The sequence below is a fragment of the Aurantimonas sp. NFXS3 genome (assembly GCF_049132005.1).
Taxonomy (GTDB): domain Bacteria; phylum Pseudomonadota; class Alphaproteobacteria; order Rhizobiales; family Rhizobiaceae; genus Aurantimonas; species Aurantimonas coralicida.
In genome coordinates this window covers 402,673-516,979 of sequence record NZ_JAGDDZ010000001.1, presented here as the reverse complement: position 1 = coordinate 516,979, position 114,307 = coordinate 402,673, and the positions used below count along the sequence as shown (strand labels likewise).

At 66.2% G+C, this 114,307-nt stretch carries 104 protein-coding genes and 3 tRNA genes (2 of these 107 running past the window's edge); 55 read left to right on the top strand and 52 right to left on the bottom strand.

Features of this window, described 5'->3' with window-relative positions; genetic code table 11:
• Positions 1-1,052: the 3' portion of an SGNH family hydrolase gene (locus tag J3367_RS02255; protein WP_024348929.1), read on the top strand. 340 nt of this gene lie to the left of the window's left edge; the window shows 1,052 of its 1,392 coding nt (coding positions 341-1,392); the start codon falls outside the window, past its left edge; the stop codon is at positions 1,050-1,052.
• A gap of 470 nt (positions 1,053-1,522) precedes the next feature.
• Here the strand turns inward: J3367_RS02255 and J3367_RS02250 are convergent, their stop codons facing one another.
• Together J3367_RS02250 and gltB are read right to left on the bottom strand one after the other, a co-directional pair.
• Complete coding sequence (locus J3367_RS02250) at positions 1,523-2,977, bottom strand: glutamate synthase subunit beta (protein ID WP_024348930.1); 1,455 nt, start codon at positions 2,975-2,977, stop codon at positions 1,523-1,525.
• Between the two features lie 116 nt (positions 2,978-3,093).
• Positions 3,094-7,827, bottom strand: coding sequence for a glutamate synthase large subunit (gene gltB / locus J3367_RS02245; RefSeq protein ID WP_024348931.1), 4,734 nt, complete (start codon positions 7,825-7,827; stop codon positions 3,094-3,096).
• Positions 7,828-8,330: 503 nt separating this feature from the next.
• Between gltB and J3367_RS02240 the strand changes: the two genes are divergently transcribed.
• From J3367_RS02240 to J3367_RS02230, 3 genes are all read left to right on the top strand, one after another.
• Positions 8,331-9,380, top strand: coding sequence for a threonine aldolase family protein (locus tag J3367_RS02240; protein ID WP_024348932.1), 1,050 nt, complete (start codon positions 8,331-8,333; stop codon positions 9,378-9,380).
• A 356-nt stretch (positions 9,381-9,736) separates the two neighbouring features.
• Positions 9,737-9,961: a ribosome modulation factor gene (locus J3367_RS02235; protein ID WP_024348933.1), complete on the top strand. Its 225-nt coding sequence runs from the start codon at positions 9,737-9,739 to the stop codon at positions 9,959-9,961.
• A 261-nt stretch (positions 9,962-10,222) separates the two neighbouring features.
• Positions 10,223-11,926, top strand: coding sequence for a hypothetical protein (locus J3367_RS02230; protein WP_421460112.1), 1,704 nt, complete (start codon positions 10,223-10,225; stop codon positions 11,924-11,926).
• Between the two features lie 84 nt (positions 11,927-12,010).
• Here the strand turns inward: J3367_RS02230 and J3367_RS02225 are convergent, their stop codons facing one another.
• Entirely contained in the window at positions 12,011-12,478 is a 468-nt protein-coding gene (locus J3367_RS02225) for an Hsp20 family protein (RefSeq protein ID WP_024348934.1), read from the bottom strand.
• Between the two features lie 32 nt (positions 12,479-12,510).
• Between J3367_RS02225 and J3367_RS02220 the strand changes: the two genes are divergently transcribed.
• Together J3367_RS02220 and J3367_RS02215 are read left to right on the top strand one after the other, a co-directional pair.
• Positions 12,511-12,972, top strand: a complete 462-nt coding sequence (locus tag J3367_RS02220) for a hypothetical protein (protein WP_421460110.1) — start codon at positions 12,511-12,513, stop codon at positions 12,970-12,972.
• A 133-nt stretch (positions 12,973-13,105) separates the two neighbouring features.
• Positions 13,106-14,080, top strand: a complete 975-nt coding sequence (locus J3367_RS02215) for an alpha/beta fold hydrolase (RefSeq protein WP_024348935.1) — start codon at positions 13,106-13,108, stop codon at positions 14,078-14,080.
• 57 nt (positions 14,081-14,137) lie between these two features.
• Here the strand turns inward: J3367_RS02215 and hisN are convergent, their stop codons facing one another.
• A complete protein-coding gene (gene hisN / locus J3367_RS02210) occupies positions 14,138-14,908 on the bottom strand; it encodes a histidinol-phosphatase (protein WP_024348936.1) in 771 nt (256 codons plus the stop codon).
• Between the two features lie 329 nt (positions 14,909-15,237).
• Positions 15,238-16,122, bottom strand: coding sequence for an N-formylglutamate amidohydrolase (locus tag J3367_RS02205; RefSeq protein WP_029702597.1), 885 nt, complete (start codon positions 16,120-16,122; stop codon positions 15,238-15,240).
• Positions 16,123-16,293: 171 nt separating this feature from the next.
• Here J3367_RS02205 and cpdR point away from each other — a divergent pair, with 171 nt between their 5' ends.
• Positions 16,294-16,659, top strand: a complete 366-nt coding sequence (gene cpdR / locus J3367_RS02200) for a cell cycle two-component system response regulator CpdR (protein ID WP_009208652.1) — start codon at positions 16,294-16,296, stop codon at positions 16,657-16,659.
• 420 nt (positions 16,660-17,079) lie between these two features.
• Positions 17,080-17,154 (top strand) — tRNA-Val (locus J3367_RS02195).
• Between the two features lie 347 nt (positions 17,155-17,501).
• Here J3367_RS02195 and J3367_RS02190 read toward each other — a convergent pair.
• The gene (locus J3367_RS02190) at positions 17,502-17,663 is read right to left on the bottom strand and encodes a hypothetical protein (protein WP_155898358.1); all 162 of its coding nucleotides are present in this window, start codon (positions 17,661-17,663) and stop codon (positions 17,502-17,504) included.
• Between the two features lie 371 nt (positions 17,664-18,034).
• On the opposite strand from J3367_RS02190, the gene J3367_RS02185 reads away from it, so the two are divergent.
• Entirely contained in the window at positions 18,035-18,175 is a 141-nt protein-coding gene (locus J3367_RS02185; RefSeq protein WP_154653357.1) for a hypothetical protein, read from the top strand.
• Between the two features lie 327 nt (positions 18,176-18,502).
• Here J3367_RS02185 and J3367_RS02180 read toward each other — a convergent pair whose 3' ends face one another.
• The 3 genes from J3367_RS02180 to J3367_RS02170 all read right to left on the bottom strand — a co-directional run bounded on the left by J3367_RS02180 (position 18,503) and on the right by J3367_RS02170 (position 21,865).
• A complete protein-coding gene (locus J3367_RS02180) occupies positions 18,503-19,531 on the bottom strand; it encodes a LacI family DNA-binding transcriptional regulator (RefSeq protein ID WP_024348938.1) in 1,029 nt (342 codons plus the stop codon).
• Positions 19,532-19,622: 91 nt separating this feature from the next.
• On the bottom strand, positions 19,623-20,792 hold the full coding sequence (locus tag J3367_RS02175; RefSeq protein ID WP_024348939.1) for a Gfo/Idh/MocA family protein: 1,170 nt from the start codon (positions 20,790-20,792) through the stop codon (positions 19,623-19,625).
• A gap of 14 nt (positions 20,793-20,806) precedes the next feature.
• Positions 20,807-21,865, bottom strand: a complete 1,059-nt coding sequence (locus tag J3367_RS02170) for a sugar phosphate isomerase/epimerase family protein (protein ID WP_024348940.1) — start codon at positions 21,863-21,865, stop codon at positions 20,807-20,809.
• 278 nt (positions 21,866-22,143) lie between these two features.
• Here J3367_RS02170 and J3367_RS02165 point away from each other — a divergent pair, with 278 nt between their 5' ends.
• Entirely contained in the window at positions 22,144-23,565 is a 1,422-nt protein-coding gene (locus J3367_RS02165) for a mannose-1-phosphate guanylyltransferase/mannose-6-phosphate isomerase (RefSeq protein ID WP_024348941.1), read from the top strand.
• Between the two features lie 145 nt (positions 23,566-23,710).
• Here J3367_RS02165 and J3367_RS02160 read toward each other — a convergent pair whose 3' ends face one another.
• A complete protein-coding gene (locus J3367_RS02160) occupies positions 23,711-25,141 on the bottom strand; it encodes a phosphomannomutase (RefSeq protein WP_024348942.1) in 1,431 nt (476 codons plus the stop codon).
• Between the two features lie 231 nt (positions 25,142-25,372).
• On the opposite strand from J3367_RS02160, the gene J3367_RS02155 reads away from it, so the two are divergent.
• Positions 25,373-26,536, top strand: a complete 1,164-nt coding sequence (locus J3367_RS02155; RefSeq protein WP_024348943.1) for a glycosyltransferase family 4 protein — start codon at positions 25,373-25,375, stop codon at positions 26,534-26,536.
• A gap of 11 nt (positions 26,537-26,547) precedes the next feature.
• Here the strand turns inward: J3367_RS02155 and J3367_RS02150 are convergent.
• A tRNA-Thr gene (locus J3367_RS02150) sits at positions 26,548-26,622 on the bottom strand.
• Positions 26,623-26,949: 327 nt separating this feature from the next.
• On the opposite strand from J3367_RS02150, the gene J3367_RS02145 reads away from it, so the two are divergent.
• Positions 26,950-27,025 (top strand) — tRNA-Phe (locus J3367_RS02145).
• A 120-nt stretch (positions 27,026-27,145) separates the two neighbouring features.
• Here J3367_RS02145 and J3367_RS02140 read toward each other — a convergent pair.
• From J3367_RS02140 to J3367_RS02120, 5 genes are all read right to left on the bottom strand, one after another.
• Positions 27,146-29,044, bottom strand: coding sequence for a putative bifunctional diguanylate cyclase/phosphodiesterase (locus J3367_RS02140; protein ID WP_024348944.1), 1,899 nt, complete (start codon positions 29,042-29,044; stop codon positions 27,146-27,148).
• 6 nt (positions 29,045-29,050) lie between these two features.
• On the bottom strand, positions 29,051-29,875 hold the full coding sequence (locus tag J3367_RS02135) for a substrate-binding domain-containing protein (RefSeq protein WP_024348945.1): 825 nt from the start codon (positions 29,873-29,875) through the stop codon (positions 29,051-29,053).
• A 348-nt stretch (positions 29,876-30,223) separates the two neighbouring features.
• Complete coding sequence (pcaF, locus tag J3367_RS02130; protein ID WP_024348946.1) at positions 30,224-31,432, bottom strand: 3-oxoadipyl-CoA thiolase; 1,209 nt, start codon at positions 31,430-31,432, stop codon at positions 30,224-30,226.
• A gap of 117 nt (positions 31,433-31,549) precedes the next feature.
• Positions 31,550-32,581, bottom strand: a complete 1,032-nt coding sequence (locus J3367_RS02125) for a sodium:calcium antiporter (protein ID WP_024348947.1) — start codon at positions 32,579-32,581, stop codon at positions 31,550-31,552.
• 79 nt (positions 32,582-32,660) lie between these two features.
• Positions 32,661-33,740 carry an endonuclease/exonuclease/phosphatase family protein gene (locus J3367_RS02120; RefSeq protein ID WP_024348948.1) on the bottom strand — a complete coding sequence of 360 codons (1,080 nt, stop codon included), beginning with the start codon at positions 33,738-33,740 and terminating at the stop codon, positions 32,661-32,663.
• Positions 33,741-34,101: 361 nt separating this feature from the next.
• Between J3367_RS02120 and J3367_RS02115 the strand changes: the two genes are divergently transcribed.
• Positions 34,102-35,121 (top strand): PRC-barrel domain-containing protein, encoded by a 1,020-nt coding sequence (locus tag J3367_RS02115; protein ID WP_035694423.1) that lies wholly within the window; start codon positions 34,102-34,104, stop codon positions 35,119-35,121.
• A 237-nt stretch (positions 35,122-35,358) separates the two neighbouring features.
• Here J3367_RS02115 and J3367_RS02110 read toward each other — a convergent pair whose 3' ends face one another.
• The gene (locus J3367_RS02110; protein ID WP_024348950.1) at positions 35,359-36,279 is read right to left on the bottom strand and encodes a CHAD domain-containing protein; all 921 of its coding nucleotides are present in this window, start codon (positions 36,277-36,279) and stop codon (positions 35,359-35,361) included.
• A 100-nt stretch (positions 36,280-36,379) separates the two neighbouring features.
• The gene (locus J3367_RS02105) at positions 36,380-36,856 is read right to left on the bottom strand and encodes a CYTH domain-containing protein (RefSeq protein ID WP_024348951.1); all 477 of its coding nucleotides are present in this window, start codon (positions 36,854-36,856) and stop codon (positions 36,380-36,382) included.
• Positions 36,857-37,035: 179 nt separating this feature from the next.
• Here J3367_RS02105 and J3367_RS02100 point away from each other — a divergent pair, with 179 nt between their 5' ends.
• The 12 genes from J3367_RS02100 to J3367_RS02045 all read left to right on the top strand — a co-directional run bounded on the left by J3367_RS02100 (position 37,036) and on the right by J3367_RS02045 (position 46,912).
• Positions 37,036-37,545, top strand: a complete 510-nt coding sequence (locus tag J3367_RS02100) for a hypothetical protein (RefSeq protein ID WP_024348952.1) — start codon at positions 37,036-37,038, stop codon at positions 37,543-37,545.
• A gap of 152 nt (positions 37,546-37,697) precedes the next feature.
• Positions 37,698-39,509, top strand: coding sequence for a translation elongation factor 4 (lepA, locus tag J3367_RS02095; protein ID WP_024348953.1), 1,812 nt, complete (start codon positions 37,698-37,700; stop codon positions 39,507-39,509).
• A 98-nt stretch (positions 39,510-39,607) separates the two neighbouring features.
• Entirely contained in the window at positions 39,608-39,853 is a 246-nt protein-coding gene (locus tag J3367_RS02090; RefSeq protein ID WP_024348954.1) for a ribbon-helix-helix domain-containing protein, read from the top strand.
• Positions 39,854-39,855: 2 nt separating this feature from the next.
• The gene (locus tag J3367_RS02085) at positions 39,856-40,143 is read left to right on the top strand and encodes a type II toxin-antitoxin system RelE/ParE family toxin (RefSeq protein WP_024348955.1); all 288 of its coding nucleotides are present in this window, start codon (positions 39,856-39,858) and stop codon (positions 40,141-40,143) included.
• A 477-nt stretch (positions 40,144-40,620) separates the two neighbouring features.
• Positions 40,621-40,950, top strand: coding sequence for a GIY-YIG nuclease family protein (locus tag J3367_RS02080; RefSeq protein WP_035694518.1), 330 nt, complete (start codon positions 40,621-40,623; stop codon positions 40,948-40,950).
• 96 nt (positions 40,951-41,046) lie between these two features.
• A complete protein-coding gene (locus J3367_RS02075; protein WP_421460105.1) occupies positions 41,047-41,286 on the top strand; it encodes a hypothetical protein in 240 nt (79 codons plus the stop codon).
• Positions 41,287-41,618: 332 nt separating this feature from the next.
• Complete coding sequence (locus J3367_RS02070) at positions 41,619-42,467, top strand: hypothetical protein (protein ID WP_155898359.1); 849 nt, start codon at positions 41,619-41,621, stop codon at positions 42,465-42,467.
• 880 nt (positions 42,468-43,347) lie between these two features.
• Positions 43,348-44,634 (top strand): Hsp70 family protein, encoded by a 1,287-nt coding sequence (locus tag J3367_RS02065; protein ID WP_024348958.1) that lies wholly within the window; start codon positions 43,348-43,350, stop codon positions 44,632-44,634.
• A 136-nt stretch (positions 44,635-44,770) separates the two neighbouring features.
• Complete coding sequence (locus J3367_RS02060) at positions 44,771-45,103, top strand: hypothetical protein (RefSeq protein ID WP_024348959.1); 333 nt, start codon at positions 44,771-44,773, stop codon at positions 45,101-45,103.
• Between the two features lie 54 nt (positions 45,104-45,157).
• Positions 45,158-45,583, top strand: coding sequence for a GlcG/HbpS family heme-binding protein (locus J3367_RS02055; protein ID WP_024348960.1), 426 nt, complete (start codon positions 45,158-45,160; stop codon positions 45,581-45,583).
• A 191-nt stretch (positions 45,584-45,774) separates the two neighbouring features.
• Positions 45,775-46,401 (top strand): peptide-methionine (S)-S-oxide reductase MsrA, encoded by a 627-nt coding sequence (msrA, locus tag J3367_RS02050; protein ID WP_051141483.1) that lies wholly within the window; start codon positions 45,775-45,777, stop codon positions 46,399-46,401.
• Between the two features lie 46 nt (positions 46,402-46,447).
• Complete coding sequence (locus J3367_RS02045) at positions 46,448-46,912, top strand: DUF302 domain-containing protein (protein ID WP_051141484.1); 465 nt, start codon at positions 46,448-46,450, stop codon at positions 46,910-46,912.
• A gap of 22 nt (positions 46,913-46,934) precedes the next feature.
• On the opposite strand, the gene J3367_RS02040 is transcribed toward J3367_RS02045, so the two are convergent.
• Positions 46,935-47,609: an SDR family oxidoreductase gene (locus tag J3367_RS02040; protein ID WP_024348963.1), complete on the bottom strand. Its 675-nt coding sequence runs from the start codon at positions 47,607-47,609 to the stop codon at positions 46,935-46,937.
• Positions 47,610-47,858: 249 nt separating this feature from the next.
• On the opposite strand from J3367_RS02040, the gene dps reads away from it, so the two are divergent.
• Positions 47,859-48,359: a DNA starvation/stationary phase protection protein Dps gene (gene dps / locus J3367_RS02035; RefSeq protein ID WP_035694428.1), complete on the top strand. Its 501-nt coding sequence runs from the start codon at positions 47,859-47,861 to the stop codon at positions 48,357-48,359.
• Positions 48,360-48,443: 84 nt separating this feature from the next.
• Here dps and fsa read toward each other — a convergent pair whose 3' ends face one another.
• Entirely contained in the window at positions 48,444-49,097 is a 654-nt protein-coding gene (gene fsa, locus J3367_RS02030) for a fructose-6-phosphate aldolase (protein ID WP_024348965.1), read from the bottom strand.
• 291 nt (positions 49,098-49,388) lie between these two features.
• Here fsa and J3367_RS02025 point away from each other — a divergent pair, with 291 nt between their 5' ends.
• The 9 genes from J3367_RS02025 to J3367_RS01985 all read left to right on the top strand — a co-directional run bounded on the left by J3367_RS02025 (position 49,389) and on the right by J3367_RS01985 (position 59,046).
• Complete coding sequence (locus J3367_RS02025; RefSeq protein ID WP_024348966.1) at positions 49,389-51,581, top strand: primosomal protein N'; 2,193 nt, start codon at positions 49,389-49,391, stop codon at positions 51,579-51,581.
• A 23-nt stretch (positions 51,582-51,604) separates the two neighbouring features.
• Positions 51,605-52,204: a hypothetical protein gene (locus J3367_RS02020; protein WP_155898360.1), complete on the top strand. Its 600-nt coding sequence runs from the start codon at positions 51,605-51,607 to the stop codon at positions 52,202-52,204.
• A gap of 125 nt (positions 52,205-52,329) precedes the next feature.
• Positions 52,330-53,310, top strand: a complete 981-nt coding sequence (locus J3367_RS02015; protein WP_421460101.1) for a DUF808 domain-containing protein — start codon at positions 52,330-52,332, stop codon at positions 53,308-53,310.
• 115 nt (positions 53,311-53,425) lie between these two features.
• Positions 53,426-53,821 (top strand): DUF4345 family protein, encoded by a 396-nt coding sequence (locus J3367_RS02010; RefSeq protein WP_024348969.1) that lies wholly within the window; start codon positions 53,426-53,428, stop codon positions 53,819-53,821.
• A 213-nt stretch (positions 53,822-54,034) separates the two neighbouring features.
• Positions 54,035-54,595: a F0F1 ATP synthase subunit delta gene (locus J3367_RS02005; RefSeq protein WP_009208616.1), complete on the top strand. Its 561-nt coding sequence runs from the start codon at positions 54,035-54,037 to the stop codon at positions 54,593-54,595.
• On the top strand, positions 54,595-56,124 hold the full coding sequence (gene atpA / locus J3367_RS02000) for a F0F1 ATP synthase subunit alpha (protein ID WP_024348970.1): 1,530 nt from the start codon (positions 54,595-54,597) through the stop codon (positions 56,122-56,124). Before J3367_RS02005 ends, atpA begins: the two co-directional genes overlap by 1 nt.
• A 67-nt stretch (positions 56,125-56,191) precedes the next feature.
• Positions 56,192-57,061, top strand: coding sequence for a F0F1 ATP synthase subunit gamma (locus J3367_RS01995; RefSeq protein ID WP_024348971.1), 870 nt, complete (start codon positions 56,192-56,194; stop codon positions 57,059-57,061).
• A 21-nt stretch (positions 57,062-57,082) separates the two neighbouring features.
• Entirely contained in the window at positions 57,083-58,537 is a 1,455-nt protein-coding gene (gene atpD, locus J3367_RS01990; RefSeq protein WP_024348972.1) for a F0F1 ATP synthase subunit beta, read from the top strand.
• A gap of 104 nt (positions 58,538-58,641) precedes the next feature.
• Positions 58,642-59,046 carry a F0F1 ATP synthase subunit epsilon gene (locus J3367_RS01985; RefSeq protein WP_024348973.1) on the top strand — a complete coding sequence of 135 codons (405 nt, stop codon included), beginning with the start codon at positions 58,642-58,644 and terminating at the stop codon, positions 59,044-59,046.
• A 100-nt stretch (positions 59,047-59,146) separates the two neighbouring features.
• Here the strand turns inward: J3367_RS01985 and J3367_RS01980 are convergent, their stop codons facing one another.
• The 6 genes from J3367_RS01980 to rsfS all read right to left on the bottom strand — a co-directional run bounded on the left by J3367_RS01980 (position 59,147) and on the right by rsfS (position 65,413).
• Positions 59,147-59,659 carry an RNA pyrophosphohydrolase gene (locus J3367_RS01980; protein ID WP_024348974.1) on the bottom strand — a complete coding sequence of 171 codons (513 nt, stop codon included), beginning with the start codon at positions 59,657-59,659 and terminating at the stop codon, positions 59,147-59,149.
• A gap of 145 nt (positions 59,660-59,804) precedes the next feature.
• Positions 59,805-60,791, bottom strand: a complete 987-nt coding sequence (locus J3367_RS01975; protein ID WP_421460099.1) for a divergent polysaccharide deacetylase family protein — start codon at positions 60,789-60,791, stop codon at positions 59,805-59,807.
• Positions 60,792-61,096: 305 nt separating this feature from the next.
• On the bottom strand, positions 61,097-62,437 hold the full coding sequence (locus tag J3367_RS01970) for a S41 family peptidase (RefSeq protein ID WP_024348976.1): 1,341 nt from the start codon (positions 62,435-62,437) through the stop codon (positions 61,097-61,099).
• On the bottom strand, positions 62,427-64,187 hold the full coding sequence (locus J3367_RS01965; protein WP_421460098.1) for a murein hydrolase activator EnvC family protein: 1,761 nt from the start codon (positions 64,185-64,187) through the stop codon (positions 62,427-62,429). The genes J3367_RS01970 and J3367_RS01965 overlap by 11 nt, the downstream gene beginning before the upstream one ends.
• Positions 64,188-64,392: 205 nt before the next feature.
• Positions 64,393-64,875, bottom strand: a complete 483-nt coding sequence (rlmH, locus tag J3367_RS01960; RefSeq protein ID WP_024348978.1) for a 23S rRNA (pseudouridine(1915)-N(3))-methyltransferase RlmH — start codon at positions 64,873-64,875, stop codon at positions 64,393-64,395.
• Between the two features lie 112 nt (positions 64,876-64,987).
• Complete coding sequence (gene rsfS, locus J3367_RS01955) at positions 64,988-65,413, bottom strand: ribosome silencing factor (protein WP_009208606.1); 426 nt, start codon at positions 65,411-65,413, stop codon at positions 64,988-64,990.
• 604 nt (positions 65,414-66,017) lie between these two features.
• Between rsfS and J3367_RS01950 the strand changes: the two genes are divergently transcribed.
• Positions 66,018-67,634 carry a peptide chain release factor 3 gene (locus J3367_RS01950; RefSeq protein ID WP_081651817.1) on the top strand — a complete coding sequence of 539 codons (1,617 nt, stop codon included), beginning with the start codon at positions 66,018-66,020 and terminating at the stop codon, positions 67,632-67,634.
• Between the two features lie 47 nt (positions 67,635-67,681).
• On the opposite strand, the gene J3367_RS01945 is transcribed toward J3367_RS01950, so the two are convergent.
• From J3367_RS01945 to J3367_RS01905, 9 genes are all read right to left on the bottom strand, one after another.
• Positions 67,682-68,470: an SDR family NAD(P)-dependent oxidoreductase gene (locus J3367_RS01945; protein WP_024348980.1), complete on the bottom strand. Its 789-nt coding sequence runs from the start codon at positions 68,468-68,470 to the stop codon at positions 67,682-67,684.
• Between the two features lie 67 nt (positions 68,471-68,537).
• Complete coding sequence (locus J3367_RS01940) at positions 68,538-68,906, bottom strand: DUF423 domain-containing protein (protein ID WP_024348981.1); 369 nt, start codon at positions 68,904-68,906, stop codon at positions 68,538-68,540.
• Positions 68,907-68,931: 25 nt separating this feature from the next.
• Entirely contained in the window at positions 68,932-69,333 is a 402-nt protein-coding gene (mnhG, locus tag J3367_RS01935) for a monovalent cation/H(+) antiporter subunit G (protein ID WP_024348982.1), read from the bottom strand.
• Positions 69,330-69,704, bottom strand: a complete 375-nt coding sequence (locus tag J3367_RS01930; protein ID WP_024348983.1) for a cation:proton antiporter — start codon at positions 69,702-69,704, stop codon at positions 69,330-69,332. The genes mnhG and J3367_RS01930 overlap by 4 nt, the downstream gene beginning before the upstream one ends.
• A complete protein-coding gene (locus J3367_RS01925) occupies positions 69,701-70,174 on the bottom strand; it encodes a Na+/H+ antiporter subunit E (protein WP_024348984.1) in 474 nt (157 codons plus the stop codon). Before J3367_RS01925 ends, J3367_RS01930 begins: the two co-directional genes overlap by 4 nt.
• Entirely contained in the window at positions 70,171-71,805 is a 1,635-nt protein-coding gene (locus J3367_RS01920) for a proton-conducting transporter membrane subunit (protein WP_421460325.1), read from the bottom strand. The genes J3367_RS01925 and J3367_RS01920 overlap by 4 nt, the downstream gene beginning before the upstream one ends.
• Positions 71,806-71,872: 67 nt before the next feature.
• Entirely contained in the window at positions 71,873-72,250 is a 378-nt protein-coding gene (locus J3367_RS01915; protein WP_024348986.1) for a Na+/H+ antiporter subunit C, read from the bottom strand.
• A complete protein-coding gene (locus tag J3367_RS01910; protein ID WP_005363582.1) occupies positions 72,250-72,669 on the bottom strand; it encodes a Na(+)/H(+) antiporter subunit B in 420 nt (139 codons plus the stop codon). Before J3367_RS01910 ends, J3367_RS01915 begins: the two co-directional genes overlap by 1 nt.
• Positions 72,666-75,023, bottom strand: coding sequence for a putative monovalent cation/H+ antiporter subunit A (locus J3367_RS01905; RefSeq protein ID WP_024348987.1), 2,358 nt, complete (start codon positions 75,021-75,023; stop codon positions 72,666-72,668). Before J3367_RS01905 ends, J3367_RS01910 begins: the two co-directional genes overlap by 4 nt.
• Before the next feature lie 377 nt (positions 75,024-75,400).
• On the opposite strand from J3367_RS01905, the gene J3367_RS01900 reads away from it, so the two are divergent.
• Entirely contained in the window at positions 75,401-77,524 is a 2,124-nt protein-coding gene (locus J3367_RS01900; RefSeq protein WP_024348988.1) for a S9 family peptidase, read from the top strand.
• A 94-nt stretch (positions 77,525-77,618) separates the two neighbouring features.
• Here J3367_RS01900 and J3367_RS01895 read toward each other — a convergent pair whose 3' ends face one another.
• From J3367_RS01895 to J3367_RS01880, 4 genes are all read right to left on the bottom strand, one after another.
• On the bottom strand, positions 77,619-78,575 hold the full coding sequence (locus J3367_RS01895; protein WP_421460093.1) for a c-type cytochrome: 957 nt from the start codon (positions 78,573-78,575) through the stop codon (positions 77,619-77,621).
• An 86-nt stretch (positions 78,576-78,661) separates the two neighbouring features.
• Positions 78,662-79,243 carry a c-type cytochrome gene (locus tag J3367_RS01890; protein ID WP_244495399.1) on the bottom strand — a complete coding sequence of 194 codons (582 nt, stop codon included), beginning with the start codon at positions 79,241-79,243 and terminating at the stop codon, positions 78,662-78,664.
• 77 nt (positions 79,244-79,320) lie between these two features.
• Positions 79,321-79,923 (bottom strand): superoxide dismutase, encoded by a 603-nt coding sequence (locus tag J3367_RS01885; RefSeq protein WP_024348991.1) that lies wholly within the window; start codon positions 79,921-79,923, stop codon positions 79,321-79,323.
• Positions 79,924-80,059: 136 nt separating this feature from the next.
• Complete coding sequence (locus tag J3367_RS01880) at positions 80,060-80,923, bottom strand: branched-chain amino acid aminotransferase (RefSeq protein WP_024348992.1); 864 nt, start codon at positions 80,921-80,923, stop codon at positions 80,060-80,062.
• 195 nt (positions 80,924-81,118) lie between these two features.
• Here J3367_RS01880 and J3367_RS01875 point away from each other — a divergent pair, with 195 nt between their 5' ends.
• From J3367_RS01875 to J3367_RS01865, 3 genes are all read left to right on the top strand, one after another.
• On the top strand, positions 81,119-81,781 hold the full coding sequence (locus J3367_RS01875) for a haloacid dehalogenase type II (RefSeq protein ID WP_024348993.1): 663 nt from the start codon (positions 81,119-81,121) through the stop codon (positions 81,779-81,781).
• A gap of 135 nt (positions 81,782-81,916) precedes the next feature.
• Entirely contained in the window at positions 81,917-82,621 is a 705-nt protein-coding gene (locus J3367_RS01870) for a L,D-transpeptidase (RefSeq protein ID WP_024348994.1), read from the top strand.
• A gap of 163 nt (positions 82,622-82,784) precedes the next feature.
• Entirely contained in the window at positions 82,785-84,356 is a 1,572-nt protein-coding gene (locus J3367_RS01865; protein WP_024348995.1) for an FAD-dependent oxidoreductase, read from the top strand.
• Positions 84,357-84,398: 42 nt separating this feature from the next.
• Here the strand turns inward: J3367_RS01865 and J3367_RS01860 are convergent, their stop codons facing one another.
• Positions 84,399-84,638: an NINE protein gene (locus J3367_RS01860; protein ID WP_155898361.1), complete on the bottom strand. Its 240-nt coding sequence runs from the start codon at positions 84,636-84,638 to the stop codon at positions 84,399-84,401.
• 111 nt (positions 84,639-84,749) lie between these two features.
• Complete coding sequence (locus J3367_RS01855) at positions 84,750-86,420, bottom strand: helicase HerA-like C-terminal domain-containing protein (protein ID WP_009208589.1); 1,671 nt, start codon at positions 86,418-86,420, stop codon at positions 84,750-84,752.
• 199 nt (positions 86,421-86,619) lie between these two features.
• Between J3367_RS01855 and J3367_RS01850 the strand changes: the two genes are divergently transcribed.
• The 7 genes from J3367_RS01850 to J3367_RS01820 all read left to right on the top strand — a co-directional run bounded on the left by J3367_RS01850 (position 86,620) and on the right by J3367_RS01820 (position 96,882).
• Positions 86,620-86,994 carry a hypothetical protein gene (locus tag J3367_RS01850; protein WP_024348997.1) on the top strand — a complete coding sequence of 125 codons (375 nt, stop codon included), beginning with the start codon at positions 86,620-86,622 and terminating at the stop codon, positions 86,992-86,994.
• A gap of 179 nt (positions 86,995-87,173) precedes the next feature.
• Positions 87,174-88,901, top strand: a complete 1,728-nt coding sequence (locus J3367_RS01845; protein WP_024348998.1) for an HWE histidine kinase domain-containing protein — start codon at positions 87,174-87,176, stop codon at positions 88,899-88,901.
• Positions 88,902-89,079: 178 nt separating this feature from the next.
• The gene (locus J3367_RS01840) at positions 89,080-90,516 is read left to right on the top strand and encodes a methylmalonyl-CoA mutase subunit beta (protein ID WP_024348999.1); all 1,437 of its coding nucleotides are present in this window, start codon (positions 89,080-89,082) and stop codon (positions 90,514-90,516) included.
• Positions 90,513-92,675 carry a methylmalonyl-CoA mutase gene (scpA, locus tag J3367_RS01835; RefSeq protein ID WP_024349000.1) on the top strand — a complete coding sequence of 721 codons (2,163 nt, stop codon included), beginning with the start codon at positions 90,513-90,515 and terminating at the stop codon, positions 92,673-92,675. The genes J3367_RS01840 and scpA overlap by 4 nt, the downstream gene beginning before the upstream one ends.
• Positions 92,676-92,769: 94 nt before the next feature.
• On the top strand, positions 92,770-93,816 hold the full coding sequence (locus tag J3367_RS01830; RefSeq protein ID WP_024349001.1) for a magnesium transporter CorA family protein: 1,047 nt from the start codon (positions 92,770-92,772) through the stop codon (positions 93,814-93,816).
• A gap of 154 nt (positions 93,817-93,970) precedes the next feature.
• Positions 93,971-95,908 (top strand): putative bifunctional diguanylate cyclase/phosphodiesterase, encoded by a 1,938-nt coding sequence (locus tag J3367_RS01825; protein ID WP_024349002.1) that lies wholly within the window; start codon positions 93,971-93,973, stop codon positions 95,906-95,908.
• Positions 95,909-96,159: 251 nt separating this feature from the next.
• Positions 96,160-96,882 carry an N-acyl amino acid synthase FeeM domain-containing protein gene (locus J3367_RS01820; protein ID WP_024349003.1) on the top strand — a complete coding sequence of 241 codons (723 nt, stop codon included), beginning with the start codon at positions 96,160-96,162 and terminating at the stop codon, positions 96,880-96,882.
• Positions 96,883-96,936: 54 nt separating this feature from the next.
• On the opposite strand, the gene pqqE is transcribed toward J3367_RS01820, so the two are convergent.
• The 5 genes from pqqE to pqqA are packed head-to-tail and all read right to left on the bottom strand — an operon-like array spanning position 96,937 to position 100,155.
• Positions 96,937-98,079, bottom strand: coding sequence for a pyrroloquinoline quinone biosynthesis protein PqqE (gene pqqE, locus J3367_RS01815; RefSeq protein ID WP_024349004.1), 1,143 nt, complete (start codon positions 98,077-98,079; stop codon positions 96,937-96,939).
• Complete coding sequence (pqqD, locus tag J3367_RS01810; protein WP_024349005.1) at positions 98,076-98,354, bottom strand: pyrroloquinoline quinone biosynthesis peptide chaperone PqqD; 279 nt, start codon at positions 98,352-98,354, stop codon at positions 98,076-98,078. The genes pqqE and pqqD overlap by 4 nt, the downstream gene beginning before the upstream one ends.
• Positions 98,351-99,124, bottom strand: coding sequence for a pyrroloquinoline-quinone synthase PqqC (gene pqqC, locus J3367_RS01805; protein ID WP_024349006.1), 774 nt, complete (start codon positions 99,122-99,124; stop codon positions 98,351-98,353). Before pqqC ends, pqqD begins: the two co-directional genes overlap by 4 nt.
• The gene (pqqB, locus tag J3367_RS01800; RefSeq protein ID WP_024349007.1) at positions 99,121-100,035 is read right to left on the bottom strand and encodes a pyrroloquinoline quinone biosynthesis protein PqqB; all 915 of its coding nucleotides are present in this window, start codon (positions 100,033-100,035) and stop codon (positions 99,121-99,123) included. Before pqqB ends, pqqC begins: the two co-directional genes overlap by 4 nt.
• 42 nt (positions 100,036-100,077) lie before the next feature.
• Complete coding sequence (pqqA, locus tag J3367_RS01795) at positions 100,078-100,155, bottom strand: pyrroloquinoline quinone precursor peptide PqqA (RefSeq protein WP_007067894.1); 78 nt, start codon at positions 100,153-100,155, stop codon at positions 100,078-100,080.
• Between the two features lie 193 nt (positions 100,156-100,348).
• On the opposite strand from pqqA, the gene meaB reads away from it, so the two are divergent.
• Positions 100,349-101,353, top strand: coding sequence for a methylmalonyl Co-A mutase-associated GTPase MeaB (gene meaB / locus J3367_RS01790; RefSeq protein ID WP_051141485.1), 1,005 nt, complete (start codon positions 100,349-100,351; stop codon positions 101,351-101,353).
• Between the two features lie 108 nt (positions 101,354-101,461).
• Complete coding sequence (locus J3367_RS01785; protein ID WP_024349009.1) at positions 101,462-102,283, top strand: NYN domain-containing protein; 822 nt, start codon at positions 101,462-101,464, stop codon at positions 102,281-102,283.
• A gap of 15 nt (positions 102,284-102,298) precedes the next feature.
• Here the strand turns inward: J3367_RS01785 and J3367_RS01780 are convergent, their stop codons facing one another.
• On the bottom strand, positions 102,299-103,300 hold the full coding sequence (locus J3367_RS01780) for an asparaginase (RefSeq protein ID WP_024349010.1): 1,002 nt from the start codon (positions 103,298-103,300) through the stop codon (positions 102,299-102,301).
• A gap of 84 nt (positions 103,301-103,384) precedes the next feature.
• Between J3367_RS01780 and J3367_RS01775 the strand changes: the two genes are divergently transcribed.
• Together J3367_RS01775 and J3367_RS01770 are read left to right on the top strand one after the other, a co-directional pair.
• Entirely contained in the window at positions 103,385-104,131 is a 747-nt protein-coding gene (locus J3367_RS01775) for a DUF3750 domain-containing protein (RefSeq protein WP_024349011.1), read from the top strand.
• Positions 104,132-104,272: 141 nt separating this feature from the next.
• Positions 104,273-105,697: a methyl-accepting chemotaxis protein gene (locus J3367_RS01770; protein WP_024349012.1), complete on the top strand. Its 1,425-nt coding sequence runs from the start codon at positions 104,273-104,275 to the stop codon at positions 105,695-105,697.
• Positions 105,698-105,806: 109 nt separating this feature from the next.
• Here the strand turns inward: J3367_RS01770 and J3367_RS01765 are convergent, their stop codons facing one another.
• Positions 105,807-106,877, bottom strand: coding sequence for a 3-carboxy-cis,cis-muconate cycloisomerase (locus tag J3367_RS01765; RefSeq protein WP_024349013.1), 1,071 nt, complete (start codon positions 106,875-106,877; stop codon positions 105,807-105,809).
• Positions 106,874-107,680 (bottom strand): 3-oxoadipate enol-lactonase, encoded by an 807-nt coding sequence (gene pcaD / locus J3367_RS01760; RefSeq protein WP_024349014.1) that lies wholly within the window; start codon positions 107,678-107,680, stop codon positions 106,874-106,876. Before pcaD ends, J3367_RS01765 begins: the two co-directional genes overlap by 4 nt.
• Before the next feature lie 168 nt (positions 107,681-107,848).
• Here pcaD and J3367_RS01755 point away from each other — a divergent pair, with 168 nt between their 5' ends.
• Positions 107,849-108,799, top strand: a complete 951-nt coding sequence (locus J3367_RS01755) for a carbohydrate kinase family protein (protein ID WP_024349015.1) — start codon at positions 107,849-107,851, stop codon at positions 108,797-108,799.
• A gap of 113 nt (positions 108,800-108,912) precedes the next feature.
• Here the strand turns inward: J3367_RS01755 and J3367_RS01750 are convergent, their stop codons facing one another.
• Positions 108,913-109,695, bottom strand: coding sequence for an outer membrane protein (locus J3367_RS01750; protein ID WP_024349016.1), 783 nt, complete (start codon positions 109,693-109,695; stop codon positions 108,913-108,915).
• A 790-nt stretch (positions 109,696-110,485) separates the two neighbouring features.
• Between J3367_RS01750 and J3367_RS01745 the strand changes: the two genes are divergently transcribed.
• Positions 110,486-110,929, top strand: coding sequence for a c-type cytochrome (locus J3367_RS01745; RefSeq protein WP_024349017.1), 444 nt, complete (start codon positions 110,486-110,488; stop codon positions 110,927-110,929).
• 92 nt (positions 110,930-111,021) lie between these two features.
• Here J3367_RS01745 and J3367_RS01740 read toward each other — a convergent pair whose 3' ends face one another.
• Both J3367_RS01740 and J3367_RS01735 read right to left on the bottom strand, forming a co-directional pair.
• Positions 111,022-111,438, bottom strand: a complete 417-nt coding sequence (locus J3367_RS01740) for a hypothetical protein (RefSeq protein WP_024349018.1) — start codon at positions 111,436-111,438, stop codon at positions 111,022-111,024.
• An 89-nt stretch (positions 111,439-111,527) separates the two neighbouring features.
• Complete coding sequence (locus tag J3367_RS01735; protein ID WP_024349019.1) at positions 111,528-112,439, bottom strand: class I fructose-bisphosphate aldolase; 912 nt, start codon at positions 112,437-112,439, stop codon at positions 111,528-111,530.
• Between the two features lie 241 nt (positions 112,440-112,680).
• Here J3367_RS01735 and J3367_RS01730 point away from each other — a divergent pair, with 241 nt between their 5' ends.
• Positions 112,681-113,100 (top strand): hypothetical protein, encoded by a 420-nt coding sequence (locus J3367_RS01730; RefSeq protein WP_421460082.1) that lies wholly within the window; start codon positions 112,681-112,683, stop codon positions 113,098-113,100.
• Between the two features lie 154 nt (positions 113,101-113,254).
• Positions 113,255-114,307: the 5' portion of an ABC transporter substrate-binding protein gene (locus J3367_RS01725; RefSeq protein ID WP_024349021.1), read on the top strand. It continues 501 nt past the right edge of the window; 1,053 of the gene's 1,554 nt are visible here — the first part of the coding sequence; its start codon is at positions 113,255-113,257; the stop codon falls past the right edge of the window.

The window sequence follows — 114,307 nt, the reverse complement described above, 5'->3', positions numbered from 1 at the left end:
TCGTCGTCGGCGACTTCATGGCCGACAGCCTCGCCAAGGGCCTGTCCGACGTCTATGCCGACAATGCCGACGTCAAGGTGAAGGCCCGCGCCAACGGCTCCTCCGGCCTCGTGCGCGAGGATTACTACAACTGGCGGACCAGTCTCGGTCCGATCATGGAGGAGGAGAAGCCGGCCGTCGTCGTCGTGATGATCGGCTCCAACGACCGCCAGCAGATCGACACCGGCAGCGGCAGCGCCTCGCTGCGTTCCGACGCCTGGGTCGCCGAGTACCAGAAGCGGATCGCCGCCATTGCCGGCACGGTCAAGGAGAAGGGCGTCCCCCTCGTCTGGGTCGGCGTGCCGTCCTTCAAGTTCGATCGCATGAGCGAGGACATGATCTTCCTCAACGATCTCTACAGCAAGGGCGTCGCCAGCGTCTCCGGCGAGTTCGTCGATGTCTGGGACGGCTTCGTCGACGCCAATGGCGGCTTCGTCTATTCCGGCCCCGGCGTCAGCGGCCAGAAAGTGCAGCTGCGCGGCTCCGACGGCATCACCATGACCGGCGACGGCGCCGACAAGCTGGCCTTCTTCGCCGAGCGCGCCATCACCAAGCGCCTGCGCAACCCGGCGGCGCCCGGCACTGCCTTCTCGCTGAGCGAGGAACAGCTGCCCAACATGCAGCTGCCGCCGATCAGCAACGCCGCCAACGCCGTCAACGCCGCGCCGGTCGCCCTCGACGATCCCTCCCTCGACGGCGCCGACCGGCTGCTGGGTGCCGGCGCCGTCCAGGGCTTCTCGCTGGAGCCCTCGCCACGCGACCGGCTCGTCCTCAACGGCAACAGCACCGGCAACATCGCCGGCCGCGCCGACGACTTCGCCTGGAACGAGAAACGCGCCGCCGTCTCGCCGGGCGGCCCGCCCATCGCCTATCGCGGCTCCCTCGATCTCAACAAGCTGCGCGAAAACGACGGCATCGAGCCACCGGAGGAAATGCCCTCCATCCTCGACGCCATCATCGAGGACTGGTCCCGCTCCAACGACGCCGCCAGCGGAACAACGCCGCAGGGATAAACGATCGCGGCCGCGCTCGCCTGCAACCGTGGGCGACAAGCCGCTTCCACCTATCGAGGTCGTCATCCTCGGGTCGGAGCCCGAGGATGACGCGCGGAGGGGGCAGCGCGCCAACTTGCAGCGTCGCATCGGCAGGGATGAAGCATGGTGTAGAGCGCGGAGAGGTGCGCCGACACGCAGGACCGCATCGCGAAGGATGAAGCGTGGTGCGGACACGCGGACACGGGCTTTGGACGCGCGCAGAGGGCGTGACACTCCCTGCAGCGAACGCGTGGCGCGGGTAGCACGGAGGTAGCCGCGCCCCTCTCTCCAGCCGCATCCGCAGCAGCACAACGGCGGCGATGAGCGACGCCTTTCATCAAGGTCGTCATCCTCGGGCTCCGACCCGAGGACCCATGCCTCGCCCTTGGCGCCATCCGCTCCCTCAGGCGCCAATCGCCGGGCGACGACGCATCGCCGCCCGCGCCGCCCTACCGCGGCAGCGTCGTGGCGCCCATCAGGTCGAGATCGATGGCGCGGGCCGCCTGGCGGCCTTCGCGGATCGCCCAGACCACCAGCGACTGGCCGCGGCGGCTGTCGCCGGCGGCGTAGAGCTTGTCGACCGAGGTCAGGTAGCCGAGATCGTCGGCGGCGATGGAGACATTGCCGCGGCGGTCGGTGTTGGTGCGCAGCGCCTCGCCGACATCACTCATGAAGCCGGTCTCGGACGGGCCGGCAAAGCCGATGGCGATGAAGGCGAGATCGGCCTTGATGACGAATTCCGTGCCGGCGATCGGCTTGCGGGCCTCGTCCACCTGGGCGCATTTCACGCCGGTCAGGACACCGTCCTCGCCGACGAATTCCAGCGTGGCGATCTGGAACTCGCGGATCGCGCCCTCGGCCTGGCTCGACGAGGTGCGCATCTTGGTCGCCCAGTAGGGCCAGACTTCCAGCTTGTTCTCGGTCTTGGGCGGCTGCGGCCGGATGTCGAGCTGGGTTACCTTGACGGCGCCCTGGCGGAACGCCGTGCCGACGCAGTCCGAGGCGGTGTCGCCGCCGCCGACCACGACGACATGCTTGCCGCCGGCCCAGATCTCCTCGCACGGCCAGCCGACGCTCTCGACCGGCTCGCTGCCGACCCGGCGGTTCTGCTGCACCAGATACGGCATCGCGTCGTAGACGCCGGACAGGCCGTCATGCGGAATGCCGCTGTCGCGTGGCCGCTCGGAGCCGCCGCAGAACAGGACGGCGTCGTAGCTGGCGCGCAGTTCCTCGACGGTCTTGTCGACGCCGACATTGACGCCGCAGAAGAAGGTGACGCCCTCGCCTTCCATCTGCTCGACGCGGCGGTCGATCCAGTGCTTTTCCATCTTGAAGTCGGGAATGCCGTAGCGCAGCAGGCCGCCGGGGCGGGTCTCGCGCTCATAGACATGCACCGCATGGCCAGCGCGGCCGAGCTGCTGCGCTGCGGCAAGGCCCGCCGGGCCCGAGCCGATCACCGCCACCGTCTTGCCGGTCTGCTGCTTGGCCGGCTGCGGCCGGATCAGGCCCAGCGCGTAGGCCTTGTCGGCGATCGCCTGCTCGACGGTCTTGATGGCGACCGGCGTATCTTCCAGGTTCAGCGTGCAGGCTTCCTCGCAGGGCGCCGGGCAGATGCGGCCGGTGAACTCGGGGAAGTTGTTGGTCGAATGCAGGTTGCGGGCCGCCGTCTCCCAGTCGCCGGAATAGACCAGGTCGTTCCAGTCCGGGATCTGGTTGTGCACCGGGCAGCCCGTCGGCCCGTGGCAATAGGGGATGCCGCAATCCATGCAGCGTGCCGCCTGCTTGCCGACTTCCGCGTCGGACATCGGCAGGGTGAACTCGCGAAAATGGCGGATTCGATCGGATGCCGGCTGATACTTCTGCGTCTGCCGATCGATCTCGAGAAATCCGGTGACCTTACCCATACCCACTCCAACAGTCTCTTGTGCGGGCTTCAGTGCCGCACCCAATGCTCGACGTCCAGCCCAAAGGGCCCACCGGCGCCGCGCGGCACATCAGCCACGCAGCGCATCGCGGTGGATCACTCGGCGGCAACGCCGAGCCGCATGCGCTCCATCTCCTGCAGCGCGCGGCGGTATTCGACCGGCATGACCTTGACGAATTTCGGCCGGTGCTCCTCCCAGTTCTCCAGCATCTCCGCCGCCCGGCGCGAGCCGGTATAGTGGTGATGGTTGGAGATCAGCTGGAACAGCCGCTCGCCGTCGTGGCTGGTCATGTCCGAGGACAGGTCGACCCGGCCCTTGTACTGGAGGTCGCCGCCATGGTGGTGCAGCTTCTCCATGATGTCGTCCTCTTCCGGAACCGGCTCCAGATCGACCATGGCCATGTTGCAGCGCTCGGCGAAGTCGCCGACCGCGTCATAGACATACGCCACGCCGCCCGACATGCCGGCCGCGAAGTTGCGGCCGGTCTCGCCGAGAATGACGACGACACCGCCGGTCATGTACTCGCAGCCATGGTCGCCGACGCCCTCGACCACCGCCACGGCGCCCGAATTGCGCACGGCGAAACGCTCGCCCGCGACGCCGCGGAAATAGCACTCGCCCGAGATCGCCCCGTAGAGCACCGTGTTGCCGATGATGATCGACTCCTCCGGCACGATGCGGGTGTCCTCGCGCGGGCGCACCACGATGCGGCCGCCCGACAAGCCCTTGCCGACATAGTCGTTGCCGTCGCCGGTCAGCTCGAAGGTGATGCCGCGGGCAAGGAACGCCCCGAAGCTCTGGCCGGCGGTGCCGGTCAGCTTCACCGTGATGGTGTCGTCGCGCAGGCCCTTCAGCCCGTAGCGCTTGGCCACCTCGCCCGACAGCATCGCGCCGGTCGAGCGGTCGACGTTGGAGATCGGCGTCTCGATGGTCACCGGCTGGCGCGCCGACAGGGCGGGCTCGGCCTCGGCGATCAGCTTGCGGTCGAGAATGTCGACGATCGGGTGCTCCTGCAGCTTCGTCCAGCGCACTGCCTCGGGCGCGGCATCGGGCTTGTAGAACACCTTGGAGAAGTCGAGGCCGCGCGCCTTCCAGTGCTCGATCATCGGCTTCTTCTCGAGCAGCTGCGACTGGCCGACCAGCTCGGCCATGGTCCGAACGCCCATCTCCGCCATGATCATCCGCACCTCTTCCGCGACATAGAAGAAGTAGTTGATCACGTGCTCCGGGGCGCCCTTGAAGCGCTTGCGCAGCACCGGGTCCTGGGTGGCGACGCCGACCGGGCAGGTGTTCAGATGGCACTTGCGCATCATGATGCAGCCGGCGGCGATCAGCGGCGCCGTCGAGAAGCCGAACTCGTCGGCGCCCAGAAGCGCCCCGACGATGACGTCGCGGCCGGTCCGCAGGCCGCCGTCGACCTGCAGGCAGACGCGGTCGCGCAGGCCGTTCATCACCAGCGTCTGCTGGGTCTCGGCGAGACCCATCTCCCACGGGCTGCCGGCATGCTTGATCGAGGTCATCGGCGAAGCGCCGGTGCCGCCGTCATAGCCCGACACGATGATGTGGTCGGCGCGCGCCTTGGCGACACCCGCCGCGACCGTGCCGACGCCGACTTCCGACACCAGCTTGACCGAGATGTCGGCCGCCGGATTGACGTTCTTCAGATCGTAGATGAGCTGCGCCAGATCCTCGATCGAATAGATGTCGTGATGCGGCGGCGGCGAGATCAGGCCGACGCCCGGCGTCGAATGCCGTGTCTTAGCGATGGTCGCGTCGACCTTGTGGCCGGGCAGCTGGCCGCCCTCGCCGGGCTTGGCGCCCTGCGCGACCTTGATCTGCAGCATGTCGGCATTGACGAGATATTCCGTCGTCACGCCGAAGCGGCCCGACGCGATCTGCTTGATCGCCGAACGCTCGGGATTGGGCGTGCCGTCGCTCAGCGGCAGGAAGCGGTCCGATTCCTCGCCGCCCTCGCCGGTGTTCGACTTGCCGCCGATCTGGTTCATCGCCCGTGCCAGCGTCGTATGCGCCTCGCGGGAGATCGAGCCGAAGGACATGGCGCCGGTGCAGAAGCGCTTGACGATGTCCTTGGCCGACTCGACCTCGTCCAGCGGCACCGGCGTGCGGCCGGCTTCCTCGGCCATCTTGATGTGGAACAGGCCGCGAATGGTCGAGCTCTCGACCGCCGCCTCGTTCACCATCTTGGCGTAGTCCTGGTACTTCTCCCAGGAATCGGTGCGCACGGCGTGTTGCAGCGTCGCCACCGCATCCGGCGACCACATGTGGGTCTCGCCGCGCATGCGGTAGACATACTCACCGCCGATATCGAGCGAGCGCTGCAGGATCGGATCGTCGGAGAAGGCGCGGGCATGGCGCTCGGCCGTCTCGCGGGCGACCTCTTCCAGGCCGACGCCCTCGATGGTCGTCGCCGTACCGGTGAAGTAGCGCTCGACGAATTCCGACTGCAGGCCGACCGCGTCGAAGATCTGCGCGCCGCAATAGGACTGGTAGGTCGAGATGCCCATCTTGGACATGACCTTCAAAAGGCCCTTGCCCACCGACTTGATGTAGCGGGTCACCACCTCGTTGGCGTCGACCTCCGGCGGGAATTCCTTGCGCCGGTGCATGTCGAGCAGCGTGTCGAAGGCCAGATACGGGTTGATCGCCTCGGCGCCGTAGCCCGCGAGGCACGCGAAGTGATGCACCTCGCGCGGCTCGCCCGATTCCACCACCAGGCCGGCGGCGGTGCGCAGGCCCTTGCGGATCAGGTGGTGATGCACCGCCGCGCAGGCCAGCAGCGCCGGGATCGGGATACGATCCGGGCCGACCTGCCGATCCGACAGGATGATGATGTTGTAGCCGCCCGCGACCGCAGCCTCGGCGCGCTCGCACAGACGCTCCACCGCACCCGCCATGCCCGCCGCGCCGGCTTCCGCCGCATAGGTCATGTCGATGGTCTTGGTGTCGAACCGGTCCTCGGTGTGACCGATGTTGCGGATCTTTTCCAGATCGCCATTGGTCAGGATCGGCTGGCGCACCTCCAGCCGCTTGCGGCGCGAGGAGCCCTCGAGGTCGAAAATGTTCGGCCGCGGCCCGATGAAGGAGACGAGGCTCATCACCAGTTCCTCGCGGATCGGATCGATCGGCGGGTTGGTGACCTGGGCGAAGTTCTGCTTGAAATAGGTGTAGAGCAGCTTCGACGACGACGACATCGCCGAGATCGGCGTGTCGGTGCCCATCGAGCCGATCGCTTCCTGGCCGGTGGTGGCCATCGGCGCCATCAGCGTGCGGGTGTCCTCCAGCGTGTAGCCGAAGGCCTGCTCGCGATCGAGCAGCGAGACGTCCGAGCGCGAGGCGCGCGGCGCCACCGGCTTCAGGTTCTCCAGGATGATCTGGGTGTTCTTCAGCCACTCGCCATAGGGGTTGGCCGACGCCGTCTCGCGCTTGATGTCCTCGTCGGAGACGATGCCGCCCTTCTCCAGGTCGATCAGCAGCATGCGGCCCGGCTGCAGCCGCCACTTCTTGACGATGCGCGCCTCGTCCACCGGCAGCGTGCCGGCTTCCGACGCCAGGATCACCAGATCGTCGTCGGTGACGATGTAGCGGGCCGGGCGCAGGCCGTTGCGGTCCAGCGTCGCGCCGATCTGGCGGCCGTCGGTGAAGGCGACGGCGGCGGGGCCGTCCCACGGCTCCATCAGCGCGGCGTGATACTCGTAGAAGGCCTGGGTGTCCTTCGGCATCTGCTTGTTGCCGGCCCAGGCTTCCGGGATCAGCATCATCATGGCGTGGGACAGCGGATAGCCGCCCTCGGTCAGGAATTCGAGCGCGTTGTCGAAGCAGGCGGTGTCGGACTGGCCCTCGTAGGAGATCGGCCACAGCTTGGAGATGTCGTTGCCGAACAGTTCCGAATCGACCGAGGCCTGGCGCGCCGCCATCCAGTTGACGTTGCCGCGCAGCGTGTTGATCTCGCCGTTATGGGCGACCATCCGGTAGGGATGGGCGAGCTTCCAGGACGGGAAGGTGTTGGTCGAGAAGCGCTGATGCACCAGGGCCAGCGCGCTCTCGAAGCGCGGATCGGTCAAATCGGCGTAATAGGCGCCGAGCTGGTAGGCCAGGAACATGCCCTTGTAGACGATGGTGCGGGCCGACAGCGACACGACATAGAAGCCGATGTCGCGGCCTTCCGTCTCCACATGGACGCGGTTCGACACGACCTTGCGCAGGATGAACAGCCGCCGCTCGAACTCGTCGTCGCTGGTCAGCGTCGGCGCCCGGCCGATGAAGACCTGACGGTGCACCGGCTCGGTCGCCAGGATCTCCGGCGCCTTGGAGAGCTGGGAATTGTCCACCGGCACGTCGCGCCAGCCGAGGATCGTCTGGCCTTCCTCGCGCACGACCTCCTCGAACACCGCCTCGATATGGCGGCGCTTCTCGGCGTCCTGCGGCATGAAGACGTGGCCGACGCCGTACTGGCCGGCGGCCGGCAGCTCGATGCCCTGGCCGGCCATCTCCTCGCGGTACAGCCGGTCCGGGATCTGCACCAGCATGCCGGCGCCGTCGCCCATCAGCGGATCGGCGCCCACGGCGCCGCGATGGGTCAGGTTTTCGAGGATCTGCAGGCCCTTCTCGACGATCGAGTGGGACTTCTGGTTCTTCATATGCGCGATGAAGCCGACGCCGCAGGCATCGTGCTCGTTGCGCGGATCGTAGAGGCCGATCTTCTCCGGCATGGTGCGCGGCTTGATCGCGGCACCGATGGTCGCGGCGGCGGTGTCGTTCGAGAGGCTGGTCTCGAAGGTCCCGGCGTTGGATGGCGTCAGCTTCGTCATCGCGTCGTCTCCCGTCGTCGCGCCGCCGTTTCCGGCCGCGCATCTTGTCGCGCCGTTTCAGGCGCAACCTTGGCTCCGGTCCCGCGCCGTCCGCCTGGTTCAGGAGAAGCTCCCTCAGGCGTCCGGGCCGAACCCGAGCGACAATGTCTCGTTTCCGCCGGCTTTTCGCATGACCGCTGGCGTCAGGATAGAACCCGGGCGCGTCTTTTCCGCGCGCCATCGTGCCAGATCGCGCTTTTTCACCAGCCGATTTATGGCAGCATCACTGTCCTATCGGCCGTAATATGACAGAAGCGGTGCCACGCCACAAGGCCACCCCCGGCAGCGCCCCCTCGCCGGCCCCACGCGGATTCAGCATGCGCCGGTCCGCGCGCTGGTCCCTGAACGACCCGCCTCGACTGCAAAGAACGCGCCCGGCAACCGCCCCCGCATGCCCGCAGCGCATGGGAGATCCGCGCCGCGTCCCGCTTGCCCTTGGCCGCGGCGCATTATAACTGCCCGCCATGATCTTTGCTTCCGATAACTGGTCCGGCGCCCATCCGGCGATCAATGCAGCCCTCACCGCCCACGGCGCCGGCATGGCCGCCGCCTATGGCGCGAGCGATCTCGACAAGCGCGTCGAGCGCCGCTTCGACGAATTGTTCGAGCGCGAGGTCGCGGTGTTCTTCGTGGGCACCGGCACCGCCGCCAACTCCCTCGCCTTCGCCGCGGTCAACCGGCCGGGCGGCGTCGTCCTGTGCCACCGCGAGGCCCACGTCATCGAGGACGAGTGCGGCGCACCGGAATTCTTCACCCATGGCGCCCGCATGGCGCCGATCGACGGCCCCGACGGCAAGATCGACCCGGACAATCTGAAGCGCGAAATTGCCCGCTTCAAGCCGGACTTCGTCCATGCCGGCCAGCCCATGGCCGTGACCATCAGCCAGCCCGGCGAGGCCGGCACGCTCTACAGCGGCGACGAGATCGAGACGATCGCGAAGATCGCCCATGACCGCAATCTCGCGCTCCACATGGACGGCGCGCGCTTTGCCAACGGTCTGGCCGCCACCGGCATGACTCCGGCTGAGATGACCTGGAAGCGCGGCGTCGACATCCTGTCCTTCGGCGCCACCAAGAACGGCTGCTGGTGCGCCGAGGCCGTGGTCTTCTTCGATCCCGCCAAGGCCAGCCAGTTCCCCTATATCCGCAAGCGCGGCGCCCAGCTCTTCTCCAAGACGCGCTTCGTGGCGGCCCAGTTCATGGCCTATCTGGAGAACGATCTCTGGCTCGAGCTCGGCAGCCATGCCAACCGCATGGCCGACCGCCTGCGCGCCGGCCTCGACGCCAGCAACCAGGCCCGCCAGGCCTGGCCGACCCACACCAATGAGAGCTTCGCCATCCTCAAGGCCGACCGGGCCGAGGCGCTGAGGGCCCGCGGCGCGGTCTTCTACGACTGGAACCCGCCGCACGGCTTCCACGACATCGTCGGCGACGACGAGCATCTCGTCCGCCTCGTCACGAGCTGGTCGACGACCCCCGACGAGGTCGACCGCTTCTGCGAACTCCTGGCCTAATCCGCCCCCCCCGATCGGTCGCCCGAGCGACGGCCGATCGGCGTCCGATGAAGTCCCAACTGACTCCCGTCAGCCGCAAATCGGCCCTTCGACAGACAGGGAACCGACTTGCCTTCGACGCCCCCCCCTGACTGGCCCCTGACCAGCCTTCGATAGAGCCCCTGACCGGCCTGCAACGGTCGCCCGGGACTGGCCCTCGACGGACCCCTGACTGGTCTTAACCGGCCTTTGCCGACCCTCTGGCCGGCCGGGGCGCGCTCGCCCCGGACCGATCGGGCCGATGGACATCTTTCTTCGGAACGGTTGACCGCGCACGGGATTTCCGTAGCGTAGGTTCACAGCCAGAGGAGAACGTCATGTCCACAGACGCGTTTCATCAGGGCGAACTCGCTTTCCGCAACAATTTCCCGATGTCGTCCTGCGAATATCCGGCCGGCTCATCCCTGCGCGCCGCGTGGATGGAGGGCTGGACCACGGCCCGCAACGCGGCGCCGACGGGCACCGGCCAGCATGCCGGCATGATGAAGGACGCCCGCACCGCCACCAATCTCGGCCGCCACGACGCCCCCCACGAATCCTGACGCGGCCGGGCAGAAACGAGCGAGCGCGCGACGGCCCCGGCCGTCGCGTTTTTTTGTGCAAAGCGTCTGAACGAAGCGAGCGGAGCTCGCGTGCTCAGAGAGTTTCTCGCCGTAATATCCAATCATACGTTGGTGTCGCTAAAGCGTTTCGCGGGACAGCTGAGACTAAGCGCAACGGGCTTTGGTCGCTTTACAAAAACGATAGATTGTCTGGCGATAAGATAGCTTTTCAACGCTTCTCCAGCAAACGAAAAGCTTCCAATGACCTTATCCGCCACACCTCGCCCACGACCAGTCCAAATCGCTGAACTTAGCCTTGGCATCGGCCTAGCTCTATCTCTCGCATTTTCAGCGATCGCATTTGGTCGCCTAGCTCTTCAGTCTGGTTTCGATCTCTATTCGGTGATCTTAAATCGAGGCCTAAAGGAAGCCGTCGAGGTTATCGGTCAATATCTCGCAACGCTAGCAGTTAACGATATGGTCGGTCGCTTTGAGGTCAGCGCTCTTGCTGCCAACGTTGCCATCGCGATGTCGATGGCGGCTGCCGTTCTTGCACCATTGTTGTTTGTCTTCGTTTGGTTGCGCATAGCCAAACTCACCAGCGCCTATCTGATGCGAGGTGCATGGGCATTAGGCCCTCGTGACGACGTCGAAGCAGATGTACCGGGTGCTCTCCCCCCAATCGGTAAAGTCAACGAACTCCTCATGTCCGAGGATTTCCAAAACGCCCGTTTAACACAGGAAGATCGAGCCATGCTCGGCCGTCATGGTCGGCACACGCCAAGGGCATTTGTTGCGTTACAGCACAGCTTACGCCTTCCAATGCAGCGGGCTATCCAGCCTCTGCTTAAAGGCTTGCTATGGGCGGTGATGGCATTCGTTGTTCTGGTGGGGCTGGTTCTGTTTCTCAGTGGTCGCATTGAGGTTGTGTTAGCGACGGCGGAACAACTCGCAGCGAATTTTGGTCGCGCGTTTGGCATACCGAGCTTGCTTCTGGTCTTGGCTCTGCTGGGCATCGGCATCATAAGCGTCCTGATGGATCTACGGTTTGCACGGGCGCTTGCACCACGAAAGAAACCAGACGCAAGCAAGTCAACTGAGATGCTACGAAATCTCACTACTAACGCCACACCCGCGCAATTCCTCTCGGTCCTAAAATCTGAACTCGCGATAAGGCTAAAGCAGGCCCGGGTCAGAACACATGGGACAGATGATTCGCGGGACGGATTCGTTGATCAAAGCAGCTTCTTCGTTGACCTATTGATTGAAAATGAATCGAAGGCCGCCAAAAACCCCGTTTCGGGCGAAGCCCGAATCCGAATTTGGACCGGGGTAGTATTCGTATTGGCAGGGACAATTGTCCCACTATTCTTTCTGTTACCATCTTCCCTTCAAAACATGCTCCAGTTTGATCGCTTTGAACTGGCGACGACATCGAGCGCTTTGATTTGGATGTCGATTGCTCTGGCTACCGGTCGCGCTATGCGGGAACTAGGTATGCGCGCAGTGAATGATGCCGAGGTTGTTTTGCAGACCGACTGGCACGAAACTCCAATCGCAGCGATCCGGATAGATGGTACAGTGAACACGCAAACCGCCCTTACCGGACGTGCTCAGAACGATTCCTATGGTGCTGAAAACAGAATCCAACAAAGCCGATACGACGCACGCTTAGTTAGCTGCACTCTGATTACAGTGGCGCCCAAAATTGATGCTGCACGTGAGATTGTTTCGTTCAGCCCCCATGGCTCGGACATGGATCTACACCAGTGCGTAGCGGATTTATTGCGCGAAGAAGGATCCAACTCTACTTTTAGCGCGGTTACCGCGACCATGGAAGACAACCAAGCCATCCTTACGAAGGCGCAACTTCATAAAGCCGAACTCGAACTACGTCTGGCACAGACTCGAGAGGAGTTAAGGCGTATCGAGATGGATAGTGGGGATATCGACCGCCGCGATTAGCAATCGCGATATGCCTATATACTCCACAAACAAAAACGGCGCCGTTTCCGGCGCCGCTCTCTTCCCGTTCCGAGTGTACGCTGATCAGGCGGCGTTCGCCTCGATCTGCTTCTCGTTGACATTGTCGGCCGTGTTGATGGCGATCCGGCGCGGCTTCATCGCCTCCGGGATCACCCGCACGAGGTCGATATGCAGGAGGCCGTTCTTCAGGGCGGCGCCCTTCACCTCGACATATTCGGCCAGCTGGAAGCGGCGCTCGAAGGCGCGGCCGGCAATGCCGCGATAGAGCGTCTCGAACGTCTCGCTCTCCTGGCTCTCGGCCTTCTCGCCCTTGACCGTCAGCACGTTCTCGCGTGCCTCGATCGACAGTTCCTCGTCACCGAAGCCGGCGACGGCGAGCGTCACGCGATAGGCGTTCTCGCCGGTGCGCTCGATGTTGTAGGGCGGATAGGTCTGGCCGTTGTCGGAGAGCGTCTGGCTGTCGAGCAGCGAGAACAGCCGGTCGAAACCGACGGTGGAACGATAGAGGGGGGCAAAATCGACATGACGCATGATGTTCTCCATTCAGAAGCAACGAGGTTTGCGTGAAGTCGCCCGGCACGCATCCCGAATTGGCGATGCAGCCCGGCGTGCGGCCCCGTCTCGGCGACCGCATGACAAAAATAATGGCGCGATTTTTGCCGTTCAAGAGCGCCCGCAAGCCGGCCTTGCAGATTTTTCTTGAGCCCGCCCTCCCGCGCGCGTCGCAGGCGTGCCATCCCGACAGGCTGCCCAACGCTCTGATCGTGCATGGTTTTCCGGCGGGCCTGCCTGAACCGCAGATGAATGCCGCCTTCCGCGACCGTTCATCTGCCCTGGTGCAATGTGGCGTCAGATTTCAGCCGCCCACGAGACATCGGGCGGCCCGCCAAACGGTCGCAGCGTCCCGTCCCTTCCGCTGTGGCCGCTCCGGCCGGAAGCCTGTCAAAGGGCTTCCGGTCGATCCCCTTCCCACCCCTGTCCCGCTGCCTCGCCGCCAGCTTCACACCCCGGCCTTCCGGGTCTGACGCCGCCGCCACTCCGGCTGGCCGCCGGCGCGGAAGGCTTTGACCCGCCCGGCCCCGGCCACTAAAAGCGCGCAACGGCCATGGCCGCCGGATTGCCAGCAGAACGGCCGGTCCCGGGCGAAGCGGATACGACATGAACGAAGCCTTCAATCCGGACGAACTCGTCGTCACCGAGGCCAATCCGGCGCCCGCCGGCATCACCGCCTCGACTTTCCGCGCCCCCGACGGCAAGCGCCTGCGCTATGCGGTCTCGCCTTCGGCGCTGGAGCGCACCCGCGGCACCGTCATCCTGCTGCAGGGCCGCAACGAGAATATCGAGAAATATTTCGAGACCATCGGCGAGCTCAATCGCCGCGGCTACATGGTCGCCACCTTCGACTGGCGCGGCCAGGGCGGCTCGGAACGCATGCTGCGCGATCGCCGCCGCGGCTATGTCCGCCGCTTCGGCGCCTATGTGAACGACCTGGAAGCCTTCATCCAGGACGTCGCCCTGCCCGACTGCCGCGGCCCCTTCGTCATCCTCGCCCATTCCATGGGCGGCCTCGTCGCGCTCACCGCCGCACCGCGCCTCGTCAACAGCATCGAGCGCATGGTGCTCAGCGCGCCGCTGGTCGCCTTCCCGGCGAACCGCGCCATCGGCACAAGGGGCCTGCATCGTCTCGCCCGGCTCGGTCGCTGGCTCGGCCTCGGCCGGCTGCCGGTCGCCCCGTCGCTGCTGCCCGGCCGGCGCATCCGCGCCGCCAGCCCCGCCCTCAGCAGCGATCCCAAGCGCCTGGCCCGCAACGCCGCGCTCGCCGAGGCGGCGCCGTGGCTGTTCCTCGGCAAGCCGACCGTGTCGTGGCTGGCGGCGGTCACCGGCGCCATGCGCCGGCTGGAGGATTCCGACAATATCGCCCGGCTGGGCGTGCCCACCCTCATCGTTACCGCCGGCCAGGATGCCGTCGTCGACAGCCGCGCCGCCGAGCGGCTGGCCTGGCGCATGCGCTCGGGCTCCAGCCTGACCATTCCCTTCGCCCGGCACGAATTGCTGCAGGAGGCCGACCGCTTCCGCGCCCCCTTCATGGAGGCGTTCGAATCCTTCACCGCCGGCGCCCTGCCCCTCGACTGAGCCGGACCACGATGCCTTACGGCGCAGATCCCGGCTCGCGTCGGGATGGCCCAGCCGTCAGCGGTTGAGCATCGCCAGCGCCGCCGCGTGCAGTTCCGGCGTTCCCGCCGCGACGATGTCGCCGCCCGATTCCGGCCGCCCGCCGTCGAGCCGTGTGATGATGCCGCCGGCCTGCTCGATGATCGGCACCAGCGCGACGATGTCGTAGGGCTTCAGCCCGGTCTCCACCACCAGATCCACCTGCCCCGCCGCCAGCATGCAGAAGGCGTAGCAATCGGTGCCGAAGCGCGTCAGCCGCGCCTTGGCCTCCAGCGCCTCGAAGGGCGGCGTCCCCTTCGGCTCGAACAGCCGCGGCGAGGTGGTGAACAGGGTCGCCTCCTCCAGCCGGCGCACGTCGCGCACGGCGAGCCGCGTGCGCGTTCCGCGATGCAGGCCCCACGACGCCTCGCCATCGGCGACGAAGCGCTCGCCCGTGAAGGGCTGCGACATGATGCCGACCCGCGCCCGGCCCGATTCGCAATAGCCGATCAGCGTGCCCCACACCGGCACGCCGGAGATGAAGGCGCGGGTGCCGTCGATCGGATCGATCACCCACAGCCGGTCGCTGGTGCCGCTGGCGCCGAATTCCTCGCCGAGCACCGCATGGTCCGGATAGCGCGCCGCGATCGCCGAAAGGATCGCCCGTTCGGCCGCCCGGTCGGCTTCCGTCACCGGGTCGAAATCCGCCGCGCGCTTGTTGTCCACGGCCGTGCCGGCGCGAAACCGCGGCAGCGTCTCGGCATCCGCCGCATCGGCGAGTTCGAACAGGAAGGAGACGTCGGGAAGAATCATGCGCGCGAAGAACCCACTGAGATCACGAGGATTCCGATCCTAGCGGATCGCCAAGGGCCGGGCGACCGGTGAATGCGCGCCACGCGGCGTTTCCCCTGCGCCTCCGGCCATCGGCGGCCGCCGCATATGCCTCAATATGTGGCGCCAAGCTTTTCTGCACGATTTCCATGCAGATTCCGCTTGCGTCCTGTCGCAGTGCAGCATATCTTGATCTTGCGGTGCTGATGTACCGCGGCCCTTACGGGCGTTTCCTCCCTAGACTCAGACCGCGCTGCCCTCCCGCAGTGCGGTTTTTTTTCGCGTTGAAGACCGGATGACCGGCAGGCCTATTCCGCCGCCGCCGGCAGCCCGTAATCGGCGTCCACATCCTCCGCGAAGCCCGCGACGAAGGCCGCCAGCCGCTCCGCCAGCACCTCGAAGCCGGCATGCGGGCGATAGATGCGCTCGTCGGCATAGAGCCCGCGATTGATCTCGATCTGGATCGCGTGCTGGCCGATCGCCGGCCGACCGTAGCGCTCGGTGATGTAGCCGCCGGCATAGGGCTTGTTGCGCGCCACGTCGTAGCCCAGCCGCGTCAACCGGCCGGTGGCGATGGCCACGAGCCGGGCGCCGGCGCTGGTGCCGTAGCGGTCGCCCAGCACCATGTCCGGCCGCCGGCCGCCCGGTAGCGCCCGCACGCTCGACGGCATCGAGTGGCAATCCACCAGGATCGCCATGCCGAATCGCTCCTTCGTGCGCCGCAGCCGCTCTTCGACAGCCGCGTGGAACGGCTTGTAGATCGTCTCGATCCGGCCGATCGCCTCGGCGAGCGACAACCGCTTGCGGTAGATCTCCTCGTTTTCAGCGACGATCCGCGGGATCGTGCCGAGCCCGCCCGTCACCCGCACCGAGCCGACATTGACGTAGTCGGGCAGCGGCTCGCAGAACATCTGCGGGTCGAGCTCGTAGGGCTCGCGATTGACGTCGAGAAACGCCCGCGGGAACCGCGCCCGGATCAGCGGCGCGCCGAGTCTGGGCACGCATTCGAACAGCTGGTCGACGAACAGATCCTCCGACCGGCGGATCGAATCGCCCGGCAGCCGCGTCGCCGCCAGAAAATCGGCGGGATAGTCGCGACCGCTGTGGGGAGAGCAGAAGACGAAGGGGATGGTCGGCTCGGCCGGTTCGACGACTTCGAAGGCGGGAACTGCCCCGCCGGCCGTCGTGATCATGGGTATGTTCGCCAAACTGTCCCCTTCCGGTTGGATGGCGCACCGAAAAATCCGCCGTCCACCGCCGGATCCTGATTCCTTTTAGAAAAAGTTCCGGCATTCTGCTATGGAATTGCGACCTCAATGAACAGCCGCCGGCATCGTTGCGCCCGGCGTATCCGGATAACGTGAATGTCAAAGATTCTACTCGCCGAAGACGACAACGATATGCGCCGTTTCCTCGCCAAGGCGCTGGAGCGGGCCGGCTACGAAGTGGTCAGCTACGACAATGGCGGCAGCGCCTATGAGCGCCTGCGCGAGGAGCCCTTCTCGCTGCTCCTGACCGACATCGTCATGCCGGAGATGGACGGCATCGAGCTGGCGCGCCGCGCCACCGAGCTCGATCCCGACCTCAAGGTGATGTTCATTACCGGCTTTGCCGCCGTCGCGCTCAATCCCGATTCCAAGGCTCCCAAGGACGCCAAGATCCTGTCGAAGCCCTTCCATCTGCGTGAGCTGGTCGACGAGGTCGCCCGCATGCTCGAGGACGCCGCCTGACCGGCTGAACCCTCACGGGCGCCTGAGCGACACGGAATCGCGTCGCTCGCCAACCCCGGTCCTGCGCAGAGGCAGGCCGGGCGCCAGCGCGCCGATCCCCTGCCCCGCGGGATCACCGCCCGCCGCGGCTTTTCCGTCCGGCGCGGCTCTAACGCTAGCGCAAGCCGCCCATCAGATGGCGGCATTCCCGGCGCCGATCCGCTGCCGCGCGGGATCACCGCCCGCCGCGGCTCCTCGGTCCGGCGCGGCTCTAGCGCCTGGCGCAAGCTGCCTGCCGGATCACGGCATTCCCGGTGCCGATCCGCCTGCCGCGCACCGGCTCCGGCGACCGTCGGACCGGCCATCGAATTCTTCGCGAAAATGGCCGCAAGACCCTATTGACGACCGCTTTGGTCTGTGGTCAAAGCCGCCTCGTCGGATGGGCGTGTAGCTCAGCGGGAGAGCACTTCGTTGACATCGAAGGGGTCACAGGTTCAATCCCTGTCACGCCCACCATCCGAACCTTCCCGGAAAAAACGCCTGCCCCGTCACTGGAATCGAACGTCATGTTCGGATGCGCGACGCAGCCGCAGCGTCTCTGCGCCCACAGGCTGTTTCTCCACCTGACGCCTTTCACGGCACGACAATGCCAAGCGCCCCGCGGCAGACAGCGGCTGCGATGGCCCGAGCCCGATTCGAATGTCGGTGCGGCCACGCGCTCGGCCGGTGCAACCTCTCGCCTCCCCTCCCGTGGAGAGGACAGGGAACCGCAGCTTCGCTTCTGCCGGAGAGAGGGATCGTCTGGACGGCCCAGGGGCATCCGGACACGGTCTCGGACGCCCGATGCCTGCAACCGGCGACAGTTACCAGGTCTGCGTATCGACGAGTTCGTCTTCGATTTCGCGGTCGGTCTTGTTATAGGGCCGCGTTTCCCAGCGATTGTCGGCCCACCGCGCTTCGATATAGTCGAAGGGGTAGAGATATCGCTTCTGCCAGTTCTCGTCGCCGGGCCTGCGACGAAGCATGATCCTGAGATACGCTTGCCATGGACCGAGAAAACCTAGACGATACAACAACGCTTGACGCATATACCTCTCCCCAGCGGGAATGATTATATGCAGCGCGCTGACTTAGCAACCAGAACGATATTTGCCCGCCTAACACAACTCCTTTGCCACCCGGGCGTGCATAAGTGCAGGGCTCCCAGCCGCGGCACGCAAGCGGGCCGGTCTTCCTTGACGAAGGCTTAACGACGCCCCGCTCGCCCATGCGCTCACCGCATGGCTCACCTGCAAGCATCCCGATACCGCAGCGCAGCAAGACCTCCTATATCTCGCTCATCGGAACGACGCGCCGGACACGCTGGCGCCGCCCCGGACAACATTGGAGAGAGATCATGGCCACCACCCGCCCGAGCACGATGCGCCGCATGTACAACGCCTTCGTCGACGCCCGCTTCCGCTCCGTCGAGCGCGAGATCGCCCGCGTCCGCATCTATCACCTGGAAGACAGCGCCCGTTCGAAGCTCGAAGGCTGAACAGGCACACGGGGGGCAGCCTGTCCCTTGTGATACGATCAGGCCGGTTGCCGACCGCGTGTCGGCCCCGGCCCGCCATCCGGCCGGCCCGCCATGTGTCCGACTGCCCAACCGGTCCCTGACCGGCAGCGGCGGCCCGGCACGTTGGGAGCGCACCGAGCCGCCTCGTATCTTCCCTTCCGAGATTGCCCACCCCCGGGGAAGACGACACACGCTATCCTAAGCTTACCAGACGTCAATCCGTCGCTGCCTGAAAATTGTGCAGAACGCGTCGTCGCGACCCGATCGCCTTCGGTCCCATGACCGGGGCTGCACCGGTTCGCCGCGCTACGGCAGATTGTCCCGCATGAAGATGTCGATGCGGATCTGCTCCTGCGCTTCCAGCACCGGCCGGTCGTCGATCAGCGCCTTCAGGATGCGCACGGCGCTGCGCGCCTCGTGCCCGGCATCCTGGTTGATCACCGCATCGAAGATGCCGTCGTGCAGCGCCGCGCGCGCATGCGGGCTGACCTCGTGCGCCACCACGCGCACCCGGCCGGCAAGCCCGGCCCGTTCCAGCGCCGTCACCACCCCGCGATTGCCCGCGCCGAGGCTGTAGAGCCCGGCGATCTCGCCGTCTTGCGCCAGCATCTCGCCCAGAAGCGACGCCACCCGCTCGGCATCGTCCAGCCCTTCCAGCGACGGCAGCACGGTCAGATGCGGATAGTGTTCCCGCATCACCGTCTCGAATCCCTGCCGCCGCTCGACATGGTCGCGCAGCAGCATCGACCCGGCGACCACGGCGATCCGTCCCGGCGCGCCGCCGCAGAAGCGGCCGAGCAAACCGGCGGCCGTGCGGCCCGCCACGACATTGTCGATCCCCACGAAGCGGTCGCGGCTGGAACCGGGCAGGTCGCTGACCAGCGTCACCACCCGCACACCCTCGCCGGTCAGCCGGCCGATCGCGTCGCGCACCTCTGCCGCATCGGTCGCCACCACCGCCACGCCGTCCGTCGCCGTGCGGTCGATGGCGTCGAGGGCCCGCACCAGCGCCGGCCCGTCAAAGGCCGGCACCATGGTGACGGTCACCTCGGCGCGCTCCAGCGACGAGTGCCGCGAGGTCGCCTGCACCGCCGCCGCCAGCCCGCGCATGAAGCTGTTGTCGCCGTCCGGCAAAAGGAAGCTCAGCCGGTAGCGGCGCTTCTTCGACAGATTCGCGGCGGTGATGTCGCGGGTGAAGTCGAGGCGCTGCATCGCCTCCTCGACCTTGGCGACGGTCTTCGCCCGCACGCCGGCCCGCCGGTTCAGAACCCGGTCCACCGTGGCCAGACTCACCCCCGCCGCACGGGCGACGTCCCGGATCGTCGGTCGCGACATCACGCCTCGTCCATGTCGTCAGTTCCCATCGGTCCCGCCAGCCGGTCGTCCCGGCCAGGGCCGTACCGGCCGGCGCAGGGCGGGCCGCGCGTCAGAGCGCCGTCCACGCCCCGTCATTCTGCGACGACGCCACGCAGGCCTCGATGAAGGCGAGGCCGTCGATTCCGTCCGCCAGGGTCGGCAGCGCCAGCCCGTCCGGCGGCGCCTCGCCGGCGTCCGATGCATGGATCAGCTCCGCCGCCTCGGCATAGATCGTCGCGAACCCTTCCAGATAGCCTTCCGGATGGCCGGCCGGGATGCGCGAGACGGCCGCCGCCGCCGCGTTCGCCCCGGCCCCGCCGCGGGTCAGGAGCCGCTTCGGCTCGCCCAGCGGCGTGAACCACAGCCGGTTCGGCTCCTCCTGGCGCCATTCCAGCCCGCCCTTGTCGCCATAGACCCGCAGCGACAGCCCGTTCTCGTTGCCGACCGCCACCTGGCTCGCCCACAACATGCCCTTCGCCCCGCCGGCAAAGCGCAAGAGCATGTTTGCATTGTCGTCGAGCTCGCGCCCTTCCACGAAGGATGACAGATCCGCCGACAGGCGCTCCACCTTCAGCCCGGTGACGAAGCAGGCAAGGTTGTGGGCGTGCGTGCCGATGTCGCCGATCGAGCCGCCGGCCCCGGCCTTCGCCGGATCGACGCGCCAGCCCGCCTGCTTGGAGCCGGTATCCTCGGCCCGGTCGGCCAGCCAGTCCTGGATGTATTCGGCATGCACCATCCGGATCTTTCCCAGATCCCCCGCCGCCACCATCGCCCGGGCCTGCCGGATCATCGGATAGCCGGTGTAATTGTGGGTCAGGACGAAGATCTTGCCCGAGGCCGCGGCGATCTCCGCCAGCTCCTGCGCCTCGGCGAGCGTCGTCGTCATCGGCTTGTCGCAGATGACGTGGATGCCGACCTCCAGAAACGTCTTGGCGACCGGAAAATGCATGTGGTTCGGCGTGACGATCGCCACCGCCTCGATGCCGTCCTCGCGTTCCGCCTCGGTCGCCGCCATCTCCACATAGGAGCCGTAGCTGCGTTCGGGATCGAGGCCGATCTCGGCCGCCGATGCCAGCGCCTTTTCCGGCGTCGAGGACAGCGCCCCGGCGACCAGCTCGAACCGGTCGTCGATGCGCGCCGCGATCCGGTGCACGCCGCCGATGAAGGCGCCCTGCCCGCCGCCGACCATACCCAGCCGTATGCGGCGTGGTCGCTCTGTGTCCTGTTCCTCGCTCGTCATGATGCGTTCTCCCCTCAGCCCTCGATGCCCAGCATGCGCCGGTTCGCCGCCGCGTCCGTCCCGCCCGCCGCGAAATCGTCGAAGGCCTTGTCGGTCACCTCGATGATGTGGCTGGCGATGAACGGCGCCCCCTCGGCCGCCCCCTGCTCGGGGCTCTTCAGGCAGCACTCCCATTCCAGCACCGCCCAGGAATCATAGTCGTATTCGGCGAGCTTGGAGAAGATCCCGGCGAAATCCACCTGCCCGTCGCCCAGCGAGCGGAACCGCCCGGCCCGTTTCGTCCAGGGCTGGTAGCCCGAATAGACGCCCTGCCGGCCGGTCGGATTGAACTCGGCGTCCTTCACGTGGAAGGCGCAGATCCGCTCGTGATAGATGTCGATGAACTCAAGGTAATCGAGCTGCTGCAAGAGGAAATGCGACGGGTCGTAATTGATCTGGCAGCGCGGATGGTCGCCGCAGGCCTGAAGGAACATCTCGAAGGTCGCGCCATCGAAGACGTCCTCGCCCGGATGGATCTCGTAGCCGACGTCGCAGCCCGCCGCGTCGAAGGCGTCGAGGATCGGCACCCAGCGTTTCGCCAGTTCCTCGAAGGCCGTGTCGACCAGCCCCGCCGGCCGCTGCGGCCAGGGATAGAGGAACGGCCAGGCCAGCGCGCCCGGAAAGGTCACGTGGCTCTGGAAGCCGAAATGCGCCGAGGCCTTCGCCGCCAGCTTCATCTGCTCCACCGCCCAGGCCTGCCGCGCCTTCGGATCGCCCCGCACCTCCGGCACCGCGAAACCGTCGAAGGCCTCGTCGAAGGCCGGATGCACGGCGACGAGCTGGCCCTGCAGATGGGTCGAGAGGTCGGTGATCTCGACGCCGGCCTCGCGGCAGATGCCGGCGATCTCGTCGCAATAATCCTTCGAGCCGGCCGCCTTCTCCAGATCGATCAGCCGTGTGTCCCAGGTCGGCAGCTGCACGCCCCTGTAGCCATGCCCCGCCGCCCAGCCGGCGATGGACTTCAGATCGTCGAACGGCGCCGAATCGCCGAGAAACTGCGCCAGGAAAATCCCCGGCCCCTGCATCGTCTTCATCGAAAGCCTCCCCGTTCCCGGCGCCTCCCCGCGCCGCCGGCCCCGTCCCGGAGCCCGTCAGGGGCGCATAGAAGCCGCTTGAGGTACGCCTGTCAAAACGCCGCGCCGCTGGCGCTCTCCCGCCGCGTACGAAGCACGGCATCAACCATCCCGCGCCGCTTTCGCCCCCTCGCTTGCTCTGCCATGGTAGCTAAGGGCAGTGTTCCGACAGATCACCGGCACATGCAGCCGTCATGCATCCGTGCGATGCCGGACGTTCAGATACGACGAGGAAAGCCATGGAACAGCGCGATCAGGTCCTGCCGATCATCATGGCCGGCGGCGCCGGAACCCGGCTCTGGCCGATCTCCCGCGACACGATGCCCAAGCAGTTCATCGCGCTCCTTGAGGATGGCGTCTCGCCCTTCCAGGCGACGGTCCGCCGGGTCGCCGGCGACGGTTTTGGCCGGCCGATCGTCGTCACCAACAACGATTTCCGCTTCATCTGCGCCGAACAGCTCGCCGCCGTCGGCATCACCGCCGACATCGTGCTGGAGCCCGAGCGCCGCGACAGCGCCCCGGCCGTGGCGATCGGCGCGCTGATGGCCGAGCGCCGCGCCCCCGGCACCACCTGCCTGGTGCTGGCCTCCGACCATGTCATCCGCGACGAGCCCGGCTTCATCGCCGCCGTCGCCACCGCCGCGCAGCTCGCCGCCGGCGGCCGCATCATGACCCTGGGCATCACCCCGGACCATCCCTCCACCGCCTATGGCTACATCCGCCCGGGCACCGAGACCCTCGGCCACGGCGCCCATGTCCTCGACAAATTCGTCGAAAAGCCCGACCGCGCCACGGCCGAGACCTATCTCGCCGACGGCTTCGTCTGGAACAGCGGCAATTTCGCCTTCCGCTCCAACGTCATGCTCGACGAGCTGCGTGCCCATGCGCCCGACGTCCTGGTCGCGGCCGAAGGCGCCCTCGACGCCGCGGTCACCGATCTCGACTTCATCCGCCTCGACGCCGACGCCTTCAACCGCTCGCCGTCCCTGTCCATCGACTACGCCGTCATGGAAACCACCCGCCTCGGCGGCGTGCTGGCGGCCGATTTCGGCTGGTCCGACATCGGCTCGTGGGATTCGCTCCATGCGATCAAGGACAAGGATGCCGACGGCAACGTCTTCGAGGGCAATGTCGCGGCCATCGACACGACCAACAGCTTCGTGCGCAGCGACGATGTGCTGACCACCGTCCTCGGCCTCGACAATGTCGTGGTCGTCACCACCGACGACGCCGTGCTGGTCGCCGCCAAGGATGCCGCGCCCGACGTCAAGCGCATGGTCGCCAAGCTGCGCAAGGCCGGCCGCAGCGAGGCCAGCGAGCATCTGCGCATCCACCGCCCCTGGGGCTGGTACCAGCGCATCGACATCGGCGACCGTTTCCAGGTTAAGCACATCTGCGTCAAACCGGGCGGCCGCCTCAGCCTGCAGCGCCACCACCACCGCGCCGAGCACTGGGTCGTCGTCCACGGCACCGCCGAGGTGACCATCGACGACGAGGTCCGCCTCTATCACGAGAACGAGGCCGCCTATCTGCCGATCGGCTGCGTCCACCGCCTGCACAATCCCGGCAAGATCGACCTGAAGCTCATCGAGGTGCAGGTCGGCAGCTATACCGGCGAGGACGACATCGTGCGCATCGAGGACATCTACGCCCGCGGCTGACCGCCGGGCGGCCCCTCGAGGCCCCTTGGGCACCTGAACGGGTCACCGGCAGCTCCGGTCACCCCGTCCGGCGGGACGCCAGGCACACCGGTTCAGCGCCGTCCCGATGGCGCAGGCCGTCGCGCCGCGATGCGGCCAGGCGCCGTCAGCCCCGCACCTCGGCCTCCGCCGCCGCCAGCCCCCAGGCCAGCAGCTCCGCCGCCTTCGCCTCCGATCCCGCCTCCACGTAGCAGCGCAGCTCCGGCGCGTTGCCCGAGGCGCGGAAATGCACCACCGGCCCGGCGTCGAGGATCACCCGCACGCCGTCCAGCGCATCGACCGACGCGACCGTGCCCGCCGGCGCAAAGAAGCCGGCGCGAAACTCCGAATCCTCGGCCAGCCCCGTCAGGAATTTGCCGCTCGCCGCCTGCGGCACATCCTGCAGCCGGTGCGCCGCCGCATGGCCGGCATCGAGCTCGGCCACCAGCGCCGCCAGGTCCATGCCGCGCCGCCTGGCCATGGCCAGCGTGGCGAGGATCGGCAGCACGCTGTCGCGGGTCGGCAGCGCCGGCAGGCTGCGCCCGTCGCGGGTCACCGCCGAGCCGAGCAGCAGGCCGCCATTCGCCTCGAAGCCGACAATGCCCTCGGCGCCGGCCTGCGCCGCCTCGGCCATGCCGGCAATGACGAAGGGCGAGCCGACCTTCGTGCGCACCACCTTGTTCGCAATGCCGGACGTCTCCACCGCCGAGCTCGACGTCACCGGGGTGACGATCGTCGTGAGCCCCAGCGCCCGGCTGGTCAGGAGCCCCAGCACGTCGCCGCGCAGGATCGCGCCCTTGGCGTCCGCCACTAGCGGCCGGTCGCCATCGCCGTCGGTGGAGACGATCGCATCGAAGCGGCCCTCTGCCGCCCAGTCGCGGATCTGCTTCACGTCTTGCGGCCGGTGCGCTTCCGTATCCACCGGCACGAAGGCGTCCGAGCGCCCGAGCGCCACTGCCGTGCCGCCGAGGGCCGCCACGAGATCCGCCAGCAGGTCGCGCGCGACCGAGCTGTGCTGGAACACGCCGATGGTCAGCCCCGCCAGCGCATCGCGCGCGAAGAAGTCGGTATAGCGCCGGGCGAACACCGCCAGCGCATCGCGTTCCGCCGCCTGACCGCCGGCCTCCGGCCCGGGCCGCGGATCGGCACCGGCAATGGCCGCGAACTCGGCCGCGATGCCGGTCTCCTCGGACTTGGTGATCTCGCCGCCACGGCCGTAGAATTTCAGCCCGTTGCGGTCGTCTGGAATATGGCTGCCGGTGATCATCACCGCCGGGCAGCCCTGGTGCATCGCCGCCAGCGCCAGCGCCGGGGTCGGCACCGCGCCGCAATCCACCGCCCGGAAACCGGCGGCATGGGCCGCCGCGATGCAGGCCTCGAGGATCTCCGGACTGCTCGCCCGCAAATCGCGACCGAAGAACACCATCTGCTCGGCGCCCGGCCGATCGCCGTCCCGCACATGGCGCAGGAAAGCCAGCGTGTAGCCGAAGCTCGGCCAGCCGATGAGGTCGCTCACCAGCCCGCGCAGCCCGCTCGTTCCGAATTTCAGCGAATCCATCCGTCGTCTCCCGCTTGTCCGTCCCCCCGCGACCAGCCGTAACGACCCGGTCGCACAGCCATCGCGCACCCCCCTGTCCCGGCGCCAGCCTCGCTGCCTTCGATGGCGCGCGCAGCCCTTGCCCCTGCGACCGGTGTTTGCCCGGACCGACGCTCTGATCTAAGGGCGAGACCCGCGGCCCCGGCCCGCACATCCTGCCGCACAGCGGCGATAGCACGAGAAGGCCGTTTCGTGGAAAGACCCGCCGACACGACAAAGTCCCCGGCCCGCCCCAAGGTGGTGTTCATCATCACCGAGGACTGGTTCTTCGTCTCGCATTTCCTGCCCATGGCGCGGGCCGCCCGCGATGCAGGCTTCGAGACGGTGGTCGTCACCCGGGTTCGCAACCATGCCGGCCCCATCGAAGCGGTCGGCGCCCGCATCGTGCCGCTCGAGGCCGAACGCCGCGAGGTCGGCATCAAGGCCGTTGCCTCGGCGCTGTGGCGCATGACCAGGATTCTGAAACATGAGAAGCCGGCGATCGTCCATTGCATCGCCCTGCGCTCGATTCTCGTCGGCGGCGCCGCGGCCCGCCTCGCCGGCATCTCCCGCCGGATCTACGCTGTCACCGGCCTCGGCTATCTCGGCGCCCGCAGCGACACGGCCGGCCGCGCGATCCGCGCCGCCATCGCCGCCACCATCCGCGTCGCCCTCACCGGCAAGCGCACGCGATTCCTTCTGGAGAACACCGGCGATGCCGGCTTCCTCCGCCTGCCCGCCGATTCGCCGCGCATCCTCGTCGTCGGCGGCGCCGGCATCGATCCCGCCGCCTATCCGCAGGCACCGCTGCCTCCGGCCCCGCCCCTGAAGGTCGCCGTCGTCGCGCGCATGCTCTGGTCCAAGGGCATCGACACCATCGTCGAGGCGGTGCGCCTCGCCAGAGGCCGCGGCGTCGACGTAACCCTGTCGCTCTACGGCACGCCCGACCCGTCCAATCCGCGCGCCTTTTCCGCCGAGACGCTCGCGCAATGGTCGGCCGAGCCCTTCATCGACTGGCATGGCCGCACCGAGGATGTTGCCGCGGTCTGGGCGGACCATCACGTCGCCTGCCTGCCGTCGCGCGGCGGCGAGGGCCTGCCGCGCACGCTCCTGGAAGCCGCGGCCTGCGGTCGCCCGCTCCTGACCACGAAGGTGCCCGGCTGCGGCGACTTCGTGCGCGACGGCGAGGACGGCATCGTTCTGCCGGCCGGCGATTCGCAGGGCTTTGCCGCCGCGCTCGCCCGCTTCGCAAGCGAGCCGGAGCTCGCCGCCCGCATGGGCGCCTCCGCCCGCGCCCGCGTCGCCAGCGGCTACACGACCGACGACGTCGAACAGGCCGTGGCAAAGCTCTACCGCGACCTGGCCCAGACGATGTGATTTTGAAGAAATGGTGCTGCCGCGGGGATTTGAACCCCGGGCCTCTCCCTTACCAAGGGAGTGCTCTACCCCTGAGCTACGGCAGCGATGGGCGCTGTTTCCTTGATTTCGCCGCGCGCGTCAACCGTCATTTCGGCTCTTCCCGACGGATTTTGCACTGCAGCGTCTCCTCTCCCCATCGACGCCGCGTGCCAAAACCGGCGCGACCGTCGCCCCGCTGTCACGAAACCCTGTCCTCCTCGGACCGAACGCCCTCTCCGCGCCCTGTCGCTCAAGGGCCGGACGCCGGTTCGCAACGCCCCGCCAGACTTTTTCGCATTTGCGATGACAGAGCGCTGGACAGGGGCCGGGAGCTTTTCTATAAGGCCCGAGCTTTCGCCGGACGCCTCACGAGGCCGTCGCGGGTGGCAGGCGCCCAGGTAGCTCAGTTGGTAGAGCATGCGACTGAAAATCGCAGTGTCGGCGGTTCGACTCCGTCCCTGGGCACCACTTTTCCCAAAGCCATGATCTGAACGCCGCCAGCCGGTTCTCGTCGCGTCCGCCTGCGTTGCGTGCAGCCAGCAGCGTCCGCGTTGGTGACAGTCGTCGGAAGCACCGCCTGGTTCGGCGTCAGCTCGCCTGCGTCAGCTCGGGCGCGCACCGCGCGAAGGGCTGGGCCACGGTCTCCGGGGCGGCAGACTGCAGTTCGGCCGCCTTGGTCTTCCAGTCCGCCAGCAATTGCGCGATCGAAGCCGAGGGTACCGGCCGGCTGTAGAGGAAGCCCTGCACCTCGTTACAGCCCTGGGCGCGCAGCAATTCCGCCTGCTCGAGGGTTTCGACGCCCTCCGCATTCGAGACCATGCCCATCGCCGCGCCCAGATTGATCACCGCCGCCACGATGCTGTCGGCATCGAAACAGGTGCCGAGGTCGGAGGTGAACGAGCGGTCGATCTTGATCTTGTCGAAGGGGAACCGGCGCAGATAGCTGAGGCTGGAATAGCCGGTGCCGAAATCGTCCATGGCGATCCGCACCCCCATCGCCTGCAGCGCCCGCAGCGTCTCGATGGTCTCGTCCGTATGAGTGAGGAGCACGCTCTCGGTGATCTCGATCTCCAGCCGATGCGGCTCGACGCCCGCCTCCGCCAGCGCGCTGCGCACGGTCTCGACGAGATTGCCATGGCGGAACTGCACCGGCGAGACATTCACCGCAAAGGTCAGCTCCGGCCAGTCACCGGCCTGCCGGCAGGCTTCGCGGATGACCCATTCGCCGATCGGGATGATCAGGCCGGTCTCCTCGGCGAGCTGGATGAAGTCGTTCGGCTGGACGATCCCGTCCTCGCCCCGATACCAGCGGATCAGCGCCTCGACGCCCTTCACGCTGTTGGTCTTCAAGTCGATCTGCGGCTGGTAGTGCAGCTGCAATTCGTTGCGCGCGATGGCGTGGCGCAGCGCCAGCTCCAGCGTCTTGCGGGCCACCAGCCGGTCGTTCATCGCCTCTTCGAAATAGCGGAACGTGCCGCGCCCGTCGTTCTTGGCGCGGTACATCGCCATGTCCGCCTGCCGCAGCAGATCCTGCCCGTCGCGGTCTTCCGGGTCGCGGCGCAGCGCCACGCCGACGCTGACGCCGATCATCACCTCGTTGCCCAACAGGTCGAAGGGCTTCGACAGCTCCTCGATCAGGCGTTCGGCGAGGCGCGCCGAGCCGGCCGGCTGCGCGAAATGCTTCTGGATGATCGCGAATTCGTCGCCCCCCAGCCGCGCCAGGACATCGTTGCGCCGCAGGGTCGCGGTCATCCGTTCGGTAACCTGGCGCAGCAATTCGTCGCCGGCCGCATGGCCGAGGAGATCGTTGACCTCCTTGAAATGGTCGAGGTCGAGGCACAGCACCGCCATGCTGCCGTCCTGCCGGTCGACATCGGCGACCGATCGCACCAGCCATTCGTTGAACAGCGAGCGGTTCGGCAGCTGGGTCAGCGGATCGTGGCTGGCGAGGAACGAGGCGCGGTCCGCCGCCCGCCTGAGAAGCCGCAGCGGCAGCGTGCGCAGGGCGAAGAACACCCCCAGCGCACCGGCCGCGCAGACGAGGAACAGCAGGGCCGAGGTCTTGGCCAGCGCGACAAGGCTCTGGGTGATCAGGATGCGGCCGGCCACCGCCCCCGAATCATAGACCGGGTGGGCGGTCGTGACCGTCGGCCATGGCAGCGCCGCGGCGCCCATCCGGGTCACCTCCCCGCCCTCGGCATTCAGGAGGGTCTTGGTCATGGTCGCGTCGGTGAAGGCGATGATCTCGTCGATCCGCAGCGTCTCGAACTGCCACATCTGCGGATTACGCCCGACGATCTGCGACACCAGCCGAGAATTCAGCCGGGCTTCGGCGGCGAGGCTCCCCTCGGCATAATGCAGGCCGTAGTAGAAATGCAGCGCCGGCGGCACCACGGCGACGAGCACCGACACGACCAGCGCGAGGATGGTCGTGAAGCGCAGCATCGACGGCGCGATCACGTCCCGTTCGGTGGGCTGCGACATCATCGGCGGCTACTCGGCGGGCGTGTGGTCGTTCGCCGCCAGGATGGCCCGGCCCTCCGGCGAGAAGACGAAGTCGACAAACGCCTCGGCGGCCGGCGCGGTCTGCGCGGTGCTGACGATGTAGAGGCTCTTGATCAGCCGCTGGCTGCGCGGGTCGGTGGCGCCCGGCGTCGGCCGGATGCCGTCGAGTTCCAGCACCTTCAGCTTGCGGCCTTCCGTGGCGATCTGGCCGAGCGCGATGACGCCCACCGAGCCGGGCAGGCGCTCCAGCGTCTCGGCATTTTCCTGGTCGTTGGTGGCGCTGACGAGGCCCGGCCGTTTCAGCGCATCGTCGACCGCCGCGGCCATGTCGTCGGACAGGCCGCGCAGGATCTGCGTGTCGGATTCCGATTCCGGCCGCAGCACCACCCGGATCGCCTCGCCCGACGGCCATTCGCGCAGCGTACCGGCATAGATCTTCGCGAGGTCCGGCGTCGTCACCGCCTCAGCGTCGGTTCCGGTCGAGGTGACGACCGCCAGCGGGGTCGTCGCATAGAGCCGCGCGATGGCGCCCTGTTCCGTCTCGGCATCCTTGAGCGCCCGCGAGCTGACCGACAGGTCGATGGCCCCGGCCAGGAGCGCCTTGACGCCGCCGCTGCTGCCCAGGCTCGGCAACACGTCGATCTCGGTGTCGGGATGCGCCGCTTCGAATGCCTCGGCCAGGAGGCTCATCCCGCCCAGCGCGACGCCGGTGCCGCCGATGCGCAAGCTATCCGCCGAGGCCGCGGGGCCGAAGGCCACGAGGCCAAGCACGACCGACAGGCTGCGGATTCCGGCTTTCGTTACGTACTGCATCGGGCACTCCCCTGCGGCCATACTAAGGACGACTGAGTTATCGGGGAGTCTTACCACGCAGAATTGCATGCATCTGCAACCAACGACATAGTAATACTATGATATGATTGCGCCCAGAACATCGTCGCAAGGACCAGTTGCGCGGAAATCTGTTAAAAAACCTGCGCATGGACCGGGCGAATCTTTGTCGATCCGGCCGGTTTGATCCATGACGCTGCGCCGGGAGCACAGCCCGGCAATGGCCGCCAACATGCGGCCACCATCCGCGACGACCCGCCCCATGGGCCCCGGACATTGCCGCCGCGGGCGGAGTGCGACGGCGCATCCGCCGCCGCCGCTGTCGTACGGTCAGACCCGCTCGAGGCCGATGGCGATGCCCTGGCCGACGCCGATGCACATGGTCGCCAGGGCGCGGCGGGCGCCGGTCAGCGACAGCTCCAGCGCCGCCGTGCCGGTGATCCGCGCCCCCGAGGCGCCGAGCGGATGGCCGATGGCGATGGCGCCGCCATTCGGGTTCACATGCTCGGACTCCTCGGAAATCCCCAGTTCCCGCAGCACCGCGATGCCCTGGCTCGCGAAGGCCTCGTTCAGTTCGATCACGTCGAAATCCGTCGGGTTGAGCCCCAGCCGCACGCAGAGCTTCTGCGAGGCCGGCGCCGGCCCCATGCCCATGACCCGCGGCGAGACGCCGGCCGTCGCCCCGCCGAGAATGCGCGCGATCGGCTTCAGCCCATAGCGGCGCGCCGCCGGGCCTGAGGCGATGATCAGCGCCGCGGCGCCGTCATTGACGCCCGAGGCGTTGCCGGCGGTCACCGTGCCGCCCTCCTTGCGGAACGGTGTCGGCAGCCTGGCCAGCTTCTCCACCGTGGTGTCGCCGCGCGGATGCTCGTCGGTGTCGACCACCACCGGGTCGCCCTTGCGCTGCGGGATCGTCACCGGCGTGATCTCGCGGGCCAGCCGCCCCGAGGCCTGCGCCGCCGCGGCCTTGTGCTGCGAGCGCACGGCGAAGGCGTCCTGGGCTTCGCGGGTGACGCCGTAATCGGCGGCGACGTTCTCGCCGGTCTCCGGCATCGAATCGACGCCGTATTGCGCCTTCATCAGCGGATTGACGAAGCGCCAGCCGATGGTCGTGTCGTAGATCGCCGCATTGCGCGAGAAGGCCGTCTCGGCCTTGGGCATGACGAAGGGCGCGCGCGACATGGATTCGACGCCGCCGGCAATGGCGATCTCCATCTCGCCGGAGCGGATCGCCCGCGCCGCGGTGATCACCGCGTCCATGCCCGAGCCGCAGAGCCGGTTCAGCGTCACGCCCGGCAGGCTGGTGGGCAGCCCGGCCAGAAGCAGCGACATGCGCGCCACGTTGCGGTTGTCCTCGCCGGCCTGGTTGGCGCAGCCATAGAACACGTCGTCCACCGCCTCCCAGTCGACCGACGGATTGCGCTCCATCAGCGCCGCCATCGGCACCGCCCCCAGATCGTCGGCGCGAACCCCCGACAGGGAACCGCCGAAGCGGCCGAAGGGCGTACGGATATAGTCGCAGATGAAGGCGTCGATCATGTCAGGGGCTCCCAGTGTCGTTCGGCCGCTTTATGCCGGCTAAGCGCCGCCGAGGAAATGCCCCCGCCGGACGCCGCCCTCCGGCGCACGGTCCCGGCGCGCGGCACAGGCCGGCGATCACAGGAAGATCAGCACCACCGAGCCGGCATAGAGCAGCAGCACCAGCACGCTCTCGAAGCCGATCCCCGCCGGGCCGGTGCGCTCGCGCCGCAGCATGCCGAGCAGCAGCACGCCGGTCATCAGCATGGCGATGATCGCCGTGGTCCGGTCCTGCGGCTCCATCGCCGCATAGATCGAGCCGTCATAGAAGAAGTCGGCGGCGCTGAGGAACATCACCTCGAAGGCATTGCCGCCGATCACGTCGCCCACCGCCAGGCTCACCGCGCCGATCCGCACCGCGGCGATTGCCGTGACCAGTTCCGGCAGCGAATTGGCGACGGCCGAGAAAATCGTGCCGACCGCCGATTGCGAAAGGCCGGTGATGTCGACGAGGGCAAGGCTCGCCTCGCCAATGACGTAGCCGGCCACCGCGGTGATCCCGGCATAGAGCGCGAAGCGGCCCCACAGGGAGCGGCCGGATTCGCGATCCTCGCCCTCCTCCGGATCCGACAGCGATTCCCGCGTTTCCGATGTCTGGACCGGCTTCCACATCGGGTCGTCCTTGATGTCGGAAAGCAGCTTCAGGCCGAAGGCGTAGCTGATCAGGATCACCACCGAGGCCGGATGCACGCCCCAGATCGTCACCGGCGGCTCCGCCGAAGCGATCAGGGGGATGGTCAGCAGCACCACCAGAAGCACGCCCTGCGCCAGCCCGGTCACGCTGGCGGCGGCATGTTCGAGATTGGCCCGGCGATAGAACAGGTCGGCGATGGCGATGAAGGCCGTCTGGGCGGTCAGGCCGCCCAGCGCGTTGCCGACGGCGAGGCCCGGCGCGTCCTGCATGGCGGTGGAGATCGAGGTGATCGCCCCAGGTAGCGACGTCGCCGCGCCGACGAACAGCGCGCCGGCCACCACCTCGCCCATGCCCGTCCGGTCGGCCAGGGTGTCGGCCACATAGGACAGCCGGAACCCGGCAAAGCCGATGGCCACGGCCGCCGCGAGAAAGGCGCCGCCCACGAGCCAGATCGATGCATCCTGCAAGCCCAGCATGTGGCCTCCTTTCGTCGTGCCTCACCGGGCGGGTCCCGTGCGCCAGCGCCCCTCCGCGATTGCGGTCCCGCCTGGCGGCCTACATCTGCGCCGCGCGGTCGTGCGCGGCCTCGATCGCCCGGCGCAGTTCCTCCCGATCGCCGTCCTCTTCGGCGGGGGCGCCCTGCCGGGCCGCCATGTCGGGCGCCAGGCACAATTCGGCCATCACCGGGTAATGGTCGGAATCGACATTGGGCAGCGATGAGAAGCCGCGCAGGCCGATCGCGTCCTGGAACAGGATATGGTCGAGCGGCCAGGCGAGGATCGGGCTTTCCGCATCATAGGTCGCGACATAGCCGCGTCCGACCCGCGGATCGAGCAGCCCGCCCACCCGCAGCATGCGGCGGAAGGTGCGTTCCCAGGGCACGGCGTTGAAATCGCCGGCCAGGATCGTCGGCATGGTCGAATCGGCCGCCGCAAGGGCGGCCTGCGCCATCGTGCCGTCGCGCAGGGCGGTGGAATGCTCGAAGGATTGCGGCGGCCGCGGATGAATGCCGATGAAACGGACCGTGCCGGCCGGCAGCGTGACATCGGCGGTCACGCTCGGCGTGCCGGTCTCGAACCAGAATTCCACCGCCGGATCGGCCAGCGGATATTTGGAAAACAGATGCAGGCCGTAATATTCGACGGCCTGCGGCACGCTCTCGATGCTGGTCCGGTAGCGGTCCTGCAGGGCGGCCAGCTGGGTATCCCACCATTGGTCCGTTTCCAGGACCAGCAGGATGTCCGGGTCGGCGTCGGTGACCACGTCGCGGAAGGCCGCGAAGTCGCGGTTGCCCTTCTTGACGTTCGCCACCATCACCGAAAGCCCCGAGCCCGACGGACAGGTGGGGGAAGCGGCGGCCATGGGCGCCACGACCGGCATATAGACATGCAGCTTGGCGAGATGCAGCGCCGCCAGCACCCCGCAGATAGCCATGATTGCCGCCCCCGTTCGCCACCGCCAGGCCCTGGTGGCGCCGAGGAGGGCGATCAGCACGAGCAGCGCACCCCCGACATACAGGCGAACGAAATCGAGGTAGCGCACCCACCACGCATTGGTTTCCAGAAGCGGCAGCAGGGTCATCACGCCGAGCGCCAAGGTCAGGGCAACGGCAATCGTCAGACCGGTCTGTCTCATGGCGCGCCTTTCCCTTCGCCTCGGTTTCGCGGCCATTCCAGCTAGGACACGACCGAGGATCGGCGACCCTGCCCCTCGGAATCATGCCCGGCCCGCTCCGCCTCCTGTCCGGCGCCGGTTCGTCGCTCGGGTCGGCCGGCCCGTCGCTGCGCCGCCTAGAGCACGGGACGGCCGCTCCGGCCGCGCCCTCCCCGGACAGATCGCCCTGGGTCAGTGACGCCATTTTCACGTCGCGGCTACAAAAACCGAAAAACGAATAACGGAACAGACTGGTCCTGCCCCCGTTTTGCCATCATCCAGCAAGCGGGATCTCAATCGGAGATTTCGTTATGTTACCAATCGAATAGAAAGGTAATATTACATGCGTAATATTTTCGTCGTCACTCTTCTTGCAGGCTCGGCACTGACCGGAACCGCTTTCGCTCAGGACAACAACAGCGAGAACGCAAATTCCACCGCTGACGTTGTTGTCCAGCCGGATGCCCCCGCGGTGAAGGTCGACGTTCCCGAGCCCGACGTCCAGGTCAACCAGGCCGATCCCAACGTCTCGGTCTCGCAGCCGCAGCCGACCATTACGGTGAACCAGCCGGCGCCGACGATCAGCGTCGACATTCCGCAGCCGACCATCACCGTCCGCATGCCCGACCCGAATGTCGACGTCGAGATGGCGCAGCCGGAAGTCTCAGTCAGCCAGGGCGAGCCGCGGGTCTCCGTCGATGATTCCGGCAATGCCGCGGTCGAGACCTCGGACGATGGCGACGAGCAGGCCAATGTCACGGTCGACCAGGCCAACGCCAATGTTCAGGTCCGCCAGTCCGACCAGCGCCCGCAGATCCGCTATCAGAGCGAGGACGCCAAGGTCTCCGTCAACCAGGAGAAGGGCGAGCCGAAGATCATCTATCAGAACGCCGATGGTTCGCCGATGGACGGTTCGGAAGACACCGCCGCGGATCGTCAGCAGCAGGGCAACGCCGCCAGCCAGGACCGTCAGGAGCGTGTGACCGCCGAGGAGACGGCAGGCGAGCGCTCGGCGACCGACAACGAAACCATGGCGATCAATCCGGGCTCTTCGAGCGAGCGTGAGATGACCGTCGAGGAAGTCACCGATTACGACATCATCGGCGCCAATGGCGAAGTCCTCGGCGACATTCAGGAGATCGTGAAGGTCGACAACCGTCTCTTCGCCGTCATCGGCTCGGGCGGCTTCCTCGGCCTCGGCGAGAAGGAAGTGGCGATCCCGCTGTCCTCGCTGATGGCGACCGACCGCGGCATGATCGCGCCGAACGTCACTGAGAGCCAGATCGACGCGCTGAGCGAGTTCGACGACGATCAGTATCCCGAGCTCGAAGACGAGACGCGGATCACCGTCGGCCAGCAGTAAGCCTCGACGCTCCCGCATGAACGAAGGGCCGCCGGTTGATCCGGCGGCCCTTTTTGCGTCGGGCACGGATCGCCGGGTCGGGCATTGTCCTTCGAGCCGCGCCGCCAAACCGCCGACACCGGGCACCGCATGGCGCCCGGCCCCTACCGCGCAATGACGTCCGTCGGCCTCCACCCCCCGCTGCGATCACTCCGTCTGACGCAGGACCTCCAGCGGCGAGGCGACCGGCGCGCCGGGCTAGCTCGCCCCTCGAACTGGCCCGGCCCGGTACAGCCGCTTCACCCGCGTCTTCACGCCGTCCAGATCGTCGGCGAGGAGCCGCCGCGCCGTATCGAGCGCAGCGACGCGCAATTCCGCCTGCCGGCGATCGATCAGCGCCGCCAGGACGGCCAGTTCGCGCGGCGTGCCGAAGGCCTCCGGCGTCGCCGCGATCTCCTGGCGCATCACGGAATAATCATGGTCGAGGCCCAGCCCGTCGGCGACCGCCTTGGCGGCTTTGGTCAGCGGCGCGATCGCGTCCGGCCACAGCGGTGCGATCAGCCGCAGATGCATCCAGTGATATTTGACCCGCTTGCGCAGCTCGTGAAGGGCCTCGTCGTCGCCCTCCTTGCGCGCCGTCGCCAGCGCCGACCGCGCACGGTCATGGGTGCGGGCAAAGCCCTCGGCGATGATCGTCGCCGCGTCGCCCGCCCTGTCCTTGGGGGCGATGACGAAGCCGTCGAGCTTGTGGCGGGCCGCCCCGAGGCTGCGCGCCGCCGCCTCGATCGCCGGGCCGAGATCGCGCGTCGTCGCCGCCTCGCGCCGCGCCATCAGTTCGCTGCGCACATGCTCGAAGACGGCCGGCGCCACCTCTGCCCCGTAATGCTCCGCGAGCCGGTCGAGCGCCTCCACCAGCGCGCCGCTGTCGCGTGCCCCCGACAGGCTTCGCGCCAGGTCGCGGTAGCGGGCATTTTCCTTCGCATGGAAGGCCGGCCGCGCATCGCGGACCAGCCGCGTCAGCCCGCGCAGCTTCTTCAGCCGCTTGCGGGCCTCGTGCACGGCGGCATTCGGGTCGCCGTCGGTCGCCACCAGCACCCGCTCCGCCCGGCGCAGCTGCTCGCCGGCGATGCGCCGGAACTCGGCATCGAGCGGCGCGGCGGGGTCGAGCTTGTAGGCCATGGCATCTGCACCTTCGACTGGAATCTGCGGCGCACCGACCACGCCGGCCGCGCCTTTGCCAAGATGGCGCCGGGTTGCCGCCTGCCAAGCTGGCCCGGCGTCAATCCGGCGCCGACGGCATTCCCTCCAGCGCCAGCTGCGAGTTGAAATAGCGCGCGTCGCCCGTCACCTCGCGGCCGAGAAAATCCGGCAGCGGCGGCGCGTCGTCCATCGTCTTCAGCTCGATCTCGGCCATCACTAGCCCGTCCAGCGCACCGGCGAAGACGTCCACCTCCACCTGCCAGCCGCCCGCCAGCGGCACGATATGGCGGGTCTTCTCCACCAGCTTGCCGACCCGGCTCTCGCGCAGCTCCACCGCGTCCTGCAGCGGAATGTCGTATTCGAACTCGCCGCGCGACAGCCCGTCCCGGCCGGTCTTGATCGTCAGCCGCGCCGCCCCGCCATCGCGGATCCGCACCCGTACCGACGCGCCCTCCCGGCTGAACAGGTAGAATTGCTCGAGCTGCGCCGAGCCCGTGGCGAGCGCCCGCCAGCCGTCATGCGCCACCAGGAACTTGCGCTCGATCTCCTGCCCCATCAGCCGCCGCCCGCACGGCGCGGAACGCCGCAATTGCCGGCGCGACGGCCCAGAATCGACGCTCCGCCACACAACATTGCAGCAATCACCAACATTCCTCTGCGGAATAAAATGCCACCGCTGCGAGCATATCCGTCAGAATATGACATTTTTGACTGGACCATATCTCTCATACATCTATGTTTTCTTTCTGGCAGGGCTGCCTGGCCGACCGGATTGCCGCACCGGTCATGCTCGAAGCCGGCAGCGCGGCGCCATGCGGCGTCGACTTGGAGGACAGCATGCAATGGATGTTTTGGAAATACGGAGCCGGACGGCGTGATGCCGGTCCACCCGATGAGGACACCGTCGAGCCGTCGCGCCGCCGGTTCCTGATCGGTCTCGGCGTGGCCGGCGGTCTGGCGCTCGTCGCCCCGACGGTCATTCTGACGGCCCCTGCCGACGCGGCGGAGCCCGATCCGGATTCGGACCTGCCCGACGGGGAGGACGATGGCAGCTACGAGGTCGCCCAGCGCCGCGACGATCGGCGGCGCAGGCGTCGGCGGCGGCGTCGGCGGCGGCGGAACCGGCGCGAACGGCGGCGGGACCTGCGCAGGCGGCGGCGGCGCGAGCGGCGCAGGCGGCGTCGGCGGCGGCGGGATCGCCGCAGGGGCTGCGTGGATGTCGGCCCGGTCACCATCTGCGACTAGGCTGAACGCCCCATCCTGAGCTTGGCGGCGGCGGCACTTTCGGTGTCCGCCGCCGCGCCTTCGCGGCCACATATCCCCGCCCGCTGGCCGTCCATGCGAAACGGCGCTTCCAAGAACCGTTACAAATCTCTATATCGCGCGACATGAGCACCATGCCCGCGAATACGCCCCTCGACCACATCCGCAATTTCTCGATCGTCGCCCATATCGACCACGGGAAATCGACCCTTGCCGACCGGCTGATCCAGTCCACCGGCGGGCTGGAACTGCGCGACATGAAGGCCCAGGTCCTCGACTCGATGGATATCGAGCGCGAGCGCGGCATCACCATCAAGGCCCAGACCGTCCGCCTGCACTACACGGCGAAGAACGGCGAGACCTACGTCCTCAACCTCATCGACACGCCCGGCCATGTCGACTTCGCCTACGAGGTGTCGCGCTCGCTGGCCGCCTGCGAGGGCGCGCTGCTGGTCGTCGACGCGGCGCAGGGCGTCGAGGCGCAGACGCTGGCCAATGTCTATCTCGCCCTCGACGCCAATCTCGAGATCGTCCCGGTCCTCAACAAGATCGACCTGCCGGCCGCCGAGCCCGACAAGGTCAAGGAGCAGATCGAGGAGGTCATCGGCCTCGACGCCTCCGACGCGGTGATGATCTCGGCGAAATCCGGCCTCGGCATCGAGGACGTGCTGGAGGCCATCGTCCACCGCCTGCCCGCCCCCACCGAGGGCGACCGCAAGGCGCCGCTCAAGGCGATGCTGGTCGACAGCTGGTACGACGCCTATCTCGGCGTCATCGTCCTCGTGCGCATCATCGACGGCGAGCTGAAGAAGGGCCAGACCATCCGCATGATGGGCACCGACGCCCGCTACCCGGTCGACCGGGTCGGCGTCTTCACCCCCGCCATGGTCCAGGTCGAGGCGCTCGGCCCCGGCGAGCTCGGCTTCATCACCGCCTCGATCAAGGAAGTCGCCGACACCCGCGTCGGCGACACGATCACCGACGACAAGCGCCAGACGACGTCCATGCTGCCGGGCTTCAAGCCGGCCCAGCCCGTCGTCTTCTGCGGCCTGTTCCCGGTCGACGCCTCCGATTTCGACGAGCTGCGCGCCGCCATGGGCAAGCTGCGGCTCAACGACGCCAGCTTCTCCTACGAGATGGAATCCAGCGCTGCGCTGGGTTTCGGCTTCCGCTGCGGCTTCCTCGGCCTTCTGCATCTGGAGATCGTCCAGGAGCGCCTGTCGCGCGAGTTCGACCTCGACCTCATCGCCACCGCACCCTCGGTCGTCTACGACATCAAGCTCACCGACGGCTCGACCATCCAGCTGCACAACCCGGCCGACATGCCGGACGTGATGAAGGTCGCCGAGATCCACGAGCCGTGGATCAAGGCCACGATCCTCACCCCCGACGACTATCTCGGCAACATCCTGCAGCTGTGCCAGGAGCGGCGCGGCAACCAGACCGACCTCTCCTATGTCGGCAAGCGCGCCATGGTCTCCTACGAGCTGCCGCTCAACGAGGTGGTCTTCGACTTCTACGACCGGCTGAAATCCATCTCCAAGGGCTACGCCTCCTTCGACTACCACATGGCCGACTACCGCGAGGGCGACCTCGTCAAGATGTCGATCATGGTCAATGGCGAGCCGGTCGACGCGCTCTCCATGCTCGTCCACCGCAGCCAGGCCGAGCGCCGCGGCCGCGGCATGTGCGAGAAGCTGAAGGAGCTGATCCCCAACCACCTCTTCAAGATCCCGATCCAGGCGGCGATCGGCGGCAAGGTGATCGCCCGCGAGACCATCTCGGCCCTGCGCAAGGACGTCACCGCCAAATGCTACGGCGGCGACGCCTCAAGAAAGCGCAAGCTCCTCGACAAGCAGAAAGAGGGCAAGAAGCGCATGCGCCAGTTCGGCAAGGTCGACATCCCCCAGGAAGCCTTCATCGCCGCTTTGAAGATGGACAGCTAGGGCGGCGCATCACTGGCACCGGTCGCGGCCAGGCAGCCGGGCGACCGGATTGACAGATCGCGCCCGTCCCTCCCAGATGCGGGGCATGGAGAGATGCGATGGCGTCGGTGAAACTGTCCCTGTCTGATCCCATGAAGCAATGGGTGGAGGACCAGGCCAAATCCGGCCACTATGCCGACGCTGGCGACTTCGTGCGCGATCTCATCGACAGGGAAAAGCAGCGCCGGGACGCGATCGCGGCGATGCAGTGCAGGGTCGACGAGGCCCTCGCCAGCGGGATCGGCAACCGCTCCCCCGATGCCCTGTTCGCCGAAGCCGAGGCGCGCGCCGACCGACCGGACTGAGCATGGGCTTTCGGCTGACGCGTGCGGCGGAAGACGACCTCGTCGCGATCGCCGAAGCCGGCATCCGTCTCTTCGGCCACCGGCAGGCGCGCCGCTATCACGACGAACTGTTCGCGCGTTTTGCGCTGCTCGCCGCCAGTCCCCGAATGGCCCGTGAGCGTCAGGAAATCTCCCCGCCGGTCCGAATCCATCCCTTCAAGGCGCATCTCGTCGTCTACCTCGTCGAAGACGGCGACATCATCATATTGCGCATCCGCCACGCCCACGAGGACTGGCAGAGCGACGCGTGATGTTGCGGCCTGAACGTTGTACGATACCGCCGCCAGCCGCATGAAGCCTTCATAGCCGCCCTGAAGACGGCGAGCTGAGACGCCGGGCACCCCTCGTGGTTCGACAGGCTCACCATGAGGGGTTCCTGAACCGCCGCGTCTAGATGCCAGGTGCTGCCGCTTCCAGGCTCCCAAGCTCCCAACCACACCGGCACTCTGGCTCGCTGGCACGCTGGCAGCACCTTCGGCTTCCCGGCTCCTCGTCTATCGTCCAGACGCGAACCGCGCAGGCCGCTAGAGCCGGCACGCCATCCCCTTCACCCTCATGGTGAGCCTGTCGTACCACGAGGGTGACGCACCACCGCCCAGATCCCGATTGCCTCGCCCCGCCAGATCCCTCATCCTGAGCCTGTCGAAGGGTGAGCCTGTCGAAGGATGAGCCTGTCCAAGGATCAGCCCACCGAAGGCCGCACCCCGCCACCAGACCGGGACCAGCCCATGCCGCTCGAAGCCACGGTCTACATCCTGCGCTGCGTCGACGGCTCCTACTACACCGGCCTCACGAAACAGCCGGTCGAAGCCCGGCTGTGGGAGCACAATGAAGGCCTCTATGACGGCTACACGCGCAAACGCTGCCCCGTCGTCCTGGTCTTTACCGAAACCTACGATCGCATGCTCGACGCCATCGCCCGCGAGCAGCAGATCAAGGGCTGGACCCGCGCCAAGAAGGAAGCGCTGATCGCCCGGCGCTACCACTGCCTCCCCACCCTCGCCGCCACCCGCACCGGCCCGGACCTCCGCCGACAGCCACCCGCCACGCTTGACTGACGCAACGATCCGCCGCCCCCTGCACCCTCATGGTGAGCCTGTCGAACCATGGCGACAACGCACCAGCCTGCCGGCCAGCGATGAGGATACCCAACCGTGTTCGACATGATCGGCGACGTCGTCGGCTACACCACCGCTCGATACCTCCTGCCCGCCCTGAGTTTCGACAAGCTCAGGGTCCAGACGCTCCGCAGCAGCGAGGGTGGCTTCAACTGGTTCGGCTTCCGACGCGAAACCGATGGCAGCATACTGGTCGAGTCCAACATGGCGGGCTGGTTCGGACTGTTCGTCTGGATCACCGCGCTCGTCGTGCTGATCGTCTTCGTTAAGGGTTGATTTGCGGGTCCCGGTACCAGAGCCACCAAATGAAACAGGTGCTTAGGGTGGTTGCGGACCGTCCGAAACCTCAAGAGGTCGTCTGTTCGCCTTCAAGATTCGTATGGATGGAGCGAGGGCGCAACTGGAGGCGCATTACTGGGGCACCCATTTGCCCGGCTATACGCATTGTATATCTGGATCTCTTCATTCAAGATCTAGGCAATTCATCATGCAACTTCGTAGTTGCGGATGAGTATATTCCGAACAGCAACCCTATATCATACTATCCACCAAATAATATCGATCAATAACAACCCACCATGCCGTAATATTAATCTGAGAGGCGGATCATGATCAGAATTTCTCTTAGCTACATTTACAATTTAGCAACTCGTATCGAACCACTCGGCGCCCTGACTGTTCAAGAGACACCATATCGAATTATTCAGCTTCCTGCACTGACGGCCCAGAACGCTATTCAAGAACTATATACAAACACGTTCTACGCCCCACACCTTCGCGTTTCGTACGGTTGGTCGCAAGACCTATTCAACCGGCTTCATTCCATAACCAGCGATCCAGATCTCGAACGAATGATTACGCATTTAGAGATGCTTGCACTTAAAACATCATTCGAACAGTATAAAGTAACACTATTGTCAGAACTCGCTATAATTCACGCATATTTCGTGTCTCAAAAGGGCGCCTACGACTCATGGTCTCTTCTGATCAATGGGGAAACCATGTTCCCTAATGATCTGGGAGTTAAAGTTCCTGATGCGATATTTGACGCACGTGAGGCTGGCAAGTGTCTCGCGTACGAGAATTCGACAGCTGCGGGGTTTCATGTTTTCCGCGTTCTAGAAACCGTCCTTAGGAGATACTACGCTCAAGAGGTAAGCGGTAAAGCGCCGCCGAAAGTTCGCAACATCGCTGTGTACGTGAATGCGATGAAACAGGCTGGGAAGGGCGACGAGAATATTCTCTTTTTGCTGCGGGAAATCTCCAACCGGTTCCGCAATCCCCTTATACATCCGGATGTGATCCTATCCACTGATGACGCAATCGCCATCTTTGGCTTGGTGGGGACTGCAGTGACTGAAATGCTTAAGTCGCTTTCAACCGTACCGCCGACGACCACTAGCCCACTTGCTGCACTTTACTCAGCGCCGGGCTCCGGGAAAGAGCCAGCTTCATAAAGTATAAATTTCTCGGCGAGAGGTTGCTACCAATTGCAGAGAAGTTACGGAACTTATTTGGATTACGCTTTGACAATGGCATCTGCCAGATCGGCACTTTGCAGCGCTTAAGCCTTCTTCGCCTAGGCAGATCACTGCAACGAGCCGTTGCACGCCCGCTAAACGCGGCTCCGGAGACGCAAGGACGTGCTGCATTTGATAATCCGGTTGGCTTACCCCACAAAAAACTTCTCCCCACCCTCCCCACCTCCCGCATCATCCTTTCACCGCCGGCCCGCGAAACGGGCGCGAATGATCACCGGGATCGTTCGGGGGCCAAGGGAGCAATCCTGGCGGGCGGTGCCGGTTCATGTCGCCTCCGGAGCGGCGGAACCGGGCCGGTGACGGCCGAGCCGGCCTTCCGTTCTGCGGGGAAGGCGGCACGTTGCCGGGCGGGAGGTCGTGCTCCTGCCGGCAGCTTCCCGGAACCCTTCGCCCCGGCTTAAGCCGGCGGCGGCGGGGGAATGGTTCGGCGGCGGACGGGTGACGAGACCCCGCCCGCGTTTCCGGCACCCACCGCGCGGCACGCCGGAGGCGGACCGTAAGACCAAGACATCGGAGGGTTCGCCTCCGGCGCGCCGTCGCCCGTCCCGCCCCATGGCGGAGCCCGGGGCGGCCAGACGATCCCGCCGAAACGGCCCCCGGCCGCCGCAGCGGGAGACGGGCCAGTCAGGCTCCGGCCCGGATCGGGCGCGGAAATGCGTCCGCGCGCCTTCATCTTGGGCCGCGCATCGGCTAGACACCGCGGCTTCCGATTCGCCGTCCCGCCCTGCCCCGACTGCTTTGCCTGCGCCCCGTCCCGTTCCGGGCGCGCGGGCGATTCCTTCCGCGAGTTTCACCAATGCCCCGCTTCCCCGGCCTCGATTTCGGCACCACCAATTCCACCCTGGCGCTTGCGGCGCCCGGCGGCGCGCCGGCGCTGGTGCCGGTCGAGGCGGACAGCCCGACCATCCCGTCGGCGCTGTTCTTCAGCCTCGAGGATGGCGGCACCTATTTCGGACGCGCCGCCATCTTCGAATATGTCGACGGCGCCGAGGGCCGCTTCATGCGAGCGCTGAAATCGATCCTCGGCACCTCGCTGATGGCCGAGACCACCCCGATCGGTCGCCAGCGCATGAGCTTCGAGGCGCTGATCGGCCGCTTCCTGAAACATCTGCGCGGAAAGCTGGAGGCCGAGGCCGCCCGCAGCGAGGGCGGGCCGGACGCCGTCGCCATCGACCGCGTCGTGCTCGGCCGGCCGGTGCATTTCATCGACGACGATGCGGGCGCCGACCAGACCGCCGAGGACCAGCTCGCCGCCGCCGCCCGCGCCGAGGGGTTCAGCCACATCGAGTTCCAGTTCGAGCCGGTCGCCGCCGCGCTCTATTATGAGAGCCGGATCGAGGCCGAGCAGCTCGCCCTGGTGGTCGACATCGGCGGCGGCACCTCGGACTTTTCGGTGGTGCGCCTGTCGCCCGAGCGCGCGAAATCCGCCGCCGGCGACCGGCTGGACGACATCCTCGCCTCGACCGGCGTTCATGTCGGCGGCACCGATTTCGACCGGGTGCTGTCGCTGGCCCGGGTCATGCCGGGTCTCGGCATGGGCAGCCACACCGCCGACGGCAAGCGCCGCATGCCGGTCTGGTACTTCAACGACATGGCCACCTGGCACCGGGTCAACACGCTCTATACCGCCAAGATCCTGCGCGACATTCGCGGTCTCGCCCGCGAGGCCGCCGAGCCGGAGAAGCTCGCCCGCTTCGAGCATCTGCTCGTCCACCGCTCGGGCCATCGCCTCGCCGGCGCCGTCGAGACCGCCAAGATCGCCCTCAGCGAGACCGATGCGACCACGATCCGGCTGCAGGAGCTCGGCCTGCTCCTGGAGGCGCCCGCCACCCGCGCCGAGTTCGAGGCCGCCTCCGCCGAGCTGGTCGGCCGGATCGGCGGCGCCATCGACGACGCGCTGACGACGGCCGGGGTCGGGCCGCAGGCGATCGAGACGGTGATCCTGACTGGCGGCGGTGCCCAGGTGCCGGCCGTCCGCGCCGCCGCCACCGCCCGCTTTCCCGCCGCCCGCATCGCCCAGTCCGACGCCTTCGGCTCGGTCGGCCTCGGCCTTGCGATCGACGCCGCCCGCCGCTTCGCCTGAGCCGGAACGGCCACCGGCGAGCGGCCGGCCGGCTGCGACCACAGGACGCGGTTTTCCGCCGGATTCTACCGGCCGGGTTGTGCCCGGTTAACGAATTCCGGCGATACTCTTGCAAGGAACAGACGCGGTGAGAGCTATGGGCAGTTTGCTGGCCAGATGGGGCAAGGCGACCGGCTTTCAGGGTCGCGACAAGCGCAGCGCCCGCCGGGTGCGCACGCGGCTGCGGCCCCAGCGCGTCCTCTCCATGCGCAACGCCATCATCGCCGATTGCGCCATGGTCGACCGCTCCGACAGCGGCGCCAAGCTGCAATTCATCGTCGATGTCGATCTGCCGCGCATCTTCCTCCTGCAGGATCTCGCCGAGGGGACCACCCACGAGGTCGAGTTGATCTGGAGCCGTCCGGGCCAGGCCGGCGTGCGCTTCACCCACCACCCGGCCCCGTGCGGCACGTCCTCCGCCAATAGGTGACTCCCTCCCCGCCTGTGCTATCTGCCGGGCGCAATCCATTTGGAGGGAAACACCATGCTGACACTCGACAAGGCCCGCATCATCATCGCCGAGGCCATGAAGATGGGCGCCGCCAAGGGCTTCAAGCCGCTGACCGTGGCCGTTCTCGACGCCGGCGGCGCGCTGATCGCGCTGGAGCGCGCCGACGGCTCGGCCCGCATGCGCCCCGACATCGCCACCGGCAAGGCCAATGGCGCCATCGCCATGGGCATGGGCTCGCGGGCGATCTGGCAGCGGGCCGAGCAGCAGCCCTATTTCATCCAGTCGATGAACGCCCTGGCCAAGGGCGTGCTGGTGCCGGTGCCGGGCGGCGTCCTGATCCGCGGCGAAGGCAATGTCATCCTCGGCGCCGTCGGCATCACCGGCGACACCTCCGACAATGACGAGGCCGCCGCCACCGCCGGCATCGAGGCCGCCGGCTTCACCGCCGACGGCGGCTGAGCCTTCCGTCCAGCGATTCCGATGCGGCGGGGAAATCTCGCCGCATCGACACCGCCCACCGATCTTTTTGTCGTCCCGCCTGAAACAATTCGCCCCGCCTCACCGAAGCTTGTGTTGAGCCCGCAGCCTCCGATCGCGCACCAATGGTGCCGACACGGGCGGCGGCCCCAGACCAGCAAGGGAACGAGACCATGGCAGGACGAACCGGATTCGCATTGGCGGGCCTCGCCGCCGCAGCCCTCGCGGCAGGCGCCAGCCTGATGCCGAGCGGCGTCGCCGCCCAGAGCACCGAGACCGCGATCTTCGCCGGTGGTTGCTTCTGGTGTGTCGAGAGCGACTTCGACCACGTCGCCGGCGTCCTCGACACCACCTCCGGCTATATCGGCGGGCAGAACCAGAACCCCACTTACCAGAACCACCCCGGCCACGTCGAAGCGGTGAAGATCACCTACGATCCGAAGCGCGTCAGCTACGATCAGCTGCTCAACGTGTTCTGGCATTCCGTCGATCCGACCGACGCCGGCGGCCAGTTCTGCGACCGCGGCCACGCCTATACGACGGCGATCTTCGCGACCGATCAGAGCCAGGTGCAGAAGGCCAAGGCCTCCAAGGCCGCCATCGCCAAGGATCTGCCGAAAGTGGTGACCCCCATCAACTCGGCCCCGACCTTCTGGCCCGCTGAAGGCTACCACCAGGATTACTACAAGAAGAATGCGCTGAAATATAAGTACTACCGCTTCAGCTGCGGTCGCAACGCCCGGGTCCGGGACGTATGGGGCGACAAGGCCTATCAGGGCATCAAGGACGCCATGGGCTGATCGCCCACCTGCGCCAAGCCTGTCACCCGTCTAGAGGATGAGCCCCATGCGATCTCCCATCGGCGCAATCGCCACCGTCACCGCCGCGCTGCTCGTCATAAGCATGCCGGCTAGGGCGGCGGATGACTGGGTGACGAAGCAGAGTGCCAGGTCGGTGGCGGACACGGTGTCCGCCCTGACCGCGGCGGTAAACAAGGCCGGTGCAAAGGTCATGGCGACCGTCGATCACCAGGCCAACGCCGCGACCATCGACACCGGGATCCCGGCGACGACACTGGTCATCTTCGGCAATCCGAAGCTCGGCACGCCGCTGATCGCCGAGAACCGGCGCGTCGCCATCGACCTGCCCCAGAAGGTACTGGTCTGGGAGGAGGACGGCGTCACCATGCTTGGCTATGTCGATCCGGCCGAGCTTGCCGAACGCTACGGCTTCGCACCCGACCATCCGTCGATCAAGGCTATGCAGGGCGCGCTGGACAAGCTGACGACCGCGGCATCGGCGGACCAGTAGCGGTCCGCCGCCCCGGCGCTGCTCAGCGCTTCATCGGCTCGATCCAGATCTCGCCCGTCAGCACGTTCTCCGGCTGCGAGATCGCGTATAGGACCGCACCGGCGACGTCGTCGGCCTGCATGGCGTCGGGTTTGCGCTGGTCGAAGAAGGGCGTGTCGACCATGCCGGGCTCGATCAGCGTCACCTTCACCCCGTCGTCGCGCAGTTCCTCGCGCAGGTTCTGGCCGTAGCCGGTGATCGCCCATTTGGTCGCGCCGTAGATCGACCCGGCAAGCACCTTGCGGCCGGCGATCGACCCGGTGAGGACGTAATGCCCCTTTGCTGCGACGACGGCATCATGAGTCGCCTTCACCGTGTACATGACGCCGAGCACATTGGTGGTCACCATCCGGTGCCAGTCCTCGACATCCCCCTTGGCCGTGCCGGACGAATTGGAACCGACCCCAGCATTCGCGAACACCACGTCGATGCTGGCGAAGCGCTCGAGCACCGCCGCAGTCATCGCCTGCTGCGCGGCGTAATCGCTGACGTCGCAGGCAACTGCCATCGCGTTGTCTTCGCCGAGTTCGGTGACGAGACCATCGAGCTTGTCCTTCGAGCGGGCCGCAAGGGCGACCCGATAGCCGGCCGCGACAGCACGTCGCGCCGTCGCGGCACCGATCCCGGTCGAGGCGCCAGTGATGAGCATGGTCTTCATTTTGATACTCCGTTGAATCCGTTCGGGTCGTTGCCGTCAGGGCAAGACCCGCATCGTCGCGGCAGTTGGGCATCGAACGGATTTTGGGAAGGGCGAGCGCCCGCCGAACGGCATCTTGAACGGGCGAAATCTCCTTGGCGGTTGGTCGCAGATGGAACCGTTATCGGCAGGATCGATTATCGAAGCGAACAACACATTTCGTCCCCCATCGCAGCGAGCGGCGGCGGGACCTGAGCGCAAGGAGCCACCATGGCCAAGACCACCAAGACGAAGATGCACAAGACCATGAACCCGATCTCGGAGAACATCCGCGGATCGATGGTCGAACTCCTGCAGACGCACCTCGCGACCGCCGTCGACATCACCTACCAGACCAAGCAGGCCCACTGGAACGTGAAGGGCATGAACTTCATCGCCGTCCACGAGCTGTTCGACGATCTGCACGAAGAGACCGAGGAATATGTCGACACCATCGCCGAGCGACTGACCGCGATCGGCGGCCAGGCCCACGGCACCGTGCAGGCGGCCTCCGAGAACTCGCTTCTCGACCCCTACCCGCTCGACCTCGTAAAGTCCGAGGATCACCTCAAGCGGCTGACCGAGAGCTACGCCAAGTGGAGCGCGGCCGTCGCGGAGGGCATCGAGGAAGCCTCGGAAGCCGGCGATCCGCTGACCGAGGACCTGCTCACCGCGATCGGCCGTGGCCTCGACAAGGGCATCTACTTCATGGAGAGCCATTTCCAGGCGTAAGCGCCGTCTGAGTGAGCGTGAAACACGAAAGGGCGGTGTCTTGCGACACCGCCCTTTCTCATATCGATGACCTGTGTGTTCGGATCAGGCGATCGTCTGGCCGGTCTTCTTCCAATCGGCCAGGAAGGCATCGAGACCCTTGTCGGTCAGCGGATGCTTCACGAGGCCCTTCAGGGTCGCGGGCGGGACGGTCGCCACGTCGGCGCCGAGCAGTGCGGCTTCACGAACATGGTTCGATGTCCGGATCGAGGCTGCGAGGATCTCGGTCTCGAAACCGTAATTGTCGTAGATCCGCCGGATGTCGGCGATCAGCCCCATGCCGTCGATATTGATGTCATCGAGCCGGCCGATGAACGGCGAGATGTAGGTGGCACCGGCCTTGGCGGCGAGCAGCGCCTGCACCGCCGAGAAGCACAGCGTGACATTGGTCTGGAAACCCTCGTCGGTCAGCTCCTTGCACGCCTTGAGCCCGGCGAGCGTCAGCGGCAGCTTGATGCAGACATTCTCCGCGATGCCGGCAAGGAGCTTGCCCTCGCGGATCATTTCGTCGGTCTCGACCGCGGTGACCTCGGCGGATACCGGACCGTCGACGATCTCGCAGATCTCGGCGATGATATCCTTCATCGGCCGGTCGGCCTTCATGATCAGCGACGGATTGGTGGTCACTCCGTCGATCAGACCCGTTTCGGACAGGTCCTTGATCTCGGAAAGATCGGCAGTATCGACAAAGAATTTCATGGCGCCCTCATTCGGCTCGGTGATCATTCGCGGGATGCATAACAGCCCGGCCCCGGTTCGCGCTACATGCGACCGGCTTCTTCTCTTCATATAGGGGCCGGCGGTCGGCCGAGAACATGCCGGGCGGACTTGCAGATCACCGTATCCGCCGCCAGTTGAGACGTGGCGCCGCCCTGCGAGCGCGGCTTTCCTTTCGAGGGGCCTCCCACCTGCATAGACTGGCCCGCGGCCGCAGCGATTCGAAACCTCGCAGCCCCGCCCACCCAAGTTCTTACGACCGGACGCAGTCATTTGAATCAGACCGGCCAGCTCTTTGCGACGACCACGGTGCCGGTTCTTGTCCCGCTGCCGGGCAATCGGCCGTACTCCTATGCGGTGCCGGACGGCATGTCCGTCCAGCCCGGGTCGATCGTCCAGGTGCCTCTCGGGCCGAGGCAGGTCGCGGGCGTCGTCTGGGATGGGGTCACCGACGATGTCGATCCGCGCAAGCTGCGGTCGATTACCAAGGTGTTCGATTGCCCTCCCCTCGACCACACCATGCGCCGGTTCATCGACTGGGTCGCGGATTATACGCTGTCGCCCCCCGGCCTCGTGGCCCGCATGGCCCTGCGCGCACCTGCGGCCTTCGATCCTGAGCCATGGATCGACGGCATCGCTCTCACCGACACACCACCAAGCCGCCTGACCGAGGCGCGCGAGCGGGTTCTGGCGACGGCAGCCGAAGCCCCGACCTGGGCACGGCTCGGCCTGGCTCATGCCGCGGGGGTCACCACGTCGGTGGTGGACGGGCTGATCAAGCAGGGCGTGTTCGAGCGCGTCCGCCTGCCTCCGCCCCCTGCCGTCGCAGAACCCGACACGACCTATGGCCGTGCCAACTTGAACGAGGACCAGAGAGCGGCCGCTGATGCGCTGGCGGCAACGGTCGCCGTCGATGGCTTCACCGCGACGCTGCTGGAGGGCGTTACCGGTTCGGGCAAGACCGAGGTCTATTTCGAGGCTGTCGCCGCGGCGTTGGAAAAGGGCCGCCAGGTGCTGATCCTGCTTCCGGAGATCGCCCTGACCCAGAGCTTCATCGACCGGTTCCATGCCCGCTTCGGAGCTCCGCCGGCGGAGTGGCATTCCGACGTCCCGCCGCGCCAGCGCGAGAAGGTCTGGCGCCAGATCGCCGAGGGCCGGGTCCGCATCGTCGCCGGCGCACGCTCGGCATTGTTCCTGCCGTTCAACGATCTCGGCCTCATCATCGTCGATGAAGAGCATGATCCGGCCTACAAGCAGGAAGATCGAACCTTCTATCACGCCCGCGACATGGCGGTGGTTCGCGCCTCGATCGGCGCATTTCCGATCATTCTCGCCTCCGCGACACCATCGGTGGAGACGCGCGTCAACGCGGCGTCCGGACGCTACGGTCATGTGCGCCTCACCGGCCGCTTCGCCGAGGCCGCGATGCCGGACCTTTCGCTGATTGACATGCGTAGCGCCCCCCCGGCCAGGGGCCGCTTCGTCTCCCCGGTGCTCGCCACTGCGATCGCGGAAACCGTCGCCAAGGGCGAGCAGGCGCTGCTGTTCCTCAATCGACGCGGTTATGCGCCGTTGACACTGTGCCGGGTCTGCGGCCATCGGTTCCAGTGCCCCGACTGCTCGACCTGGCTCGTCGACCATCGCCTGCGCGGTCAGTTGCAGTGCCACCATTGCGGTTTCGCAGTGCCCCGGCCCGAGGCCTGCCCGGAATGCGGGACGCTCGATCATCTGGTTGCCTGCGGCCCGGGGGTGGAACGCATCGCCGAAGAAATGCTCACCGATTTTCCGGACGCCCGGACGATCCTCCTGTCCTCGGACCTGCCCGGCGGCGCAAGGCGCCTTCGCCGCGAACTCGACGCCATCGCCGATGGGGAGGCCGACATCGTCATCGGCACCCAACTCGTCGCCAAGGGTCACCATTTCCCGATGATGACGCTCGTTGGGGCGATCGACGCCGATCTGGGGCTCGCCAATGGCGACCCGCGTGCCGCCGAGCGTACCTTCCAGCTCCTCCATCAGGTAACGGGCCGAGCCGGACGCAGCGGCGGGCGCGCCAGCCGCGGCATGATCCAGACCTGGCAGCCCGAACACCCGGTGATGCAGGCGATCGCTTCGGGCGACGCGAAGCGGTTCTACGAGCGCGAGGTCAACGAGCGTGAACGCACAAGCCTTCCCCCCTTCGGACGGCTCGCCAGCATCATCGTGTCGGCGAACAGCCGCAGGGAAGCGGAAGAATACGGCCGGGAACTGCGCCGCGCCGCGCCTCAGGATTCCGCGATCGAGGTTCTGGGACCGGCGGAAGCGCCCTTGGCCGTGCTGCGCGGCCGTCACCGGTTCCGGCTCCTCGTCCACGCGCCACGCAAGGCGCATATCCAGGGGTTCCTGCGGGCCCTGATCGCTGCCGCTCCCCGCCCGCGGGGATCGGTACAGATGCAGGTCGACGTGGACCCGCAAAGCTTTCTATAGGACAAGTGGAAGGACGAGCGGGCATGAGGGAGAGAACGATGCGCATGCGGGATGGTGGCACGAAGAAGATCATGGCGGTAGCGATGGCATGCGCGATCGGTCTGCCGGCTTGCGTGCCCGCACTGGCGCAGGACGCATCTTCCGAAAACGCTGTTCGCCTCGAGACATCGCCCTTTGCTCCGCCGAAGCCCGGACAGACGCCGTCGCTGAATGCCACTGAGACGCCACGCGTTCTGGTCCTCGGCCTGATGCACTGGTTTCCGCTGACCAGCCGCTGCACCTTCACCGACCCGAACCGTCATGGGGAAGACACGCTGGAGGGTGCGCCGGCGCCTTTCGTCTTCCTCACCATGGTCGATGGCAGCCAGGCCGGTCTCGAACGCGGCTATGTCATGGCCAACGGTCTCGTGCGTGAACTCGAGAAGGGCCGGACCGCCGCGACCAAGGATGGAGCCGTGGTCACCGTCTGGCGATCGGCCGGCGAACCGCGGATCAACGTCAATCTCGTCATCAGCGTCGTCCGCGACCGGGCCAACGAGACCCCGGAATTCGAGGGAAGCATGACCGTGTACTGGGGTGACAAGAAGGAACAGGTCGAGATCGTCGGCGAGTGCCGGAGCTAACGGGACCGCGCCGACCTGGACCCCACCACTGGACCTTTCCATGGAGCGCGCCAGCTTTGCGGCTTCGCGCCACGGCCGATCGGCTTCACGCGCTTGGATATTGATTCGGCTATGAGGCAGATGACGTGAGTATTGGACTGATCGCGCTGCTCGATGACCTTGCGGGTCTAGCCAAGGTGGCCGCAGCCTCGCTGGATGACGTGGCGGGTCAGGCGGCCAAGGCCGGCACCAAGGCCGCCGGCGTTGTCATCGACGATGCGGCCGTCACCCCGCGCTACGTCACCGGTTTCGCTGCAGAGCGCGAACTGCCGATCGTCGGCAAGATCGCCGTCGGTTCGCTAAAGAACAAGCTGATCTTCCTGCTGCCGATCGCCCTGGCGCTCAGCTACTTCGCCCCCTGGGCGATCACCCCGCTGCTCATGCTCGGCGGCCTCTATCTGTCCTATGAGGGGGCAGAGAAGGTCTATGAGGCCCTGTTCCCGCACAGGGCCCACGCTCACGAGGAAGAAATCGGCAAGGCCGTGAACGCGAAGACGCTGGAGGACCGCAAGGTCACCAGTGCCATCAAGACCGACTTCATTCTCTCCGCCGAAATCATGGCGATCACCCTCTCCGGCCTCGAGGTCGGCGGCTTCTGGACTCAAGTTGCCGTTCTCGCACTCGTCGGCATCGGGATCACCGCCGTCGTCTATGGCAGCGTCGCGATCATCGTGAAGGCCGACGACGTCGGCGTCGCGCTGGCGGGCAACCAGTCGGAATCGATCTTCGGCAGTCTCTTGCGCGGCATCGGTCGTGGCCTCGTGGTTGGCATGCCGTTCTTCCTCAAGGCCCTGACGGTCGTCGGGACCGCTGCGATGATCTGGGTCGGCGGTGGCATCATCGTGCATGGGCTCGAAGGCTATGGCGCGCCGTGGATCGGCCACACGATCGAACATCTGGCGGAAGTCGCTGCCCACGCGGTTCCGGTCCTCACCGGTGCCGTCCACTGGATCGTCTCCGCCACCGGCGCCGGCATCGTCGGCCTGGTGACTGGCGGGGCATTGATTCCCGTGATCGGCTATGTCGTCGCACCGACGTGGAAACGGCTGAACGGCCTCTTCGCCTGAGAGCACTCACCGGCCTTATCCAGGGTCCTCTGCACCGGCTCTTGACGGCCCTTTCACCTTGGCGGGTGCGCCTCTATAAGGCCGCGGGCCAGCCGATCCCGCCAATGGAGCCCCGATGGACTTCGCCCTGCCGCAGACCAACGCCGACATGCTGCCCTTCGGGGCCGCCTGCATCACCATCCTCATGGGCCTGGTCGCACTCTTTGCGCCACGAATCACGCTGCGATTTCTGCGGCTGGAGACACGTCAGACCCATCCGGAAGCACTGGCAGAATCACGCGCGACGATCGCCGGCTTCTGGCTGGGCGTCGGGATCGTCACGGTGGCCTTCTACAATCAGCCCTTCGTTCAGATGGCGCTGGGCGCCGGCTGGCTGTTCACCGGCTTCGGCCGCTTTGTATCGATCCTGTCCGACCGCGGCGCCACCCTGTTCAACTGGGTGTTCCTGCTCGTCGCGCTGGCACTGGCTGGGGCAGCGCTGGCGCCGGTTTTCGGCTTCATCCCCAACTGACGCCGGAATGCGCGAATTTGCGGCCCAAACCGCACCGAAGCCAAGTTGTCGCCGGGAAAACCCTATGCTAGAGGGTCCCCTGTCTTCGGAAGGACGGCGTGACTTGCTCGCGCGCCTCCCGGTATTCAATTAACGGTTTCAAGATTTTGGGGCGATCTCGCTTCGGGGCGCAACGAACAGCTTGAACGGAACGCGAAAGAGAAACGGTCGTCCGTGGCACAATCATCCTCTCCCGTTTCGGGGGTCGCAGACCGCTACGCCCAGTCCCTCTTCGAACTCGCACGTGACAACGGCGCGGTCGAAACCGTCGAGTCCGAGCTCGTCGCTTTTCAGGGACTGATCGACGAAAGCGCCGACTTCCGGCGGCTGGTTGAGAGCCCGGCCTTCACGTCGGGCGAGCAGCTCAGGGCGATCGATGCCGTCATGGCGTCGGTCCAGCCGAGCGAGCTCACCGGCAATTTCCTGCGCGTCGTGGCGGCCAACCGTCGCCTGTTCGCTTTTCCGGGCATGGTCCGCGGCTTCCGCAAGATGGCGGCCGATCACCGCGGCGAGATCGCCGCGGAGGTGACCAGTGCTCATCCCCTCACCGACGAGCAGCGCAGTCAGCTCGCCGAGGCTGTCGGCTCCTACGCCGGCAAGACCGTGACCATGCGCGAAAGCGTCGACCCGGCAATCCTCGGCGGACTCATCGTCCGGATCGGGTCGCGCCAGGTCGACACCTCGCTTCGCACCAAACTCAATTCGCTTAAGCTTGCACTGAAAGAGGTCGGCTGATGGACATCCGCGCCGCGGAAATTTCCGCAATCCTCAAGGACCAGATCAAGAACTTCGGTTCCGAGGCGGAAGTCTCGGAAGTCGGACAGGTTCTGTCGGTCGGTGATGGTATCGCCCGCGTCTACGGGCTCGACAACTGCCAGGCTGGCGAGATGGTCGAGTTCCCCGGTGGCATTCAGGGCATGGCTCTGAACCTTGAAGCCGACAATGTCGGCGTCGTCATCTTCGGCTCGGACCGGGCCATCAAGGAAGGCGACACCGTCAAGCGCACCGGCAACATCGTGGAAGTGCCGGTCGGCAAGGGCCTTCTGGGCCGCGTGGTCGATGGTCTCGGCAACCCGATCGACGGCAAGGGCCCGATCGAGTCCACCGAGCGCCGCCGCGTCGACGTCAAGGCGCCGGGCATCATCCCGCGCAAATCCGTGCACGAGCCGATGTCGACGGGCCTCAAGTCCATCGACGCTCTGATCCCGATCGGCCGCGGCCAGCGCGAGCTCGTCATCGGTGACCGTCAGACCGGCAAAACCGCCATCATTCTGGACACCTTCCTGAACCAGAAACCGGCGCATGACGAAGACCGCGAAGCCGACAAGCTCTACTGCATCTACGTCGCCGTCGGCCAGAAGCGCTCGACCGTCGCGCAGTTCGTTCGCACGCTCGAAGAGCGCGGTGCGATGGAGTATTCGGTGGTCATCGCCGCCACCGCGTCCGACCCGGCACCGATGCAGTACATCGCGCCGTTCACCGGCTGTGCCATCGGCGAGTTCTTCCGCGACAACGCGATGCACGCCGTGATCGCCTATGACGATCTGTCCAAGCAGGCCGTCTCCTATCGCCAGATGTCGCTGCTGCTGCGCCGCCCGCCGGGCCGCGAAGCCTATCCGGGCGACGTCTTCTACCTGCATTCGCGCCTGCTGGAGCGTGCCGCCAAGCTCAATGACGAGCTGGGCGCAGGTTCCCTCACCGCACTGCCGGTCATCGAGACCCAGGCCGGCGACGTGTCGGCCTACATTCCGACCAACGTGATCTCGATCACCGACGGCCAGATCTTCCTCGAGACCACGCTGTTCTTCCAGGGCGTCCGCCCGGCAGTGAACGTCGGCCTTTCGGTGTCGCGCGTTGGTTCGTCGGCGCAGATCAAGGCGATGAAGCAGGTTGCCGGTTCGATCAAGGGCGAGCTCGCACAGTACCGCGAGATGGCGGCCTTTGCGCAGTTCGGCTCCGATCTCGATGCCGCAACCCAACGTCTTCTCAACCGCGGTGCGCGCCTGACGGAACTGCTCAAGCAGCCGCAGTTCTCGCCGCTGAAGACCGAAGAGCAGGTCGCGGTGATCTTCGCCGGCACCCAGGGCTATCTCGACAAGCTCCGGGTCGACCAGGTCGGCGAGTTCGAAGAGGGTCTGCTGAATTCGCTGCGCAGCGAGCACAAGGCCGTTCTCGACCAGATCGCCACCGAAAAGGCGCTCTCGGACGACCTCCGCGCCAAGCTGAAGTCGGCGATCGACAGCTTCGCCAAGAACTTCGCCTGAGCCAGAAAACCTGCCTGAGCTTCGCCCATTGGGGCGAAGCCAAGCCAGCGGGAGATAGCGCCAAGCCATGGCATCCCTGAAGGATCTGCGGAACCGCATCGCGTCGGTGAAGTCCACGCAGAAGATCACCAAGGCCATGCAGATGGTCGCGGCGGCCAAGCTGCGCCGGGCGGAAGAGGCAGCGCAGGCCGCGCGGCCCTATGCCGACCGCATGGCAGCGGTCCTCGCCAACATTTCCGGCGCCATGGAGGGCGATGGTCCTCCGTTGATGGTCGGGAACGGCAAGGACGATGTCCATCTGCTCGTCGTCTGCACGGCTGATCGCGGCCTGTGCGGCGGTTTCAACTCGTCCATCGTCAAGCTGGCCCGCTCGCATCAGCGCGAGCTGGAGGCGGCCGGCAAGACCGTGAAGTTCATGGTCGTCGGCAAGAAGGGCTGGGACCAGATGCGCCGCGATCTGGCCTCCAAGGTCATCGAGCGCACTGACCTTCGCGAAGCCAAGCGTGTCGGCTTCGAGCACGCCGAGGAGATCGGCCAGACAATCATCGATCTCTACGAAAAGGGCGAGTTCGACGTCTGCTCGGTGTTCTACTCCGCGTTCCAGAACGTCGTGACGCAGATCCCGACGCGTCAGCGCCTGATTCCCGCATCGGTCGATACCGGCGCCGAAGAGAACGTCTCCACGATCTACGAGTACGAGCCTGAGCCGGGCGAGATCCTCGAGGACCTCATCCCGCGCAACATCAAGATTCAGGTCCTGCATGCATTGCTGGAGAACGCGGCATCCGAACAGGGTGCGCGGATGTCGGCGATGGACAACGCCACGCGCAACGCCGGGGACATGATCGACCGTCTGTCGGTCTCCTACAACCGGCAGCGTCAGGCGCAGATCACGACGGAACTGGTCGAAATCATTTCGGGCGCCGAGGCGCTCTAGGTATCTGAGAGGAGGCCACCGATGGCTGACAACACAAACACAACCGGCTCGACGGGCCGCGTCGCCCAGGTCATCGGCGCCGTCGTCGACGTGGAGTTCGACGAAGGCCTGCCGGCGATCCTGAACGCTCTCGAGTGCGACAACCATGGCAACCGCCTGGTGCTCGAGGTCGCGCAGCATCTCGGCGAGAACACCGTTCGCACGATCGCCATGGATCTGACCGAGGGTCTGGTTCGCGGCCAGCCGGTCACCGATACCGGCGGCCCGATCGAGGTGCCGGTCGGTGACGGTACGCTCGGCCGCATCATGAACGTCATCGGCGAGCCGATCGACGAAGTCGGCCCGATCAAGTACGAATCCAAGCGCGGCATCCACCAGGAAGCCCCGGCCTATATCGAACAGTCGCCGGAGAGCCAGATCCTGGTCACCGGCATCAAGGTCATCGACCTCCTGGCTCCCTATGCCCGCGGCGGCAAGATCGGCCTGTTCGGCGGCGCCGGCGTCGGCAAGACCGTTCTGATCCAGGAACTGATCAACAACGTCGCCAAGGCGCACGGCGGTTATTCCGTCTTCGCCGGCGTCGGCGAGCGCACCCGCGAAGGTAACGATCTCTACCACGAGATGATCGAATCCGGCGTGAACAAGGACCCGCACGAGAACAACGGTTCGGCCGAGGGTTCGAAGGCTGCGCTGGTCTACGGTCAGATGAACGAGCCTCCCGGTGCCCGCGCCCGCGTCGCGCTGACCGGTCTGACCATCGCCGAGCATTTCCGCGACCAGGGTCAGGACGTTCTGTTCTTCGTCGACAACATCTTCCGCTTCACCCAGGCGGGTTCCGAGGTGTCGGCGCTGCTCGGTCGTATTCCGTCGGCCGTGGGCTATCAGCCGACGCTGGCGACCGACATGGGCCAGATGCAGGAGCGCATCACGACCACCAACAAGGGTTCGATCACCTCGGTGCAGGCCATTTACGTGCCGGCCGACGATCTGACCGATCCGGCTCCGGCAACGTCCTTCGCCCATCTGGATGCGACGACGGTTCTCAACCGCGCCATCTCCGAAAAGGGCATCTACCCGGCCGTGGATCCGCTGGACTCCAACTCGCGCATGCTGTCGCCGATGATCATCGGTGAGGAGCATTACGATGTGGCCCGCCGCGTCCAGGAAATCCTGCAGAAGTACAAGTCGCTGCAGGACATCATCGCCATTCTCGGCATGGACGAGCTGTCCGAAGAGGACAAGCTGACGGTGGCCCGCGCCCGCAAGATCGAGCGCTTCCTGTCGCAGCCCTTCTTCGTCGCGGAAGTCTTCACCGGCGCGCCGGGCCAGCTGGTTCCGCTGGAAGACACGATCAAGTCGTTCAAGGGCCTCGTGGCCGGCGAATACGATCATCTGCCGGAAGCCGCCTTCTACATGGTCGGCTCCATCGAGATGGCCGTCGAGAAGGCTCAGCGCCTGGCTGCGGAAGCCGCGTAAGCCTGAACGACCGAACTGAAGGAAAGCGGGCAGCGTCCGCTTTCCCCATTCCATGAAGTGCTCTGCCGCCATTGTCGGTGCGGAGCCAGACAGGCAAGCGACAGATGGCTGACAGCTTCCAGTTCGAACTCGTCTCTCCCGAGCAGCTGCTCCTGTCGGAAGCAGTGACGGCGGTCAACGTGCCCGGCGCCGAAGGCTATTTCACGGTCATGGCGCATCATGCGCCGGTCATGACGACGTTGAAGCCGGGTGTCGTCGTTGCGACTCTCGAAGGCGGCGCGGAACAGCGGATCTTCGTTCTCGGCGGCTTCGCTGACGTCAACGAGAATGGCTTCACCCTGCTGGCCGAGCGTGCGACCCCGGTCGACCAGCTCGACAGTGCCGAGCTCGACGGCCAGATCCGCGACGCGGAAGAGGATGTCGCCGACGCCGTCACCCCGGAGGCGAAGGCCAAGGCGCAGCATTCCCTCGCGCAGCTTCGCGAAGCTCGGACCGCCGCCGGCGTCTGACGGCGACGACCAATTGATCGACAAAGGCCGGCTCTCAGCCGGCCTTTTTTTATGGCGTGTCGGCCCCGCGCTTTCCACGGCGCCGGTCACACGAGCCGATTCAGGCGGTGAAATCGCGGAACGCCTCGAAGACCCGGCCGTATACGTCGCGCTTGAAGGGGACGATCAGCTCGAAGACCTCGCTTGCCGGCTTCCAGGCCCAGTCGTCGAACTCGGCGGCGTGCCCATCAGGCGGCGGATTGATGGAGATCTCGCTTTCGTGGCCTTCGAAGCGGAATGCGAACCAGCGCTGGGTCTGGCCGCGATAGCGCCCCTTGAACGCGACGCCCACGAGCTGGGGCGGCAGATCGTAGTCGATCCAGTCCGGAGCCTCATGGAGCAGCGAGACCGATCGCATGCCCGTTTCCTCGAAGAGTTCGCGTTTCGCCGCTGGCAGGGGCTCCTCGTCCTTGTCGATGCCCCCTTGGGGCATCTGCCACAGTTGCGACGCGCCGGACATCTCGCCTTGGTCCTCGATCAACCGCCGGCCAACCCAGACGAGCCCTTCCTTGTTCAGCACCATGATCCCGACGCAGGGTCGGTAGGGCAGGTTCTCGAATTCGATAGGCTTCATCGTTCACCAGTGTTCGTTTGGCGGGAGCCATCGCTCCCCTCCCCTGCGATTATCGGGCAGGGTGCCATGCGAACAAGGGGAGCCGAGCCGAGCCGTGCGACGAACCCGTGAGTGCCACTCACCGCAGGCAGTCGAATCAACCGCGTCAGCGACGCTCGGGATCGTTGGCGAGGGCCGACAGGGGCACGATCTCGATCCCGCGTCCGCGTGCCTCGCCGATCCACTTCGCAATGGTGGCGACACTGACATCAAAGGCCGACGCAACGCCGATCGCGGTCCCTTCGGCGCGGGCGATCCGCTCCAGCGTGTCGAGCTGACTGCGGATATCCGCCGGATCCTGCGATCGGTCGATCGACAGGTCCGACACCGCCGCGGGCACGCTCTGCAGTTGCGCGGTGTCGGCCGCCACCGAACGCAGGGACGACGCGTCGTCGAAGAACATCAGGCCACGCCGGCCGAGTTCGGCGATCAACGGCTCCATGGCGGCGGGCTCGGCGACGAAGCGCCCACCCATGTAATTCATGATGCCGACATAGTTGGTGATGGTCGCAAGAGAGGCGTGGAGCGCGCTCAGGTCGCCGGCAGCGGCATCGTCGACAGTGAGCGTGTCCTCGCCCGGATCGACCTGCGGATAGCCGACAGGCTCCAGTGGCACCTGCAGAACCAGCTCATGGCCGCTGCGACGGGCCTCCTGCATCCACCGATCGAGACTGTTGCCGGATGGCGAAAAGCCGAATGTCACTCCGGGCGGCAGCGACTCGATGGCGTTCATCGTCCCCGTCTGGCTGATGCCAAGGCCACCCACGACGATGGCAATGCGCGTTCCGGGCTTTCCGCTCCAGGCCCCGGCGTAGACATCGTAGGGGCGCCGCCCGTCCGGCGCGCGCGCGGGCAGCGGCCCATAGGCGCTGTCTTCGATGAGCGCATCGTCGGGCATGTGGGCGGTACTGGGGTTCTGACGGAGCGACTGCGGATCCTCGACGCGAAAGCCGACACCGCCACGCGGTGGCGGTGCGGTATCCGAGCCGGAAATCACTACAGGGAGCTGTTCGCGCACGACAGGCGCCGGGCGCGCAGCAACGACGGTCGGGGCAGGTTCAGACGATGCCGCGACGGCAAAGCGATCCACCATCCGCGGTTCGGGTTGGCCGAACAGGGCGATGGCGGCGGAGCCGGCAATGATCGTCGTCGCCGCGCAGGCGAACCCAATGGTCGCGCCCGACAGCCGGCGCCGCCGGATCACGCCGTCGTCGAGGTCGAGACCGAGAGGCTGATAAAGGGGACCGCGCATTGATCTCGTTTAGCGAGCCAAGCTGGAACGGGGCTCGCGGGACGTAGCAGGACTACTGACCATCAGGCGATAGATAGCAGAAGGCCCGGCCGTCCAAGGGACGACCGGGCCTGTATTTCACCGGATCGCTGGAGGCAACGACCGGATCAGTTGGCCGCGTTGGCTTCCTGCTTGGGCGGGAACATCGCGTTCGACTTCACGCCGTTCAGAAGATCGAGGGCATACTGCAGCTGCAGATCGTCCTCTTCCTCCGGCGGCACGTAGTCGAGCGAACCGGAGCCCTCGTCGGTCTCCTCGTTGCCGGTGATGTGGCCACGCAGGGAGGATTCGCCCCGCGTCAGGTCGTCCTCGGCATCGAGGCCCATCTGCTCGCGGATTTCCGGCGGCAGCGGCTGCTCGACGGTGATGTCCGGATCGATGCCGCGACCCTGGATCGAGCGGCCGGACGGCGTGTAGTAGAGCGCCGTCGTCAGCCGCAAAGCACCGTTGGCACCAAGCGGGATGATGGTCTGCACGGAGCCCTTGCCGAAGGAACGCGAGCCGACGATCGTTGCGCGGCGCTGGTCCTGCAGGGCACCCGCGACGATCTCCGAGGCCGACGCCGAACCGCCATTGACCAGGACGACGAGCGGCTTGCCGTCGATCTCGTCACCCGAGCGCGCGTTGTAGCGGCGGGTCTCATCGGCGTTACGACCACGGGTCGACACGATCTCGCCCTTGCCGAGGAACGCATCGGACACCGAAACGGCCTCGTCCAGAAGGCCACCCGGATTGCGCCGCATGTCGAGAATGTAGCCCTTCACCTTGTCGGCGCCGATCTTCTCCTCGATGTCGGCGATGGATTCTTCCAGGCCGACCGTCGTCTGCTCGTTGAACTTCATCAGCTTGATGTAGCCGATGTCACCCTTCACCGAGTGGCGCACCGACGGCACCTTGATCTCGTCGCGCGTCACGGTCAGGCGTACCGGCTTATTGGCGCCTTCCCGGATGATGACCAGATCGACGCTGGTGCCGATGTCGCCCTTCATCCGGTCGACCGCTTCGCCGAGCGTCAGTCCGCGAACCTGCTCGCCGTCGATCTCGGCGATGAGGTCGCCGGCCAGGATGCCGGCCTTGTCGGCAGGCGTACCGTCGAAGGGAGAAACGACCTTCACCAGCTCGTCTTCCATGGTGACTTCGATACCAAGGCCACCGAACTGGCCACGGGTCTCGGTCCGCATGTCGGCGGCCTGCTCGGCGTTCATGTAGCTCGAATGCGGATCGAGCGACGTCAGCATGCCGTTGATCGCCGTCTCGACCAGCTTCTGGTCGTCCGGTTCATCGACATACTGGGCGCGAACCCGTTCGAACACGTCGCCGAAGATCGCGAGCTGCCGATAGGTGTCGGAACCTGCAGCATTCGCAGCACCGGCGTTCTGACCGACCACGGTCATTGCCGTTGCCCCCATCAGCGCCCCGGCAAAGAGTATCGAGAGCTTACGAATCATTCCTCGTCCTTCCAGAGGGTTGGTCGATCCACCAAGGTGACGGATCCACCGGCTTTCCGTCCTTTCGGAACTCGACGTAGAGCGCGGGCTCCGAGACACCGAATTCGGCAACTGCAATACTCGCCAGGCGCTTGGCCCCCATCGTCGCGACAGGTTCCCCGGCCGACACGAACGAGCCCGGTTCCACATCGATCCGGGCCATTCCGGCCAAGACCACATGATAGCCGTCGCCCGCATCAAGGATCAATAGTTGCCCGTAGGAACGGAAGGGTCCGGCGTAGAGCACATTCGCGTCTGCGGGGGCGGTGACGACGTCCTGCGCGCGGGCAGCGAATGATGCTCCGGTGGTTTCGCGGCCGATGTCGTCCTTCTCCCCGAATCCGATGAGCTGCTTGCCAGCTACCGGCCTCGACAATCGTTTTTTCATTGTCGAAAATGCGGCGGATGGCGCAAGTCGCGGCGCCTGACGGCGAAGTGACGCAATATCATAGCGTCCCGCGGACGACGGCCGGGCGACCTTGTCCGCGGACGTATCGAGCGCGGCAACCTCGACCGCCTCTTCGGCGTCCGGGTTCGAAGCGTCTGCGGCCGCTGTCTCCGTGTCAGCATCGGAGGACGTCTCGGCGGATGCGAGGGCAGGACCGTCCTGCGGCGCTTCGTCGCCAGGAAGCGGCACATCCGCCTGTGCAGTCACCAATGCCTCAGGATCGCCATCCGCGCCGATGCGCGCCGTTCGCCGCGTCTCGATGACGTCCTGCTCGCGTTCCAGCCGTTCGGCCTCCAGCCGGGTCGCCTGGCTGCGGGCCTCGGCCTCGGCTGCGACACGTGCCAGTTCTCGCGCTTTTTCCTGCGCAGCGCGACGCTCCGCTTCCGCCGCTTCGGTCGCCCTCGCCTGTTCGACATCGGCCTGCAGCGAGGCGATGAGATCCTTGAGATCGGTTGCCTTCGCCGCGAGATCGGCGGCACGCGCTGCTTCGGCTGCGCGACGATCGCGATTGGCCGCTTCCAGCCGCTGCTTTTCGGCGATCAGCCGTTCCAGCCGCTGCTCTTCCTTCCGATGGCGCGTGAGCTGTTCGGCGAAGCGCTGCTTCTCAGCGGAGATCTCGGCCCGCACGGATGCCAGCCGCTCCAGATCAGCGACCAGGGCGGTGGTCTGCTCGTGGATGGCCGGGACCACCGCGCCCAGCAGAATGGCACTGCGGACCGAGCCGAGTGCGTCGTTCGGCTTCACCAGCAACGCGGGGGGCGGCTTGCGTCCCATTCTCTCGAGCGCCGCCAGAACCTGTGCCAGAAGACCGCGGCGCTCGCGCAGCGACGCCTTGATCGTTCCCTCCTCGGTTGCCAGCCTGTCAACGCGCTCTTCCGTCGCCGCGATCTCCCGGCTGATACCCTTCTGGGCCTCGGCGGCCGAAATCATGGCAGCGCGAACACGACCCTGATCCTCGGACAGCGCGGCGATCTCCGCATCCAGCGACCTGATGGTCTCTTCCGACAGTTCGATGCTTTGCGACAGGGCGACGAGGTCGGCGGCAGTCTGGCGTCGCTGACGTTCCAGGACGTCGGAACTCGCCGGTTCGACCGAGCCGACCGCCATTGGATCGAGGTCCGAACGATCCGGCGAGGCTGCGCCATCTTCCGACAGAGCCAAGGATGGCAGCGGATGCAGCGCAGTCATGGCGCACAGCAGGGCAGCAGTGATGCGCCACCGCCGGTGTCTGCGTCCGTCGCCGCCTGTCCGCCCGTTGATCAAGACCGCCCTTTCCCGTGCAAATCGCAGGGATGTCATAGCTGATTTGGAGGATAGAATCAGGCCGTTAACAAGCAATCAACCATCGTCGGACGACAGGCTGCGAACGCCACCGTGCGGGCATATCCACAATCTTGGCTCGCACCTCCCGGCAGCTCCGGTTGAAGCCCCCCGGACCGCATCTCTCGTGCCTCTCCTGCCCCGAAGATCAGCTCCGGTGGTAGGGATGGCCCGCCAGGATGGTCGCCGCGCGGTAAAGCTGCTCGGCGATGAGAATGCGCGCGATCTGATGGGGATAAGTCAGGCGGCCGAGCGACAGCGTCAGATCGGCCGATGATCGGAGGGCCTCGTCATGACCGTCGGGACCGCCGATGAGGACCGCAGCGTCGCGCCGTCCCGCATCGCGAAAATCAGCCAATGCTGCTGCGAACTCTTCCGACGAAAGCGTTCGCCCCCTTTCGTCGAGAACGATCCGCACACTTGCCTCCGCCAAGGGCGCAATCAGCCGCGCCGCCTCGTCGCGCTTGCGTTCGGCCGTCGTGGACAGACGCGATTCGGGGAACTCGGAAAGGCCGGCATAGTCCAGCCCCAGCGCTCCGCCCGTCTTCTTGAGGCGATCGAGGTAGCGATCCGCGAGCTCACGCTCGGGACCGACCTTCATCCGACCGATGGCCGCAATGGTCAGCCGCATCGCCCGAGCTCCTTCTCGGCCGAAGCCTGCTCATCTTTATGTTCTGGCCTCGGGCAGCCTCGCCGCCGCGGTCCAGAAACTGCGGCGTCCCCTTCGGGGGACGCGCAGGGCTCTAGTGTACCGTCGAATCTCCAGCGTCGCCGACCGTCCACATCTTCTCGATATTGTAGAAGCTGCGGACTTCGGGACGGAAGATATGGACGATGATGTCGCCCGTATCGATCAGTACCCAGTCGCCATTCTGCAGGCCTTCCACCTTCATTTCGGACCCGAAGCCTTGCTGCTTGAGGTCGCGAAGGAGGTTGCCGGCGACGGCGCTGACATGACGGTTCGACCGACCGGAGACGATCACCATGTGATCGGCCAGTGCGGACTTGCCCTGCATGTCGATGGAGACGATGTCTTCGCCCTTCGAATCTTCCAGACTCGAGGTGACGAGTTCGATTGCGGACCGGCCAACCGTAGCATCGGTGGCGGGCGCGTCAGAAGGAGAGGTCTCGAAGACGTCCTTCGTTTCAGCCGCAGGTCTCAGTGTCAATTTCCCTTTCCACGGGCGCGGACCAGAGTCCCGATTGGCCCTGATCAGGTCTCATGTAGGCAGCCATCCGTGTCCGTTTCAAGACATCGGGCGCAATCAGCACAACTCCCGTTGCGGCAACAGCACAACGCAACACGGGTGCCAGCTCGTTCTCTGTCCCGGGTAGCAACGCGCCCGATCATTCGCTGTGTTTATGCGGGGCGACTGGGCGCACCCTAACGCACTACTGCACCCCATGGCCGGCACACCGCAGAACGAGCGACAGCGGAGCCGGGATACGCCTGCGCCCCGGTTGGCAGGGCCCGAACTATCGCCGACCTCGCAATCCTTCCATGACGACCCGTCCTGCCCTGCGGCTATCAGGCAATCGGCACGAGACCGATTGGAATTCCGCCACCGATACCTGCGCACCGATGCAGCGGGCGTGCAATTTGCACCGAAAGCGACTATCTGGCGGCATGCAGTTGCAGGAGCGCGCCACCGGCGACGTTCCGCGGGCAGAACCGAAGGGCGATCCGGCGTCCCGACGCGAGTGACCGCCAACCGGCGTTTGCCCCGCCGCCGCATGGCGCGGCAACACCATTTCGATCTGGAGAAGTTTCTCGTGAGCGCGACCGCCGATACCCTGCCGACCCGTGCCAATGCTTCGGCCACGCGATCCGATCATACGACCCGGCGCACCTTCGCCATCATCTCGCATCCGGACGCCGGCAAGACGACGCTGACCGAGAAGCTGCTTCTGGCCGGCGGCGCCATCGAGATGGCCGGTGCCGTCCGCTCCAAAGGCAACGGCCGGCGCGCCAAGTCCGACTGGATGGACATTGAGAAGAACCGCGGCATCTCGGTCACCTCGTCGGTGATGACCTTCGAGAAGCATGGCATCACCTTCAACCTGCTCGACACCCCCGGCCACAGTGACTTTTCCGAGGACACCTACCGGACACTGACGGCTGTCGACAGCGCGATCATGGTGATCGACGCGGCCAAAGGCATCGAGGCGCAGACGCGCAAGCTGTTCGAGATCTGCCGCCTGCGCGACATTCCGATCGTCACCTTCATTAACAAGATTGACCGCGAAGGCCTTGACCCCTTCGAACTGCTCGACGAGATCGAGGAGCAGCTCGCCCTGACCGTGGCGCCGGTGGTCTGGCCGGTCGGCCAGGGCGGCCTGTTCAAGGGCTGCTACGATCTGGCCGCCAACGACTTTCTCGTCGCCGGCAGCGACAAGACGGTGCATTTCGAGGGCGGCCTGGACGACCCCGGTCTCGCCAAGGTGATGCATCCCGACACCTATGCTAGCTTCCGCGATGCCGCGGAACTAGCGGCCGAGGGCTATGCCGATTTCGACCCCGTCGCTTATCGTCAGGGGCATCTGACCCCTGTGGTCTTCGGCAGCGCATTGCAGAACTTCGCTGTCGACCGCCTGATGGACCTGATCGCGGCGCATGCCCCGGCACCGCGGCCTCAGCCCTCCGACAAGGGACCCATCGCCCCGGAGGGCGACAAGGTCTCCGGCTTCGTCTTCAAGGTGCAGGCGAACATGGACCCCAAGCACCGCGACCGCGTCGCCTTCGTGCGGTTCTGCTCGGGCCATTTCAAGCGCGGCATGAAGCTCGACCATGTCCGCTCGGCCAAGCAGTTGGCCGTCTCCAACCCGATCTACTTCTTCGCCCAGGAACGCGCGCTGACGGAGGAGGCCTTCGCTGGCGACGTCATCGGCATTCCGAACCACGGAACGCTCCGCGTCGGCGACACGCTGACCGAAGGCGAGAACTTCCGGTTCACAGGACTTCCCGCCTTCGCGCCGGAAGTGCTCCGCCGCGTCCGGCTCGAAGATTCGATGAAGCTGAAACAGCTTCGCCGTGGCCTCGAGGATCTGGCCGAGGAAGGTCTCGTGCAGGTCTTCCGCTCGTCGATCGGTTCCGACTGGATCGTCGGCGTCGTCGGCCCCCTGCAGCTTGACGTGCTCGCCTCTCGCATCGCCGGGGAATACAAGGCGGATGTCAGCTTCGAGCCGGTGCCGTTCAACGTGGCGCGCTGGATCCGCTGCGAGAACGAGGCGACCCTGCAGGCCTTCGTCAAGGACAACGTCACCCATGTCGCGCGCGATCGCGACGAGCGGCCGGTCTATCTGTGCCGCGACGAATGGGACCTGCGCTACATCCAGGACCGCAACAAGGACATCGTCTTCGATTCCACCCGCGAGATCGTCGGACAGTAGCCGACCAGAGGCTCGCAAATGTCGTGAGAGGTGCGCCTCGGCGGGCCTCAGCCCATGAACTGGCCGCCATTCACCTCGATCACCTGTCCGGTGACATATCCGGACAGGATGGGACTTGCGAGAAACAGATAGGCCGGCGCGCAGTCCTCTGCAGTGCCGAGCCGCTTCAGCGGGATCGATGCCGCCGTTGCGTCGAGTTTTTCCTGGGTCGAGTAACGGCGGTGGAAGTCGGTCATGATGGTGCCCGGCGACACCGCGTTGACGCGAATGTGGTCGGGCGCGAGTTCGCGGGCGAGCGCACGCGTCCAGGTCGAGATGAACGCCTTCGACGCCGAATAGAGTGAGGAACCGGCACTGCCGCCGATCGTCGCCGAGATCGACGAGGTGTTGACGATAGACGCCCCTTTGGCCGCCTTCAGCGCCGGCAGCAGTGCGGTCGTGAGGGTGACGACCGAGCGGACGTTCAGATCGACGACCTGATCGTACTGGGCCTGCGTGACCTCACCGGCAGCAACCCGGCCGCCCATCGTGCCCGCATTGTTGACGAGAACGTCGATGCGGTCACCGACCTCCGCGAGGATGGCGCGCGCCAGCCTCTCGCCACCATCCGGCTGCGCCAAATCCCCAGTGAGCACTGTCAGCCGTGCGCGGTGCGCATCGAGCAGGTCTGCGAGAAGGTCGCTCTCCGCATGCTCCACGGTGCGGCCGACATGGGCGACAACTGCCGCACCCGTCGCAAGAAACGCCCGGGCGACTGCCGCGCCGATCCCCCGCCCTGCCCCCGTGACGACGACCGTTTGGTCGGCAAAAAGCGCTCTATCGAACCCGTTTGTCATGATCCTCTCCCATGAAATGGCCTGCGGCAGCTGAAACGGCGCTGCGACCTGCGCCCCGGTGCGTCGGCTACGATGTGGGGCGGCGTATCGCGAGCCCGATCCCGGCGGCGCCGACCAGGAGCCAACCGGCGATCAGCAGGGTTCCGCCGAGCGGCGCAGCATTGGCGAACAGTCGCTCGCCCCAGGCAATTCGGGCCGCCAGATCACCGGAAAACAGAAGCGTTCCGACAATGATCAGCAGGCCGGACAGCGGAGCGAGCCGCGGCATTCTGGAAACGAACGCTGCAAGGCCGAGAAGCGATGGCGCGTGGACGAGAGCAATCGCCGCGGCAGTTGCCGCCAACTGTGCGTTGCCACCGCCATGCGCCGCCACCGCAGCCCCGGCAACGCCTGCTGCTCCGAAGAGGCCGGCGAAGCCGACGAGGAGTGCGATCATAGGGACGCCTCTGTAAACCGACCTATCAGGCCGGCCCGCCGTGCCGGTCGGCAGGAACGGTTGGATGAGGCGTCTGGGACGCTTCCGTCGTCGGTTGGACCGGCGGCATTTCGTCGAGCACCGACTGGGGCCAGAGCTGATAGCCGACCGCATAGGACGCCTTGGCGAGAAGGTGGGCGGACAGCGGTGCTGTGAGCAGGAAGAACGCGACCGCAGCGAGCGCCCGAAGCGCGACCGGCGTCGAATCCGCAGTCAGCGCAAGTGCGATCAACAACATGCCCGATCCGACCGATCCGGCCTTCGAGGCCGAATGCATGCGGGTGTAGAGGTCCGGCAGCCGCAGGATGCCCAGCGCCGCGATGGCGGCAAAGGCGGCACCGGCCAGCATCAGGAGCGCGGAGACGATAAGGACGAGATCGGCGATCATTTCGTCTTCCCTTCCTCTAGCGGCTCGACGTGACGCGCTTGCGGATCGCGGAGCGGCAATGCCTCGAAGCGTTCTTCCTCGGTCTTTCCGCGTGCCTGGATGAACCGGGCGAAGGCTACCGTTGCGAGGAAGCCGACGAGGCCGAGCGCGATCGCGATATCCACATAGAGCGTGAAGCCCGTGTCGATGCCGATGACGGCGATGAAGCCGATGGCGACACTGGTCAGCATGTCGAGGCCGAGCACCCGGTCCGGCAGCGTCGGCCCCACCATGATGCGGATCACGGTAAAGAGAAAGGCGAGGCCCAAGAGCACCAGCGCGACATCCACGGAGATCGCGAAGAGGCCCACGGCGAAATCATGAAGGCTCATCGGAACGCCTCCAGGATCTTGGCCTCGAACCCGGTGGCGATATCCGTACGAGCCGCCTCAGGATCAGAACAGTCGATGGCGTGCACATAAAGGGTGGAACGATCCTCAGACACATCGACCGACAGCGTGCCCGGCGTCAGGGTGATGAGGTTGGCCAGCAGCGTGATCTCGAAATCGCTCTCCACCTTCAGCGGATAGGCGAAGATCCCGGGCTTCAGATCCATCCGCGGCTTCAGCACCAGGACCGCCACCCGCCAGGCCGACTTGATGAGCTCGACGAGGAACAGCAGGAACAGCGCGAAGATCCGGCGCGCGCGGCCGATATAGCCGACCGTGCCGACCTGTTCGCGGATGAGGTAGAGCGCGGCCGCACCGAGCGCGAAGCCGAACAGAAGGTTGATCAGCGTGAACGACCCGGAGACGATGACCCAGATCAGCGCCAGAACAAGATTGAAGAGCGAAAGCCTCACGACGCGCCTCCGAACACCGATTGCAGATAGGCAGACGGATCGAGGACGCCTGCCGCCGCCGCACTGGTCAGGTGCGCCAGCCATTCGGGCCACACACCGGCGGCAACCACGAACGCGGCCAGCGCCAGCAGCGGAATGAGCGACAACGGCTTGTCGCGTCCCGGCGCCTGGAATTGCTCCCTCTCGATCTGACCGGCCTCGGCATCGCTGCCTGCTGCGCTCATTGCCGGCAGCGGCCGCCAGAAAGCCAGGGCGAAGACCCGGGCACTGGCGATGGTCAGGAGGAAGCCGGACACCAGAATGGTCGCTGCAAGCCAAGGCAGATCGGCTAGGATCGTCGCGCGAACCAGCGCAACCTTGGGCCAGAACCCCGAGAACGGCGGCAGGCCCGACACGCCGAACAGGAACACCAGCATGAGAGCCGCCAGCAGCGGATAGCGGCGCCATAGCCCACCCATCTCGGCCAGAGACGAGGAGCCGTTCAAACGTGCCGCGACGCCTGCCCCCAGATAAAGCGCCGTCATCACGACGATCGAATGCAGCGCGTAGTAGATCGCCCCGGCAAGACCCGTCTGGGCCGCCGGGGCTGCAGCGGCGGTTGCGGCCATGGCAGCGCCACCGTCGGCCTGCGCGACCATCACGGACGCGACCTGCGGCACGGCGAGACCGGCAAGGATCGTACCAATGCCCGCAATCACCATGTAGTTCAGGAGCCGCCGGAGATCGGTCTGCGCAAGCGCGCCGAGCGCGCCCAGAAGCATCGTCAGGCCGGCGATCCAGGCGATCATCGGCACCAATACCTGATGCTCGGGCGGAAACAGCATAATCAGGACGCGCATGATGCCGTAGACGCCGACCTTGGTCAGCAGGCCCGCGAACAGCGCCGACACGACAAAGCGCGGCGTATGGTACGAGGCCGGCAACCACGCGTTCAGCGGGAAGGCCGCCGCCTTCAGCGCGAAGGCGACGAGATACATGACGGCGATGATGGTGACTGCGCTGTCCCCCTCCATCGTCGCGGCTTTCGCCGCGATGTCGGCCATGTTGAGCGTGCCGAACACGCCGTAGAGATAGGCGGTGGTGATCAGGAACAGCGTCGTGCCGACGAGGTTCAGGAAGCAGTATTTGGTCGCGCCGTCGAGCTGCTCGTGTTCGGAACCGAGGATCAGAAGCCCGAAGGATCCGATCAGCAGCACCTCGAGCCAGACATAGAGGTTGAAGATGTCGCCGGTCAGGAAGGCACCGGAGACGCCGCCGATCATCAGGAACAGGAACGGGTAAAAGCCGTAGCGCCGCTCGGTCGGGGAGATGGAGGCGACGGCATAAATGCCGCAGGCCAGCGCGACGAAACCAGTCACCGCAACGAACAACGCCCCCATCAGATCGACCGTGAAGGCGATGCCGAAGGGCGGCTTCCAGCCGCCCATCATCATGGTCTGCGTTCCCTCGGTCGCGACCTTGGCGAGAAGCGCGAGATCCACGGCGAACAGCAATGCGAGGCCGGGGATAGCAACCCAGGGCTGGCGCCCCGTGCGCTTGCGCATCATCAGGAGCCCTGCCCCGAAAATGAAGCAGATCACCACCGGCAGCACGATGAGATAGTCCGACGCGGCAACGGGCCCGGCCATCATCGCTTCGGCCTTCAGTGCCGCCAGTTCGCCGTATCCGCCCGTATCCGCGGTGCCTGTCGTCGCCATGTCAGTATCCCAGGGGCGGAAGCCCCTGGTCCTCGGGTTCTGCGATGCGCATCTGGTCGGTGTCGTCGGTGCCAAGGTCCTGATAGGCGCGATAGGTGAGCACCAGCAGGAAGGCGAAGAAGGAGAACGAGATCACGATCGCGGTCAGGATTAGTGCTTGCGGCAAAGGATTGGCGATCGGCCCATCCGGGGTGGCCAGTTCGGTCGGAATGATCGGCGGCGCGATCGGCCCGAGACGGCCGGCCGTGAAGATCAGGAGATTGACCGCATTGCCGAGCAGCACGACGCCCAGCAGCATGCGGATGATGTGCTTGGACAAGAGCAGGTAGAAGGCGACGGCAAAGAGACAGCCGACGACAAAGGCGAGTGCAGTCTCCATCAGTCCGTCTCCCTTTCCTCGAGGGCGAGCCCGATCGTACTGATCGCACCGACCACGACGAGATAGACGCCGATGTCGAAGAACAGCGGCGTCGAGATTCCGACGTCACCGCCGAGAAATGCCGGGAAGCTCCAGACGCCGGTCAGGAACTCGACGCTCACGACCATGGACACGACGCCGGACAGGACAGCGAGCATCAGCCCGCTGCCAGCGATCGCCATGGGATGGAAATAGAGAGCTCGCCGCACCGGCGCGACCCCGCAGGCGATGCCGTAGATCGCAAAGGCCGATGCGGCGATCAGACCGCCGATGAACCCGCCACCGGGCTCGTTATGGCCACGCAGCAGCACGAAGATCGAGAACAGCACCATCAGGCTGGTTAGATACGGCGCAGTAAAACGGAAGATGACCGTTCTCATGGCGTCACCTCCATCGGATCGGCGGGTCGCGGATTACGGCGCTTCACCCGGACGCGGATCAGCGCGAGGACGCCCAGCCCGGTGGTCATCACCACGGCGATCTCGCCCATCGTATCGATGCCGCGGAAGTCGACGAGGATGACGTTCACGATGTTGCGGCCATGGGCAATGGCGTAGCTGTAGCGTTCGAAGAAGTCCGAGAGGACGGAATCGAACGGCCGTTGAACGACTGCCAGCAGGAACAGGCCGAAGCCCGCGCCGGCCGCCGCTGCCAGCGCCGCATCCGGCAGCTTCTCGCGGGTCGGGCGATGATCGGTCGGCGACAGCTTCAACCGGGTGATCGCGAGGGCGAGGATCACCACCGACAAGGTTTCGACCATGAACTGGGTGAAGGAGAGGTCCGGCGCGCCCATCAGCATGAAGATTAGGGCGACGGCGAAGCCCTGGATACCCAGCGAAACGATCGCCGTCAGCCGGTTCTTGGCGACGACCACGGCGAAGAGACCGCAGAGGAGCAGCGCCAGTACGATCCACTCGTAATAGGTGACCTGCGGAAACTCCGGCATCGCCGGCCAACCGCCGGTAAAGGCCATAGCCCCGAACAGCGCTGCGGTCATCACTGCGACGGTCGCGGTCATGTAATAGTCGAGCCGGCCGGACTGCAGGAGGTTCGTGATCGCAAAGGCACCGCGGATCAGCCCGCGCATCGCCTGATCGAAGCCATGATCGGGCCCCCAGCCGATTGCAGCGAGCAATGCGGTCAGCCCGGCGCGCAGCCGTTCCGACAGAAGATAGATCACCACGCCCAGCGCGATGGTCGCCATCGACAGGGCGAAAGCGAGGTTCAGATGCGGCATCCAGCCGATCTCGATCGCCACCGGCTCACCGACGGCCGCCGACGCCATCGGCGACGAGAAGAACGCGTGATAGGCGCCGTAGAACAACCCGCCAACGAGGCCGCTGACACCTAGGACGAGAGGCCCGAGCCAGATGGTCGGCGCCCCCTCATGCGGATGGTGGATGGTCTCCGGCATGCGGCCGATAAAGGGCTTCAGAGCCACGATGAAGGCCGCCGCGAACATCAGCGCGTTGCCGGCGATCGCCGCGCAGATCAGGGCGATATGATACGGATCGCCATACTCCAGCGCATGATAGATTTCCTCCTTGGCGAGGAAACCGACGAAGGGCGTGATGCCGCCCATGGACAGCGCGCAGAGCAGCGCGGCCGCAAAGGTGATCGGCATCGCCCTGCCGAGGCCGCCCAAATGATCGATCTCGCGGGTGTGAGCGCCGTGGTCCACCGATCCGGCGACCATGAACAGGCCGCCCTTGAACAGCGAATGAGCGATCAGATAGAGCACCGCGCCGATGATCGCCGTTTCGGTTCCCACACCAATCAGCATCACCAGAAGGCCAAGCGAGGCAACCGTCGTATAGGCCAGCGTGATCTTGATGTCGGTCGCTCGCACGGCGAGAAGCGCGCCCACCACCAGCGTCACCGCGCCGAACAGCGGCAGGATCGTCGTCCAGAGCGCGGTGTCGCCGAGCGCCGGATGCAGGCGCAGCAGGAGGTAGACGCCGGCCTTCACCATCGTTGCCGAATGCAGATAGGCCGAGACCGGCGTCGGCGCCTCCATCGCGTTCGGCAACCAGACATGGAACGGCATCTGCGCCGACTTGGTGAAGGCACCTGCCAGGACGAGAATCAGGATCGGAACGTAGAAGCTGCTTTCGCGCAGCGCGTCACCGGCCGCGAGAACGTCGCTGAGCGAGGTCAGCCCCGTCAGCTCCCGGATTGCGATCAGCCCCGCCATCAGCGCCAGACCGCCGCCGCCGGTGATCACCAGCGCCTGGATCGCGCCGCGCCGCGCCGCGCCCCGCTCGTGGTCGAAGCCGATGAGCAGGAAGGAGGTGATCGAGGTAAGTTCCCAATAGACGATCAACGTCATCAGGTCGTCGGACATGACGAGCCCGAGCATGGCGCCCATGAACATCAGCATGAAGGACAGGAAGCGTCCCTGATCCCGATGCCCGGCAAGGTAGCCGCCGGAATACAGGATGATCAGCGTGCCGATACCGGTGATCAGCAAAGCGAAGGTCGAGGACAGGCCATCCAGCCGGAACGAGAACCGGACGTCGAAGGACGGGATCCAGTCGAGGCCGAAGAGAAACACGTTCCCGCCCGCCACTTCCGGCAGCGCGCCGAGGAAGATGAGGAACGCAAAGGCCGGTGCCAATGCCAGCACCCAGCACGAATGCTGCTTCAGGAAGCGGGTGAGGATGGGTGCCAGGGCCGCAGCGAGAAATGGCAGGGCGAGCGCGAGAAATCCGCTGTTGGCCTCGATCCCCGTCATGCGCTGCCTCGCTCCCCGTTTCCATCGATAGCGAAGCACACGCGTCGCATCATTGCCCCCTCATACGAAGCCAAGTTCGCTGCGGCAAGGCAACGTGTCTGACCAAGTTTTGATGGAATGGGCGTCCATCGATCATTGCGGGCCGCGGGTTGCGGCATCCCACCCCGGTGCATAGTTGGATGCGTAACCGCGGCCATCGGCATGAGGCGCCGCGAACGCGGACGAAATGCTGGGGATAGCCCGGCGCAGGACGAGGTGTACCTGCCAGTGAATGGGGCTCTTTCCCAATTGTCCTCCCCACGACGTTCCGCACCCCTATCGGTGCAGCATCCGCGATATTGTCCGCCCTTCCCAGAGACGTCAGCAAGACAGGCTCGATGACCGACACCAAGACACCGCCGCACATCCCCGCACCGCCGCAGGCCGAACGCCGTCCGGTGACCGACATCCGCCACGGGCGTGAACGTTCGGACGAATACGCCTGGCTGCGCGCGCCAAACTGGCAGGACGTGTTCAAGGACACGGCGGTGCTCGACCCGCAGATCCGCGATCATCTAGTTGCGGAGAACGCCTACCAGGAAGCCGTCATGGCCGGCACCACGGAGCTGCGCGAGGCGCTGGTCAAGGAGATGCGCGGCCGGATCAAGGAGGATGATTCCTCCGTTCCGGCACCTGACGGACCTTGGGCCTACGGCATCTCCTATGTGACCGGTGCGGAATATCCCCGCTTCGTTCGCCGGCCGCGGGACGGCAATGACGACGAGGAGACAGTGCTTCTGGACGGACAGGTCGAGGCTGCCGACCGCGCCTATTTCTCGCTCGGCGGCATTGCCCATTCCACCGATCATCGCTGGCTCGCCTGGACGCATGACGACAAGGGCTCGGAGTTCTACACCCTTTCGATCCGCGACCTCGATAGCGGTAAGGATCTCGACTACACGATCGAGGACACCAGCGGCGGCGCCGCCTGGTCGGCGCGTTCCGACGGCTTCTTCTACACGCGTCTCGACAGCAATCACCGCCCGAGCCGGGTCTTCTATCATCGCCTCGGCAGCGATCCGCATGATGACCGCCTGATCTACGAGGAGACCGACACCGGCTTCTTCATGGATGTCGACAAGACCCAGTCCGGCGATTTCATGCTCATCGACATTCACGACCACGAGACGTCCGAATGCTGGCTTCTGCCGGCGAACAACCCTGCCGCCGAGCCGCGGCTCGTGGCCGAACGCGAGACCGGCGTCGAATACGACGTCGACGAGGGTGGCGGCTACCTCTACATCCGCACCAATGCCGACGGCGCCCCGGACTTCAAGATCGTCACCGCGCCGACCGACGCGGCCAAACGCTCCGACTGGACGGACTATGTCCCGCATGAGAGCGGCCGGCTGATCCTCAACCACATGATCCTGAAGCGCCACCTCGTTTGGCTGGAGCGCAGGGACGGTCTGCCTCGGATCGTCGTCAAGCGCCTCTCGGATGGCGAGGAGCACGCCATAGCGTTCGAGGAGGAAGCCTATTCGCTGGGCCTTGCCGGCTCCTACGAATTTGACACGGACACGATCCGCTTCAGCTATTCCTCGCCGACGACGCCGAGCCAGACCTTCGATTACGATCTCGCCACACGCGAACGCACGCTCTTGAAGACGCAGGAAGTCCCCTCCGGCCACGAGCCGGCGGACTACGTGACCCGGCGCATCATGGCGCCGGCGAAGGACGGCGAGCTGGTGCCGATCTCGCTGCTCTACCGCAAGGATACGCCGCTCGACGGCTCGGCGCCGTGCCTTCTCTACGGCTACGGCTCCTACGGCATCGCGATCCCCGCCTCGTTCAACGCCAACGCGCTGTCGCTGGTCGATCGCGGTTTCGTCTATGCCATCGCCCATATTCGCGGCGGCAAGGACAAGGGCTTTGCCTGGTACGATGCCGGCCGCCGGCGCAACAAGGCCAACACCTTCACCGACTTCATCGCCTGTGCCGACCACCTCGTCACGCAGAATTACACACGCTACGAGCGCATCGTCGCCCATGGCGGTTCGGCTGGCGGCATGCTCATGGGCGCCGTCGCCAACATGGCACCGGAAAAGTTCGGCGGCATCATCGCCGTCGTGCCCTTCGTCGACGTGCTCAACACCATGCTCGACGACACCCTGCCCCTGACCCCGCCGGAATGGCCCGAATGGGGCAACCCGATCCTGTCCGGCGAGGACTACGAGGTGATCGCGTCCTACAGCCCCTATGACAACGTGAAGAAGCAGGCCTATCCGCCGATGCTGGTGCTCGCCGGGCTCACCGACCCGCGCGTGACCTACTGGGAGCCGGCGAAATGGGTCGCGCGCCTGCGCGACATGAAGACCGACGACAACCCCGTCATACTGCGGACCAACATGGATTCCGGCCATGGCGGCGCTTCCGGCCGCTTCTCCAAGCTGGAGGAAGTCGCCTTCGTCGATGCCTTCGCGCTGCGGCTGATGGGCAAGGATACGCTGACCACCGGCTGATCCGACCGAGCGCATGGCGGGCGGGACCGTTCCGCCCGCCATGCCTGGTGTCAGCGAATACGGCCGGCACCGACAGCACGGCAGCAGACTCAGCCTAATCCGACGGCAATGCCTCGGCGGCCCCTGCATCCCTCTCGACTGCGGGGATCGCCTTCAGATAGGCCGCGATCGCCTCCCGGTCTTCGTCCGGCAGTCGGGACATGTTCTCCTGTACGTCGACCATCGCGCCGCCGACGGAATCGAAGTCGGGCGTGAAGCCGCTTTCCAGATAATAGGCGATGTCGCTGGCCGACCAGCCGCCGATCCCCGACGGCGACGGCGTGATGTTGGGCACACGTCCCTCGCCTTCCGGGTTGGGCGCGCCGGCCAGCCATTGTGATAGTTCAAGCCCCCCGGCTCCGCCGAAGCTGCGCGGCGTATGGCACTGGCCGCAATGGCCCGGCCCCTCCACGAGATACTGCCCGTCATGCGCCGCCTCCGGAACATCCGCCGGCAAGTCTACCGCGGGCTCGCCATTGCCGAGGAAGGCGAGTTTCCACAGCCCGACCCCGCGGCGCAGATTGAACGGGAAGGTCAGCGCGTTCAACGGGGCCTTGCCCTCGACCTCTGGCAGACCTTGCAGGAAAGCCCAGAGATCGGCCACGTCGACCAACTGCATGTTGACGTAGGACGTATAGGGGAAGGCTGGATAGAGATGCCGGCCGGCGGGATCGACGCCCCGCTGCATTGCATTGGCGAAATCCGCGAAGCTCCAGCCCCCGATTCCGTCGACCGGATGGGGCGAGATGTTGGGCGCATGGAACGTGCCGAAATCGGTCTCGAGCGGCGCCCCGCCGCCGAGCTTCAGGAGATCGTCGTCCTTCGCCTTGGCCGGCGCGTGACACGACGCGCAGCCACCGGCCCAGAAGAGCCGTTCGCCCTTCGTGGCATCGCCGGCCGGAACCTCCTCTAGGGTCGCGGCATTAAGGCGCTGCGGCATGGTCAGGAGATAGAAGCCGCCCGCTCCCAGGATGACGAGGAGAAAGAGGCCCGTCAGGATCCGGTCGAGCATCGCACCGACCCCGGCTCATCCCGCCGGCCGAACAAACGGCCAGCCTCGCCCGATCGCAACCGCATCGGCCTCATGCCGCGAACCGCCTATTTGTCCTTGTCGATGCGGAAATCCTCGTGGCAGCCCTTGCAGTTCTGGGTAACCATGCCGAATGCCTGCTTGAAGGACTCCATGTCCTGCGGCGCGGCATCAATGGCAGCCTGGGTGTCCTCCTGGAACTTGACGAGTGCTGCCTCGAACTCATCCGGCTTTTCCCAGATCGCCGGCGCCGCTTCGGTGTCGTTGCCGGTCTTGCTGTCCTCGGGAAAGTAGTCGCCGAACTTCATCGCCACGTCGTGCATCTCGGTGAAGATCGCCGCGACCTTCGCGGCATCGAAGGGAGCCTCACCCTTGAGCATTGCGCCGCCGGCTTTGGCGGAGTCGCCGTTGTCTTCCATCAGCGCCTGGCGGGCCTCGATGGGTTCGACATTCTGCGCGAAGGCGGGGACCATGGTTGCGGCGGACAGGACGACACCCGCAGTGACGACGATGAGTTTGCTCTGCAGCATGTAAACTCTCCCGGTATTCCGGCCAGAACAGCCGGTGCGGTGAAAGTTGAAACCAGATCCGGCAACCGTGCAATCTTGAAAACCCGTCGTCGCGCTCACGATCACGTGGGGTGCAAACATGAAAAAGCCCCGCGACGGATGCCGCGGGGCCTTCTCGTGAACAACCGGTCAGGGTTGACCGGTAAGGATGGCCGCGATCAGGCGGTCGCCTTCTCGTAGCATTCGAGCACGTGATCCCAGTTGATCAGATTGTCGACGAAGGCCGACAGGTACTTCGGGCGCGCATTGCGGTAGTCGATGTAATAGGAATGCTCCCACACATCGACGCCGAGGATCGGCACGGCGCCATGAACCAGCGGGTTCTCGCCGTTCGGCGTCTTCATGATCTCGAGCTTGCCGTTCTTGACGGCAACCCAGGCCCAGCCCGAACCGAACTGGCCGGCACCGGCGGCCTCGAAATCGGCCTTGAACTTGTCGTAGCCGCCGAGATCGCTGTCGAACGCGGTCTGCAGCTTGCCCGGCAGGCTCTTGCCGCCACCGTTCGGCGTCATCCACTGCCAGAAATGGATGTGGTTGTAGTGCTGGCCGGCATTGTTGAAGAGCGCCTGATCGGTGCCGTAGGACTTCTTGACGACCTCCTCCAGCGACAGATCGGCCATGCCGGCCTTCTCGGCCAGCTCGTTGCCCTTGGTCACATAGGCCTGGTGATGCTTGTCGTGATGAAACTCGAGCGTTTCGGCAGACATGTAGGGTCCCAGCGCGTCATAGGCGTAGGGAAGCTCCGGAAGCGTGAAAGCCATGGTCCGTCTCCTTCTGTTGGTGTCGTTAGGGGCGCAACGGCTCAACACGGGGAGTGTTTCCGCCACGCGCAAAAATCGGCGAGAACGAAGCTAGTGCCAACGGTCGCATTTGCCACCGTTTTTCGGCCAGTCCTTCCTACGCTGCCCTGCGGGCGAATGACCAGTACAGTTCGCGCGCCTCGGCATAGACCGCGCCGGCCTGCATCTGCCGGTCCTCGATGCCCACGACCGGCACGACCTTGGAATGATTGCCCGTCGAGAAGATCTCGTCCGCGTCGCGAAACTGGGCGACGGTCAGGGTCGTCTCGACCACCTCGCGGCCGGCCTCGCGCAGCAGCGCAATGATGCGCTGGCGCGTGATCCCGTTCAGGAAGCAGCCATTCGGGACCGGAGTGAACACGACGCCGTCCTTGACCATGAAGAGGTTGGACGTGCCGGTTTCGGCGACATTGCCGAGCATGTCGAGAACCAACGCATTGTCGAAGCCGCGCGACTTGGCCTCCATGATCGCCCGACCGTTGTTCGGATAGAGGCAGCCGGCCTTCGCCAGCGTCGGCATGGTCTCCGGTGTCGGGCGGCGGAACGGCGACACGCCGAGTGTGAAGCCGGAGGATGCGATCATCGGCGATTCGTAGAGGCACAGGCAGAAGCGCGTGGTCGCGGCATCGGCCGGAACGCCCATATAGCCGCCGTCTTCGGCCCAGTACATCGGCCGGATATAGACCGCCGTCTTGCCGTCGAAATCCTGCAGACCCTCGTGGGTGAGGCGGACGATCTCGTCGGCCACCATCGTCGCCTTCAGGCCCAGCGCCTCGGCCGACCGGTTGACGCGCTCGCAATGAAGGTCGAGATCCGGCGCGACGCCTTCGAACCAGCGCGCCCCGTCGAACACCGAGCTCCCGAGCCACATGGCGTGGCTGCGCGGACCGATCAGGCCGGGGTTGCCGTCGTGCCAATGGCCATCGACGAAGGTGCGGGTACGGGAAAATTCCTGCGGCATGGCCGGCTCCGGATTGGCTCTGCATGAAGCGTGGGGCACGGCGCGGCCCCTGCCCGTCCATAGCGCAGCCGCAACGTCTCGTCACGCGCCGGGCCGAGGCGGCCGCGAATGCGATGGCGATGCTTCCTCGGCCTTTCAATCGCGAGACCCTGCCCATATGACCCAACGGGGCCCGGCAACCCGAGGGAGACGTCCTTGCATTCAGTCTATGTGTTCGACGCCTATGGCACGCTGTTCGACACCGGCGCCGCCGTCGCTCGCCTGGCAGGCGAGATTGGCGAGGACGGACGTCTGCTGGCGGACATCTGGCGCCGCAAGCAGCTGGAATATTCCTGGGTGCGCAGTCTGATGGGCGGCGCCCATCGCAATTTCTGGGATCTGACGGAAGACGCGCTCGACTACGCATTCCAGAAGGTCCCGACAGCCGATCCGTCGCTGCGCGGTCGTCTCCTGGAAGCCTACCGGGACCTCGATACCTTCGAGGAAGTGCCCTCGACGCTGCGTGCCTTGCGCGACCGCGGCGCCCGTCTGGCGATCCTGTCCAACGGCTCCCGCGACATGCTGGCGCGCGCCGTTCGCTCCGCCGGTCTCGACGACGTCTTCGACATCGTCTTTTCCGCCGAGGATTGCGGGACCTACAAGGCGGCGCCCGCCATGTACGATCTGGTGACGACGCATTTCCGGCTATACCCGGACGCGGTCTCGTTCCAGTCCTCCAACCGCTGGGACATCGCCGGCGCGGCTGCCTTCGGCTTCCATACGGTCTGGATCAACCGCGGCGGCGAACCGGACGAGTATCTGGACCTGCAGCCGGGCGGGGTCCTGCCCGATCTGCGGGATTTGCCGAAACTCGTTTGAGCGGCGTTTTCCTTCCTGGTCAAACAGCTGTGATGGCTGCGGAACCTCTCCGAAGTCCGCAGGTTTAGCCTGCGAATGCCAAAAAGCGGGGCGCGTCTACCGATCCCGCCAAGAAAAATCGAAGGCTGGACCACAATGGAAAATTCCGCACATTTCTCGCGGCGCAGGCTGCTCCTGGGCTTCGGCATCGGCGCAACTGCACTTGCTGCCGGCTGCACCAGCGGCTCGCGCGCGCGCATCGCCTCCGTCGCCCCCTACCCCGCACCGCAGGGCGGCGCTCCGGCACGGTATCGCGCGATGTACGACGCCGTGGTGGATGAAGGCTACCGAATCCCGGCCATCGATCTGAGCCGCGTCGACCCAATCTACTACCGGCAGGAAGTCGCCGATCCCACCGGTGAGAAGCCTGGCACGGTCGTTGTCGATACCGCCAACAAGTTCGCCTATGTCGTCGAGCCCGGCGGCCGCGCTATGCGTTACGGCGTCGGCGTTGGTCGCGAAGGCTTCGGCTGGTCGGGCCGGGCGAAGATCCAGTGGAAGAAGAAGTGGCCCACCTGGACGCCGCCGAAGGAGATGATCGCCCGCAAGCCGGAACTGGCTCAATATGCCGACGGCATGGAGCCGGGCATCGACAACCCGCTGGGGGCCCGCGCGCTTTATCTGTTCCAGAACGGCAAGGACACGCTGTATCGCCTGCACGGGTCGCCGGAATACTGGACCATTGGCACGTCGGGTTCGTCGGGCTGCATCCGCTTTATGAACCAGGACATCATCGACCTGTATGACCGCGTTCCGTCGGGTTCGCCGGTTCTGGTCCGCCAGGGCGGTCTCGTCGCCTGATCGCAGAGCGAATTTCCTACTGACATGAGGGGGTGAGCGGCCGGACCGCTCGCCCCTTTTGCTTGCCGGATCACTGCCGCGGCCCGAGGTCGCGGACGGAACGTCCCGACTTGCGCCCCGTTGGCTGGAAGACTTCCAGATCCGGCCAAGGGACCGCATTTTCATGAAACATGACGTCTGCGCACTCGCCGACCTGCCCGAAACCGGCATGACCGAAGTCGAGCTCGACGGCCTGAAGGTGCTGCTCATCCGCGACGGCGACACGGTCCACGCCACTGGCGCGATCTGCACGCACAAGGGCGCGCCGCTGAAGAACGGCACCCGCATTGGCAACCGGGTCATCTGCCCGTGGCATCATGCCATCTTCGACCTGACCAGCGGCGACCACATCGAGCCGCCGGGACAGGGCTGCCTCAACCATTTCACCACCGAGATCGCCTCAGGCCGGGTCCATCTCGACATTCCCGACGGCGCCGGCGTCCATCGGCCCGAGGTGGAGCCCGCGGCGCGCAAGGCGGGCGGTGACCGTCTCTTCGCCATCCTAGGTGCCGGGGCTGCCGGCGTTGCCTGCGCCCAGGAACTGGTGCGCCGCGGTTTCGACGGCCGTATCGTCTTGTTCGGCGACGAAGGCGAACCGCCCTACGACCGCACCGATCTGTCCAAGGCCTACATGCAGGGCAAGAAATCCGACGCGGACCTGCCGCTCCTTGGCGATGGCGGTCTCGACGCGATCGGGGTGGAGCGGATGACCGAGCCGGTCGCGCGGATCGACCGCGCCGCGCGGACCATCCAGTTCCGCGGCAAGGACGGCGTCAATGCGGGTCTCGTCTACGACAAGTGCTTCGCTGCGCCGGGCAGCCGTGCCGGCACGCTCCCGCTCGACAATGCCGGTCTGCCGAACGTCTTCACGTTGCGCAGCCATGACGACGCCAGGGCGATCAAGGACGCCGTCGATGCCGCCAATCGTGTCGTCATCATTGGCTCCGGTTTCATCGGCATGGAGATCGCTGCCGGTCTCGTCCAGAACGGCAAGACCGTCACCGTGATCTCCCGCGAGACCCTGCCCTTCGCCTCGAAATTCGGGGACGCGGTGGCCGGCCAGATCGCAGCCCAGCACCGGGCCAAAGGCGTCGATCTGCGCACCAATTCGGTCGTCTCCGAACTCGAGGCGAAGCACGGCAAGGTCGAGACGGTTCATCTGGCCGACGGCACCCGGATCCCGGCCGAGATCGTCCTCATCGCCGTCGGTGCCAGGCCTCGCCTGGAGATCTTCGGCGAGGACGTTGCAGGGGGGCTCGATGTCGCCGCCGATCTGTCGGTGGATGCGAGCCTGTTTGCCGGCGGCGACGTGGCGACCGTTCCGCTGGAGGGACGGGACTACAGCACGCGCATCGAGCATTGGCGGGTCGCCGAGCAGCATGGTCGCCACGCCGCCGCAGCGATGCTCGGGGAAGCCGGTACCTTCGACGGCGTGCCGTTCTTCTGGTCGGCGCAGTACGGCCCGATCCACTATGTCGGAAATGCTCGGACCTACGACGACGTCCACATCGAGGGCAATCTCGACGCAGGCAGCTACACCGCCTTCTACATCGTCGCCGGCCGCGTTGTGGCGGCACTGGGGCGGGGCAAGGCCGATACGACGGCCGATCTGCACGCGGTCATGCTGAGCGACCGCACGCCGGCCGTTGCGGATCTGGCTGCGGCCAGCTGGCAACCCGCAAGGCTGCTGAACTGACCCTGGACCGGACGGCGGCGCATCTGCGCCGCCCTCAACACCTTACGACAGGCGGCCCCGCTCGCGCTCCATCATGTCGATGCGGCTTTCGAGATTTTCCTCGCGGACCATGCCCGGGATCAGGAAGAGATCGATGATCTGCCCGATGCCGAGCAGACCAAGCGTCAGGAGCCACAGCAATCCGGTCCAGGGCCGGCCGAGATAGAACCGGTGCAGCCCGCATATCCCGGCGAAACAGAGAAGCCAGAGGATGTAGGATGCGAGTGTCGACTTCCGGTTCATGCCCATTCCTTCCATTCCGCGTCACCTGACAGATGGGAACCGGCGCGCCGGTTTGAAAGCCACCGCCCCGCCCCGACGCCGCCGCGGACGAGGCGCAACGCTCTTTTCGCGTCACTTCCCGCGTTTCAGGCTGCCGAGAACGCCGCGCAGGATCGCCCGGGTCACCGTCGAGGCGACCGTACGGCCGACCTGCTTCATGATGGTCTCGGTCACGGTCTGACGCTGATAGCCCGACGAACGCCGACGGGGCGCCGAGCGGCGACGCGGTGCGGGCTCTGCCTCCTCCACCTCCTGGGTGTCGTCGCGGCCATCGCCACCAAGGCCGAAGTCGGGAAGCTGGAAACCGGTTCGCGTCCGGCGAGGCGGCGGCGCGTCCCGCTCTTCCTCTTCACGGCGGCGCGCGGCGTCGGCGCGCCGTGCCGCTTCTTCCTTCCGCTCGGCTTCCAGCCGGCGCTGCTCTTCTTCCTGCGCGAGCTGATCCTCGGCCCGGCCGATCAGCATCTCATAGGCAGATTCCCGATCGACGGCATGGTCGTACTGGCCCGCGACGGGGCTCTTGGCCATCGTTTGCGCCCGCTCCGCCTCGGTCACCGGACCGAGCCGGCCGGCCGGCGGACGGATGAGCGTACGCTCGACCATGGAGGGCACGCCCTTCTTGTCGAGCGTCGAGACCAGGGCCTCGCCGACGCCGAGCTTGGTGATGGCCTCGAAACAGTCGAATTCCGGGTTCGGGCGGAAGGTCTCGGCCGCCGTTCGCACGGCCTTCTGCTCGCGCGGCGTATAGGCCCGCAGCGCGTGCTGAACCCGGTTGCCGAGCTGGGCTAGCACGCCCTCGGGCATGTCGAGCGGGTTCTGCGTTACGAAATACACGCCAACGCCCTTGGAGCGGATCAGCTTCACCACCTGCTCGACCCGGTCGACGAGGATCTTCGGCGCGTCGTCGAACAGCAGATGTGCCTCGTCGAAGAAGAAGACGAGCTTCGGCTTGTCCGGGTCGCCGACCTCCGGCAGTTCCTCGAACAGTTCCGACAGCAGCCAGAGCAGGAAGGTCGCGTAGAGCCGCGGGTTCATCATCAGCTGGTCGGCGGCCAGCATGTTGACGATGCCGCGCCCGTCCCGGTCCGTGCGCATCAGGTCGGCGATCGCCAGCGCCGGCTCGCCGAAGAAATTCTCCGCCCCCTGCTGTTCCAGGACCAGCAGCGACCGCTGGATCGCGCCGACCGAGGCCTTGGCGACATTGCCGTAGAGCTTCGAGACGTCGTCGGCATTCTCGGCCACATGGGCCAGCATCGCCTGCAGATCCTTGAGGTCGAGGAGCAGCATCCCCTCCTCGTCGGCGATCTTGAAGACGATGTTGAGGACGCCTTCCTGGGCGTCGGACAGGTTCATCAGCCGCGACAGCAGCAGCGGCCCCATTTCGGAAATGGTGGCGCGGATCGGGTGCCCCTTCTTGCCGAAGACGTCCCAGAACACGACGGGATAGAGGTCGTGGTAATAGGGATCGAGACCGATGGCCTCGGCCCGGGCGACGAGGAAATCCTTGCCTTCGCCGCGCTGCGACACGCCGGACAGATCGCCCTTGATGTCGGAGCAGAACACCGGCACGCCGGCCTCCGAAAACCCTTCCGCCAATATCTGCAGGGTCACCGTCTTGCCGGTACCGGTCGCCCCCGTCACCAGGCCGTGGCGATTGGCGCGTGTCAGGTCGAGATACTCACCCTTCTTGATCGCGTCCTTCGGGTCGCGGCTGGATCCCAGATATATCCGACCGTCTTCGAGCATGCGGCGTCCCCCTCTTGCGGAGGCCGGAGCTTACATGCCGGTCTTCCGGCGACACAAGCGCACATCAGGGCGCCGTCGCCGATTGCAATTGCGCGCCCCCGCCGGCTTTGCCAAAGTCCCGCTGATTCGCGCCGACCCCATAAGGGCCGGTTTTCAGCGGCATGTCCGAGGCCGAGCCTCCGATCCAAGAGGACCATCCATGCACGAGTTGTTCGCCAAGATTGCCGCCGAAACCGGTATCGACGAGGCCGCCGCCAAGAAGGCCGTCGGGCACATCCTCGCCTTCGTGAAGGCCGAAGGGGACGATCCGGCCGTCGGCAAGATGATCGCCGAGACGCCCGGCGCCGAAGACGCGATGGCGACCGCCGGCGAAGGTGGCAGCGGCGGCCTGATGGGCGGCATGCTCGGCGGCGGCATCATGGGCCTCGGCTCCAAGCTCATGGGCCTCGGCCTCGGCATGGGCGAGATCCAGACCGTGGCGCGCGAGCTGGTGGCTTTCGCCAAGACCCAGACCGACCCGGAGACCGTCGACAAGGCCCTCTCCTCCGTGCCCGGCCTGTCGCAGTATATCTGAGCGGCAGCGCCCCGGACGCCATGACATGGCCGGCCTCGCTACGGGGCCGGCCACCTTTCCGCGCAGACCGCCAGCCGCGCGCTGGATAAAGCCGTTGCCTTCGCCTATGGTCTTGGCGAACAACGGAAATGTGGCCGTGTTGAAGGAACACGACGTCATCGGGGGAGCGAGGTCCTTGAATGACATCTGATCCGATCAGCGCCGAACCGGGCGCCACCCCTCAGCATGTGTCCCGGCTGCGTTCTTCGCTGACGCGTTCGTGGGCTGCCGGGTCGTTCAACCTTTCCCGCCTGTTCCGGCGACCGCCGCTCCTCGCGCATCTGGTGCTGTTCGCGGTCATCGTCCTGATCCCGGCCCTTCTGTTCAGCGCATTCCTGATCCTGCAATTCTCCGCCCAGCAGCGCGAGATCGCCGCTGCCCAGGTCAACGACACCGCCGAGATCATCTCCAACGCGGTCGATCGTGAGATCTACGGCATGATCACCACCGGCCGGGTGCTGGCCTCCTCGCCGTCCCTGGCCGAGGGTGAACTGGCCGGGTTCCACGCCCGCACGGTCGCGGCGCTGAAAACCACCAACACCGATGCCGCGCTCGTGGAGCCGAACGGTCGGATCGTCGCCTCGACGCTGGATCCCTATCCGGCTCCGGTTCGCGCCATGAGCTACACCGAAACCGTCGATCGGGTGCGCAAGACCCGACAGCCGACCGTGTCCGGCGTGTTCTTCGGCGATCGCTCCGAACGCTTCGTGTTCCATGTCGCGGTGCCGGTGTTTCGCGGCAACGACGTCTCCTACGTCCTGATCATCAGCAAGGCCGCGGATACGCTCAGCGCAGTGATCGCCGATCGCAACCTGCCGCGCGAATGGTCCGCCATCATCAAGGATTCGAACGGCAAGCGGGTCTTCGCCGCGGTCACCAGCGAAGGCCGGATGGAGGCCCAGCAGGGCATTTCCTACGACAATCCCTCGATCATCGAAACGCTCGGCGCCCGCATGAGCCGCGACCTGATCGAAGCTTCCACCGTATCCAGCCTGACCGGATGGACGACGACGCTCGCCGTGCCCAACTCGGTCATCGTACAGCCGGTCCTGCGATCCTGGCTGTTGCTGATCAGCGCCGGCACGGTGCTCCTGATGTTCTCGATCCTGCTGGGCATTCTGCTCGGTCGTCGCATCGCCGCGCCGATCCTGCAATTGTCCAAGCAGGCTGCCGCCATCGGCGCCGGCGAGCCCGCGGCGACGATCGGCACCGACATCGCCGAGGTTGCCGAGGTGTCGAAGGTCCTCGCCCAGGCCTCCCGCGCGCGCCGCGACGCCGAGGAACAGAACCGCTTCCTGATGCGCGAGATGACCCATCGCGCCAAAAACCAGTACGCCCTGATCGCGGCCATCGCGCGCCGGGCGGCCAAGGAAAGCGCCGACACCACGCAGTTCCTGGCGACCCTTTCCGAGGCACTGAGTTCGCTGGCACGCTCAGCCGATCTCCTGTCGAGCCGCGCCTGGGAAAGCGCCATGGTCAAGGACCTCGTGCACGCCCAGCTCCATGCCTTCGGCGCCGGGGGCGAGCAGATCGAGGTTCGCGGGCCGTCGGTCCGGCTGAACCCGACGGCTGCCCAGACCCTCGGCCTGGCCCTGCACGAACTGGCCACGAACGCCGTCAAATACGGCGCCCTCTCGACGTCGGACGGCAAGGTCGTGATCTCCTGGTCGATGGATGCCGAGTTCACCATCACCTGGAGCGAGAGCGGCGGACCGCCGGTGATCGAGCCCAAGCATTCGGGATTCGGCACGTTGGTCACCCAGAAGATGACCTCGCGCGGCCTGAACGGGTCGGTCGAGATGGACTACGCGGTCTCGGGCGTGGTGTGGAAATTGCGAGCGCCCTCTGACGCCGTGATCCCGCACTAGCTCGCACGGGCAAGCGCGGGTCTGGCCAGACGCCATGGCAACGCCAGTTTCGTTTCCCGGCCGGACAGCCTATGGAAGCAACCGGATGAGTGAGAAGGACAGGCGGGGGAGCCAGGCCGCCTGACCTTCGCGACCGCCTTTCGGGGATGGCCGCGACCAGGCAGCACGAGGAGGGCCCATGACGGCGCTGACGATCGAAGCCATCGAGTTTCCGGAAGTCGACGAAGCCGGCTGGCGAGCGCGCGTCGAAAAGGGCCTGAAGGGGCGATCGTTCGAATCCCTCGTGACGACAGCCGAGGACGGGTTCGGCTACGGTCCCCTCTACGGGCGCCGCACCGCCGCGCCGCTCGGGCGCGCGACCTCCGGTCCCTGGCAGATCGTCCAGCGGGTCGACGACCGCGATCCGGCCCGCGCCAACCAGCAAGCGCTGGCCGATCTGGAAGGCGGCGCCAACGCACTGTCCCTGGTCTTTGCAGGCTCGGCCTCTGCCCATGGTTTCGGCCTGCCGATGGAGGCGGACGCGATCGCCCGCGCCCTCGATGGGGTCGATCTCTCCATGATCGCGCTGCGGATCGAACCGCATATGGATGCCCGGATTGCCGTGGATGCCCTGCGTTCGCTGGCGAAAACGCGGGACCAGGCATTCGAGACGCTGGCGATCGATCTCTGCCTCGATGCGGTCGGCCCCTTTGCCTTCACCGGCAGCTTTCCCGGTGCCGAGAGCGCCTTCCGGGCCCATGCCGGCCGCGCCACCAAGGGGCTGCGGGCCAGCGGTTTCACCGGCCGCGTCGCCGAGGCCGACGGCCGCCTCTACCACGACGCCGGCGCCACCGCCGCGCAGGAACTCGGCGCCGTTCTGGCGACCGCGCTGTATTACCTGCGCGCGATGACCGACGCCGGCTTGAACGTCGCCGACGCCGCCTCCGCGATCGGCTTCACCCTCTCCGTCGACCAGCGCCAGTTCGAGCAGACGGCCAAGCTGCGGGCGCTGCGCCTGCTCTGGGCGAAGCTGCTGGAATCCTGCGGCGAGGATGCGCCGTCCGCGACCCGTATCCATGCCGAGACGTCCTGGCGGATGATGGCTGCCATGGACCCGCATACCAACATCCTGCGCGCCACCGTTGCGGCCGTCGCCGCGGGCACCGGCGGGGCCGACAGCCTGGCCGTCCTGCCCTACACCGCGCCGCTCGGCCTGCCCGATCGCGCGGCGCGACGCCTTGCCCGCAATCTGCAGATCATCCTGCAGGAAGAGAGCTTCCTCGCCTTGGTCGCGGACCCCGCCGCCGGTTCGGGCAGCATCGAGACACTGACCGACCTGACCGCCGAAGCCGCGTGGAACGAATTCCGCGAGATCGAGGCCGAAGGCGGCATCGTCGCCAGCCTGAAGACCGGCGCCCTGCAGAGCCGGGTCATGGACGCCCGCCTGGAACGCCAGCGGCGGCTGGAGGAGGGCAAGACAATCGTCATCGGCGCCAGCCTCTACCCGCTCGAGAGCGAGCGCGATCACACGATCCTTGCCGCCGATCGAAGCGATCCCACGGCGTCCGACGGCGAGATGCGCTGCGAGCCCCTGCGTCCGCACCGTCTCAGCGAAACTTCGGAGGCCAGCCGATGAGCGCGATCCCGGATTTCAGGCAGATCGGCTGGAGCCGCCCGAACGCAGCCGCGCCGCAATCGCCGGCGACCGACGGGTTCGAAACGCCCGAAGGCATCACCATCGGCGGCGCCTACGGCTCCAAGGCACTGGAAGGCTACCCCTTCCTCGATACCCAGCCGGGCATCGCGCCTTATCTGCGCGGCCCCTACCCGACCATGTATGTCGAGAAGCCCTGGACCATTCGGCAGTATGCCGGCTTCTCCACCGCCGCGGCGTCGAACGCCTTCTACCGCCGCAACCTCGCCGCGGGCCAGAAAGGGCTGTCGGTCGCCTTCGACCTCGCCACCCATCGCGGCTACGATTCCGATCACCCGCGCGTCGCGGGGGACGTTGGGATGGCGGGCGTCGCCATCGATTCCATCATCGACATGCGCCAGCTCTTCGACGGCATCCCGCTCGGCGAGATGAGCGTGTCGATGACCATGAACGGCGCGGTGCTGCCCGTCCTCGCCCTCTACGTGGCTGCGGCCGAGGAACAGGGTGTCGCGCAGGCCGATCTGTCCGGGACCATTCAGAACGACATTCTGAAGGAGTTCATGGTCCGCAACACCTACATCTATCCGCCGGCGCCCTCGATGCGGATCATCTCGGACATCTTCGAGTTCACCTCGAAGAACATGCCGAAATACAATTCGATCTCGATTTCCGGCTACCACATGCAGGAAGCCGGGGCGACGGCCGACCTGGAGCTCGCCTACACCATCGCCGACGGCATCGAATATGCTCGCGCCGGCGTCGCGGCCGGGCTCGACATCGACCGTTTCGCGCCGCGCCTGTCCTTCTTCTGGGCCGTCGGCATGAACGCCTTCATGGAGATCGCCAAGCTGCGGGCCGCACGGCTGATCTGGGCGGCGCTGATGAAGGAGAACTTCGCGCCGCAGGATCCGCGCTCGCTCTCGCTGCGCACCCATTGCCAGACCTCCGGCTGGTCGCTGACGGCACAGGACGTGATGAACAACGTGGTGCGAACCTGCGTCGAGGCGATGGCAGCGACGCAGGGCCATACCCAGTCACTGCACACCAATGCCTTCGACGAGGCGCTGGCCCTGCCAACCGACTTTTCCGCCCGCATCGCTCGGAACACCCAGCTCGTGCTCGCCCATGAAACCGGCACGACGGGCCTGATCGATCCTTGGGGCGGGTCGGCCCATGTCGAGCGGCTGACCCATCTTCTCGCGCAAAAGGCGCTCGCGCATATCGCCGAGGTCGAGGCGATGGGCGGCATGGCGAAGGCCATCGAAAAGGGCCTGCCGAAGCTGCGGATCGAGGAAGCCGCGGCCAAGACCCAGGCGCGGATCGACTCGGGCACCCAGACCGTCGTCGGCATCAACCGCTTCCGCAATGCCAGCGACGACGAGGTCGATGTCCTGCGGGTGGACAATGCCGATGTGCGGCGTCAGCAGATCGAGAAGCTGCAGCAATTGCGGGCCGAACGCGACGATGCCGCGACCAAAGCGGCCTTGTCCGCACTGACCGCGGGGGCCGAGGGCAACGGCAACCTCCTCGAACTGTCCATTGCGGCGGCCCGGGCCAAGGCGACCGTCGGCGAGATGGCCGATGCGCTGGAGACGGTGTTCGGCCGCCATGTCGCCAAGGCGCAGGTCGTGGCAGGTGTCTACAAGCGGGAGGCGGGTCCCATGGCGGATCGTGTTGCGCAGGTTCAGGCGATGAGCGCGGCCTTTGCCGAGGCCGAGGGACGCCGTCCCCGCATCCTCGTTGCCAAGATGGGCCAGGATGGCCACGACCGGGGCCAGAAGGTCATCGCCTCGGCCTTTGCCGATCTCGGCTTCGACGTCGATATCGGCCCGCTCTTCCAGACGCCGGAGGAAGCGGCCCGCCAGGCCGTCGAGAACGACGTCCATATCGTCGGCGCCTCGTCGCTGGCCGCCGGTCACCTGACTCTGGTGCCGGAACTGAAGGCCGCCCTCGCCCGGGAAGGCGGCGAGAACATCATGATCGTCGTCGGCGGGGTCATCCCGCCCCAGGACGTCCCGGCGCTGAAGGAAGCCGGCGCGGCGGCGATCTTCATGCCGGGCACCGTCGTCGCGGAAGCGGCGGCAGATCTCCTGCAGTCCCTCGCCGCCCATCTCGGACACGGCAAGCTGGCGGCAGAGTAGAGCTCGTGACGACCCACGGCATCGGTGCGCTTGCGCCATCGAGCGGCGATCCCGGCAGGAAGCGCCGTTCCCGCGCCTTCGGCGGATGGCGCCCATGATCGAGGCCTACACGCCCTTGGGCCGGTTCATGCGCCCCCGTTCGGTGCAGGGCGACGCGATCCCGGCCGAGGCAGTTTGGCTGGATCTCCTCAACCCGACTGCGGACGATGTCTCCGCCGTCGAACGGCTCTGCGGCATCGACGTGCCCACCCGCGAGGAGATGGACGAGATCGAGGTCTCGAGCCGGCTCTATTCCGAGGATGGCGCCGACTTCATGACTGCCTCGGTGGTCTTCGGCCTCGACAGCGGCAAGCCGTCCTTCGCGCCGGTCACCTTCATCCGGACCGGCGACCGGCTGATCACCCTGCGCTACAGCGAGCCGAAGAGCTTCGCGATCTATGCCGCCAAGCTCTGCCGCGAGACACCCAGCGCCGCTCATATGTCGCCGGAGAGCCCGCAGCCGACGCAGACCGCCAAGACGGCAAGCCACCCCGGAACGCCGACGGCCGACAGCATCCTGATCGGCCTTCTGGAGACCGTCGTCGACCGGGTCGCGGATCTCCTGGAATCCATCTCCGCGGATCTCGACCGGATCGGCGACGACATCTTCTCTTCGTCAGCGAGAAAGAAGCCGACGGGCACCGCGGACTTCAAGTCGCTGCTGCGGCGGATAGGGGCGGCCGGCGATCTCACGTCGCGGGTCCGCGAGAGCCTCGCGACCCTCGACCGGCTGCTGCCCTTCCTGCAACTCGTCCTCGACGGCCGCAAGCCGTCGAGCCGGGACACCAGGCCGCGCGTCAAGGCGATGTCCCGCGACGTCCACTCGCTCAACGACTTCGTCTCGTTCCTGTCGAACAAGACGACCTTCCTGCTGGACACGACCGTCGGCATGATCTCGATCGAGCAGAACGCCATCATCAAGATCTTCTCGGTGGCGGCGGTGGCGTTCCTGCCGCCGACCCTCATCGCGTCGATCTACGGCATGAACTTCACGCACATGCCCGAACTCGGCTGGACGTTCGGCTACCCTCTGGCGCTCGCGGCCATGGTGGTCTCCGCAATCGTCCCGATGATCCTGTTCCGCTACAAGAACTGGCTCTAGCCGGGCGCAGGCGCCTACGCCCAACGTTTAGCGGCTTCGCAGGTCACCGATCTCGGTCGCGCGTGTATCGGCCGCACATGATCGCGCAGAAGTAGCTAAATGATGTCTTAACGAAATTCGATCAAGTTTCGCTGATGAAAGCGAGGCCGACGGTATGCTGCTGACCCGAGAATTGCAGCTGGGCGGATGGGAAGCGAGCGAGCGCGTCGAGATCGTCCGCTCGCTGCACGGCGATATGCTGTCCTTCGCCTATGCGTCGGTGGCCGTCGCGGTCGGCGCCTCCATGACCGCGATCCAGACCGGGCAGAACGCCCTGTGGAGCGTCGTCGCCTTCACCTCCCTGATTGCCGCAATCCGCCTGGTGACCATGCTGATGGTCCGCCAGCGCTCCCACAATGCCGACTTCGATGTCGTCTTCTGGGAACGGCTCTATCTCGTCCTCGGCACCGTCCACGTCGCCAGCGTCGGCGCCTGGACCACCATCGTCTTCCTCGTCGGCGGCGGCGCCTTCGCCCAGGTCGTCTCTTTCGCGACGGCGATCGGCTATCTGATCGGCATCCAGGCGCGCAATTTCCCGAGCCCGCTGATCGCCCGCGTCCAGACCGCAGCCGCAGCCGTGCCGATGGTCGCTGGCCTGCTCATCCAGGGCACGGCCTGGTACGTCGGCTACGCCTTCATCCTGCTGGTGTTCTTCGCCGGCATTCTCAGGACCAACGGACGGATCTGCGAGACCTTCCTCGGGGCGCTGCGCGCGGCCCGCATGAACGAGGAACTGGCGCATTTCGACACGCTGACGCATCTGCCCAACCGGGCCTACACCAATCGCCGCCTCGACGAGCTGACCCGCGACACCTACGAGCCCTTCGCAGTCCATTTCGTCGACCTCGACCGGTTCAAGCGGATCAACGACACGCTCGGCCACAAGGCCGGCGACGCCGTCCTGATCGAGACGGCACGGCGGTTCCGCGAGGTTGTCGGGACCAGCGGCTTCATCTCGCGTTTCGCCGGCGACGAGTTCCTGATCCTGCAATATGGCGCAGATGCCGAAGCGGCCGCCGGCCTCGCCGACCGGCTGGTCGAGGCGATGCGCGAACCCTTCATGATCCAGGGGGCGCCGGCCGCGACCGGCTGCAGTATCGGTACCGCCCTCTTCCCGCTGCATGGCGAGGACGCCGAGCTTCTCACCCGTCAGGCCGACACCGCCCTTTACCAGGCCAAGAGCGCCGGCCGCAGTACGGCCCGCATGTTCGTCGCCGACATGCTGGATCGCGAGACCAATCGCCTCCGGATCGAGACCGGTCTGCGTCTGGCCCTCGAGGACAATCAGCTCCGCCTGTTCTTCCAGCCGCTCGTCGAGCCGAACACCCTGCGGATTTCCACCTGCGAGGCGCTGATCCGCTGGATGGCGCCGGACGGGCGCATGATCTCGCCGGGAGAGTTCCTGCCGGTGGCCGAAGAAACCGGCCTGATGGGGATGCTGACGGACTGGACGCTCTACGAGGCGATGCGGATCGCCAGCGACTGGCCGTCTTCCGTCGCCGTTGCGGTGAACCTATCGCCGAGCCAGTTGCTGCGCGCCGACATGGTCGAGGTCATCTCCACCGCGTTGCGCGAGACGAATTTCGATCCGCGACGGCTGGAGATCGAGATCACCGAGAACCTGCTTCTCGGCGAGCACCAGCCCGTCCTTGCCAAGCTTGAAGCCCTGCGCGACATGGGTATCTCCATCGCGCTCGACGATTTCGGCACCGGCTTCTCGAACTTCAGCTACATCGCGCGTCTGCCGATCGGGAAGGTAAAGATCGACCGGTCCTTCCTCACCGGCATCATCGCCGACAAGCGACGCCAGTCGCTCCTGCGCGGCTTCGTGCACCTCGTCGCCTCACTGGACCTTCGCATCGTCGTGGAAGGTGTCGAAACGATCGAGCTCCTGGAGTTCGTCTCTTCGGACCCGCAGGTCACGCAGATCCAGGGCTTCGTCTTCGGCCGCCCCTTGCCCGAAACGGCCATCGGCACCCTGCTCCGGGCCAGCAGTTCGTCCAGCCGCGAGATGGCCGAGAGCCGCCCGCGGATCGCCATTGCCGGACAGTAAGCGGCGCTCGATTTCCCGCTCGCCCCACAAGTGGCGCTACGAATCCGTGAACAGAATCAACGCAACAGAGGATTCGTTAACGGAAATTAACTACTTTCCCAATATCAGCTTTGCATATATTTAGAAATGCGTAATCCTGTCTGCACAATTTGAACGATATCGTCGTCAAATGCAGCGGGGACTGACGAAGCATGGAACGAGGCACGAGCAAGTCTGGCAAACTCTCCGGTCGCTCTCAGATATCCAGCGTGATGAGAAGCGTCCGTTATTTCCAGGCCACCAGCGATACCGATCGCGAAAAGATCTATCGCCTGCGCTACGATGCGTATCTTGCCGAAGGGGCGATCGGCGAAGCACCGTCCCGCATGTTCTCAGATCGTCACGACGAGGATGTGAACGCATTCGTTCTGGGCATTGAGATCGATGACCGACTCGTCGCCTCGATCCGCCTGCATATCACCACCCCGGAATGCCGCGTCGGCCCGGCCATGGATGTCTTCGGCGCTGAATTGGCGCCGTTGCTCGACAAGGGCGAAAGCTTCGTCGACCCGACCCGCTTCGTCGTCGACCATAGCGTCCGGAAGATGACGACGCTCCTCCCCTTCGCCGGCCTCAGGCTCGGCTCCATGCTCGCCGACCATTTCGACGCCACCTACATGCTGGCGACGGTCCGGCCCGAACACGTGCCCTTCTACGACCGGATCTGCCTTCTGCACCCGCGGACCCCGGCCCGGCATTATCCCGGACTGAAGAAGCCGATCGCGCTCTGCTACAACGACATGCAGACGCTGCGCCGCGAACTCCACCCGAAGTTTCCGGTGTTCCAGTCGACAGCCGGCGAACGGGCGGAATTGTATGGTCCGTCGACGAGCCTCGTCGACCGCGCGCGCTGGGCAGGCTCGGCCAACGACAATGCCGCGCGGCGCTTCTCCTGGAAGCAGGCGACGGGACAGACGGCCGGCATGACGGCCTGACGAAACGCAGGGGCGCAACCGGCGCCCCGTCCCGGGGCCCGGTGACGGGGAAGGCTATCCGGCGCGGAATCCGCGATAGACCGCGGCGCCGGGGTCAACGACCGCCGAGGATTCCGTCGTGGCGATCTCGCCGAGCCGCTGATGCATATCCGACTTGATGCAGGCCGGATCGGTATTGGCCGCATCGCCCGTCAGCGCCAGCGCCTGGCAACGACAGCCACCGAAATCGATGTGCCGGCGCTCGCAGGAACGGCAGGGCTCCTTCATCCACGACGTGCCGCGATAGGCCTCGAAAGCCGGGGACGACGACCAGATGTCGGCGATCGAATGGTCCTGCACGGACCAGAATTCCAGATGCTTGATCGTCTCGGCCGCATGGCAGGGCAGTGCCCGCCCAGCCGGCGTCACGCTCAGCGTCCGCGCGCCCCAGCCGCCGTTACACAGCTTGGGATATTTGGCGTAATAGTCCGGGAACACCGCGTCGATGACCAGCGTGCCTTTCAGCCGCTCGCGGGCTTCCTCGACCTCGGTGATCGTCCGGTCGACGTCCTCGCGCGCCGGCATCAGCTGTGCCCGGTTCTTGAGGGCCCAGCCGTAATATTGCGTATGGGCGATCTCCAGGCGCTTGGCGCCGAAATCGACGGCCTTCTGGATCATCTGCGGCACCTGATGAATGTTCATCCGGTGGATGACCGCGTTCAGCGTCAGCGGGAAGCCACGCTCCACCACCGAACGGGCGAAGGCTTCCTTCTTCTCGAAGCCGCCGCGATAGCCGCCGACAAGCTCGGTGATCTGGGCATCCGCCCCCTGCAGCGAGAGCTGGATATGGTCGCAACCGGCCTCCAGCAGCGCATCCAGCGTGTCGTCGCTGACGCCGACGCCGGAGGTGATGAGGTTGGTATAGAGGCCCACCTCGCTGGCGTGGCGGGTCAGCTCGACGATGTCCTTGCGCGCCGTCGGCTCGCCGCCGGACAGGTGGATATGGATGACGCCGAGTTCGGCGGCCTCGCTGAACACCCGCTTCCAGGTCTCGGTGTCGAGCTCGCTGGACCGGCCGTCGAGCTGCAGCGGGTTCGAGCAATAGGTACAGCGCAGCGGGCAACGATGGGTGAGTTCGGCCAGAAGGCCCAGCGGTGGCGCCGGCGTCGGCTGCGCGACCGGCTCACCGGCCGGTTGGGGAAAGACGGCTTCGTTCATAACGTCACCATTTGCTTGTCGCTGAGATCGACAAGGAAGCTCGCGACATCGGGGCGGATGGTGGCTTCGTCAGCGGCGAAGACCTCGGCCAGCGAGCGGACGATCGTGCCGAAATCGGACTTGCCGTCGACCCGCTTCAGGATCTCGGTCGCAACGCCGTCGGCGTTGAAGATCCGCTCCGGGCCGACCAGGATGAAATTGCCGCGGACCTTGTCTTCGCGAAACTTCACGCCGTGCGGCAGCTTCGGAATCGTGGTGTCGGCAATCTCGGTCATGATCTCGGATTCTCTTTCTCTGCCGTGCCGGGCTGCCAGGCATCGGGCGGGGTCAGCCCCGGCGCGACATAGGCGAAATACAGGGCGTCGAGCTGCGCCCACAACACGTGGCACTTGAAGCGCAGGGCGTTGAGCACCGCCTCCTGCTCTTCCGGCCGGCGGGCGTTCTCCAGACAATACTCCAGCGCGAAATCGGAATCACGCTTGGCCTGCACGGGACGCTTGTCGAAATAGGCCAGCGTCTCGCGCGAGATGAAGTCGTAATGCTCGAGCATGCCACGCACGCGCGTGCCGATGACATTCGGCGAGAACAGCTCGGTCAGCGACGAGGCGATGGCCTCCAGCAGCGTCTTCTCCTGCACGAAATGCACATAGGCATCGACCGCGAAACGGGTGCCGGGCAGGATACCGGCTCCACTTTCCACATAGGCATGATCGAGGCCGACGCCATCGGTCAGGGCAATCCATTTCTCGATGCCGCCGCGCTGCGCCGGCTGCCCCTCGGACGCTTCCTGTCCGTCGTGGTCGATGATCCGCTGGCGCCATTCGCGCCGCAACTCCGTCGTCTGCAGACGTGCCAGGATGTGCGAATCCTTCACCGGGATCTGCGACTGGTAGTAGTAGCGATTGAGGGCCCAGGCCTGAACCTGCTCGCGGCTCAGCTCGCCATTCTGCAGCATCTGCTGGAACGGATGCAGATGGTGGTAACGCTCGGCGCCGATCTGGCGCAGCGCCGCCTCGAAGGCCTCGCGATCCATCATGGCCGTCATGGCGCGATCTCCATGCCATCCTTCGCAACCTGCCAGCCGGCTGCCTCGACAGCCTGCCGCTGGTCGGATCCCTCGATCAGGATCGGATTGGTGTTGTTGATGTGGATATAGGTCCGGTGACCGATCCCCAGATCGTCGAAGGCGTTCAGGCTGCCGCCCTCGCCCGAGATCGGGATGTGGCCCATGCGCCGGCCGGTCTTCGGACCGACGCCGGCCTGCGCCATCTCGTCGTCGTCGAACACGGTCCCGTCGAAGAGCAGCGCGTCGGCGCCGCGCACGCGCTCGCGCAGCGGTTCCGTCACCGCGGCGCAGCCGGGAATGTAATAGGCGGTCTGGCCATGCGCCGTCAGCCGGACGCCGACGGTCATCTCGCCTTCCTCGCCGACATCGACCTCGCCCTTTTCCAGGTAGAGCGGGACCTTGCCGGGAACCGAGAAGATCTCGACCTCCAGTCCGGGCACCGGCTCGAACGCCTGCCCGACCGCGACCGGCCGGCGCTCGACACAAGCGGGGTCAAGGACGGAAAAGATCGGGTTCTGCTGGATGACGTCGAGAACGCCTGCCGTTCCGTAGAGCGGGAAAGCCTGTTTCTCGCGCAATGTCAGAAGGCCGGCGACATGATCGACATCGCCATTGGTGACGAGCACCGCACCGATCGGCGACGCACGCCGCGTCGCATCGGCAGCCCCGGCCATCGGCGAGATCGGCGGGGATCGCATGATCTGCTCGCGCAGGTCGGGAGAGGCGTTCAGAAGAAGCCAGTTCTCACCGTCCGCCGTCGCGGCGATCGAGGATTGCGAGCGCGCGCTGACACGGGTGTCGCCGGTCCAGTAGAGGCGGCATACGTCACAGAGGCAGTTCCACTGGGGATAGCCGCCGCCGGCAGCGGAGCCCAATACAAAAAGCCGCAGGCGGGTCTGTGCCCGCCCGCGGCTATCATGTGCAGTCGACAATTAGAATTCGATCGGCATGTAGCCGTTGATTTCCATCGCGACGCAGACTTCCGTGATAACGGGCTTGTTCCAGGCCATTGTCATTCTCCCAAAGTGCCGCGACCGACAGAAGGTCGATCGCTGTACCCACCAACGGAAAGCTAGCAAAAGCGTTTCATCATCGAAAGCCACGCGGGGTCACAAAGACCGGTGCGAGCCGTTATCGGGAATGTTTCCTATACGGCGCCACTATGGTCGACAGCCACGCCGAGGCCCACTATTGCAGGCTCCCATGGCCGATTTCACCGATCCCGACACATTGGCGGCATCCTTGCTCGAAGGATCGCGCGCCGCGCTCTCGCGGGCGATCACCCTGGTCGAATCGACCCGCGCGGACCATCGCGCGACGGCAGCCGCGCTGCTCGATCGTCTCGCGCCGGAAACCGGACGGGCCATCCGCATCGGGCTCAGCGGCGTTCCGGGCGTCGGAAAGTCGACCCTTCTCGACGCCTTCGGCTCCATGCTGACGGCGAAGGGGCACCGGGTCGCGGTGCTGGCGGTGGACCCGTCCTCGGTCCGCAGCGGCGGCTCGATTCTCGGCGACAAGACCCGCATGGCGCGGCTGAGCGTCGATCGCAATGCCTATGTCCGCCCCTCCCCGTCCTCCGGCACGCTCGGCGGCGTCGCAGCCCAGACCCGCGAGACGATGCTTCTCTGCGAAGCGGCCGGCTTCGACGTGGTGATCGTCGAGACCATGGGCGTCGGCCAGGCCGAGGTCGCGGTGGCGGAGATGGTCGATCTCGTCCTTCTCCTGATGATCCCCGGCGGCGGCGACGAATTGCAGGGGATCAAGAAGGGCATTCTCGAGGTCGCCGACATCATCGCCATGAACAAGGCCGACGGCGGCAATGTCGACGCGGCGAAGACCGCCGCCTCCGAGATCCGCTCGGCGCTCAACATACTGGCGCCGCGTTCGGCCGCATGGCGCGTTCCCGTCGCCACGGTCTCCGGCATGACCGGCGCCGGGCTCGACGCGCTCTGGGGCGAGATCGAACGCTTCCGGCAGGTGCATGGCGACAACGGCGCCTGGGACGAACGCCGGGCCGACCAGCGCGTGCGCTGGCTGTGGTCCAGCCTCGACGCCGCGATCCGCCGGCGCGTCCTGTCCGGGCCGAACTGGCCGGCCGAGATCGCCGCCGGTGAAAACGCCGTGCGCACCGGGGAGCGGGCGCCCTCGGCCGTTGCCGAAGATATCCTCGACCATCTGGGTCTGCCCCGCTCCGGCGGGAACCGATGACGGCCGCCCCACCGTCGCAATCCTCCATTTCGCGCGTGTCGCAGCCAATGCCTGTGCACCGGCGCCGCGCGCCTTAGATCGCCTCTCACGAGAGCCAAGGATTTCTGCATGTCCAACACAAGACCAGACCGCACTGCGCGCCTAGCCGTGCTGATCGACGCCGACAACGCCTCATCGCGGATCGCCGACGGCCTGTTCGAGGAAATCGCCAAGATCGGCGAAGCCAGCGTGCGCCGCATCTACGGCGACTTCTCCTCGTCGCGCTCGAAGGGCTGGGCCGACGTGCTGTCGCGCCACGCCATCATCCCGCAGCAGCAATTCGCCTACACCACCGGCAAGAACGCCTCCGACATCACCCTCGTCATCGACGCGATGGACCTGCTCCACAGCGGACGCTTCGACGGCTTCTGCCTGGTGTCGTCGGACAGCGACTTCACGCGGCTGGCGGCGCGGATCCGCGAGCAGGGCGTCGACGTCTACGGCTTCGGCGAGCAGAAGACCCCCGAGAGCTTCCGCCAGGCCTGCCGCCGCTTCATCTACACCGAGAACCTGCTGCCCCAGCGCATCGCACCGGAAAAGGACGACGGCAAGCCGACCAGCGCACCGCTCGCCAAGCCGCAGGAAGCCGCCGAACTGCTCAAGCGGGTCATCGACCAGATGGACACCGAGGATGGCTGGGTGAATCTCGGCAGCTTCGGCAAGCAGCTCCTCAACCTGTCCTCGGACTTCGATCCGCGTACCTATGGCTTCAAGAAGCTGTCGGACCTCGTGCGCTCGACCGATCTGTTCGAGGTGGACGACCCGGAGGGCGGCAGCGTCGACATCCGGCTGAAGCCGACGACCAAACCGGCGCCGCGCCGGCGCTCCACCCGCAGCCCTGCCAAGAGCAGCGAGCGGACGCGGTCGGCGCCGAAGAGCGACTGGAGCTGAGCGCCTGACGCCGGACTAGTCGAGCGTCGCCCGGACGGCGCCGACCTCGGTCTTCTCCCAGTTGCGCAGGGTCGTCTCGGACAGCGCATCGAAACGGGCCGCCAGATCGGCATCGTGGCTGCGCAGCGCCGCGGCGATGACCGCTGCCGCTAGCACCTCACTGGCCCGCGTCGCCCCGTCATCGATCTTCAGCGCGAAGCCGAGGCCGAACTCCGGTAGCGCCCCGCAGAACACGCCCTCCGCACCGGTCTTGGCGAAGACCTTGCCGGGCGCGGCCTGCATCAGCGCCTCGCAGGCCCGGCCGGTGCCCGACATTTCCCAGGGATGGGCCATGCAGGCGTCGATGAGCCGCCGGCCGGCGGCTGCGCGCTCGGGGGCGATCCCATGTCCGCTGACCAGCTTGGCGAAGCCATGGGCGAAGCTCTTCAGCGGCGCAGCGAAGGTTGGGATCGAGCAGCCGTCGGTACCGCAGACATCGGAATTCAGATCGAAGCCGGTCAGATCCTCGATCACCGCCTTGGCGCGCTGCTGCACCGGATGACCAAGCCCGACATAGCCGCGGGTTTCCTCGCCCTGATGCACCGCCGTGCAGAGGAAGCCGGCATGCTTGCCCGAGCAGTTGTTATGCAGCGCCGTCGGCTTCTCGCCGCGCCGGGCCAGCTCGCGCGACACCGACGCGTCGAACGGCCAGTGGCAGCCGCATTCGAGCACCGTGCCGTCGAGCCCGGCTTTCGCCAGCATCTCCGCCGCCAGACGCGCATGGCCGTCCTCACCCGAATGGGAGGCACAGGCCAGCGCCAGTTCCCGGTCGCCGAAACCGTAGGCATCGGCGGCGCCCGTCTCGATCAGCGGAATGCCCTGGAACACCTTGATCGCCGAGCGCGGAAACACCGGCCGCAGGATGTCTCCGCGATGGTCGACCATCTCGCCCGAACCATCGACGAGCGCGAAACCGCCGCGATGGAAACTCTCCACGATACCACCGCGGGTCACTTCCACGAGAACCGGGTTTGCCATTGGGCACCTCGACCTTAAGCTGCTGTTTCGAAACGTCGCCTCAATATCAGTCCGATACGCCCCCCGCCACCTGCCCGCGAGCCGATGCGTCCCTTGAAATTGCTGCTGCTTCTCATTGCCGGGGTCTATGTGCTGCCGGCGGCCCTGTCCGCATTGCTCTGGTGGACCGGCGAACATCCCGGCTCGTGGCGCCAGGCGGACTGGAGCTCGGCCCAGATTCTGCCGGTGCCGGACGACGGCACGCCGGCGGCCCTCTACATTCTCGCCGCGCGCACCGGCGGCATGAAGGGCGCCGTTTCCCAGCATTCCTGGATCGTCTTGAAGGGCGATGGCGCCAGCCCCTACGAGCGCTGGGACAAGGTCGGCTGGGGCATGCCGATCCGGCAGAACCACCGGCCGGCCGATGGCCTGTGGTACTCCAATGTTCCCGAGATCGTCGTCGCCGTCACGGGAGAGCGCGCCGAACGCCTGATCCCGCAGGTCCGCGACGCCATCGCCTCCTACCCCTTCGCAGCGTCGGGCGGCTACCACATCTTCCCCGGGCCGAACTCCAACACCTTCGTCGCCCATGTGATGCGCGCCGTGCCCGGCATCGCCGCCACCCTGCCGGCCGCCGCGATTGGCCGCGACTACCCCTCCGAGGGCCGCCTCGTCGCGCTCGATCCCGACCGGGCGGAGTTCCGCCTCTCGCTGTGGGGCTATGCGGGCCTCGTCGTCGGCTGGGATTCGGGCTTCGAGGTCAATTTCCTTGGCCTCGTCGCCGGGCTCGACCCCCGCCGCCTGGCGATCAAGGTCCCGGCCTTCGGCACCTACGCCCTGCGCGGGACCTAGCGGAACGCCAAGAAGACCGGCGTGATCGCGAACGCAACATGCAATGCAGCCCGGCACCGATGCTTAACGCGCGGAAACAGCAACCTTTCGTTCACCACGACTTGCTAGGCTTCCCGGAATTGTTGCGGGGGAGACGCCGGCATGCTGCAGATGATGCGCAAACAGAGAAGCTATCGCGAGCAGTTCGCCGACGCGGTGATCGAAGTCTCGCCCGACGGCTACTACGTCCTGCAGGACGGCGTGATCCGCGACTGCAATCCCGCGACCGAGGCCATGCTGAGGGGCAAGCGCGAGGGCATCGTCGGCCTCACCCCGAAGGCGATTTCCCCGGACACTCAGCCCGATGGCAGTCGCAGCGACGCCCGGCTCCGCGACATTCTCGCCGAGGCGACGAAGAACGGCGCGGCGCGCTTCGAATGGACGACCAAGCGTCTCGACGGCACGACCTTTCCCGGCTTCGTCACCATCATGGCGACGAAAATCAACGGCAAACCCGCCTATGTCACCTTCCTCGTCGACCTCACGGTGATGGTCGAGATGCGTGAGGAGGGTGCGAAGGCGCAGGCCGCCGAAGCCAGGGCTGCGGAGGAGCAGACCCGCGCCATCGAGACACTGGCGACGGCGCTGAACCAGATCGCCGGCGGCGACCTTCGCGCCCGCCTCGCGACGAAGCTGCCGGCCGCCTTCGGCAAGATCGGCACCGATTTCGACAGCGCCATCGGCGCTCTGGCCGACGCGCTCGCCGAAGTGGCATCTACCGTCGGCAGCGTCGAGCAGGCGACGGGCGGCATCGCCCAGTCCTCCGCCGATCTGGCGCACCGCACCGAGCAGCAGGCGGCTTCCCTGGAGCAGACGGTCGCGGCCCTCGGCGAGGTGACGGCGGCAGTCAACCGAACGGCCGAGAGTTCCAGCCAGGCGCGGACCGTGGCGACGGCAGCCCGCGACAAGGCGGAAAAGGGCGGCGAGGTCGTCTCGCGCGCCGTTGCCGCGATGAGCCGCATCGAGACCTCCTCCCACAAGATCGGCGAAATCATCGGGGTGATCGACGAAATCGCCTTCCAGACCAATCTCCTGGCGCTGAATGCCGGCGTCGAGGCGGCCCGTGCCGGCGAGGCCGGCAAGGGCTTCGCCGTGGTCGCGCAGGAAGTGCGTGGCCTTGCCCAGCGCTCCGCCGATGCGGCGAAGGAGATCAAGCTGCTTATCTCGGCCTCCGGCGAGGAGGTGAAGAACGGCGTCGAACTCGTCACCGCATCAGGTCGCAGCCTCGACGAGATCGTCCAGGAAGTCGCCGCGATGACCGACGTCATCGGCCGGATCGCGGTCTCCGCGACCGAACAGGCGACGAGCCTGAGGGAGGTCTCCGGCGCTGCCGCCGAGATGGACCGGGCGACCCAGCAGAACGCCGCCCTGGTCGAGGAGACCACCGCCGCCGTGCAGGCGCTGGCGGCCGATGCCCGCAATCTCGGTGATGTGGTCGAACGCTTCCGCCTGGAGGACGATGCCGTCCATCAGCGCGGCGGCTCGCAGCAACCCGCTTCGCGCTCGCGTCTCGACCGCGCCGCCTGAACGGCAGCCAGACAAGGGCGCGTCGCCCGATCGTTGCGCCAGGCAACGCGTTCGCGTTTCGAAGAAGGCCGGAAACACGAGCGGAGTTTCCGTGCCGCTCGCGATCGGCTCAGCCTGTTCGTGCCGCCTCCGCCAGTGACAACCGGCCCAGCAGATCCTGCGCCGTGCGCGTCGCCGCGCCGGCGGCCATCGCCATCTGCGGCAGGATCATCCATTCCAGCGTCCAGGCCGCACCCGACCGCTCGTTCTCATGGACCAGCGAGTGGTGCAGACCCGAGACCAGCGTGGCGTTGAAGCGCGCCAGCGTGACCAGCACCTCCGCCCCGACGGGGTTCTGCTTGTGCGGCATGGCCGAGGATCCGCCACCTCCCTGCAGCGCCAGTTCGCCGACCTCGTTCTGCAACGACAGCACGACGTCCTGCCCGAACTTGCCGAGCGCGCCGGTGATCAGCGACAGCCAGGTACCGAACTCGACGATGCCGTCGCGGTCCGAATGCAGCGAGCCCGGCGCCGACCAGAGCCCCAGCGTCTCGGCGACGCGCGCGGCTATCGCGTCCCCCTTGCCGTCGAGACCGGCACGGTCCCCGACGGCGCCGCCGAACCGCAGCGCGAAGGCCCGCGGGGCGATCTCCTCGCGCCGCAGCCGGCACCGCACCAGCGGGTCCGACCACGCCGAAAGTTTACGCTGGAACCGGGTCGGGCGGGCCGCCTGCATGCGGGTATGGGCCATCACCTCAGCATCGCCGGCCGCGATGCTCCACTCTGCCAGCCCGTCGACCAGTGCCGCCAGCCGCCGATCGAGGACGAGGGACACCCCCTGCATGCGCATCGCCATGGACGCGTCGATCACGTCCTGGCTGGTCGCGCCCTTGTGCAGCGCCGCAGCATGATCGTCGGCGAGATCGGCCCTGAGCTGACGCAGCAGGTCCGGCACGACCACCCCGTCGCGGGCCGTTCCGTCCGCCAGACCGGCAATGTCCGGGGTGAAACCCGACGTCCGCGCCGCGATCGCGGCAGCTGATTCTGCGGCGATCAGCCCTTCCGCGGCCTCGGCCTCGGCCAGCGCCGTCTCGAAGGCCAGCATGGCTTCAATGTCCGATGCGGCGGTGAAGTAGGAGGAGAGCTCCTCGTCCCCCACGAGCCCGGCGAGGATCGGATTGGAGAAGACGGCTGCCGTCATTGGTTGCCCGCGCCGCCGAACACCTCGGCCGCGAAGTCCGCGACCAGGCGCGTCGTCGCCTGCGGCTGCTCGATGCATGGCAGATGCCCGGCATTCTCGACGATCTCGAAGCGCGCGCCAGCGATGAGATCGGCAGTCGAGCGCACGAGATCGGGCGGGGTCGAGCCGTCATGGTCGCCGACGACGCAGAGCACCGGCAGCGTCAGTGCTCCTGTCGCGTCTGTATAATCGGCATCGCGCAGGGCGCAGCAACTGCCCAGATAGCCGGCCAGCGGCGTGCGCAGCAGCATGTTGGAATAGCCCACGAAATCGGGCTTGCCGGGCGCGCGGAAGTCGGGCGTGAACCAGCGCTGCAGAATCTGGTCGGAAATGGCCGCGATGCCGTCCGCCTCGATCGCGGTAATCCGCTGGTTCCACAGCTCGTCCGAGCCGATGCGATGCGCCGTATCCATCAGCACCAGCCCCTTGGCGACGCCCGGATGCTGCGAGGCGAGCCCCTGCGCGATCATGCCGCCGATCGACAGCCCGACGACCAGCGGATCGACGAGACCCAGATGATCGATCAGCGCCTTCAGGTCGGCCACGTGGTCTTCCATCGCATAGGGGGACGGCGTTGCCTCCGACAGGCCATGACCACGCTTGTCGTAGCGAACGATCCGGTAATCGGCCGCCAGATCGGCCACCATGGCGTCCCAGATGCGGAAATCGGTCCCGAGCGAATTGGCGAAGACCAGCGTCGGCCCTGCCGCGTTCCCCTCGACCTTGTGATGGAGAACGACGCCGTTGACCCGTTCGAATGCCATTGCTGCGGTATCCTTGTTACTTGCTCCGTTCGGCGATCATAGGCGTGGCGGCCGCGGAAGAAAGCCCATTGCAGCGTCCGTCCCGACCGCCCCTCGCCTTCCCCGTTTCGCCGAGACCTGCTAGCCGCTAAAGGCACCAGAGTGGATCCGGGGTGCGGGAGGCCTGCCATGTTCCTCAGTTGCGGCGATGCGCTGTTCGATCTTTTCGTCGAAACCGGCGACGACGTGGCGCAGATCGCGCTTGCCGGCCGTGTCGGCGGCTCGCCGCTGAATGTCGCGCTCGGTCTGGCGCGCCTCGGACATCCCGCCGGCTTCTTCACCAAGGTCTCGCGCGACATCTTCGGCACCCGCATTCGCGGCTTCATGGAACGCGAGGCGATCGACCAGCAATTCCTGATCCCGACGGATCGCAACACCACGCTCGCCATGGTCTCGCTAGCGGCCGACGGCTCGGCGGCCTACGATTTCTACATCGAGGGCACGGCCGACCGTTCGGTCGAACCGTCGGACGTACCGGCCGAATTTCCCGAGGCGCTCGCCGCGATCCATGTCGCGTCCTATTCCACCGTCACCGAACCGACGGCATCCGCACTGATGAAGCTGGTGCGCCAGGAATCCGGGCGACGCTTCATCTCCTACGATCCGAACATCCGCACCGCGATCGAGCCGGACATCGACATCTGGCGCGCGAAAGTCGCCGAGATCGTCCCCTTCGCCGGTTTGGTGAAGGCAAGCGAGGAGGATCTCGAACAGCTCTATCCGGGACGCGCCGCCGAAGCCGTGCTGGCGGACTGGGTCGGCGCCGGAGCGGAGATGGCGGTGGTCACGCGCGGAGAGAACGGCGCTATTGCGCTGACGGGTGGCGGCGTCACCGCCACGGTCGCGGGGCAGCGGATCGTCGTCGCCGATACGGTCGGCGCCGGCGACACGTTTCAGGCCGCACTTCTGGCTGCGCTCAAGGAGCGCGGGCAATTGTCACGCGCCGCCCTGAAGCAGGCCGACCAGGCCAGCGTGGAATCGCTGCTTCGCTTCGCGGTCGGGGCGGCCGCGGTCACCTGCTCCCGTCGCGGCGCCGACCTGCCGCGCCGCGCCGATCTCGGGCTGCCGCCGCTGGCCTGACCACGGTCATTCCCGCCGGTTTCGGAAATCCACAAACGAAAAAGCCCGACGGATCGCGAGGATCCGCCGGGCTCTGAAGCGAAACCGGACGCCTGAGGCGTCCGGAACCGTTCTTAGTTGAAGCGATACGAGGCCTTGGCCCAGATCGTGTGGAAGTCCAGGTCGTCGTTGTTCGACTCGCTGGTGAAGCTGACGGTGTTGGTGCCGTTGGTACCGGTGACCGTCTGATCGTTCGAACCGAGGTTCGTGTAGAGATACTCGACGCCGAACGAGATGTTGTTCGTCGCCATCACGTCCACGCCACCGCCGACGGCATAGCCGATGTCGGTGTCGTCTTCGTCCTGGTCGAAGGTGTAGCCAGCGAAGCTACCCGACGAAGCCGGAGCGGTCGCGTCGTTGTCGACGCCGGCATAGGCGAGACCGCCCGTACCGTAGAGCAGGACGCTGTCCATGGCGTAACCAACGCGCGCCCGGACCGTGCCGAGGTAGTTGATGTCGCTGCTCGTCGAGAAGGTCGAGCCACCGGTCGTGTAGGAGCGGTTGGTCTCGGCGTCGATGTAGTTGATGTCGGCGACCGCACCCACGACGAAGTCGTTGATCTGGTAGTCGTAACCGATGTGACCACCGCCGATGAAGCCGGCATTGTCGTCATCTTCGGAATACGTGCCGGTGCCGAATGCGCCGCCGCCGCCCGGGTTGAACGTCGCGCCATCGGACTCGTTGCCGAATGCGACGCCAGCCTGGCCACCGATGTAGAGGCCGGTCCAGGTTGCGGTGGTGGCGACAGGCTCGATGGCCATCGGCGCCGGTGCCGGCGGCTCCTCATAGATGACGTCCGCGGCCAGGGCCGGGGTCACGAAAGCCGTGGTGGCGAGAAGCAATGCAAGGCGTTTCATAGTCGTACTCCATTATGTCGCTTGCGCGACCTTGTCTCCGGACCGACGCTGCCGTCGGCGCCGAATGCCGCACCCGTGTTGTCGGGTTCGGGAGGGTTATGGTTCGCATCCGTGCTCAGAAAATGGCAGGAATACGTTCTCCTTCGCCGTGTTGCCGATCCGCAACGAGGACCTGCAGGACCCGGCGTCGTGAATCCTTCGTAACGCCCGACCCTTTATTCTCCCTTAAAAACGATGGTTTACGTCAACCGCCCGTTCACGGACGCCCTTAATCAATGAGGCGAAGTTGTGTCGGAAGTTATTCCTAGACCGCGATGCAGCAACGTGCCCGCCGGGCCCCGACGCGGCCTGCCCCCCGCATAGCAGGGCGTCGACGAGGATTGCGGATCGGGCGACGACCGAGCGGAAAGCCGCCCCATTCCCGCCATGCTCAATCACCGATTTTCACCGATGGAGCATCGGTCCAGATCAGAGCGCAGATCGTCTGTCTGACACATCCGCATGGACATCCGCCGATCGCCGCGCCTCAGCTCTCGTTAGTCCGGCCGGTCATCGCGCTTCGGGAAACTGGAGCGTTGCCACCTTCCCTGCTTGGATACACTTCATCTGGGCAGGCCGGACCGCCGCATGAGCAGGCGCGCCAGGGCGGTGAGAGCCTGCCGCCCGCGCCGCGCCGCCATTCCATTCGCGCGACCACGCCGCCTGCGACCTGAATTCGCGGTCCGGCTGATTGCCCTCTCTGGAACCGTTCCATATCCTTCCGAAGGCACCGTCATTGGTTGGAGGACATATGAACAGGTTGATCGTCGCTGCGGGAGCCCTGCTCTCGCTGACACTGGCGAACGGGGCTCTTGCCCAGACCGCCGGAGATCCGGATGCCGGCAAGAAGGTCTTCCGCAAATGCATGGCCTGCCACGCCGTCGGCGAAGGCGCCAAGAACAAGATCGGCCCCGAGCTGAACGGCGTCATCGGGGAGAAGCCCGGCGCGGTCGAGGGCTATTCCTTCTCGCCGGCCTTCCAGGAATGGGCGGCTGATAAGGCGGCCTGGAACGAGGAACTGATGACGGCCTGGCTCACTAATCCGCGCGATGTGGTGAAGGGCACCAAGATGGTCTTCCCCGGCATCAAGAAGGAACAGGAGATGGTCGATATCATCGCCTATCTCGCCTCCTTCGACGAAGCCGGCGCAACGCGCGATCCGGCCGAGGCCCTGGCTGCCGCTGCGGCCCAGTAGGCTCACTTCCCGGAGACGCAGATCGCGGCCGCCCTCGGGCGGCCGCTGTCGTTTCGGCGCCGCCGGGCGTCAACGGCCTGCGAACGGACGCCTCATTCGGGAGCCGTTTCCGCCGCCGGCTCGCCGGCTGGCAGTCGGTCAATCAGGGCGTCGATTTCGGGATAGAACCATTTACGTCCCGGATAGCCCTCGAGCCGTCCGATTTCGCGGCCCTCGTCGTCCACCAGCACGAAGGTGGGCGTGAAGACGGCGGGCACCAGCGTATCGATGCCGCCGCGACGATCGTCATGGATGTCGACCCGGCGCAGCGGGGCCAGCCTCCCGGCGTTGCTGGCGGGATAGCCCGGTGCGATCTCGGCGTCGAAGGCCTCGCAGAACGGACAGCCAGCCTGCTCGAACATCAGGAGCTCGGCAGCATTCGCCTGTCCCTCGGCAGCGAACAGCACCGCCGCCAGCCAGACCGCCGCGAGAGCATCGAAGACCCGGCTTGATAGGAAGAGCGCCGACATGGCGTCACGCTAGCACGAACGCGCAGGTCCCGGAGGGCCCGGCAACTCCAATACCGGCGGCGCCTGTCCCGGCGCCGCCGAACATTGGTCTAGCGGTAGATGTCCATGACTTCGTTGAGAAGCGCCAGCGCCTCTTCCTTCGGGCGCTGGAAGGAGTTGCGACCGATGATCGAGCCGTTGCCACCACCTTCGCGGATAGCGCGCACTTCGTCGAGCAACTCGTCGGTGTTCTTCGCGGCGCCGCCCGAGAAGACCACGAGGCGCTTGCCGGCAAAGGCCGCCTGCATGATGTGGCGGACCCGCGCTGCGGCCGTGTCACCGGGGATCTCGTACTTGTCGTAGACCGTCTTGGCCGCGTCGAGATCGAGATGGCTGGTCGGCAGCTTCACCTTGATGATCGTCGCGCCCATCAGCGCCGCCATGTGCGCGGCATAGGCGATGATGTCGAGCGCGGTTTCTCCGTCCTTCGTCACCTTGCCGCCGCGCGGATACGACCACACCACCGTCATCAGGCCGCGCGACTTGGCCTCGTAGCTGATCTCGCGCAGTTCCTCGATCATGGCGTAGGAATTGTCGGCACCCGGATAGATCGTGAAGCCGACGCCGACACAGCCGAGACGCATGGCGTCCTCGACCTTCGCCGTCACCGCCTGGTCGGCGCCGCCGACCAGCGAATTGCCGCTGTTCAGCTTCAGGATCAGCGGCACCTCGCCGGCAAAGGTGTCAGCGCCCTGCTCGAGCAGGCCGAGCGGAGCGGCATAACCGGAAACACCAGCGTCGATGGCCAGCTGGTAGAGATAGTGCGGGTCGTAGCCGACGGGGTTCGGCGCAAAGCTGCGGGCCGGACCATGCTCGAAGCCCTGGTCGACCGGCAGGATCACGACGCGGCCGGTACCCGCCAGCTTGCCGTGCATCAAGAGGCGGGAGAGATTGCTTTTCAGGCCGGGCGTCTCGCCCTCGTACCAGGACAGGATCTCGCGGACGGTCTGCGTTCTTAGCATGTCTCTCCCCTTCGTGGCACCGGCGGCCACCCTGGCCCACCGGTTGGTTCGTCATCCCTATTGATGACCCGGACGCGTGACGTCCAGTACCGGGCGCATGCTCGCCGGTATTAAAATCGGTTGAATAGCCGGCGGCGTCGATCGCGCCCGTTTTGAGCCGACTAAAGAAACCGGATCAGTGACTTCGAGGGTTTGTCCGCGCAACGAAACGGCCGTTCGCGCGTTAACGGTTTGGAGGTCTGTGATGCTCGGTGTTTCTGCGTTCCCGCCTGGATTTGGTAGCGACGAATACATGATGTTCGCCTGCGGCGGCAGCGCGGCGCGGACGGATGCTGTCTCCGCCGATGTGCCCGCGACTGAAGCGGCGCCATCCGCAGCGGCAGACCCGATCACGACAGCCGCCCAGGCGGACGTCGTGCGCGAGCCCGTCCATGCCGCGGAGCCGGTACATTACACGCCGCAGGTCTGGGCGCAGGCCGAACCGACACGGCAGCAGGTCCGGCTGGGCAGACGGGGCTTCTATCTGGCCCGCTCGCAGCGCGACGATCTGGCGAGTGGCGCGGCCGTCGCCGACAACCGGATGACGAGCGTGATGATCCCGACGGCAGTGGTCGGAACCCTCCTCGCCATGGCCGGATATTTCTTCGACGTTCTCCTCTGAGCATTCCGCCCGGCCATGCCCGGGTACCTGCTCAAGGACAAAGACGCCCCAATCGGGCTGACGACACGCGCGGCGTCTCATTTCGGCCCGCCGGTTGATCCATAAGGCTGAATCAGCAACATCGCTTTTCCAGCCGATTGACCGGAGCAGTTTCATGAGATGGTTCGTCACCGTCCTCGCAGTCCTGTTGACTGTGTTCGCCGGACCGACCGCCGCGCAGACGTCCGACGAGACCCTCGTCGTCGGCCAGATCGCCGAGCCGAAATCGCTCGATCCGCAGACCGTGACGGCGACCAACGACTTCCGCATCCTGGTGAACGTCTTTGACGGGCTGGTGCGCTTCAAGCGCGGCACGCTCGAGGTCGAACCGGCGCTCGCGACCGACTGGACCGTGTCCGACGATCAGCTGACCTACACCTTCAATCTGCGCGAAGGCGTGACCTTTCACGACGGCACGCCGTTCGATGCGGAGGCGGTGAAATTCACCTTCGACCGGATGCTCGACCCGGACCACCCGCAGCACGGCACGGGCCCCTTTCCCCTCGCCTTCTTCTTTTCCATGGTCGAGGCCGTCGAGACCCCCGATCCGATGACCGTGACGTTCCAGCTGAAGGAGCCGTTCGCGCCATTCCTGTCCAATCTGGCCTACCCGACCGGCCTGATCGTCTCCCCGTCGGCCGTTGCAGAAAGCGGCCAGGGCTTTGCCCGCGCGCCCGTCGGAACCGGGGCATTCCGCTTCACCGAATGGACACCGGACGAGGCTGTCACCCTTGCCCGCAACCCCGATTACTGGGATGGCACGCCATCGATGGAGACGGTCGTCTTCCGACCGATCCCGGACGCCGCCGCCCGTGCTTCCGACATGCTGTCGGGGGGTATCGACATCATGGCCGAGGTGCCGCCCGCGAGCCTCGCCGCCTTCCGCGACAACCCCAATTTCGTCGTCCACGAGGAAACCGGCCCGCATCTCTGGTTCCTGATCCTCAACACAAGGGAAGGCCCCTTCTCGGACAAGCGCGTTCGCCAGGCGGTCAACTACGCCATCGACAAGGAGAGCCTCATCGAGGACGTCCTGCAGGGCACAGCGGAGATCGCCGCCGGCCCCATTCCGCCAGCCTTCGACTGGGCCAATGACGGTTCCGTTCAGCCCTACCCGCACGATCCGGAGAAGGCGCGCGAGCTGATCCGGCAGGCCGGCGTCGAGGGC

Bases quoted from the DNA above. Each gene is read 5' to 3' on its own strand.
- J3367_RS02250 (WP_024348930.1), bottom strand. From the start codon at position 2,977: ATGGGTAAGGTCACCGGATTTCTCGAGATCGATCGGCAGACGCAGAAG.
- gltB (WP_024348931.1), bottom strand. From the start codon at position 7,827: ATGACGAAGCTGACGCCATCCAACGCCGGGACCTTCGAGACCAGCCTC.
- J3367_RS02240 (WP_024348932.1), top strand. From the start codon at position 8,331: ATGATCTTTGCTTCCGATAACTGGTCCGGCGCCCATCCGGCGATCAAT.
- J3367_RS02235 (WP_024348933.1), top strand. From the start codon at position 9,737: ATGTCCACAGACGCGTTTCATCAGGGCGAACTCGCTTTCCGCAACAAT.
- J3367_RS02230 (WP_421460112.1), top strand. From the start codon at position 10,223: ATGACCTTATCCGCCACACCTCGCCCACGACCAGTCCAAATCGCTGAA.
- J3367_RS02225 (WP_024348934.1), bottom strand. From the start codon at position 12,478: ATGCGTCATGTCGATTTTGCCCCCCTCTATCGTTCCACCGTCGGTTTC.
- J3367_RS02215 (WP_024348935.1), top strand. From the start codon at position 13,106: ATGAACGAAGCCTTCAATCCGGACGAACTCGTCGTCACCGAGGCCAAT.
- J3367_RS02205 (WP_029702597.1), bottom strand. From the start codon at position 16,122: ATGATCACGACGGCCGGCGGGGCAGTTCCCGCCTTCGAAGTCGTCGAA.
- cpdR (WP_009208652.1), top strand. From the start codon at position 16,294: ATGTCAAAGATTCTACTCGCCGAAGACGACAACGATATGCGCCGTTTC.
- J3367_RS02190 (WP_155898358.1), bottom strand. From the start codon at position 17,663: ATGCTTCGTCGCAGGCCCGGCGACGAGAACTGGCAGAAGCGATATCTC.
- J3367_RS02185 (WP_154653357.1), top strand. From the start codon at position 18,035: ATGGCCACCACCCGCCCGAGCACGATGCGCCGCATGTACAACGCCTTC.
- J3367_RS02180 (WP_024348938.1), bottom strand. From the start codon at position 19,531: ATGTCGCGACCGACGATCCGGGACGTCGCCCGTGCGGCGGGGGTGAGT.
- J3367_RS02175 (WP_024348939.1), bottom strand. From the start codon at position 20,792: ATGACGAGCGAGGAACAGGACACAGAGCGACCACGCCGCATACGGCTG.
- J3367_RS02170 (WP_024348940.1), bottom strand. From the start codon at position 21,865: ATGAAGACGATGCAGGGGCCGGGGATTTTCCTGGCGCAGTTTCTCGGC.
- J3367_RS02165 (WP_024348941.1), top strand. From the start codon at position 22,144: ATGGAACAGCGCGATCAGGTCCTGCCGATCATCATGGCCGGCGGCGCC.
- J3367_RS02160 (WP_024348942.1), bottom strand. From the start codon at position 25,141: ATGGATTCGCTGAAATTCGGAACGAGCGGGCTGCGCGGGCTGGTGAGC.
- J3367_RS02140 (WP_024348944.1), bottom strand. From the start codon at position 29,044: ATGATGTCGCAGCCCACCGAACGGGACGTGATCGCGCCGTCGATGCTG.
- J3367_RS02135 (WP_024348945.1), bottom strand. From the start codon at position 29,875: ATGCAGTACGTAACGAAAGCCGGAATCCGCAGCCTGTCGGTCGTGCTT.
- pcaF (WP_024348946.1), bottom strand. From the start codon at position 31,432: ATGATCGACGCCTTCATCTGCGACTATATCCGTACGCCCTTCGGCCGC.
- J3367_RS02125 (WP_024348947.1), bottom strand. From the start codon at position 32,581: ATGCTGGGCTTGCAGGATGCATCGATCTGGCTCGTGGGCGGCGCCTTT.
- J3367_RS02120 (WP_024348948.1), bottom strand. From the start codon at position 33,740: ATGAGACAGACCGGTCTGACGATTGCCGTTGCCCTGACCTTGGCGCTC.
- J3367_RS02115 (WP_035694423.1), top strand. From the start codon at position 34,102: ATGCGTAATATTTTCGTCGTCACTCTTCTTGCAGGCTCGGCACTGACC.
- J3367_RS02110 (WP_024348950.1), bottom strand. From the start codon at position 36,279: ATGGCCTACAAGCTCGACCCCGCCGCGCCGCTCGATGCCGAGTTCCGG.
- J3367_RS02105 (WP_024348951.1), bottom strand. From the start codon at position 36,856: ATGGGGCAGGAGATCGAGCGCAAGTTCCTGGTGGCGCATGACGGCTGG.
- J3367_RS02100 (WP_024348952.1), top strand. From the start codon at position 37,036: ATGTTTTCTTTCTGGCAGGGCTGCCTGGCCGACCGGATTGCCGCACCG.
- lepA (WP_024348953.1), top strand. From the start codon at position 37,698: ATGCCCGCGAATACGCCCCTCGACCACATCCGCAATTTCTCGATCGTC.
- J3367_RS02090 (WP_024348954.1), top strand. From the start codon at position 39,608: ATGGCGTCGGTGAAACTGTCCCTGTCTGATCCCATGAAGCAATGGGTG.
- J3367_RS02085 (WP_024348955.1), top strand. From the start codon at position 39,856: ATGGGCTTTCGGCTGACGCGTGCGGCGGAAGACGACCTCGTCGCGATC.
- J3367_RS02080 (WP_035694518.1), top strand. From the start codon at position 40,621: ATGCCGCTCGAAGCCACGGTCTACATCCTGCGCTGCGTCGACGGCTCC.
- J3367_RS02070 (WP_155898359.1), top strand. From the start codon at position 41,619: ATGATCAGAATTTCTCTTAGCTACATTTACAATTTAGCAACTCGTATC.
- J3367_RS02065 (WP_024348958.1), top strand. From the start codon at position 43,348: ATGCCCCGCTTCCCCGGCCTCGATTTCGGCACCACCAATTCCACCCTG.
- J3367_RS02060 (WP_024348959.1), top strand. From the start codon at position 44,771: ATGGGCAGTTTGCTGGCCAGATGGGGCAAGGCGACCGGCTTTCAGGGT.
- J3367_RS02055 (WP_024348960.1), top strand. From the start codon at position 45,158: ATGCTGACACTCGACAAGGCCCGCATCATCATCGCCGAGGCCATGAAG.
- msrA (WP_051141483.1), top strand. From the start codon at position 45,775: ATGGCAGGACGAACCGGATTCGCATTGGCGGGCCTCGCCGCCGCAGCC.
- J3367_RS02045 (WP_051141484.1), top strand. From the start codon at position 46,448: ATGCGATCTCCCATCGGCGCAATCGCCACCGTCACCGCCGCGCTGCTC.
- J3367_RS02040 (WP_024348963.1), bottom strand. From the start codon at position 47,609: ATGAAGACCATGCTCATCACTGGCGCCTCGACCGGGATCGGTGCCGCG.
- dps (WP_035694428.1), top strand. From the start codon at position 47,859: ATGGCCAAGACCACCAAGACGAAGATGCACAAGACCATGAACCCGATC.
- fsa (WP_024348965.1), bottom strand. From the start codon at position 49,097: ATGAAATTCTTTGTCGATACTGCCGATCTTTCCGAGATCAAGGACCTG.
- J3367_RS02020 (WP_155898360.1), top strand. From the start codon at position 51,605: ATGAGGGAGAGAACGATGCGCATGCGGGATGGTGGCACGAAGAAGATC.
- J3367_RS02010 (WP_024348969.1), top strand. From the start codon at position 53,426: ATGGACTTCGCCCTGCCGCAGACCAACGCCGACATGCTGCCCTTCGGG.
- atpA (WP_024348970.1), top strand. From the start codon at position 54,595: ATGGACATCCGCGCCGCGGAAATTTCCGCAATCCTCAAGGACCAGATC.
- J3367_RS01995 (WP_024348971.1), top strand. From the start codon at position 56,192: ATGGCATCCCTGAAGGATCTGCGGAACCGCATCGCGTCGGTGAAGTCC.
- atpD (WP_024348972.1), top strand. From the start codon at position 57,083: ATGGCTGACAACACAAACACAACCGGCTCGACGGGCCGCGTCGCCCAG.
- J3367_RS01985 (WP_024348973.1), top strand. From the start codon at position 58,642: ATGGCTGACAGCTTCCAGTTCGAACTCGTCTCTCCCGAGCAGCTGCTC.
- J3367_RS01980 (WP_024348974.1), bottom strand. From the start codon at position 59,659: ATGAAGCCTATCGAATTCGAGAACCTGCCCTACCGACCCTGCGTCGGG.
- J3367_RS01975 (WP_421460099.1), bottom strand. From the start codon at position 60,791: ATGGTGGATCGCTTTGCCGTCGCGGCATCGTCTGAACCTGCCCCGACC.
- J3367_RS01970 (WP_024348976.1), bottom strand. From the start codon at position 62,437: ATGATTCGTAAGCTCTCGATACTCTTTGCCGGGGCGCTGATGGGGGCA.
- rlmH (WP_024348978.1), bottom strand. From the start codon at position 64,875: ATGCGGCTGACCATTGCGGCCATCGGTCGGATGAAGGTCGGTCCCGAG.
- J3367_RS01945 (WP_024348980.1), bottom strand. From the start codon at position 68,470: ATGACAAACGGGTTCGATAGAGCGCTTTTTGCCGACCAAACGGTCGTC.
- J3367_RS01940 (WP_024348981.1), bottom strand. From the start codon at position 68,906: ATGATCGCACTCCTCGTCGGCTTCGCCGGCCTCTTCGGAGCAGCAGGC.
- mnhG (WP_024348982.1), bottom strand. From the start codon at position 69,333: ATGATCGCCGATCTCGTCCTTATCGTCTCCGCGCTCCTGATGCTGGCC.
- J3367_RS01930 (WP_024348983.1), bottom strand. From the start codon at position 69,704: ATGAGCCTTCATGATTTCGCCGTGGGCCTCTTCGCGATCTCCGTGGAT.
- J3367_RS01920 (WP_421460325.1), bottom strand. From the start codon at position 71,805: ATGATGGCCGGGCCCGTTGCCGCGTCGGACTATCTCATCGTGCTGCCG.
- J3367_RS01915 (WP_024348986.1), bottom strand. From the start codon at position 72,250: ATGGAGACTGCACTCGCCTTTGTCGTCGGCTGTCTCTTTGCCGTCGCC.
- J3367_RS01910 (WP_005363582.1), bottom strand. From the start codon at position 72,669: ATGAGAACGGTCATCTTCCGTTTTACTGCGCCGTATCTAACCAGCCTG.
- J3367_RS01905 (WP_024348987.1), bottom strand. From the start codon at position 75,023: ATGACGGGGATCGAGGCCAACAGCGGATTTCTCGCGCTCGCCCTGCCA.
- J3367_RS01900 (WP_024348988.1), top strand. From the start codon at position 75,401: ATGACCGACACCAAGACACCGCCGCACATCCCCGCACCGCCGCAGGCC.
- J3367_RS01895 (WP_421460093.1), bottom strand. From the start codon at position 78,575: ATGCTCGACCGGATCCTGACGGGCCTCTTTCTCCTCGTCATCCTGGGA.
- J3367_RS01890 (WP_244495399.1), bottom strand. From the start codon at position 79,243: ATGTTTGCACCCCACGTGATCGTGAGCGCGACGACGGGTTTTCAAGAT.
- J3367_RS01885 (WP_024348991.1), bottom strand. From the start codon at position 79,923: ATGGCTTTCACGCTTCCGGAGCTTCCCTACGCCTATGACGCGCTGGGA.
- J3367_RS01880 (WP_024348992.1), bottom strand. From the start codon at position 80,923: ATGCCGCAGGAATTTTCCCGTACCCGCACCTTCGTCGATGGCCATTGG.
- J3367_RS01870 (WP_024348994.1), top strand. From the start codon at position 81,917: ATGGAAAATTCCGCACATTTCTCGCGGCGCAGGCTGCTCCTGGGCTTC.
- J3367_RS01865 (WP_024348995.1), top strand. From the start codon at position 82,785: ATGAAACATGACGTCTGCGCACTCGCCGACCTGCCCGAAACCGGCATG.
- J3367_RS01860 (WP_155898361.1), bottom strand. From the start codon at position 84,638: ATGAACCGGAAGTCGACACTCGCATCCTACATCCTCTGGCTTCTCTGT.
- J3367_RS01855 (WP_009208589.1), bottom strand. From the start codon at position 86,420: ATGCTCGAAGACGGTCGGATATATCTGGGATCCAGCCGCGACCCGAAG.
- J3367_RS01850 (WP_024348997.1), top strand. From the start codon at position 86,620: ATGCACGAGTTGTTCGCCAAGATTGCCGCCGAAACCGGTATCGACGAG.
- J3367_RS01845 (WP_024348998.1), top strand. From the start codon at position 87,174: ATGACATCTGATCCGATCAGCGCCGAACCGGGCGCCACCCCTCAGCAT.
- J3367_RS01840 (WP_024348999.1), top strand. From the start codon at position 89,080: ATGACGGCGCTGACGATCGAAGCCATCGAGTTTCCGGAAGTCGACGAA.
- scpA (WP_024349000.1), top strand. From the start codon at position 90,513: ATGAGCGCGATCCCGGATTTCAGGCAGATCGGCTGGAGCCGCCCGAAC.
- J3367_RS01830 (WP_024349001.1), top strand. From the start codon at position 92,770: ATGATCGAGGCCTACACGCCCTTGGGCCGGTTCATGCGCCCCCGTTCG.
- J3367_RS01825 (WP_024349002.1), top strand. From the start codon at position 93,971: ATGCTGCTGACCCGAGAATTGCAGCTGGGCGGATGGGAAGCGAGCGAG.
- J3367_RS01820 (WP_024349003.1), top strand. From the start codon at position 96,160: ATGAGAAGCGTCCGTTATTTCCAGGCCACCAGCGATACCGATCGCGAA.
- pqqE (WP_024349004.1), bottom strand. From the start codon at position 98,079: ATGAACGAAGCCGTCTTTCCCCAACCGGCCGGTGAGCCGGTCGCGCAG.
- pqqD (WP_024349005.1), bottom strand. From the start codon at position 98,354: ATGACCGAGATTGCCGACACCACGATTCCGAAGCTGCCGCACGGCGTG.
- pqqC (WP_024349006.1), bottom strand. From the start codon at position 99,124: ATGACGGCCATGATGGATCGCGAGGCCTTCGAGGCGGCGCTGCGCCAG.
- pqqA (WP_007067894.1), bottom strand. From the start codon at position 100,155: ATGGCCTGGAACAAGCCCGTTATCACGGAAGTCTGCGTCGCGATGGAA.
- meaB (WP_051141485.1), top strand. From the start codon at position 100,349: ATGGCCGATTTCACCGATCCCGACACATTGGCGGCATCCTTGCTCGAA.
- J3367_RS01785 (WP_024349009.1), top strand. From the start codon at position 101,462: ATGTCCAACACAAGACCAGACCGCACTGCGCGCCTAGCCGTGCTGATC.
- J3367_RS01780 (WP_024349010.1), bottom strand. From the start codon at position 103,300: ATGGCAAACCCGGTTCTCGTGGAAGTGACCCGCGGTGGTATCGTGGAG.
- J3367_RS01775 (WP_024349011.1), top strand. From the start codon at position 103,385: ATGCGTCCCTTGAAATTGCTGCTGCTTCTCATTGCCGGGGTCTATGTG.
- J3367_RS01770 (WP_024349012.1), top strand. From the start codon at position 104,273: ATGCTGCAGATGATGCGCAAACAGAGAAGCTATCGCGAGCAGTTCGCC.
- J3367_RS01765 (WP_024349013.1), bottom strand. From the start codon at position 106,877: ATGACGGCAGCCGTCTTCTCCAATCCGATCCTCGCCGGGCTCGTGGGG.
- pcaD (WP_024349014.1), bottom strand. From the start codon at position 107,680: ATGGCATTCGAACGGGTCAACGGCGTCGTTCTCCATCACAAGGTCGAG.
- J3367_RS01755 (WP_024349015.1), top strand. From the start codon at position 107,849: ATGTTCCTCAGTTGCGGCGATGCGCTGTTCGATCTTTTCGTCGAAACC.
- J3367_RS01750 (WP_024349016.1), bottom strand. From the start codon at position 109,695: ATGAAACGCCTTGCATTGCTTCTCGCCACCACGGCTTTCGTGACCCCG.
- J3367_RS01745 (WP_024349017.1), top strand. From the start codon at position 110,486: ATGAACAGGTTGATCGTCGCTGCGGGAGCCCTGCTCTCGCTGACACTG.
- J3367_RS01740 (WP_024349018.1), bottom strand. From the start codon at position 111,438: ATGTCGGCGCTCTTCCTATCAAGCCGGGTCTTCGATGCTCTCGCGGCG.
- J3367_RS01735 (WP_024349019.1), bottom strand. From the start codon at position 112,439: ATGCTAAGAACGCAGACCGTCCGCGAGATCCTGTCCTGGTACGAGGGC.